General features: G+C 65.9%; 97 protein-coding genes, 1 tRNA gene and 9 pseudogenes (1 of these 107 cut by a window edge). 40 read left to right on the plus strand and 67 right to left on the minus strand.

The window, feature by feature from the left end; translation table 11 throughout:
* Positions 1-46: 46 nt before the first annotated feature.
* The 4 genes from N4G47_RS16820 to glmS all read right to left on the minus strand — a co-directional run bounded on the left by N4G47_RS16820 (position 47) and on the right by glmS (position 5,546).
* Complete coding sequence (locus N4G47_RS16820) at positions 47-1,960, minus strand: hypothetical protein (protein WP_475288912.1); 1,914 nt, start codon at positions 1,958-1,960, stop codon at positions 47-49.
* A 189-nt stretch (positions 1,961-2,149) separates the two neighbouring features.
* The gene (locus tag N4G47_RS16825) at positions 2,150-2,581 is read right to left on the minus strand and encodes a CBS domain-containing protein (RefSeq protein WP_164137747.1); all 432 of its coding nucleotides are present in this window, start codon (positions 2,579-2,581) and stop codon (positions 2,150-2,152) included.
* 415 nt (positions 2,582-2,996) lie between these two features.
* Positions 2,997-3,389: a DUF2846 domain-containing protein gene (locus tag N4G47_RS16830; RefSeq protein ID WP_279923635.1), complete on the minus strand. Its 393-nt coding sequence runs from the start codon at positions 3,387-3,389 to the stop codon at positions 2,997-2,999.
* A 318-nt stretch (positions 3,390-3,707) separates the two neighbouring features.
* Positions 3,708-5,546: a glutamine--fructose-6-phosphate transaminase (isomerizing) gene (gene glmS, locus N4G47_RS16835; protein ID WP_475288915.1), complete on the minus strand. Its 1,839-nt coding sequence runs from the start codon at positions 5,544-5,546 to the stop codon at positions 3,708-3,710.
* Positions 5,547-5,748: 202 nt separating this feature from the next.
* Here glmS and N4G47_RS16840 point away from each other — a divergent pair, with 202 nt between their 5' ends.
* The 7 genes from N4G47_RS16840 to N4G47_RS16870 all read left to right on the plus strand — a co-directional run bounded on the left by N4G47_RS16840 (position 5,749) and on the right by N4G47_RS16870 (position 13,543).
* Positions 5,749-7,026, plus strand: a complete 1,278-nt coding sequence (locus N4G47_RS16840) for an efflux RND transporter periplasmic adaptor subunit (RefSeq protein ID WP_309339997.1) — start codon at positions 5,749-5,751, stop codon at positions 7,024-7,026.
* Positions 7,027-7,061: 35 nt separating this feature from the next.
* On the plus strand, positions 7,062-7,787 hold the full coding sequence (locus tag N4G47_RS16845; RefSeq protein ID WP_057496528.1) for an ABC transporter ATP-binding protein: 726 nt from the start codon (positions 7,062-7,064) through the stop codon (positions 7,785-7,787).
* A gap of 10 nt (positions 7,788-7,797) precedes the next feature.
* Positions 7,798-9,096 (plus strand): ABC transporter permease, encoded by a 1,299-nt coding sequence (locus N4G47_RS16850; RefSeq protein ID WP_475288922.1) that lies wholly within the window; start codon positions 7,798-7,800, stop codon positions 9,094-9,096.
* Positions 9,097-9,116: 20 nt separating this feature from the next.
* A complete protein-coding gene (locus N4G47_RS16855) occupies positions 9,117-10,334 on the plus strand; it encodes an ABC transporter permease (protein ID WP_249842785.1) in 1,218 nt (405 codons plus the stop codon).
* 1 nt (position 10,335) lies between these two features.
* Entirely contained in the window at positions 10,336-10,767 is a 432-nt protein-coding gene (locus N4G47_RS16860) for a PDZ domain-containing protein (protein ID WP_475288929.1), read from the plus strand.
* An 80-nt stretch (positions 10,768-10,847) separates the two neighbouring features.
* Positions 10,848-12,194: a sigma-54-dependent transcriptional regulator gene (locus N4G47_RS16865; protein ID WP_475288932.1), complete on the plus strand. Its 1,347-nt coding sequence runs from the start codon at positions 10,848-10,850 to the stop codon at positions 12,192-12,194.
* Positions 12,191-13,543, plus strand: coding sequence for a sensor histidine kinase (locus N4G47_RS16870; RefSeq protein ID WP_475288936.1), 1,353 nt, complete (start codon positions 12,191-12,193; stop codon positions 13,541-13,543). The genes N4G47_RS16865 and N4G47_RS16870 overlap by 4 nt, the downstream gene beginning before the upstream one ends.
* 60 nt (positions 13,544-13,603) lie before the next feature.
* On the opposite strand, the gene N4G47_RS16875 is transcribed toward N4G47_RS16870, so the two are convergent.
* Positions 13,604-14,137, minus strand: coding sequence for a GNAT family N-acetyltransferase (locus N4G47_RS16875; protein WP_475288938.1), 534 nt, complete (start codon positions 14,135-14,137; stop codon positions 13,604-13,606).
* Positions 14,106-15,473 (minus strand): bifunctional UDP-N-acetylglucosamine diphosphorylase/glucosamine-1-phosphate N-acetyltransferase GlmU, encoded by a 1,368-nt coding sequence (gene glmU, locus N4G47_RS16880; protein ID WP_475288941.1) that lies wholly within the window; start codon positions 15,471-15,473, stop codon positions 14,106-14,108. Before glmU ends, N4G47_RS16875 begins: the two co-directional genes overlap by 32 nt.
* Positions 15,474-15,558: 85 nt before the next feature.
* On the opposite strand from glmU, the gene N4G47_RS16885 reads away from it, so the two are divergent.
* Positions 15,559-15,942, plus strand: a complete 384-nt coding sequence (locus tag N4G47_RS16885) for a GtrA family protein (protein WP_249842781.1) — start codon at positions 15,559-15,561, stop codon at positions 15,940-15,942.
* 242 nt (positions 15,943-16,184) lie between these two features.
* Here the strand turns inward: N4G47_RS16885 and N4G47_RS16890 are convergent, their stop codons facing one another.
* The 9 genes and pseudogenes from N4G47_RS16890 to N4G47_RS16930 form a co-directional block, all read right to left on the minus strand.
* A complete protein-coding gene (locus N4G47_RS16890) occupies positions 16,185-16,607 on the minus strand; it encodes a F0F1 ATP synthase subunit epsilon (RefSeq protein WP_005411127.1) in 423 nt (140 codons plus the stop codon).
* A 2-nt stretch (positions 16,608-16,609) separates the two neighbouring features.
* Positions 16,610-18,016: a F0F1 ATP synthase subunit beta gene (gene atpD, locus N4G47_RS16895; protein WP_005411128.1), complete on the minus strand. Its 1,407-nt coding sequence runs from the start codon at positions 18,014-18,016 to the stop codon at positions 16,610-16,612.
* A gap of 37 nt (positions 18,017-18,053) precedes the next feature.
* Positions 18,054-18,917, minus strand: a complete 864-nt coding sequence (atpG, locus tag N4G47_RS16900) for a F0F1 ATP synthase subunit gamma (RefSeq protein WP_006471334.1) — start codon at positions 18,915-18,917, stop codon at positions 18,054-18,056.
* A gap of 97 nt (positions 18,918-19,014) precedes the next feature.
* Positions 19,015-20,561 (minus strand): annotated as a pseudogene (gene atpA / locus N4G47_RS16905) (F0F1 ATP synthase subunit alpha).
* A gap of 44 nt (positions 20,562-20,605) precedes the next feature.
* A pseudogene (locus N4G47_RS16910) lies at positions 20,606-21,132 on the minus strand (F0F1 ATP synthase subunit delta).
* Between the two features lie 2 nt (positions 21,133-21,134).
* Entirely contained in the window at positions 21,135-21,605 is a 471-nt protein-coding gene (locus N4G47_RS16915) for a F0F1 ATP synthase subunit B (RefSeq protein ID WP_005419512.1), read from the minus strand.
* A gap of 106 nt (positions 21,606-21,711) precedes the next feature.
* Positions 21,712-22,017 carry a F0F1 ATP synthase subunit C gene (gene atpE / locus N4G47_RS16920; protein WP_005411133.1) on the minus strand — a complete coding sequence of 102 codons (306 nt, stop codon included), beginning with the start codon at positions 22,015-22,017 and terminating at the stop codon, positions 21,712-21,714.
* A gap of 74 nt (positions 22,018-22,091) precedes the next feature.
* The gene (atpB, locus tag N4G47_RS16925) at positions 22,092-22,892 is read right to left on the minus strand and encodes a F0F1 ATP synthase subunit A (protein WP_057496519.1); all 801 of its coding nucleotides are present in this window, start codon (positions 22,890-22,892) and stop codon (positions 22,092-22,094) included.
* A 31-nt stretch (positions 22,893-22,923) separates the two neighbouring features.
* Entirely contained in the window at positions 22,924-23,289 is a 366-nt protein-coding gene (locus N4G47_RS16930) for a hypothetical protein (protein ID WP_181358707.1), read from the minus strand.
* Positions 23,290-23,747: 458 nt separating this feature from the next.
* Between N4G47_RS16930 and N4G47_RS16935 the strand changes: the two genes are divergently transcribed.
* Positions 23,748-24,566, plus strand: a complete 819-nt coding sequence (locus N4G47_RS16935) for a hypothetical protein (protein WP_475288946.1) — start codon at positions 23,748-23,750, stop codon at positions 24,564-24,566.
* 266 nt (positions 24,567-24,832) lie between these two features.
* Here the strand turns inward: N4G47_RS16935 and lpdA are convergent, their stop codons facing one another.
* The 3 genes from lpdA to N4G47_RS16950 all read right to left on the minus strand — a co-directional run bounded on the left by lpdA (position 24,833) and on the right by N4G47_RS16950 (position 29,146).
* Positions 24,833-26,641, minus strand: coding sequence for a dihydrolipoyl dehydrogenase (gene lpdA, locus N4G47_RS16940; RefSeq protein WP_475288948.1), 1,809 nt, complete (start codon positions 26,639-26,641; stop codon positions 24,833-24,835).
* A 106-nt stretch (positions 26,642-26,747) separates the two neighbouring features.
* A complete protein-coding gene (aceF, locus tag N4G47_RS16945; RefSeq protein ID WP_475288950.1) occupies positions 26,748-28,463 on the minus strand; it encodes a dihydrolipoyllysine-residue acetyltransferase in 1,716 nt (571 codons plus the stop codon).
* Between the two features lie 167 nt (positions 28,464-28,630).
* On the minus strand, positions 28,631-29,146 hold the full coding sequence (locus N4G47_RS16950; protein ID WP_475288952.1) for a DNA-deoxyinosine glycosylase: 516 nt from the start codon (positions 29,144-29,146) through the stop codon (positions 28,631-28,633).
* 186 nt (positions 29,147-29,332) lie between these two features.
* On the opposite strand from N4G47_RS16950, the gene N4G47_RS16955 reads away from it, so the two are divergent.
* From N4G47_RS16955 to glpK, 3 genes and pseudogenes are all read left to right on the plus strand, one after another.
* On the plus strand, positions 29,333-29,968 hold the full coding sequence (locus N4G47_RS16955; protein ID WP_107231927.1) for an OmpW/AlkL family protein: 636 nt from the start codon (positions 29,333-29,335) through the stop codon (positions 29,966-29,968).
* Positions 29,969-30,157: 189 nt separating this feature from the next.
* A pseudogene (glpD, locus tag N4G47_RS16960) lies at positions 30,158-31,641 on the plus strand (glycerol-3-phosphate dehydrogenase).
* Positions 31,642-31,738: 97 nt separating this feature from the next.
* A complete protein-coding gene (glpK, locus tag N4G47_RS16965) occupies positions 31,739-33,238 on the plus strand; it encodes a glycerol kinase GlpK (RefSeq protein ID WP_475288955.1) in 1,500 nt (499 codons plus the stop codon).
* A gap of 85 nt (positions 33,239-33,323) precedes the next feature.
* On the opposite strand, the gene N4G47_RS16970 is transcribed toward glpK, so the two are convergent.
* A complete protein-coding gene (locus tag N4G47_RS16970) occupies positions 33,324-34,118 on the minus strand; it encodes a MetQ/NlpA family ABC transporter substrate-binding protein (protein ID WP_475288957.1) in 795 nt (264 codons plus the stop codon).
* Between the two features lie 27 nt (positions 34,119-34,145).
* A complete protein-coding gene (locus N4G47_RS16975) occupies positions 34,146-35,117 on the minus strand; it encodes a helix-turn-helix transcriptional regulator (protein WP_107231923.1) in 972 nt (323 codons plus the stop codon).
* A gap of 81 nt (positions 35,118-35,198) precedes the next feature.
* Between N4G47_RS16975 and N4G47_RS16980 the strand changes: the two genes are divergently transcribed.
* Complete coding sequence (locus N4G47_RS16980) at positions 35,199-35,801, plus strand: hypothetical protein (protein ID WP_475288960.1); 603 nt, start codon at positions 35,199-35,201, stop codon at positions 35,799-35,801.
* Positions 35,802-35,907: 106 nt separating this feature from the next.
* Positions 35,908-36,684, plus strand: coding sequence for a DUF481 domain-containing protein (locus N4G47_RS16985; protein WP_107231921.1), 777 nt, complete (start codon positions 35,908-35,910; stop codon positions 36,682-36,684).
* A gap of 114 nt (positions 36,685-36,798) precedes the next feature.
* Here N4G47_RS16985 and hemC read toward each other — a convergent pair whose 3' ends face one another.
* From hemC to mdoH, 5 genes are all read right to left on the minus strand, one after another.
* Complete coding sequence (gene hemC / locus N4G47_RS16990) at positions 36,799-37,710, minus strand: hydroxymethylbilane synthase (RefSeq protein WP_475288963.1); 912 nt, start codon at positions 37,708-37,710, stop codon at positions 36,799-36,801.
* 537 nt (positions 37,711-38,247) lie between these two features.
* The gene (locus N4G47_RS16995; protein ID WP_107231919.1) at positions 38,248-38,979 is read right to left on the minus strand and encodes a LytR/AlgR family response regulator transcription factor; all 732 of its coding nucleotides are present in this window, start codon (positions 38,977-38,979) and stop codon (positions 38,248-38,250) included.
* 10 nt (positions 38,980-38,989) lie between these two features.
* Positions 38,990-40,006 (minus strand): sensor histidine kinase, encoded by a 1,017-nt coding sequence (locus N4G47_RS17000; RefSeq protein WP_475288965.1) that lies wholly within the window; start codon positions 40,004-40,006, stop codon positions 38,990-38,992.
* Positions 40,007-40,035: 29 nt separating this feature from the next.
* The gene (locus N4G47_RS17005; protein WP_475288967.1) at positions 40,036-40,695 is read right to left on the minus strand and encodes an alpha/beta hydrolase; all 660 of its coding nucleotides are present in this window, start codon (positions 40,693-40,695) and stop codon (positions 40,036-40,038) included.
* 50 nt (positions 40,696-40,745) lie between these two features.
* Complete coding sequence (gene mdoH, locus N4G47_RS17010) at positions 40,746-42,722, minus strand: glucans biosynthesis glucosyltransferase MdoH (protein ID WP_475288968.1); 1,977 nt, start codon at positions 42,720-42,722, stop codon at positions 40,746-40,748.
* 442 nt (positions 42,723-43,164) lie between these two features.
* Here mdoH and N4G47_RS17015 point away from each other — a divergent pair.
* A pseudogene (locus N4G47_RS17015) lies at positions 43,165-45,206 on the plus strand (TonB-dependent receptor domain-containing protein).
* Between the two features lie 57 nt (positions 45,207-45,263).
* Here N4G47_RS17015 and N4G47_RS17020 read toward each other — a convergent pair.
* The 3 genes from N4G47_RS17020 to N4G47_RS17030 form a co-directional block, all read right to left on the minus strand.
* A complete protein-coding gene (locus N4G47_RS17020) occupies positions 45,264-45,434 on the minus strand; it encodes a hypothetical protein (RefSeq protein WP_169050326.1) in 171 nt (56 codons plus the stop codon).
* Positions 45,435-45,626: 192 nt separating this feature from the next.
* Complete coding sequence (locus N4G47_RS17025; RefSeq protein WP_475288970.1) at positions 45,627-48,158, minus strand: methyl-accepting chemotaxis protein; 2,532 nt, start codon at positions 48,156-48,158, stop codon at positions 45,627-45,629.
* A gap of 217 nt (positions 48,159-48,375) precedes the next feature.
* Entirely contained in the window at positions 48,376-49,269 is an 894-nt protein-coding gene (locus tag N4G47_RS17030) for an NAD-dependent epimerase/dehydratase family protein (protein ID WP_249842765.1), read from the minus strand.
* A gap of 222 nt (positions 49,270-49,491) precedes the next feature.
* Here N4G47_RS17030 and N4G47_RS17035 point away from each other — a divergent pair, with 222 nt between their 5' ends.
* On the plus strand, positions 49,492-49,794 hold the full coding sequence (locus N4G47_RS17035) for a KGG domain-containing protein (RefSeq protein ID WP_475288973.1): 303 nt from the start codon (positions 49,492-49,494) through the stop codon (positions 49,792-49,794).
* A 29-nt stretch (positions 49,795-49,823) separates the two neighbouring features.
* Here the strand turns inward: N4G47_RS17035 and N4G47_RS17040 are convergent, their stop codons facing one another.
* Together N4G47_RS17040 and N4G47_RS17045 are read right to left on the minus strand one after the other, a co-directional pair.
* Positions 49,824-50,174: a VOC family protein gene (locus N4G47_RS17040; RefSeq protein WP_107231912.1), complete on the minus strand. Its 351-nt coding sequence runs from the start codon at positions 50,172-50,174 to the stop codon at positions 49,824-49,826.
* 75 nt (positions 50,175-50,249) lie between these two features.
* Positions 50,250-50,450, minus strand: a complete 201-nt coding sequence (locus N4G47_RS17045; RefSeq protein WP_249842762.1) for a hypothetical protein — start codon at positions 50,448-50,450, stop codon at positions 50,250-50,252.
* A 342-nt stretch (positions 50,451-50,792) separates the two neighbouring features.
* On the opposite strand from N4G47_RS17045, the gene N4G47_RS17050 reads away from it, so the two are divergent.
* On the plus strand, positions 50,793-53,987 hold the full coding sequence (locus N4G47_RS17050; RefSeq protein ID WP_475288976.1) for an autotransporter domain-containing protein: 3,195 nt from the start codon (positions 50,793-50,795) through the stop codon (positions 53,985-53,987).
* A 68-nt stretch (positions 53,988-54,055) separates the two neighbouring features.
* Here the strand turns inward: N4G47_RS17050 and N4G47_RS17055 are convergent, their stop codons facing one another.
* Positions 54,056-54,508, minus strand: a complete 453-nt coding sequence (locus tag N4G47_RS17055) for a PA2169 family four-helix-bundle protein (protein WP_107231909.1) — start codon at positions 54,506-54,508, stop codon at positions 54,056-54,058.
* Between the two features lie 409 nt (positions 54,509-54,917).
* Positions 54,918-55,334 carry a hypothetical protein gene (locus N4G47_RS17060; RefSeq protein WP_475288979.1) on the minus strand — a complete coding sequence of 139 codons (417 nt, stop codon included), beginning with the start codon at positions 55,332-55,334 and terminating at the stop codon, positions 54,918-54,920.
* Positions 55,335-55,479: 145 nt separating this feature from the next.
* Between N4G47_RS17060 and N4G47_RS17065 the strand changes: the two are divergent.
* A pseudogene (locus N4G47_RS17065) lies at positions 55,480-56,120 on the plus strand (glutathione S-transferase family protein).
* Between the two features lie 71 nt (positions 56,121-56,191).
* On the plus strand, positions 56,192-56,584 hold the full coding sequence (locus N4G47_RS17070; protein WP_475288981.1) for a DoxX family protein: 393 nt from the start codon (positions 56,192-56,194) through the stop codon (positions 56,582-56,584).
* A 24-nt stretch (positions 56,585-56,608) separates the two neighbouring features.
* On the opposite strand, the gene N4G47_RS17075 is transcribed toward N4G47_RS17070, so the two are convergent.
* From N4G47_RS17075 to N4G47_RS17095, 5 genes are all read right to left on the minus strand, one after another.
* On the minus strand, positions 56,609-57,298 hold the full coding sequence (locus N4G47_RS17075; RefSeq protein ID WP_475289966.1) for a hypothetical protein: 690 nt from the start codon (positions 57,296-57,298) through the stop codon (positions 56,609-56,611).
* Positions 57,295-57,720: a hypothetical protein gene (locus N4G47_RS17080; protein WP_475288983.1), complete on the minus strand. Its 426-nt coding sequence runs from the start codon at positions 57,718-57,720 to the stop codon at positions 57,295-57,297. Before N4G47_RS17080 ends, N4G47_RS17075 begins: the two co-directional genes overlap by 4 nt.
* A 58-nt stretch (positions 57,721-57,778) precedes the next feature.
* The gene (locus N4G47_RS17085) at positions 57,779-58,765 is read right to left on the minus strand and encodes a glycoside hydrolase family 43 protein (protein ID WP_475288985.1); all 987 of its coding nucleotides are present in this window, start codon (positions 58,763-58,765) and stop codon (positions 57,779-57,781) included.
* Between the two features lie 103 nt (positions 58,766-58,868).
* Positions 58,869-59,288, minus strand: a complete 420-nt coding sequence (locus N4G47_RS17090) for an H-NS histone family protein (RefSeq protein WP_475288987.1) — start codon at positions 59,286-59,288, stop codon at positions 58,869-58,871.
* 73 nt (positions 59,289-59,361) lie between these two features.
* A complete protein-coding gene (locus tag N4G47_RS17095; protein ID WP_475288989.1) occupies positions 59,362-59,811 on the minus strand; it encodes an N-acetyltransferase family protein in 450 nt (149 codons plus the stop codon).
* A 331-nt stretch (positions 59,812-60,142) separates the two neighbouring features.
* Here N4G47_RS17095 and N4G47_RS17100 point away from each other — a divergent pair, with 331 nt between their 5' ends.
* The 3 genes from N4G47_RS17100 (at position 60,143) to N4G47_RS17110 (ending at position 61,727) form a co-directional block, all read left to right on the plus strand.
* The gene (locus tag N4G47_RS17100) at positions 60,143-60,796 is read left to right on the plus strand and encodes an NYN domain-containing protein (RefSeq protein ID WP_475288992.1); all 654 of its coding nucleotides are present in this window, start codon (positions 60,143-60,145) and stop codon (positions 60,794-60,796) included.
* 260 nt (positions 60,797-61,056) lie between these two features.
* Positions 61,057-61,416, plus strand: coding sequence for a hypothetical protein (locus tag N4G47_RS17105; protein WP_475288995.1), 360 nt, complete (start codon positions 61,057-61,059; stop codon positions 61,414-61,416).
* Positions 61,417-61,436: 20 nt separating this feature from the next.
* On the plus strand, positions 61,437-61,727 hold the full coding sequence (locus N4G47_RS17110) for a helix-turn-helix domain-containing protein (RefSeq protein ID WP_475289967.1): 291 nt from the start codon (positions 61,437-61,439) through the stop codon (positions 61,725-61,727).
* A gap of 82 nt (positions 61,728-61,809) precedes the next feature.
* Here the strand turns inward: N4G47_RS17110 and N4G47_RS17115 are convergent, their stop codons facing one another.
* Together N4G47_RS17115 and N4G47_RS17120 are read right to left on the minus strand one after the other, a co-directional pair.
* Positions 61,810-62,829, minus strand: coding sequence for a hypothetical protein (locus tag N4G47_RS17115; RefSeq protein ID WP_475288997.1), 1,020 nt, complete (start codon positions 62,827-62,829; stop codon positions 61,810-61,812).
* 620 nt (positions 62,830-63,449) lie between these two features.
* A complete protein-coding gene (locus tag N4G47_RS17120) occupies positions 63,450-64,064 on the minus strand; it encodes a hypothetical protein (protein ID WP_475288999.1) in 615 nt (204 codons plus the stop codon).
* 63 nt (positions 64,065-64,127) lie between these two features.
* Here N4G47_RS17120 and N4G47_RS17125 point away from each other — a divergent pair, with 63 nt between their 5' ends.
* Entirely contained in the window at positions 64,128-64,394 is a 267-nt protein-coding gene (locus tag N4G47_RS17125; RefSeq protein ID WP_475289001.1) for a hypothetical protein, read from the plus strand.
* Between the two features lie 1,037 nt (positions 64,395-65,431).
* Here N4G47_RS17125 and N4G47_RS17130 read toward each other — a convergent pair.
* From N4G47_RS17130 to dtd, 15 genes are all read right to left on the minus strand, one after another.
* Positions 65,432-66,136, minus strand: a complete 705-nt coding sequence (locus N4G47_RS17130; protein WP_475289003.1) for a DUF4760 domain-containing protein — start codon at positions 66,134-66,136, stop codon at positions 65,432-65,434.
* A gap of 1,019 nt (positions 66,137-67,155) precedes the next feature.
* Positions 67,156-67,449, minus strand: coding sequence for a DUF5681 domain-containing protein (locus N4G47_RS17135; protein WP_475289005.1), 294 nt, complete (start codon positions 67,447-67,449; stop codon positions 67,156-67,158).
* A gap of 5 nt (positions 67,450-67,454) precedes the next feature.
* The gene (locus N4G47_RS17140) at positions 67,455-67,670 is read right to left on the minus strand and encodes a hypothetical protein (RefSeq protein WP_475289007.1); all 216 of its coding nucleotides are present in this window, start codon (positions 67,668-67,670) and stop codon (positions 67,455-67,457) included.
* An 18-nt stretch (positions 67,671-67,688) separates the two neighbouring features.
* A complete protein-coding gene (locus tag N4G47_RS17145) occupies positions 67,689-68,345 on the minus strand; it encodes a hypothetical protein (RefSeq protein ID WP_475289009.1) in 657 nt (218 codons plus the stop codon).
* A 253-nt stretch (positions 68,346-68,598) separates the two neighbouring features.
* Complete coding sequence (locus N4G47_RS17150) at positions 68,599-70,974, minus strand: TrbL/VirB6 family protein (RefSeq protein ID WP_475289011.1); 2,376 nt, start codon at positions 70,972-70,974, stop codon at positions 68,599-68,601.
* A gap of 3 nt (positions 70,975-70,977) precedes the next feature.
* Positions 70,978-72,036 carry a lytic transglycosylase domain-containing protein gene (locus N4G47_RS17155; RefSeq protein ID WP_475289968.1) on the minus strand — a complete coding sequence of 353 codons (1,059 nt, stop codon included), beginning with the start codon at positions 72,034-72,036 and terminating at the stop codon, positions 70,978-70,980.
* Positions 72,036-72,692: a hypothetical protein gene (locus N4G47_RS17160; protein WP_475289013.1), complete on the minus strand. Its 657-nt coding sequence runs from the start codon at positions 72,690-72,692 to the stop codon at positions 72,036-72,038. The genes N4G47_RS17155 and N4G47_RS17160 overlap by 1 nt, the downstream gene beginning before the upstream one ends.
* Before the next feature lie 192 nt (positions 72,693-72,884).
* Complete coding sequence (locus N4G47_RS17165; RefSeq protein ID WP_475289015.1) at positions 72,885-73,256, minus strand: hypothetical protein; 372 nt, start codon at positions 73,254-73,256, stop codon at positions 72,885-72,887.
* A 1,255-nt stretch (positions 73,257-74,511) separates the two neighbouring features.
* A complete protein-coding gene (locus tag N4G47_RS17170) occupies positions 74,512-74,970 on the minus strand; it encodes an HNH endonuclease signature motif containing protein (protein ID WP_475289017.1) in 459 nt (152 codons plus the stop codon).
* Positions 74,967-75,254, minus strand: coding sequence for a hypothetical protein (locus tag N4G47_RS17175; RefSeq protein WP_475289019.1), 288 nt, complete (start codon positions 75,252-75,254; stop codon positions 74,967-74,969). Before N4G47_RS17175 ends, N4G47_RS17170 begins: the two co-directional genes overlap by 4 nt.
* A 350-nt stretch (positions 75,255-75,604) precedes the next feature.
* On the minus strand, positions 75,605-76,315 hold the full coding sequence (locus N4G47_RS17180) for a hypothetical protein (RefSeq protein WP_475289021.1): 711 nt from the start codon (positions 76,313-76,315) through the stop codon (positions 75,605-75,607).
* Positions 76,316-77,158: 843 nt separating this feature from the next.
* Complete coding sequence (locus tag N4G47_RS17185; protein WP_475289023.1) at positions 77,159-78,373, minus strand: tyrosine-type recombinase/integrase; 1,215 nt, start codon at positions 78,371-78,373, stop codon at positions 77,159-77,161.
* A gap of 176 nt (positions 78,374-78,549) precedes the next feature.
* Positions 78,550-78,625 (minus strand) — tRNA-Ile (locus N4G47_RS17190).
* Positions 78,626-79,083: 458 nt separating this feature from the next.
* Positions 79,084-80,937, minus strand: coding sequence for an RNA polymerase sigma factor RpoD (gene rpoD / locus N4G47_RS17195; protein WP_475289025.1), 1,854 nt, complete (start codon positions 80,935-80,937; stop codon positions 79,084-79,086).
* A 92-nt stretch (positions 80,938-81,029) separates the two neighbouring features.
* Positions 81,030-81,470 carry a D-aminoacyl-tRNA deacylase gene (dtd, locus tag N4G47_RS17200; RefSeq protein ID WP_107231899.1) on the minus strand — a complete coding sequence of 147 codons (441 nt, stop codon included), beginning with the start codon at positions 81,468-81,470 and terminating at the stop codon, positions 81,030-81,032.
* Positions 81,471-81,532: 62 nt separating this feature from the next.
* On the opposite strand from dtd, the pseudogene N4G47_RS17205 reads away from it, so the two are divergent.
* From N4G47_RS17205 to N4G47_RS17220, 4 genes and pseudogenes are all read left to right on the plus strand, one after another.
* Positions 81,533-82,452 (plus strand): annotated as a pseudogene (locus tag N4G47_RS17205) (lauroyl acyltransferase).
* A 140-nt stretch (positions 82,453-82,592) separates the two neighbouring features.
* Positions 82,593-83,702, plus strand: a complete 1,110-nt coding sequence (gene ribA, locus N4G47_RS17210) for a GTP cyclohydrolase II RibA (protein WP_475289028.1) — start codon at positions 82,593-82,595, stop codon at positions 83,700-83,702.
* A 75-nt stretch (positions 83,703-83,777) separates the two neighbouring features.
* Positions 83,778-84,278 (plus strand): PH domain-containing protein, encoded by a 501-nt coding sequence (locus tag N4G47_RS17215; protein WP_475289030.1) that lies wholly within the window; start codon positions 83,778-83,780, stop codon positions 84,276-84,278.
* Positions 84,275-85,813 (plus strand): PH domain-containing protein, encoded by a 1,539-nt coding sequence (locus N4G47_RS17220; protein WP_475289032.1) that lies wholly within the window; start codon positions 84,275-84,277, stop codon positions 85,811-85,813. Before N4G47_RS17215 ends, N4G47_RS17220 begins: the two co-directional genes overlap by 4 nt.
* Before the next feature lie 40 nt (positions 85,814-85,853).
* Here N4G47_RS17220 and N4G47_RS17225 read toward each other — a convergent pair whose 3' ends face one another.
* A complete protein-coding gene (locus N4G47_RS17225) occupies positions 85,854-86,912 on the minus strand; it encodes a CDP-glycerol glycerophosphotransferase family protein (protein ID WP_475289969.1) in 1,059 nt (352 codons plus the stop codon).
* Here N4G47_RS17225 and N4G47_RS17230 point away from each other — a divergent pair.
* A complete protein-coding gene (locus N4G47_RS17230) occupies positions 86,911-87,717 on the plus strand; it encodes a glycosyltransferase family 2 protein (protein WP_475289034.1) in 807 nt (268 codons plus the stop codon). The two genes, N4G47_RS17225 and N4G47_RS17230, sit on opposite strands and share 2 nt — an antisense overlap.
* A gap of 21 nt (positions 87,718-87,738) precedes the next feature.
* Here the strand turns inward: N4G47_RS17230 and N4G47_RS17235 are convergent.
* The 5 genes and pseudogenes from N4G47_RS17235 to def form a co-directional block, all read right to left on the minus strand.
* A pseudogene (locus N4G47_RS17235) lies at positions 87,739-88,980 on the minus strand (O-antigen ligase family protein).
* A gap of 162 nt (positions 88,981-89,142) precedes the next feature.
* Positions 89,143-90,851: pseudogene (locus N4G47_RS17240) on the minus strand (ArnT family glycosyltransferase).
* A gap of 23 nt (positions 90,852-90,874) precedes the next feature.
* Positions 90,875-92,206 carry a 16S rRNA (cytosine(967)-C(5))-methyltransferase RsmB gene (rsmB, locus tag N4G47_RS17245; protein WP_475289035.1) on the minus strand — a complete coding sequence of 444 codons (1,332 nt, stop codon included), beginning with the start codon at positions 92,204-92,206 and terminating at the stop codon, positions 90,875-90,877.
* A 3-nt stretch (positions 92,207-92,209) separates the two neighbouring features.
* Entirely contained in the window at positions 92,210-93,133 is a 924-nt protein-coding gene (gene fmt / locus N4G47_RS17250; protein ID WP_107231890.1) for a methionyl-tRNA formyltransferase, read from the minus strand.
* 118 nt (positions 93,134-93,251) lie between these two features.
* Complete coding sequence (def, locus tag N4G47_RS17255) at positions 93,252-93,764, minus strand: peptide deformylase (protein WP_107231889.1); 513 nt, start codon at positions 93,762-93,764, stop codon at positions 93,252-93,254.
* 127 nt (positions 93,765-93,891) lie between these two features.
* Between def and N4G47_RS17260 the strand changes: the two genes are divergently transcribed.
* The 9 genes from N4G47_RS17260 (at position 93,892) to N4G47_RS17300 (ending at position 103,462) form a co-directional block, all read left to right on the plus strand.
* Complete coding sequence (locus N4G47_RS17260) at positions 93,892-95,025, plus strand: LysM peptidoglycan-binding domain-containing protein (protein WP_475289040.1); 1,134 nt, start codon at positions 93,892-93,894, stop codon at positions 95,023-95,025.
* A gap of 167 nt (positions 95,026-95,192) precedes the next feature.
* Positions 95,193-96,320, plus strand: coding sequence for a DNA-processing protein DprA (gene dprA, locus N4G47_RS17265; protein ID WP_475289042.1), 1,128 nt, complete (start codon positions 95,193-95,195; stop codon positions 96,318-96,320).
* A gap of 43 nt (positions 96,321-96,363) precedes the next feature.
* Entirely contained in the window at positions 96,364-96,837 is a 474-nt protein-coding gene (locus N4G47_RS17270; RefSeq protein WP_057497164.1) for a DUF494 family protein, read from the plus strand.
* A gap of 39 nt (positions 96,838-96,876) precedes the next feature.
* On the plus strand, positions 96,877-97,626 hold the full coding sequence (locus N4G47_RS17275) for a pilin (RefSeq protein WP_475289044.1): 750 nt from the start codon (positions 96,877-96,879) through the stop codon (positions 97,624-97,626).
* 49 nt (positions 97,627-97,675) lie between these two features.
* Complete coding sequence (locus tag N4G47_RS17280; RefSeq protein WP_475289046.1) at positions 97,676-98,608, plus strand: RDD family protein; 933 nt, start codon at positions 97,676-97,678, stop codon at positions 98,606-98,608.
* 193 nt (positions 98,609-98,801) lie between these two features.
* A complete protein-coding gene (locus N4G47_RS17285) occupies positions 98,802-101,279 on the plus strand; it encodes a DNA topoisomerase I (protein ID WP_475289048.1) in 2,478 nt (825 codons plus the stop codon).
* A gap of 129 nt (positions 101,280-101,408) precedes the next feature.
* Positions 101,409-101,969: an L-threonylcarbamoyladenylate synthase type 1 TsaC gene (tsaC, locus tag N4G47_RS17290; protein ID WP_249842738.1), complete on the plus strand. Its 561-nt coding sequence runs from the start codon at positions 101,409-101,411 to the stop codon at positions 101,967-101,969.
* A 43-nt stretch (positions 101,970-102,012) separates the two neighbouring features.
* The gene (locus N4G47_RS17295; protein ID WP_475289051.1) at positions 102,013-102,705 is read left to right on the plus strand and encodes a DUF4124 domain-containing protein; all 693 of its coding nucleotides are present in this window, start codon (positions 102,013-102,015) and stop codon (positions 102,703-102,705) included.
* A 22-nt stretch (positions 102,706-102,727) separates the two neighbouring features.
* Positions 102,728-103,462 carry a hypothetical protein gene (locus N4G47_RS17300; protein WP_475289052.1) on the plus strand — a complete coding sequence of 245 codons (735 nt, stop codon included), beginning with the start codon at positions 102,728-102,730 and terminating at the stop codon, positions 103,460-103,462.
* A gap of 102 nt (positions 103,463-103,564) precedes the next feature.
* Here N4G47_RS17300 and N4G47_RS17305 read toward each other — a convergent pair whose 3' ends face one another.
* Complete coding sequence (locus tag N4G47_RS17305; RefSeq protein ID WP_249842735.1) at positions 103,565-104,341, minus strand: SDR family oxidoreductase; 777 nt, start codon at positions 104,339-104,341, stop codon at positions 103,565-103,567.
* A 111-nt stretch (positions 104,342-104,452) separates the two neighbouring features.
* On the opposite strand from N4G47_RS17305, the gene N4G47_RS17310 reads away from it, so the two are divergent.
* Positions 104,453-104,665 carry a hypothetical protein gene (locus N4G47_RS17310; RefSeq protein ID WP_107231879.1) on the plus strand — a complete coding sequence of 71 codons (213 nt, stop codon included), beginning with the start codon at positions 104,453-104,455 and terminating at the stop codon, positions 104,663-104,665.
* 105 nt (positions 104,666-104,770) lie between these two features.
* Here the strand turns inward: N4G47_RS17310 and sppA are convergent, their stop codons facing one another.
* The 4 genes and pseudogenes from sppA to N4G47_RS17330 form a co-directional block, all read right to left on the minus strand.
* On the minus strand, positions 104,771-106,693 hold the full coding sequence (gene sppA / locus N4G47_RS17315; protein WP_107231878.1) for a signal peptide peptidase SppA: 1,923 nt from the start codon (positions 106,691-106,693) through the stop codon (positions 104,771-104,773).
* A gap of 116 nt (positions 106,694-106,809) precedes the next feature.
* Positions 106,810-108,174 carry an MATE family efflux transporter gene (locus N4G47_RS17320; protein ID WP_032129679.1) on the minus strand — a complete coding sequence of 455 codons (1,365 nt, stop codon included), beginning with the start codon at positions 108,172-108,174 and terminating at the stop codon, positions 106,810-106,812.
* Positions 108,175-108,394: 220 nt separating this feature from the next.
* Positions 108,395-108,970: a DUF3106 domain-containing protein gene (locus tag N4G47_RS17325; RefSeq protein ID WP_475289057.1), complete on the minus strand. Its 576-nt coding sequence runs from the start codon at positions 108,968-108,970 to the stop codon at positions 108,395-108,397.
* Positions 108,963-109,966, minus strand: a pseudogene (locus N4G47_RS17330) (hypothetical protein). Before N4G47_RS17330 ends, N4G47_RS17325 begins: the two are co-directional and overlap by 8 nt.
* Before the next feature lie 393 nt (positions 109,967-110,359).
* Between N4G47_RS17330 and N4G47_RS17335 the strand changes: the two are divergent.
* Positions 110,360-112,567, plus strand: coding sequence for a primosomal protein N' (locus N4G47_RS17335; RefSeq protein WP_475289059.1), 2,208 nt, complete (start codon positions 110,360-110,362; stop codon positions 112,565-112,567).
* Positions 112,568-112,670: 103 nt separating this feature from the next.
* Here N4G47_RS17335 and N4G47_RS17340 read toward each other — a convergent pair whose 3' ends face one another.
* Both N4G47_RS17340 and N4G47_RS17345 read right to left on the minus strand, forming a co-directional pair.
* Positions 112,671-113,291: a glutathione S-transferase family protein gene (locus N4G47_RS17340; RefSeq protein WP_107231874.1), complete on the minus strand. Its 621-nt coding sequence runs from the start codon at positions 113,289-113,291 to the stop codon at positions 112,671-112,673.
* A gap of 111 nt (positions 113,292-113,402) precedes the next feature.
* Positions 113,403-114,182, minus strand: coding sequence for an NYN domain-containing protein (locus tag N4G47_RS17345; RefSeq protein WP_249842730.1), 780 nt, complete (start codon positions 114,180-114,182; stop codon positions 113,403-113,405).
* A 123-nt stretch (positions 114,183-114,305) separates the two neighbouring features.
* On the opposite strand from N4G47_RS17345, the gene N4G47_RS17350 reads away from it, so the two are divergent.
* Positions 114,306-114,564, plus strand: partial view of an NAD(P)/FAD-dependent oxidoreductase gene (locus N4G47_RS17350; protein ID WP_475289061.1) — the start only. Its footprint extends 1,022 nt past the window's final position; only the first 259 of its 1,281 coding nucleotides appear in the window; the start codon lies at positions 114,306-114,308; its stop codon lies off the right edge, out of view.

The raw sequence follows: 114,564 nt of genomic DNA on the forward strand, positions 1-114,564 counted from the left end.
CACACAACGAAGCAGCGGATCCTGAGAGGGCGCTCTTCGGCCGGCACTACCGGCTGAAGAGTCCGCAAAGAATATCCTCGTTGCGTCGCTCCCAAAGCGGCGTCAGCAACTGCACGGTGTGATTCCGATTGCTTGGGGGAAGGTCTGGGGCGTAGCGGAGCACTTCCAGCAGACCACGCAGTGCAAAATCCATAGCTGAACTGTGGACCCCCTCCTCGAGGGAGCAGGCCTTCTCCCTGATCGCCTGAGATAGATCGCCGGCCATATGGAGCCCGAGATTCCCACGCAGGTAACCCTCCGACGGTAGGCTGGAAAACGGGAGTACACCGTCAATTCCGTTCAGCACGTTGCGCATGCACTCCGCCGCGAGCGGCACATTGGATGACTGGCAGGTGAAGTGCGACTGCAATGCACCGACATACTCCTGCAGGGCGCTATTGCTCGCTTCGGGACGTTCAGTCCTGTCCCATTCGCGTGCCAGCGACCAAGCCAGATCAGAAGCCGGCGGCAAGAACATCGCCGTGGAGCGGGACGGCCAACGCCACCTGGTGGTCGCGACTTCACGCTTCTGTTCCAAACCCATCCAGCGGATTACCTCCGGAATCATTTCCTGAAGCAGCCAGTCATGAGTGAAGCGTGCATCCCATTGCCCACGCACAGAGCAAGCGGACCGGGGATCGACTGGGCTCCATCCAATCGTGACGCTTTGGCGCTTGCCTGACCACAGGATGCTTTCAGAATATGGATAAACGATCGCGTGAAAACCCTCGCCAAAGCGATCACCGTCACGACAGGTGTAAACCTTCAAGAAGGAGGATGATGCATCGAACATATGCCATGGGCCGTTCCCCTTGGCAGCGTCATGCGCCCGCGCGAACGCCAACATCTGCTGCCAGAAATCAGGCTGCACCGAAAGCAGTCCGACGGCCGAAGGGTGGTGCTCGATCAACTCGAAATCGAACGAACGATAGGCTGAAACATATTCGAGACAAGCCTTGTGGACGCGATTCCAGGCACGCTCGAGAATCCAGTCGAGGTCAGCTACCTCGGCCTCCTTCAGGGACAGTCTTACGTGGCGTCCCATCATCAGGTATGCCCCACTACCAGTAGCATGCGGGAGTGCATAGGGCCGCTCCATCGACGCATCTGCGTGCACCCGCCAGTGCGCCCAGCTCAACAACTCCCGTGCGGACAGTGCCATGGATATCCCCGAGATATCCGACCGCGCGAATGACAGCCCGGCGGACAAGCGCCTGTCCAAGCGCCCAGGAAGATTGATGGAACAGGCAATGCTACGGTTATTGAGCTGGAGAGATTGACCGTACAGAAACTCTTCGCATGCGGCGAAACTGCTCTCCTGTGGAACAGGCAACGACGGCGCGGCAGGTACGCAGAAGCCCGTCGCAACGCTCTCACCGTACAACTCGGCAACGATTCGCCACTGGTCACGAAGCAGGTCATTGAGCGCCGCCCGATCCCATAGGTGAGGATCGATCTGCCGATCCAGCAACTGACGTTCGCAGTCCTCCCACTCCTCCAGCAAGGACGTCTCATCGGAAATGGCATAGGTCGTGCAGAGGTGAAAGCTCGATGCTGTGGCTGCGTACCTTCCCTCCAGGAATTTGCTGACCCACTGCTTGAGCGTGCCTCGACGGATCTCGATGACCCGCTTAGCTTCGTAGCAGGCGAATCGATCAGTCGCGGCAATCCTGCACTGAACATCGATCCCGGATTGGGTCGAGCCTGACTTTCCGATCCGTCGCGCCCTGAACGCAGCGCTGGGCGCGCAGTTGGCCAACCGCACCACCAGCTTCTCGAAGTTCTCAGGTGTGATGTCCTGCAGAGGGAGGCGATCGCTCTTGGGTTGTGCTACAGGATCCCGCTGCCGATCCATCGGCTCACGCAGCTGCTCCAGTGTCACATCTTCACCGGCATCCGACCCGTAGCCTGTGCGGTTCATTCCAACGTCCCTGTTCCATTGGCTCTTGCCCAGAAGCATCTGACAAGAACTGGGTGGAATCAACCAGCATTCGCCGTCTGGTGGATAGACTGTACGAGAAACGGAGTCCCCCGAACTGTTGCCTACCTCATTAGCGAGGCCAGCCCACGCAGATGAGCCGGCCCCGCATATTCAGAACGCCCTACAGCGTCAATGCGCCGCCATGTAGATGTCCTGCAGCACGGCTTTTTCCAGCTCCAGCTCGCCCAGCAGGTTCTTCACGATGTCGCCCAGGCTGAGGATGCCGACCAGGCGCGTGCCGTCGGTAACCATCAGATGACGGCGCCGCGAGTACGTCATCAGCGACATGGCCTGCTTCAGCGTGGCCTCCGGCGCGATGCCTTCCAGACCGGTGGAGGGCACGCTGGAAATCACCCGGCGCCCGGCCTGCGGGCCGTCATCGGCCAGGGTACGCACGATGTCCTTTTCGGAGATGATGCCGACCGGGGCATCGTCCTTCATCACCACCAGCGCGGCGATCTTGTTCGCGCTCATCTTGTGGGCGGCGGCACCGATGGTGTCTTCCGCATCGATGGTGATGACAGCTTCTTTCTTGGATTGCAGGAGTTCGCGGACGTTCATTCTTGTTTCCTGGTGCAGGTCACTGAAGTCAAAAAGTGTGCTCTTCCGATACGCCCCCTCCCCGGGAACAGACCTTTCAGCGCACGTCTGGCGCACCGGCTGCGCGCTCCTGGATCGGACCGGCAGACCACGTGCTGCAACGCCAACGAGGCGGGTCCGGCAGCGCAACCCGTATCTCGGTCGGATCGATTCTACGACCGCCGACCACGGCCACTACCGGCACCGATGGGACAGTTCGTCGTGGGAACCCGCCGACGATCCAGAGAATGGCACCGTGGCTGAAACCGAGGCTGAACACCGGCGGCTCCGCACACTCAAGATTGATCTTCCGCGGCCGGGCACGGACAGAACGGCCCTGCGCCGTCCCACTTCGGGCGGGCCGGCGAAAGGCACAGCCTCCCGCCGGCCACCGGGGTTACTTCGAGCAACGCCCGTTCTGCGCCATCTTCAGCTGCATCACCTGGCTGCGGCCTTCCGCTTCCGGAACCACGGTCAGCTTCGCGCCGCCAACGAACACGCCCATCTTGATCGACTGCTGGATGAAGTAGTTGCGACCGGCTTCGGTAAAGAGCTTGAGGTCGTTGGGCGAGAACTCCGACTCGGTGGAGATCACATGTTCCTGGTCACCGGCAACCTGGGTATAGAAGAACACCTTGTCGGCGGTTTCGCCCAGGCACTGCCCATCGATCAGCACGTCCTTCTTCAGTGCCTTGCCGACGAAACTGTTGCGGAACACGTACACCCCGGACTTGCCGTCCTGCGGTGCCGGGAAGGTCTTGGCCGTATCCACCACGCTCTTCTCGGTCATCGGAACGCTCGCGCAACCGGACAGCGCACTGATTGCCACCGCCAACGCGACTCCATGCAGCTTTTTCATCTACAGCCCCTGTAATGCGCACCATCGCGCGCGGAATGGACATGGCCAGGCACACCCGTTGCGGGTGTGCACTGCCAACAGTGAAATGAAGCTCCGGCATCACTGTGCAGGGCATGGATCGTCGCATGGCAGCCTGCACAGGCATCCTCCGTGATGCGCGGGTTCGGCCGCAGAGAATGCCATGCCGGCATGAAAAAGGGCGACCCATCGGGCCGCCCTCGTCGGTACTGCCAGCGGATCGGCCAGGCCTTACTCCACCGTCACACTCTTGGCCAGGTTGCGCGGCTTGTCCACGTCGGTGCCGCGCGCCAGTGCGGTGTGGTAGGCCAGCAACTGCACCGGAATGGTGTGCACGATCGGGCTGAGCACGCCGGCATGGCGCGGCGTGCGGATCACGTGCACGCCTTCGGACTCGTTGAAATTGCTGTCCTGGTCGGCAAACACGAACAGTTCGCCGCCACGCGCACGCACTTCCTGCATGTTCGACTTCACCTTTTCCAGCAGGCTGTCGTTCGGCGCGATCACCACCACCGGCATGTCCTCGTCCACCAGCGCCAGCGGGCCATGCTTCAGCTCGCCCGCCGGGTAGGCCTCGGCGTGAATGTAGGAGATTTCCTTGAGCTTGAGCGCGCCTTCCAGCGCGATCGGGTAGTGCAGGCCGCGGCCCAGGAACAGCGCGCTGCTCTTGCGCGCGAAACGCTCGGCCCACGCAGCGATCTGCGGCTCCATGTTCAACGCGTGCTGCACGCTGCCCGGCAGGAAGCGCAGCTGCTCCAGGTAGTCCGCTTCCTGTGCCGCGTCGATGCGGCCATGCAGCTTGCCTAGCACCACGGTCAGCTGGAACAGTGCCGCCAGCTGGGTGGTGAAGGCCTTGGTCGAGGCCACGCCGATCTCGGCACCGGCACGGGTGTAGCAGACCAGTTCGCTGGCCCGCGGAATCGCACTTTCCGGCACGTTGCAGATCGACAGCGTGTGCTTGTGGCCCAGCGACTTGGCGTACTTCAGCGCTTCCATCGTATCCAGCGTTTCGCCGGACTGGGAAATGGTGACAATCAGGTGCTTCGGGTTGGCATACGCGGCGCGGTAGCGGTACTCGCTGGCGATCTCCACGCTGCACGGCAGGCCGGCGATGGCCTCGATCCAGTAGCGTGCAGTCAGGCCGGCGTAGTAGCTGGTACCGCAGGCGATGATCTGCACGCCCTCGATGCCCGACAACACGGCTTCGGCGTTCTTGCCGAACAGTTCGGCCGGGAAACCACCGGCGTCGATCGCCGCTTCGATGGTGTCCCCCAGCGCACGCGGCTGCTCGTGGATTTCCTTCTGCATGAAGTGGCGGTACGGGCCCAGCTCCAGCGAGGCCAGCGACACGTCGGACAGGTGCACCTCGCGCTCGACCGGCTGGTCCTGGCCGTCGAAGATACGCACGCCGTCGCGACGGATTTCAGCGGTGTCGCCCTCTTCCAGGAAGATCACCTTGCGCGTGGCCGAGATCACTGCCGACACATCCGAGGCAACGAAGTTCTCACCCTCGCCCAGGCCGACCAGCAGCGGGCAGCCCATGCGCGCGCACACAAAACGTTCCGGCTCGGCACGGCTGACCACAGCCAGCGCGTAGGCACCGGTCAGTTCCTTCACCGTGTGCTGCAGGGCCACCAGCAGGTCGTCGCCACTTTTCAGATGATGGTGGATCAGGTGCGCGATGACTTCGGTGTCGGTCTGCGATTCGAAGGTGTAGCCCAGCGCGCGCAGCTTCTCGCGCTGCTCCTCGTGGTTTTCGATGATGCCGTTGTGTACCAGCGCCACGCCCTGGCTGATGTGCGGATGGGCGTTGGCCTCGGTGACGCCGCCGTGGGTGGCCCAGCGCGTGTGGCCGATACCCAGCAGCGCATTGAAGCCCTCGGCCTCGGCGGCCGTGGCCATCTCCGAAACGCGACCGGTACGGCGCACGCGACGAACGTCCGGCCGCGCGTGCTGGTCGATCACGGCGATGCCGGAGGAATCGTAACCGCGGTACTCAAGCCGCTTCAGGCCCTCGATCAGCACCGGCACCACGTCGCGATCGGCGATCGCACCCACGATTCCACACATGTCACGCGTTTCCTTGAAGACGATCGCGGCATTCTAGCGTGCGTGTCCGCCTTCCCCTCCTGTCCGCTTAATGAAAGTGTCCGGAAAGGTGTCCGCGGACACCCGGACACGCCCACACAGTTTCCAACCCATTGAAAACAAATGAAATAAAGTTGGCACGCTACGTGCTTGGTACTGGCTACCACCGTCAGGCATGCACCCGATGATCCGCGACACTTCCGCCCAGGACCAGATCGTTTCCTCCGCCCCGGCCAGCGCCACCGGCGCCAGCTGGCACCGCTACCGCTGGCCGGCCCTGGGCGCCATCGCCCTGATCGCCGGCATCGGCTGGGCCGTGCATGCCTGGTCCAATGCCAGCCGCTCCTTCGACAGCAGCCGCGTGCGCATCGCCGAAGTGAAGCGCGGCGACCTGGTGCGCGACATCGCCGCCGACGGCCGTGTGATCGCCGCCAACAGCCCGATCCTGTACGCCATCTCGGCCGGTACCGTGGACCTGAAGGTGGTGGCCGGCGATGTGGTGAAGAAGGGCCAGGAGCTGGCGATCATCGACAGCCCGGAACTGCGCAGCAAGCTGGCCCAGGAACAGGCCACCCTGGCCGGCCTGGAGGCCGAGGCCAGCCGCGCCGCGCTGGACGCCACCCTGGCCCGCGCCAAGTCGCGCAAGGAGACCGACCAGGCCACCATCGAACGGCAGGCTGCCGACCGTGACCTGCAGCGCTACCAGCGCGGCTACGACGGCGGTGCGGTGCCACAGATCGACCTGGCCAAGGCCAAGGACTCGCTGAAGAAGGCCGACATCACCCTGGCCAACGCCACCACCGACGCCCGCCTGCAGAGCCAGGGCGCCGACCTGGATGCGCGCAACAAGCGCCTGTTGGCCGATCGCCAGAAGGCGGTGGTGGCTGAAGTGCAGCGCCAGGTCGATGCGTTGACCCTGCGCGCGCCGTTCGATGGCCAGGTCGGCCAGGTGCAGGCGGTGCAGTCCACCAACCTGGCCGCCAACGCGCCGGTGCTGGGCGTGGTCGACCTGTCCAAGTTCGAAGTCGAGATCAAGGTGCCGGAAAGCTTCGCCCGCGACCTGGCGATCGGCATGCCGGCACAGCTGACCGGCGGCAACGGCCAGCCGTTCCCGGGTGAGATCAGCGCGGTGTCGCCGGAAGTGGTCAATGGCGAGGTCAACGCCCGCGTGCGCTTTGCCAGCGCGCAGCCGGAAGGCCTGCGCCAGAGCCAGCGGATGTCGGTGCGTGTGCTGCTCGATACCCGCAAGAACGTGCTGAAGGTCGAGCGCGGCCCGTTCGTCGAACAGGGCAACGGCATGGCCTACGTGATGGATGGCCGCACCGCCGTGCGCCGTCCGGTGGAACTGGGCGTCAGCAGCCTGGGCGAAGTGGAAATCAAGTCGGGTGTGCAACCGGGCGACCGCATCGTGGTCTCCGGCAGCGACCTGTTCAAGGACGCCGAGCGCGTCTCCGTCAACTGATACCTGAACCCTGAATCCTGGAGAGAGGACACCCCATGTACATGCTCGAAATGCGCTCGGTCGCCAAGGTCTTCCGCACCGAACAGGTGGAAACCCATGCGTTGCGCTCGCTGGAACTGCAGGTCAAGGAAGGCGAGTTCGTCGCCGTCACCGGTCCGTCCGGTTCCGGCAAGACCACCTTCCTCAACATCGCCGGCCTGCTGGAAACCTTCACCAGTGGCACCTACATGCTCGACGGCCAGGACGTGAGCACGCTGGGCGACGACGCCCGCAGCCGCCTGCGCAACCAGAAGATCGGCTTCATCTTCCAGGGCTTCAACCTGATTCCCGACCTGAACCTGTTCGACAACGTCGATGTGCCGCTGCGCTATCGGAAGATGAGCGCCAGCGAGCGCCGCGAGCGCATCGAAAAGGCGCTGAGCCAGGTCGGCCTCGGCTCGCGCATGAAGCACTACCCCAATGAACTGTCCGGCGGCCAGCAGCAGCGCGCGGCCATCGCGCGCGCCCTGGCCGGCAGCCCGCGCCTGCTGCTGGCCGACGAACCGACCGGCAACCTGGATACGCAGATGGCCCGTGGCGTGATGGAACTGCTGGAAGAAATCAATGCCGCCGGCACCACCATCGTGATGGTCACCCACGACCCGGAACTGGCCGCGCGTGCACAGCGCAACGTGCACATCGTCGATGGCCAGGTGACCGACCTGGTGCGCGAGCCGGTGCTGGCCACGCCGGTGCGCCACATCGTCGCCGTCAACGAGTGAGGGCCCGACCATGTTCGCCTACTACGCCCGATTGGCGGCCCGCAGCTTCCGCCGCAACAAGGTCCTGACCGCGCTGATGGTGATCGCCATCGCGCTCGGCATCGGCGCCTCGATGACCACCCTGACCGTGTTCCATGTGCTGTCCGGTGATCCGATTCCCGGCAAGAGCGACCGCCTGTTCTATGTGCAGCTCGACGCCGCGACCGGCGCCTATGTCGCCGGCGAAGAGCCGGAAACCCAGTTGACCCGCTTCGACGGTGAAGCGCTGCTGCGCGAAGCCAAGGGCGAACGCCAGGCGCTGATGAGCGGCGGCGGCGGCACCATCGAACCGGACAACAGCACCCTCAAGCCCTTCAGCATCGACACCCGCTGGACCTCGGCCGACTTCTTCCCGATGTTCGAGGTGCCCATGCAGTACGGCCGCGCCTGGACGCGTGAGGACGATGAAGGCCGCGCACGCGTGGTGGTCATCTCCAAGGCGCTCAACGACAAGCTGTACCAGGGGGCCAACAGCGTGGGCCGCGACCTGCGCATGGAAGGCCAGAGTTACCGCATCGTCGGCGTGATGAAGGAATGGAGCCCGGAGCCGCACTTCTACGACCTGACCACCGGCAGCTACGGCAAGAACGAAGACCTGCTGCTGCCGATCTCCACCTCGTTCGATCTGAAGCTGGGCAACAACGGCAACATGAACTGCTTCGGCGAGAACCCCGACGGCAACAGCTATTCGCTCAACGCCCCCTGCGCCTGGCTGCAGTACTGGGTGGAGATGGACCCGGCCAAGGCCGGCGATTACCGCCGCTACCTGGAAAACTATTCGACCCAGCAGCGCGAGGCCGGCCGCTTCAAGCACCCACCGAACGTGCGCCTGCGCACCGTGATGGAATGGCTGGACTTCAACGGCGCGGTGCCCAGCGATGTGCGCCTGCAGCTGTGGCTGGCGCTGGGCTTCCTCGGTGTCTGCCTGGTCAACACGGTCGGCCTGCTGCTGGCCAAGTTCCTGCGCCGCAGCGGTGAGATCGGCGTGCGCCGTGCGCTCGGTGCCAGCCGCGGCCAGATCTTCCTGCAGTGCCTGGTGGAAGCCGGCGCGGTGGGCGTGGTCGGTGGCGTGCTGGGCATCGGCCTGGCCCTGCTCGGCCTGTTCGCGGTGCGCCAGCAACCGGTGGAGTACGCCAAGCTGGCCCACCTGGACGGCAACATGCTGCTGCTCGCACTGGGCCTGACCCTGTTTGCCAGCCTCGCCGCCGGCTTCCTGCCCGCCTGGCGCGCCATGCAGGTCACCCCGGCCATCCAGCTCAAGTCGCAGTAAGCACCCGAACGAGGACTCCCATGGACATCCGCCCCATCCTCAGCACACTGCGCCGGCACAAGACCGCTGCCGCCCTGATCGTGCTGGAAGTCGCACTGACCTGCGCCATCGTCTGCAATGCGCTTTTCCTGGTCAGCCAGCGCGTGGAAAAGATCAGCATGCCCAGCGGCATCGCCGAGAACGAACTGGTGATGCTGCGTGTCAGCGGCATCGGCAAGCAGACCGACGCCCTGGCCCGCACCCGTGAGGACCTGGCCTCGCTGCGTGCGATTCCCGGCGTCAGCAACGCCACCATCATCAACCAGGTTCCGTTCCGCAACGGCTCCTCCAGCAGCAGCATCTCGCGCGAGGTCGACCAGGAACGGCCGACCACCAACGCTTCGATGTACACCCTGTCCGAGAACGGGTTGGCCACGATGGGCATCAACCTGATCGCCGGCCGCGACTTCCTGCCCGACGAGTACCAGAACTTCGAAGACGTCAGCAAGGGCGGCGCCAAGGAAAAGGCCATCCCGGTGATCTTCACCCAGTCCACTGCCGCCAAGATGGAACCCAACGGCAGCGCGCTGGGCAAGACCTACTACATGGGCAAGCAGCCGCTGCACGTGGTCGGCATCGTCGACACGCTCAGCACGCCCAACGGCTGGAATGACAACTGGACCAATTCGATGCTGCTGCCGGTGCGGCGCACCTTCGACGACGGTGGCACCTACATGCTGCGCACCTCGCCGGAACGCCGCCAGGAAGTGCTCGACGCCGGTGCGGTCGCACTGGAACGCAACGACCCCAACCGGCTGATGCGCGACAAGCTGACCTATGAAGACCAGCGCAAGGACTTCTTCAAGAATGACCGCGCCATGGTCGGCCTGCTGATCACCGTCAGCATCTCGCTGCTGGTGGTCACCGCGCTGGGCATCATCGGCCTGGCCAGCTTCTGGGTGCAGCAGCGCAGCAAGCAGATCGGCATCCGCCGTGCGCTGGGTGCCACCCGTGGGCAGATCCTGCGTTACTTCCAGACCGAGAACTTCCTGCTGGCCACGCTGGGCATCGTGCTGGGCATGCTGGCCGCCTACGCGATCAATCTGGCCCTGATGAACCTGTACGAGCTGCCGCGCATGCCACTGTTCTACCTGCCGCTGGGCGCGCTGCTGCTGTGGGTGCTGGGCCAGATCGCGGTGTTCGGGCCGGCCCGGCGTGCGGCAGCGGTGCCGCCGGCCGTCGCCACGCGAGGGGCGTGAGATGCGCACCTGCACGATGGCGTTGATGCTGCTTCTGCCACTACCGGCGCTGGCCGGCGGTGGCAGCGCGCAGACACTGGAATGGCGCCAGGACGATGCGCGCTTGTCGCTGCGCTCGACCGAAGGCCAGGTGCATGTGGAGGCGGCGAAACCGGAGGGACGCTTCGGCGTGCGCCACGGCGACCGCATCCTGCGGGTGAACGATACCGCCGTGCGCCGGGTCGAGCATCTGAGCGAGGCCCTGCGCCAGACCAGCGCACCGACCGTGTACCTGTTGCTGCGGCGCGACAAGCGCGAGCTGACGGTACCGGTGGATGCGGTCGCCTGGCGCCTGGCGCTGGTCGCCCCGCCACCACCTCCGCCGCCGCCGCCCCTCCGGCGCCGCAGCGCTGAGCAACGCGCCCTGCACGGGCGCCGGTTTGGCTATGCTTGATGGGTGGCGCCGGGCTCTCCCGGCGCAGGCACGCGAACGGCTCCAACGGCGCCGCCCATCCCTTTCCGCAGAACTGCTTGATGCCTTCGATCCTGATCATCGACGACAACGCCAGCGTGGGCACCGCGCTGGACGTGCTGTTCTCCCTGCATGACATCGACACCCTGCAGGCGCAGACCCCGGCCGATGGCCTGGCACTGCTCGAATCGCAGCCGGTCGACCTGGTGATCCAGGACATGAATTTCAGCGAAGACACCACCTCGGGCGAGGAAGGCGAGGCGCTGTTCGCACAGATCCGCGCGCGCCACCCGGACCTGCCGGTGATCCTGCTCACTGCCTGGACCCATCTGAGCAGTGCGGTAGACCTGGTCAAGGCCGGTGCCGCCGACTACCTGGCCAAGCCCTGGGACGACCGCAAGCTGCTGACCACGGTCAACAACCTGCTGGAACTGTCCGAGGCACGCCGCGAACTGGACCGCCGTCGCTCGCGCGAACTGCGCCAGCGCAACGCCCTGGAAGAAAAGTACGACCTGTGCGGCGCCGTGGTCGCCGATCCGGCCAGCGAACGCGTCATCACTCTGGCCTGCCAGGTCGCGCGCTCGGAGCTGCCGGTGCTGATCACCGGCCCCAATGGCGCCGGCAAGGAGAAGATCGCGCAGATCATCCAGGCCAACTCGCTGGTGGCCAAGGGGGCATTCGTGGCGGTGAACTGTGGCGCACTGCCATCGGAGCTGATCGAAGCCGAACTGTTCGGTGCCGAAGCCGGCGCCTACACCGGCGCCAACAAGGCGCGCGAAGGCAAGTTCGAAGCCGCCGACGGCGGCACACTGTTCCTGGATGAGATCGGCAACCTGTCGCTGGGCGGGCAGATGAAGCTGTTGCGTGTACTGGAAACCGGACGCTTCGAGCGCCTGGGCTCCAACCGCGAGCGCCAGGTCAAGGTGCGCGTGGTCAGCGCGACCAATGCCGACCTGCCGGCGATGATCCGCGATGGCAGCTTCCGCGAGGACCTCTACTACCGGCTCAACACCGTGGAACTGGTGCTGCCGCCGCTGGCCGAGCGCCCGGGTGACATCGTGCCGTTGGCCGAGCGCTTCCTGACCGCAGGCAAGCCGCTGTCCAGCGCCGCCACCACCGCGCTGCAGCGGCATCCGTGGCCCGGCAACGTGCGCGAGCTGCGCAACGTGATCCAGCGCGCCGAGCTGCTGGCCACCGGCAGCCGCATTGAAGTGGCCGACCTGAATCTGCCGCGCGCGCCTGCGGCGCCCCGGCCTGCGCCCAGTGCGGGCAATGATCCCGACCGTGCGCGCATCGAGGATGTACTGGCGCGCAACCACGGCGTCATCGCCCAGGCCGCAGCCGAACTCGGCCTGAGCCGCCAGGCGCTGTACCGGCGCATGGACCGCCACGGCATTCCACGCGAATGAAGCGGCGCTCCTTCACCTTCCGCCTGTTCCTGCGCCTGCTGCCGGTGCTGGCGCTGGCCGCCGCATTGCCGTGGCTGCTGGCCTACTGGATGGATCACGGCTGGGTGGTGACCACGGTATCGGCACTGATCCTGCTGTCGCTGATGTGGTGGACGCTGCGCCGCGCCACCGCGCCGGTGCGTTCGCTGATGCGCGCCTTGTCCGGTACCACCAGCAGCTACCGCGATGGCGAGTACAACTTCGGCGTGCACTGGCCGGGCAATGACGAGCTGGGCGACCTGGTACAAGCCCACCGCGAACTGGGCGATGTTCTGCGCGCGCAACGGCAGGGCCTGGTGCAACGCGAGCTGCTGCTGGACACCATGGTGCAGAACACGCCGGTGGCGATGCTGCTGATCGCCTCCGGTGGCGATGGCATCGCCCGCGTGGTGTTCTCCAACCTGGCCGCACGCAAGCTGCTGCACGGCGGCTGGAAGCTGGAAGGCCAGCGCCTGGAGGACGTGCTGGAGCAGGTGCCGCTGGAACTGCGCGATGCCATCGCCCGTGGCGGCGACAGCCTGTTCGCGGTGCATGCCGAGGGCGAGGATGGCGATGAAGATGACGAGCAGGTCTACCACCTCTCGCGTCGCGCGTTCCAGCTCAACGGCCGCCCGCATGACCTGCTGCTGGTGCGCCTGCTGACCGCCGAGCTGCGACGCCAGGAAGTGCAGACCTGGAAGAAGGTGATCCGGGTGATCAGCCACGAGCTCAACAATTCGCTGGCGCCGATTGCTTCGCTGGCTCATTCCGGCGGCGTGCTGGTGCAGCGCGAACGCTTCGACCGGCTGCCGGAGATCTTCACCACCATCGAAGACCGCGCGCGCCACCTGGAAGGCTTCATCCGCGGCTATGCACGGTTTGCCAAGCTGCCACAGCCGCAGTTGCAGACCGTGCACTGGGCACCGTTCCTGTCCAGCCTGCGCCAGCAGATTCCGTTCACCATGGAGCGCGAGCCGGACGAGGAACTGAGCAGCCGCATCGACATCGCGCAGTTCGGGCAGGCACTGCTGAACCTGCTGAAGAACGCGCACGAAGCGTGTGCCGAGGCTGATCCGCCCAACGACGATGTGCAGGTGCAGCTGACGCGGTTGCCGCAGTGGCTGCGCCTGGATGTGCTCGATCGTGGCAAGGGCATGAACGAGCAGGTGCTGCAGAACGCGCTGATGCCGTTCTATTCCACCAAGCGCAACGGCACCGGATTGGGGCTGGCGTTGACGCGCGAGATCGTGGAGGCGCACGGCGGGCGCGTTTCATTGCAGAACCGCGGCGATGGTGGATTGTGCGTATCGATCCTGTTGCCGGTGGGTTGAGCGCTCCGATCGCGTTGGCAGATCCACGCCATGCGTGGATGTGCCGACCAAGGTCGGCACCTACCAAAGCAGCCGCATCGCCACCCGCAGATGCATCGGGAACGCCAGCGCGGCTTCTTCGGCCATCACTGCCTGCAGAGCAGCACCCCACTCCGCTTCCGGCACGACGATGAACCCTTCGCTGGCATAGAAGGCCGCATTCCACGGCACGTCGGACAAGGTGGTCAGCACAGCAGAGCGATAGCCGCCTGCCCTCGCCTGTGCCAGCGCATGGCGCAGCAACGCGCGCCCATGGCCCTGCCGCGCATGCGCAGGGTCCACATCCATCTGCAGTACGTGGAACTCACCGGCCAGTTCGCCGGCAAGCAGATAGCCGGCGATGCCGCCGTCCGCCGCTTCCACCACCCACAGCTGCCGGCGCTCAAGGCCGTCCTGCAGTGCCGGCAGATCCAGACCATGCGCGGTAAACACCGCATACGCCTCATGGCCTTTCAACAGCTTTCCGGCGCGCTGCTCGATAGCCGGCAGCGCGTCGAGTTCATCGGCGCGCGGAAGGCGCGGCTCAGGACTTCTTGAGCGGGCGCTTCCAGCCATCGATGGTTTCCTGTCGTGCGCGTGCCAGGGTCAGCTTGCCGTCCGGGGCATTGCGGGTGATGACCGAACCGGCGGCGATGGTCGCGCCATCGCCAATGGTCAGCGGCGCCACCAGCGAACTGTTGGAGCCGATGAACGCGTTGTCGCCGATGGTGGTGGTGAACTTGTTCACCCCGTCGTAGTTGCAGGTGATGGTGCCGGCGCCGATGTTCACCCTGCTGCCGATCACCGCATCACCCAGGTAGGTCAGGTGATTGGCCTTGCTGCCGACGCCGAGGGTAACCTTCTTGGTTTCGACGAAATTGCCAACGTGCACGCCATCGGCCAGTACGGTGCCCGGCCGCAGCCGCGCGAACGGGCCGACCTGCGCCGCGCCTTCGGTGACCACACCTTCCAGATCGCAATGCGCGCGCACTTCGGTGCCCGGCCCGAGGTTGACGTCCTTCAGGCGGTTGAAGGGACCGATGGTGACGCCGTCACCCAGCACGATGTTGCCTTCCAGCACCACGTCGACGTCGATCATCACATCGCTGCCGACGGTGACGGTCCCGCGGATATCCAACCGTGCCGGATCGCGCACGCGCGCGCCCTGCGCGCACAGTGCACGCACCGCGCGGCGTTGCCAGGCCCGCTCCAGCTGCGCCAGCTGCCAGGGATCATTGGCCCCTTCGGCATCCTGCGGGTCGGCCACCAGCGCCATCTCAGCCGGGGTGTACTCGTGCGCGGCGAAGGCGAACACGTCGGTCAGGTAATACTCGCCCTGCGCGTTGCTGTTGGACAGCTGCGACAGCCAGCGGCGCAGCGCAGTGGATTCGGCGGCGATGATGCCGGTGTTGATGATGCGTACGCGCAGCTGCTCGTCGCTGGCATCCTTCTGCTCGACGATCGCACCGACCTTGCCCTCGGCGTCGCGCAGCACGCGACCATAGCCGGTCGGGTCATCCACCTCGGCCACCAGCACCGCCAACCGCCCCGGCTGTGCCAGCAGCTCGCGCAGGGTCTGCGCGCGGATCAGCGGCACGTCGCCGTACAGCACCAGCACCTGCGCGGCATCAGGCACCTGCGGCATCGCCTGCGCGACGGCGTGGCCGGTGCCGAGCTGCTGTGCCTGTTCAGCCCATTGCAGATCCTGCTGGCCGGCGAAGTACTGGCGCACGGCTTCGCCGCCGTGGCCATGGACCACGTGGATCGCCGCCGGGTCCAGCTCGCGCGCCGCGGCGATCACGTGTGCCAGCATCGGCTGGCCGGCGATCGGCTGCAGCACCTTCGGCAGCACCGACTTCATGCGCTTGCCGGCGCCGGCGGCGAGGATGATGACGTGCAGGGGTTGGGTCATGGCAACGGCGGTCCGTAGGTCGTTGCCGATGATTCTAGAGCGTGGGCCGTTAACATGGGCATCCCTCCTCCTACTCCGCCTGCCGATGAGTCTGTTCCGCCAGGGAAGCGCCTACCTCGTCATTGGGCTCGTGCAGCTGCTGGTGGACTGGCTGGTGTTCGTGGTCGCCACCGCGTTGGGCATGCCGGTGGCACCGGCCAACATCACCGGGCGCCTGGCCGGCATGCTGCTGGGCTTCTGGCTCAACGGCCGCTACACCTTCGCCGAGGCCGGCAGCCATCGGCTGGGTTGGAAGCGTTTTGCCCGCTTCTTCGTGCTGTGGCTGCTGATGACCGCGGCGAGCACGCTGCTGGTGAGCCTGGTCGATCACGCACTCGGCCTGCAGTACACCTGGCTGGCCAAGCCGCTGGTGGAAGGTGGGCTGGCCTGCGTCTCGTTCCTGTTGATGCGGTATGTGGTGTATCGCTGATACAGCGCCAGGAGCGGGATCGGGAACGGGATCGGGATCGGGATCGGGATCGGGATCGGTAGAGTCGACTGTTAGTCGACTGACTTTCCCGCCGCCGTACGAAAAGCAGTCGAGCAAGCTCGACTCTACGCCGACCATTGCACGAGAAGCAGTCGAGCATGGTCGCGGTGCGCCGGCCACCACCCGCACAAACAAAAACGCCGGCACTGGGCCGGCGTTTTCGTGGATGCTGCGGGCGAACCTCAGTGCTTGAGGGTCTTGCGCAGGCGTTCCAGGGCCTGCAGCTGGACAACGGCTTCGGCCAGCTTCTGCTGGGCTTCGGCCACTTCCATCGCTTCGCCGCGGTTGGCCAGGATGCGCTCGGCTTCTTCCTTGGCCTTGCGGACCGAGGCTTCGTCGATGTCCTGCGCGCGGATCGCGGTGTCGGCCAGCACGGTCACTACCTGCGGCTGCACTTCCAGGATGCCGCCGGAAATGGCGAAATCCAGCTGCTCGCCGTTCGGCGTGGTGACCACGACCTTGCCGGGCTTGAGTCGGGTGATCAGCGGGGCGTGCTTGGGCGCAATGCCCAGCTCGCCCAGCTCACCGGTCGCCACGACCAGGGTCGCTTCGCCACGGAAGATTTCCTGTTCAGCGCTGACGATGTCGCAACGAATGGTGCTCATGATCAGGCCTTCTCAGCCATCTTCTTGGCCTTCTCAACCGCTTCTTCGATGCCGCCGACCATGTAGAACGCCTGCTCCGGCAGGTGGTCGTACTCGCCATCGACGATGGCCTTGAAGCCACGGATGGTGTCCTTCAGCGGCACGTACTTGCCCGGCGAACCGGTGAACACTTCGGCCACGTGGAACGGCTGGCTGAAGAAGCGCTCGATCTTACGGGCGCGCGACACGGCCTGCTTGTCCTCTTCGGACAGTTCGTCCATGCCCAGGATCGCGATGATGTCCTTCAGTTCCTTGTACTTCTGCAGGGTCTGCTGGACGCGCTGGGCGGTGTCGTAGTGCTCGTGGCCGATGACCAGCGGGTCCATCTGGCGGCTGGTGGAGTCCAGCGGATCGACGGCCGGGTAGATACCCAGCGAGGCGATCGAACGCGACAGGGTGACGGTCGAGTCCAGGTGGGCGAAGGTGGTCGCCGGCGACGGGTCGGTCAGGTCGTCCGCGGGCACGTAGACGGCCTGGATCGAGGTGATCGAGCCATTCTTGGTCGAGGTGATGCGCTCCTGCAGGACGCCCATTTCCTCGGCCAGGGTCGGCTGGTAACCCACCGCCGACGGCATACGACCCAGCAGTGCCGACACTTCGGTACCGGCCAGGGTGTAGCGGTAGATGTTGTCGACGAACAGCAGGACGTCCTTACCCTTGCCGTTTTCGTCCTTCTCATCGCGGAAGTACTCGGCCATGGTCAGGCCGGTCAGGGCGACGCGCAGACGGTTGCCCGGCGGCTCGTTCATCTGGCCGTACACCATCGCCACCTTGTCCAGGACGTTGGAGTCCTTCATTTCGTGGTAGAAGTCGTTGCCCTCACGGGTACGCTCACCCACGCCGGCGAACACGGACAGACCGCTGTGCGCCTTGGCGATGTTGTTGATCAGTTCCATCATGTTGACGGTCTTGCCGACGCCGGCGCCGCCGAACAGGCCGACCTTGCCGCCCTTGGCGAACGGGCACATCAGGTCGATGACCTTGATGCCGGTTTCCAGCAGTTCGGTGGCCGGGGACTGGTCTTCGTACGACGGAGCCGCACGGTGGATTTCCCAGCTGTCGCTGGCGGCCACCGGGCCGGCTTCGTCGATCGGACGGCCCAGCACGTCCATGATGCGGCCCAGGGTGCCGGCGCCGACCGGCACCGAGATGCCACGGCCGGTGTTGACGGCGACCAGGTTGCGCTTCAGGCCGTCGGTGGAACCGAGGGCGATGGTACGCACCACGCCGTCGCCCAGCTGCTGCTGGACTTCGAGGGTGATTTCGGTGTTTTCGACCTTCAGTGCGTCGTACACCTTCGGCACCGACTCACGCGGGAATTCGACGTCGACGACCGCGCCGATGATCTGAACGATCTTGCCCTGACTCATTGCTGCATCCTCTAATGTGTGCTTTGAACGAACGCGGTCAGACTGCTGCCGCGCCGCCGACGATTTCGGAGATTTCCTGGGTGATCGCTGCCTGGCGCGCCTTGTTGTAGACGAGCTGCAGGGTGCCGATCAGCTTGTTGGCGTTGTCGCTCGCCGCCTTCATCGCGACCATGCGAGCCGCATGCTCGGAGGCAACGTTTTCCAGCAGTGCCTGGTACACCAGCGATTCGATGTAACGCGTCATCACGTGCTCGAGCACGGTCGCAGCATCGGGTTCGTACAGGTAATCCCAGTCGTGGTGAGCGACCTGCTTTTCAGCCGGCGGCAGCGGCAGCAGCTGATCGAAGCTGGCCTTCTGCGTCATGGTGTTCACGAAGCGGTTGTAGACCAGGTACACGCGGTCGACCTTGCCTTCGGTGAAGGCGTCGAGCATGACCTTGATCACACCGATCAGCGATTCCAGCTTCGGCACGTCGCCGATGTGGGTCACGCTGCCGACCATGTTGACCTTCACGCGGCGGAAGAAGGTCGATGCCTTCTGGCCGATGGTCACCAGGTCCACTTCGGCACCCTTGTCCTGCCATGCCTTGGCTTCGCCCAGCATCTTGCGGAACAGGTTGTTGTTCAGGCCGCCGGCCAGACCGCGATCGGAGGAGATCACGATGAAGCCGACCCGCTTGACCTGCTCGCGCTCGACCAGGAACGGATGCTGGTAGTCGGTGCTGGCCTGGGCCAGATGACCGATCACCTGCTTCATCGCCTGCGCGTACGGACGCGAGGTCTTCATCCGATCCTGCGCCTTGCGGATCTTGGAGGCCGAGACCATTTCCAGGGCGCGCGTCACCTTGCGGGTGTTCTGCACGCTCTTGATCTTGGTTTTGATTTCGCGTCCGCTTGCCATCTCTTGTTTCCCGTGGCGCGGGGCTGTTGCCCCGCGTTGTTCAACCGTTTGTCATCTGGTCCAGCGGAGCCAGCGGCTCCGCTCTACAGGACCGCGATTACCAGCTGCCGGTGGTCTTGAACTCGGCGATGCCCTTCTTGAAGGCACCTTCGATGTCGTTGTCCCAACCGCCGGTGGCGTTGACCTTGCTGACCAGCTCGCCCTGGGTGTTGGCGAAGTGGGCGTGCAGGCCTTCTTCGAACGCCAGCAGCTTGTTGACCGGCACGTCGTCGAGGTAACCCTCGTTGACGGCGTAGATCGACAGCGCCTGGTTGGCGATCGACATCGGCGCGTACTGCTTCTGCTTCATCAGCTCGGTGACGCGCTGGCCGCGCTCCAGCTGCTTGCGGGTCGCTTCGTCCAGGTCCGAGGCGAACTGCGCGAACGCAGCCAGCTCACGGTACTGGGCCAGCGAGATACGGATGCCGCCCGACAGCTTCTTGATGATCTTGGTCTGGGCCGAGCCACCGACGCGCGACACCGAGATACCGGCGTTCACGGCCGGGCGGATGCCGGCGTTGAACAGGTCGGTTTCCAGGAAGATCTGGCCGTCGGTGATCGAGATCACGTTGGTCGGAACGAAGGCGGACACGTCGCCGGCCTGGGTTTCGATGATCGGCAGCGCGGTCAGCGAACCGGTCTTGCCGGTGACCTTGCCTTCGGTGAACTTCTCGACGTATTCCTCGGACACGCGGGCAGCGCGCTCGAGCAGACGGGAGTGCAGGTAGAACACGTCACCCGGGTAGGCTTCACGGCCCGGCGGGCGCTTCAGCAGCAGCGAGATCTGGCGGTAGGCCACGGCCTGCTTGGACAGATCGTCGTACACGATCAGCGCGTCTTCGCCGCGGTCCATGAAGTACTCACCCATGGTGCAGCCCGAGTAGGCGCTGATGTACTGCATGGCAGCCGATTCGGAAGCGGTGGCGGCCACCACGACGGTGTGGGCCAGCGCGCCGTTTTCTTCCAGCTTGCGCACGATGTTGGCGATGGTCGAAGCCTTCTGGCCGATCGCAACGTACACGCACTTGATGCCGGTGCCCTTCTGGTTGATCACCGCATCGATGGCCATCGCGGTCTTGCCGGTCTGGCGGTCGCCGATGATCAGCTCGCGCTGGCCACGGCCGATCGGGATCATCGCGTCGACCGACTTGTAACCGGTCTGCACCGGCTGGTCGACCGACTTGCGCCAGATCACGCCCGGAGCAACGCGCTCCACCGGAGCGGTCAGGTCGGTGCCCAGCGGGCCCTTGCCGTCGATCGGCTCGCCCAGCGCGTTCACGACGCGGCCCAGCAGTTCCGGACCGACCGGCACTTCCAGGATGCGGCCGGTGGTCTTGGCGACGTCGCCTTCGCGCAGGTGCTCGTAGTCACCCAGCACCACGGCGCCGACCGAGTCGCGCTCCAGGTTCAGGGCCAGGGCGAAGGTGTTGTTCGGCAGTTCGATCATTTCGCCCTGCATCACGTCGGCCAGACCGAAGATGCGCACGATGCCGTCGGACACGCTGGTCACGGTGCCTTCGTTGCGCGATTCCGCGGCCAGCTTGACCTTCTCGATGCGGTTCTTGATCAGTTCGCTGATTTCGGAGGGTTGAGCGTGGTTGCCATCGTCAAGTCCTAGTGCCGGCAGCGGGGCCGGACGTTAAATGAATTCAGTTAGCGAGCGCGGTCTGCAGACGGGCCAGCTTGCCCTTCAGCGAACCATCGATGACCACGTCGCCGGCGTCGATCACGGCGCCGCCGATCAGCGAGGCATCGACCGCAGTGGTCACATCGACCTCGCGGTTGAAGCGCTTGCGCAGCGCGACCTTGATCGCGTCCAGCTCGCCGGCCGACAATTCGGCAGCCGAGGTCACCGTGGCCTTGACCACGTGCTCGGCTTCGGCGCGCAGGGCGTCGAACATGCCGGCGATTTCCGGCAGCAGCGGCAGACGATGCGAATCGGCCAGGATGGCCAGGAAGCGCGAGTAGGTCTCGCCGGGGACACCGGCGCCAGCAGGGCGACGGCGTCGTCACGACCCAGCTCCGGGTTGGCGAGCAGGGCCGCCACGCGCGGGTCGGCGGCGACGTGGGCGGAGAACGCCAGGGCGTCCGACCACGGCGCGAACGCGCCTTCGTCGCGCGCGGTCGCGAACGCGGCGCGGGCGTACGGGCGGGCAAGCGTGAGGGCCTGGCTCATCCTTAGATCTCCGAGGCCAGCTCGTCGAGCAGCGCCTTGTGGGCGTTGGCGTCGATTTCGCGCTTGAGCAGCTTTTCGGCACCGGTCACGGCCAGCGCGGACACCTGCTTGCGCAGATCTTCACGGGCACGGTTGGCGGCGGCGTCGATTTCAGCCTGAGCCAGTTCCTTCTGACGGGTGGCTTCGGTGATCGCTTCGTTGCGGGCAGCATCGACGATCTGGTTGGCGCGCGCGTGGGCCTGATCGATGATCTCGTTGGCCTTGGTGCGGGCTTCCTTCAGCGCTTCGTTGACCTTCTCCTGCGCCTGGGCCAGATCTTTCTGGCTACGGTCGGCAGCAGCGAGGCCTTCAGCAATCTTCTGCTGGCGCTCTTCGATCGCGTTCATCAGCGGCGGCCAGATCTTGGTCGCGATGATCCAGATCAGACCAGCGAAGGCGAGCGCCTGCGCGAGAAGGGTGAAATTGATATTCATGGTTAGCTCGATCGCTGGTTTCGGGGTGGACGCGCCGCCGTAGCGGCGCATCCGGCCTTCATCCGAAACCGGGTGCATCAGCACCCGGTCGTCTCAAACCGCTGTATCAGCCGGCCAGAGCCTTGGTGACGGCGCCAGCGAAGGCAGCCGACAGCGGGTTGGCGAAGGCCAGCAGCAGGCCGACGGCGACCGAGATGATGAACGCGGCGTCGATCAGGCCGGCGGTGATGAACATGCGGACCTGCAGGACCGGGATCAGTTCCGGCTGGCGGGCGGCCGACTCCAGGAACTTACCAGCCATGATGGCCAGACCCAGACCGGCGCCCAGCGCGGCCAGGCCGATCATGATGCCGACGGCAAGGGCGGTGGAGCTCTGAATCTGCGCGAAGTTGGTCAGGACGGCGAAGTACATGGTTATCTCCAGGAACTTAAGTTGCTAAGGGTGATGAAACGGATGAAGGTTGAAACGCGTTGAAGCTTGAAACGTTAGTGAGCGTCTTCCGACAGGCTCAGGTACACGATCGACAGCATCATGAAGATGAAGGCCTGCAGCGGGATCACCAGCAGGTGGAACAGCATCCAGCCAAGGCCGAACGCACCACCGGCAATGGCACCGAAGAAACCGGCACCACCCAGCACCCAGATCAGCAGGAACACGATTTCGCCGCCGAACATGTTGCCGAACAGTCGCATCGCCAGCGAGATCGGCTTGCTCAGCCACTCGACGATGTTGAGGATCAGGTTGAACGGCATCATCCACTTGCCGAACGGCGCCGTCAGGAATTCCTTGATGAAACCGCCCAGGCCCTTCGCACGCAGGGCGAAGAACAGCATCAGGAAGAACACGCTGAAGGCCATGCCCAGGGTGGCGTTGACGTCAGCGGTCGGCACCGGCTTCCAGTAGTGGATACCGGCCATTTCCAGCGGCTTGGCGATGAAGTCGGCCGGGATCATCTTCAGCAGATTCATCAGCAGAATCCAGAAGAAGATGGTGATGGCGATCGGCGTGACCAGCTTGCTCTTGCCGTGGTAGGTGTCCTTGGCCTGGCGGTCGACGAATTCCAGGCAGATTTCCACGAACGCCTGCCACTTGCCCGGCACGCCGGCGGTGGCCTTGCGGGTGCCCAGCCAGAAGGCAACCACGATCACCAGGCCCATCAGGACCGCGGTGAGGAAGGTGTCGACGTGGATATGCCAGAACATCCCCTCGCCCTTGCCGACCGGTGCGGTCAGGTTCTGCAGGTGATGCTGGATGTAGCTGGTAGGGGTTAGAGCCTCGCCCGCCATGTGTCCGGAACCTTAGTTATTTGAATTTTTGTCAACGCCTGGCCATGGCCAGGACCTGGAACATCAGGCCGACGGCGATACCGGCCAACAGCGCCAATGCAGGCAGCTTGAAGACCAGGAACCCCACCAGCAGGACGCCGAAAACGACCACCCACTTGGCCACGATCGCGACGATCAGCCGCGCCATCGCCGAACCCGCCGCCACCGCCCCGCCGCTGAGCGCCATTCGTGCCGCAACCCAGCCGCCGGCCGAAATGGCCACACCGGACGCCAGCGCGCCGAGGGCGTATTTCGGACCCACCAGCAGGAAGGCCAGGGCCAGGACAGCGACCGCGGCCAGCGGGTAGACCGCGGCGCGCAGCATCAGTCGCCGACCCGCATCAACGGAGTTCAGCACAGGACGTCCCGCGTGGTTGCAAGTGGATGGCTGAGGCGGCTACAGCAGGGGGCCTCATCGAGCCGCCAAATTATAGCAATGGGACAATTTGCGAGACAACCGCTCCCTGTTCATCCCGGAAGGCCGCAAGTTGCGGTAACGGTTACATTTTTGCGTTCCGCCCCGGGGACAATGACGTCCGTATCATGTTGCGGTGCAATATTGAACTTTGGTCGCAGGCGGCGGAACTTTTGCTGCGGCCGTCGGTCCGATCTTGCGACCTGCCTGCAGCAACCTCGTCGACGCTCCGCCCCGCAGGTCCCACGATGGCCCCGAAGCCCGGCTCCGGGGCCATCTTTTTGCATCGTGGCGACAGCGCTGAACCGTCCACATGACGTGGACCATACGTTCACGGATGGTGGACGCCGGCGTCCGGCACAGTGGTTTTCATTCTGATGAACCCCTGCAAGGACTCTTCGATGCGCCCCATACCCACCCTGCTCGCCCTCTCCCTGCTCGCCGCCGGCGCTTCGTTCGCCAATGCCGCCCACGCCGCCGAAGGCGATGACCGCTTCGCCCTGCGCCTGGGTGCGATGAACATCGACTCGGACAACACGATCCGCGGCAAGACCAACGTCGCCGGCCAGGACATCGGCTTCTCCGAGGACTTCAAGCTGGGTGGCAAGGAGTGGGAACCGCGCATCGACGGCATGTTCCGCATCAGCAACCGCCAGCGCCTGCTGTTCAACTACTTCAAGTACGACAAGGACCGCCGCGAGACCCTCGGCCAGGACATCTCCTTCGGTGACGTCAACGTGCCGTCCGGCAGCTTCGTCAAGGGCGAACTGAAGTACCAGGTGGCCAGCCTGGTCTATGACTACTCGGTGGTGGACACCGATACCTTCGACCTCGGCCTGCAGCTGGGTGCCGAGTACGCCAAGGTCAGCAGCAAGGCCTACGCCGATCTGGGTACCGTGTATGAGGGCCAGTTCCTCAACGAGAAGACCGACGGCGTGGCGCCGGTGGTCGGCGCGCGGCTGAGCTTCACCCCATCGGAAAAGTGGATGATCACCCTGCAGGGCCAGTACCTGAACACCCGCTGGGGCAGCTTCGACGACTACAAGGGCGACCTGAGCCGCGCCAACGCCATCGTCGATTACCGCTTCACCAAGAACTTCGGTGTGTTCGCCGGCTACGACTGGTTCAAGCTCGATGCGGACAAGAAGGGCAGCGACGGCACCATCGGCCTGAAGCAGGAATTCAAGGGCCCGGTGGCCGGCGTCAGCTTCGTGTTCTGATCCCCCGCCTCTTCCACACACGCTCTCTCCTGGCGCGGCCTCCGGAACATCGGGGGCCGCGTTTTTTGTTTGCGACGCGAAGCTCTGGGTAGTCGGCTGGGTAGAGTCGACTGTTAGTCGACTATCGCGCGCAGCGCGGGGGTTTCGCGATCTGATGGGAGAGCAGTCGACTAACAGTCGACTCTACCCCGTCGACTCTATCCCGCCGAGGCCACGCACAAAAACCCGGCTTTCGCCGGGTTTTTCGTCTACATCACGCGGGCGCCTTACTTCTTCTTCGGCATGTACAGATCGGTGATCGTGCCGTCGTAGATTTCCGAGGCCATCGCCACCGATTCGCTCAGCGTCGGGTGGGCATGGATGGTGTGGCCGATGTCTTCGGCTTCGGCACCCATCTCGATGGCCAGGCCGATCTCGGCCAGCAGGTCACCGGCATGCACGCCGACGATGGCACCACCGATGATGCGGTGGGTCTCTTCGTCGAAGATCAGCTTGGTGAAGCCCTCGGTGCGGCCGATGCCGATCGCGCGGCCGCTGGCGGCCCACGGGAACTTGGCCACGCCGACCTTCAGGCCCTTGGCCTTGGCTTCGGTCTCGGTGACGCCGACCCAGGCGATTTCCGGGTTGGTGTAGGCCACCGACGGAATCACGCGGGCGACCCATCCCTTCTTGTGGCCGGCAGCCACTTCGGCGGCCAGCTTGCCTTCGTGCGTGGCCTTGTGGGCCAGCATCGGGTTGCCGACGATATCGCCGATGGCAAAGATGTGCGGCACGTTGGTGCGCATCTGCCGGTCGACCGGAATGAAGCCGCGGTCGGTGACCTGCACGCCGGCCTTCTCGGCATCGATCTTCCTGCCGTTCGGCGAGCGGCCCACGGCCACCAGCACGCGGTCGAAGGTGCCCTGCGCCAGCGCCGGCGCTTGGCCTTCCTCGGCCGCTTCGAAGGTCACGGTGATGCCCTTGGCATCGGCGGTGACGCCCGAGGCCTTGGTCTTCAGGTGCACGTCGATGCCCTGCTTCTTCAGGCGGTCGGCCAGCGGCTTGACCAGATCCTTGTCGGCGCCCGGCATCAGCTGGTCCATGAACTCGACCACGGTGACCTTGCTGCCCAGCGCACCGTACACGGTGGCCATTTCCAGGCCGATGATGCCGCCGCCGACGACCAGCAGCGAGCCCGGCACGTCGGCCAGCTCCAGCGCGTCGGTGGAATCCATCACGCGCTTGTCGTCCCACGGGAAGTTCGGCAGCTTCACCGCCTGCGAACCGGCGGCGATGATGCACTTCTGGAAACGCAGCAGCTGGGTGCTGCCGTCAGCGGCAGTGATTTCCAGCTCGTTGGCGGAAACGAACTTGCCCACGCCCTGCACGCTGCGGACCTTGCGCTGCTTGGCCATGCCGGCCAGGCCCTTGGTCAGCTGGTTGACGACCTTTTCCTTGTACTGGCGCAGCTTGTCCAGGGTGATGGTCGGCTTGCCGAACTCGACGCCGAAATCGCCGGCATGGGCCACTTCGTCGATGACCGCAGCGGCGTGCAGCAGGGCTTTGGACGGGATGCAGCCCACGTTGAGGCAGACGCCGCCGAGGCTGGCGTAGCGTTCGACCAGCACTGTATCCAGGCCGACGTCGGCGGCGCGGAAGGCGGCGGTGTAGCCGCCCGGGCCCGAGCCCAGCACGACCATTTCGCATTCGATGTCGGCCGGCTTGCCGCTGGACAGCGCCGGCTTCGGCGCGGCCGGCTCGGCCGGGGCACGGTGCGACGGGGTGACCGGCGGCTTGCTGGCCGGAGCGGCCGCAGCGGGAGCCGGTGCAGCGGCCTTGGCCGGGGCTTCGGCGGCGCCTTCGGCGTCCAGCACCACGACCACGGCGCCTTCGGACAGCGTGTCGCCCAGCTTGACCTTGATTTCCTTGACCACGCCGGCGGCCGACGACGGCACTTCCAGGGTGGCCTTGTCCGATTCCAGGGTCACCAGACCCTGATCCTTCTTCACCGTGTCGCCGACGGCGACCAACACTTCGATCACCGGCACATCGCTGTAATCGCCGATGTCGGGAACCTTGACTTCAATCGTGGCCATGGTGGTTTTCCTTGTGCCCGGCCGGCATGGCCGGCGGGCTGTCACTGCATCTGTTCACGCGGCCGCGCCAGGGGCAGCGGCCGCACGGTGAGGGCGAAGCGGTGCCTTACAGCAGCACGCGGCGCATGTCGGCCAGCACCTGCGACAGGTACGTGGTGAAGCGTGCGGCCAGGGCGCCATCGATGACGCGGTGGTCGTAGCTCAGCGACAGCGGCAGCATCAGCTTCGGCGCGAATTCCTTGCCATTCCAGACCGGCTGGATGGAGGACTTGGACACGCCCAGGATGGCCACTTCCGGTGCATTGACGATCGGGGTGAACGCGGTGCCACCGATGCCGCCCAGCGAGCTGATCGAGAAGCAGCCGCCGCTCATGTCGGCCGGGCCCAGCTTGCCGTCGCGCGCCTTCTTGGCCAGTTCGCCGGTTTCCTGGGCGATCTGCACCACACCCTTCTTGTCCACGTCGCGGATCACCGGCACGACCAGGCCGTTCGGTGTATCGGCAGCGAAACCGATGTGGAAGTACTTCTTCAGGGTCAGGTTTTCACCGCTGGCATCGAGCGAGGCGTTGAATTCCGGGAACTTCTTCAGCGCCGCGGCACTGGCCTTGATCAGGAACGCGAGCATGGTCAGCTTGATGCCGGCCTTCTCGTTCTCCTTGTTCAGCGCCACGCGCAGGCCTTCCAGGTCGGTGATGTCGGCCTGTTCGAACTGGGTGACGTGCGGAATCATCGCCCAGTTGCGGGCCAGGTTCGCGCCGGAGATCTTCTTGATGCGCGACAGCGGCTGCACTTCGGTTTCGCCGAACTTGCTGAAGTCGACCTTCGGCCACGGCAGCAGGTTCAGGCCACCACCGGCAGCAGCGGCGGCACCGCCGGCAGCCGGCACGCCACCGCTGAGCGCGGCCTTGACGAACTTCTGCACGTCACCCTTGGTGATGCGGCCACCCTTCTCGGTGCCGTTGATCTGCAGCAGGTCCACGCCCAGTTCGCGGGCGAACACGCGCACGGCCGGGGTGGCATAGGGCACCTTGGCCGGCAGCACGCCGTCGGCGTTGAACTGCACCGGCGGGCTGGACGGCGCGCCTGCGGACGGGGCAGCGGCGACCGGCGCCGGAGTACTGACCTGGGCCGGCGCCGGGGCGGCAGCCGGTGCGGCAGCCACCGGGGCCGGGGCAGCAGCGGCCGGAGCGGCGGCGCCTTCGGCTTCGATGATGGCAACCACGGCGCCCTGCGACAGAGTGTCGCCGACCTTGACCTTCAGTTCCTTGACCACGCCAGCCACCGAGGACGGCACTTCCATGGTGGCCTTGTCGCTTTCCAGCGTGACCAGGCCCTGGTCCTTCTTGACCGTATCACCCACGGCGACCAGCACCTCGATGACCGGGATGTCGGTGTAATCACCGATGTCCGGCACCAGGGCTTCAACGGCACCGCCACTGGCGGCCGGGGCGGCCGGGGCGGCCGGGGCAGCGGCGGCCGGGGCCGGCGCGCTCTGGGTGGCGGCGGCCGGGGCAGCGGCGGCCGGGGCAGCGGCCTTGGCCGGGGCCGGTGCGGCGGCAGCGGGCTTGGCGGCTTCGCCTTCGGCCACTTCGATCAGCGCCACGACCTTGCCCTCGGACAGGTTGTCGCCGACCTTGACCTTGATTTCCTTGACCACACCGGCGACCGAGGACGGCACTTCCATGGTGGCCTTGTCGCTTTCCAGCGTGACCAGACCCTGGTCCTTCTTGACCGTATCGCCGACGGCGACAAGCACCTCGATTACCGGGATATCGCTGTAGTCACCGATATCGGGGACAAGTGCTTCCTTGATTTCGGCCATGGGGATAACTCCGGCAATCTGGTGTAGGGAAACGTCTATTGTGCGGCCAGCGGGGGTCTGCGCCAACCGTTACAGGTGTTTTCAGTACGCACGCAGCCGGGACAGGCTGTTGCCCATGGGCGGCGGCTGCGACCAGTCGGTAGCGTATTGTCGGCATGATGTCCGCTTCATGTCGCCAGTGCGGCGGCCAGCGGCTGCCAGGCCTGGCGCAGTCGTGGCAACGACCACGCCGCGTTGGCCGGGCTGGTGGAGGGCAGTGCCAACAGCGTTGGCGGGGCCGCCAGGTGAGGTAGAACCCAGCGCTGGTACGCCTGCAGCGCGGCAGCGCCGTTGCAGCCGATCAGCTTCAGCTCAGGCAGCTGCGCGATCAGTTCCGGCAACGCATTGGGGACTTCCGTGCCACGCACGATGCCCGCATCCAGGCTGCCGCGTCGTTCGCAGCGGCCGATCACATCCCACAGTCCGATACCGGCGGCCTTCGCTGCCTGCAATCGTTGCGCATAGTCCAGATCCGCAGCGAACCCGCAGATGTCGGCCACGATCGGCCAGAAGCGATTGCGCGGGTGGGCGTAGTAACGCTGCTCCTGCAACGACGCCACACCCGGCATCGAACCGAGCAGCAGCACGCGACAGTCCGCGTTCACCTGCGCGTGCAGGCCGATGCACAGCATCGCCGCGCTCACATCTTCTCCAACTGCATGAATGTCACCGCACGCGGAAATGCCCATGAAAACAGGCTTTTCGCACCCTTCGCTGAACGAGGAAAACCATTTTTTAACGCGCGTCGGATTCGATTCATGTTGGGGCGACTACGGTGTGCTCGCCCCGCAACCGGGGGCCCAAAACAAGAAACATTAGGAGATACCCCCATGCGCTCCATCCGTATCCTGAGTCTCGCCCTGCTGACCTCCGCTGCCTTCGCACCGGCCGCCTTCGCCCAGGACAGCAGCTCTGCCGACACCGCCTCGGGCAAGCATTTTGCCGTGGTTGGCGGCATCTCGCTGCTGGAACCGAAGAACGATCCGATCACCGGCGTGAAGAAGACCGATGGCGGCCCGGCGCCGACCGTCAGCTTCAGCTACTACATCAACGACAACTGGGCCGTTGAGCTGTGGGGCGCGGCCGACAAGTTCGACAACAAGTTCAAGGGCCCGAACAATGCCCGTCTGGGCTCGGTCGAGCAGCAGCCGATCGCGCTGAGCGGCCAGTACCACTTCGGCCAGGCTGACAACGTGTTCCGTCCGTTCGTGGGCGTGGGCTACTACCAGTCGAGCTTCAGCAACGAGAAGCTGGGCAACGGCGCTGACACCGACATCCGCTTCAAGGATGCCAAGGGCGTGATCGGCACCGTTGGCGTCGACATGAACATCAACTCCACCTGGTTCGCCCGTGCCGACGCCCGCTACATGCGCGCCCGCCCGGACATCAAGGTCGGCGGCGAGAAGATCGGCGAAGCCAAGATGGATCCGTGGACCGTCGGCTTCGGCATCGGCGCCCGCTTCTGATCCACGCTGCACCTGCTTCATTGATGTAACGCGACGGGCCCTGCGGGGCCCGTCGTCGTTTCCGTCACCCGCGTTCTGTAGAGTCGAGCTTGCTCGACTGCCCTTTGTAGAGTCGAGCTTGCTCGACTATCGATCGGCACGGCAGTCGAGCAAGCTCGACTCTACGCACACACAGGACACGGAGACACGATGGACGACGTCGACCTGCTGGTGATCGGTGGCGGCATCAACGGTGCCGGCATCGCCCGTGATGCCAGCGGCCGCGGCCTGCGCGTGCTGCTGTGCGAGCAGCACGACCTGGCCGAACACACCTCCAGCGCCAGCAGCAAGCTGATCCACGGCGGGCTGCGCTATCTGGAACAGGGCGAGTTGAGCCTCGTGCGCAAGGCACTGGGCGAGCGCGAGCTGGTCCGGCGCCAGGCCCCTTTCCTGGTTCGACCACTGCGCTTCGTGCTGCCGTGGGAACCCCACCTGCGCCCGCGCTGGATGCTGCGCGCGGGGCTGTGGCTGTATGACCACCTGGGCCGGCGCAGCGACGCCTTCCCCGCCTCCCACGCATTGGATCTGCGGCATGACCCGCTCGGCACGTGGCTCTCGCCGATGCTGCGGCAGGCCTTCAGCTACGCCGATGCGCAGGTGGATGATGCGCGGCTGGTGCTGCTCAATGCACTGGATGCCGCACAGCGGGGTGCACGGGTGCAGATGCACTGCCGTTGCGTGGATCTGCACGCCGAACATGGCCGATGGCAGGCGCGGCTGGAAACGGCAGGTGGCCGGCAGCAGCAGGTAAGCGCCCGCGCGGTGGTCAATGCGGCCGGCCCCTGGGCCGGCGGCCTGCTGGAACGGATGCAGGCGCGCAGCGGTGGACCCGCGCTGCGGCTGGTACAGGGCAGCCACATCGTGCTGCGCCGGCACTGGCCCGATGACAGCGCCTGCCTGCTGCAGCAACCCGACGGCCGCGTGGTGTTCCTGCTGCCCTTCGCCCACGATCACCTGCTGATCGGCACCACCGACACCGACTATCGTGGCGACCCCGCGCGCTGCAGCGTGCTGCCATCTGAAGTGGCGTACCTGTGCGAGGCGGCCAGTCGCTACCTCCGTGAACCAGTCGTGCCGGATGAAGTGGTCTGGCAATTCGCCGGCGTACGCCCGCTGCTGGCCGACCCCGATCCGCGTGCGGCGAAACTCAGCCGCGATTACCGCCTGCAGCTGCAGTCCCACCCGGCGCCGGCGCTGCATGTGCTGGGCGGCAAGCTGACTACCTACCGGGTGCTGGCCGAAGAGGCGCTGGAGCTGCTGCGCCCGGCCCTGCCACAGATGGGGCAGGCCTGGACCGCTGCCGGAGACCCGCTGCCCGGCAGTGACTGGGGAGACGCCGCACAGGCACGCGCGCACCTGCGGGAGCTTGCCCCTGGTTGCCCGCCGATATCGCGCGGCGCTGGGCCGACGCCTACGGCAGTCGCAGTGCCGGGCTGCTGCGCGGCGCGAAGGGCATCGATGATCTTGGCGAAGACTTTGGCGGCGGACTGCATGCACGCGAGGTCGGCTTCCTGCGCGAACACGAGTGGGCGCAGAGCGCCGAGGATGTGCTGTGGCGACGCAGCAAGCTCGGCCTGCGCCTGGATGCGGCACAGGTGGCACGGCTGCAGGCGTGGATGGAACCCGCATCGTAGAGTCGAGCTTGCTCGACTGTTGTGCAAAGCAGTCGAGCAAGCTCGACTCTACAGAGAGAAAGGTAAGTTACCCTGACCGTTCTACCGGAGACGCCCCATGACGCCCCGCTACGTGCTGGCCATCGACCAGGGCACCACCAGTTCACGCGCGATCCTGTTCGATCGGGCCGGCGACATCGTCGGCAGCGCGCAGCGCGAGTTCGCGCAGATCTTCCCGCAACCCGGCTGGGTCGAGCATGACCCGCGCGAGATCCTCACCAGCGTGTACGCCACGCTGACCGAACTGCTCAGCCGCGGGCAGATCGACCCACGCCACATTGCCGCGCTGGGCATCACCAACCAGCGCGAAACCACTGTGGTCTGGGACCGTGCCACCGGCCAGCCGATCCACAACGCCATCGTCTGGCAGTCGCGGCAGAGCCACGCGATCTGCGAGCGGCTGAAATCCGAAGGGCATGAGGCACTGATCCGCGAGCGTACCGGCCTGCTGATCGACGCCTATTTCTCCGCGACCAAGGTGCGCTGGATCCTCGACCACGTAGACGGCGCCCAACAGCGTGCCGAGCGGGGCGAACTGCTGTTCGGCACCATCGACAGCTGGCTGGTGTGGAACCTCAGTGGCGGCCAGGCGCACGTGACCGACTACAGCAATGCCGCGCGTACGCTGCTGTTCAACATCCACACGCTGGACTGGGACGACGACCTGCTGGCGCTGCTCGACATTCCGCGCGCGATGCTGCCGCAGGTGCGCGATTCCAGTTCGGTGTACGCGCACACCCGGCCACAGTTCTTCTTCGATCATCCGATCCCGATCGCCGGCATCGCCGGTGACCAGCAGGCGGCGCTGTTCGGCCAGGCATGCTTCCAGCCCGGCATGGTCAAGAACACCTATGGCACCGGTTGCTTCATGCTGATGCACACCGGCACACAGGCGGTGCGTTCGCGCAATGGCCTGCTGACCACCATCGCCTGGGGCCTGGATGGGCGCGTGGAGTATGCGCTGGAAGGCTCGATCTTCATCGCCGGCTCGGTGGTGCAATGGCTGCGCGATGGGTTGCGCATGATCGAACGGGCCGGCGACAGCCAGGCGCTGGCCGCGCAGGTTCCCGACAGCGGCGGGGCCTATCTGGTCCCGGCCTTCGTTGGCCTGGGTGCGCCCTACTGGCGCAGCGACGTGCGTGGCGCGATGTTTGGCCTGACCCGCGGTACCCGCAAGGCGCACTTCGTACGCGCGGCGCTGGAGTCCATGGCCTACCAGACCCGCGATGTGCTCGATGCGATGCAGTCCGATGCCGGCATCGCGCTGACCGAACTGCGCGCCGACGGCGGTGCGATCGGCAACGACTTCCTGGCCGGCTTCCAGGCCGACATCCTCGGCGTGCCGCTGCTGCGGCCACGGCTGACCGAAACCACCGCGCTGGGTGCGGCGTATCTGGCCGGGCTTGCGGTGGGGTTCTGGACCAGCCGCGAACAGATCGCCGCGCAGTGGGGCCTGGACCGGCGCTTCGAGCCACAGATGGAGGTGGCCCGGCGCGAGAAGCTGTATGCCGGGTGGCAGCAGGCCGTGGCCGCCACCCTCGCCTTCCACGTTGATTGAGGGTAGTGCCGGCCGCTGGCCGGCAACCCCACGATCTTTGGCGGCGTTTGCAGATTGCCGGCCAGCAGCCGGCACTACCGCACGGTCAGAACGCCGGCAGCACTGCGCCCTTGTACTTGGTTTCGATGAAGGTCTTCACCTGCGGGCTGGTCAGTGCCTTGGCCAGCTTCTGCACGCGGGCGTCGTCCTTGTTGTCCGGGCGCGCGACCAGGAAGTTCACGTACGGCGAATCCTTGCTCTCGATCGCCAGTGCGTCCTGGGTCGGGTTGAGGCCGGCATCCAGCGCGTAGTTGGTATTGATAAGCGCCAGGTCGACCTGGTCCAGCACGCGCGGCAGCATCGCCGAGTCCAGCTCGCGGAACTTCAGGTTCTTCGGGTTGGCGATGATGTCGCGCTGGGTCGACAGCGCGTTGGTCGGGTCCTTCAGCTCGATCACGCCGGCCTTGTGCAGCAGGATCAGCGCGCGGCTGTTGTTGCTCGGGTCGTTGGGGATCACCACGTCGGCACCTTCACGCAGTTCGGCCAGCGACTTGACCTTGCGCGAGTACGCACCGAACGGCTCGATGTGCACGCCGATCACCTTCACCAGGTCGGTCTTGCGATCGCGGTTGTAGGCATCCAGGTACGGCTCGGTCTGGAAGTAGTTCACGTCCACCTGCTTCTGCACCAGCTGGTCGTTGGGCTGCACGTAGTCATTGAACACGCGCACGTCCAGGTCCACGCCTTCCTGCTTGAGGATCGGCTTGACCACCTCCAGGATCTCGGCATGCGGTACGGCCGTGGCGGCCACCACCAGCTTCTGCGAGGGCTCACCGGACTTGCCGCAGGCGGTCAGGGCCAGCGCAGCGGCGAGCAGGGGCAGCAACAGGGTCTTCTTCATGGGGGCAATGGGTCTCTCGGGGGAGGGTCAGGCGTTTTCGTAGTTGCTCAGGGCCAGCTCAAGCAGCGCCTTGGCCTGCTCGCGCAGCATCATCGGCTCGACGATCTCGGCGTCCGAACCATAGTGCAGCACGTCCATCAGCAGTTCGCGCGAGACGCTGTAGGGCACCTTCAGCTCATAGCGGCCATCGGCCAGGAAACGGCCCTGCTGCTTTGAATGCCAGTGTTCGTCGGCCACCCAGCGTGCGGCCTTGGCGCTGAACAGGATGGTTGCCCAGCCCTTCGGGGCACCGGAGAAGATGCCGTAGCTGGCGCCCAGCTGCTCATCCAGCTCGCTGTCGGCCACATCGCGGGCGGTGCTGTCGATCACCCGCGCCTTGTGGATGCGGTCCACGGCGAAACTGCGCAGGGCTTCGCGATCGTGGTCCCAGGCGTCCAGGTACCAGTTGTCGCGGTAATGGGTCAGGCGCTGCGGCGATACGGTGCGCTTGGTCGGCTCGTCGGTGGAACGGGCGCGGTACTCGAACGCCAGCTGGCGGCGCTCCAGCACGGCCGAGGCCACGCTGCGGAAGCTGCCTTCATCGAACTTGCGGCCTCGATGCGGGATCACCCGCACCCGGTCCACCGGCCAGCTGGACACACCCGCCTGCGCCGCCAGCAGGCTCTCGATGCGCTGCTGCAACGGTGCCAGCACCGACGACAGCACGCCGCCGCCGGTACGCGCCAGCAGGTGCTGCGAGGCCAGCAGGGCGTGCAGTTCTTCCGAGCTGAGCCACAGGCCCGGCAGCTCGAAGCGGTCGCTCTCGTCGGCGTGGTAGCGGAAGCCGGCCTCGCCGTCGCCCTCGATCGGCGCCATCAGCGCATCGCGCAGGAAGGCCAGGTCGCGGTAGACGGTGGCGCGGGAACAACCGAGCTTGTCCTGCAGGGTCGCCACCGTTACCGGATAGCGCGCGGACTTGAGCAGACGATGCAGGGCGGTGATGCGTTCGTATCGGTCCATGCCCCCGATTATGTCCGAGTCGCGGGTCTTGTGTGGGACGTTTGGGCTATCGTGGGCGCCCCCGCCCCCATGGAAGCCCCGATGCGCCGGTTGCCTGCCCTGCCCCTGCTGGCCTGTCTGCTGCTGGCCGCCTGCAACGGAGCACCGCCCCCGGCGTCCTCCGCCGCCGTGGTCCCGGCCGCCGACCCGGCGCAGGCGGTGCTGGCCGCCAGCCAGCGATTTGCCGCCCTGCGCAGCTTCCATGCCGAGCTGGAGCTGCTGGGCGCGCCGCAGCCGGTGCGCAGCTCGATGGACTTCGTCGCCCCCGACCGGTTCCGGGTGCAGACCCCGGCCGGTGCGCAGACGATCATCGGCGATACCCTGTTCCTGCAGGCCGATGGTGCGATCCGCCAGGTGCCGGCCCCGGCGGGCCTGCTCGAACAGTGGCGCAACCCACTGCCGGCCGACGCCCGGCCCGCCGACCTGCAGGCCGAAGACCTCGGCGACCAGCTGCTGGATGGGGTCCAGACCCGCCACTACCGGCTGCGCGGTGCGCAGCCCGGCGAGCGCCTGGAATACTGGCTGGATGCGCAGGGCCTGCCGCGGCAACTGGTACGCAGTGGCAGCAGCAATGGTCGCAGCTTCCAGCTGCGGCTGCGGTATTCGCGCTTCAACGACCCGGCACTGCGCGTCGATCTGCCCTGAATGGGCGATCGCGGCAACGCCTGCTGAAGCGGGTTTTGGATCGATTCGGACCGCCATCACGCTTCCAGTATCATCACCGGCTGTCAACCGCTTCGGAGAAGCCTCGATGTCCCTGCGCGTGTCCCTGCTGATCCCTCTGCTGCTGTGCGCGCCGCTGGCGTACGCGCAGGATGCCTCCGAACTGGCGGCGATGTCTTCGCCGTGGAGCGGCAGCGGCGGCGAGCTCGGCTTTGCCTCGGCGCGCGGCAACAGCAGCACCGAGAGCTTCAACGGCCGCCTGCGCCTGCGCTACACCGACGGTGACTGGGTGCACAGCATGGACCTGTTCGGCCTGCGCTCCAGCTCCAAGGTGACCGAGACCAACGACGACGGCACCACCACCCGCCGCAACAACACCACCGCCAACCGCTATACCGGCAGTGCCGGCAGCGCGCTGCAGCTGGGCGAGCACCGCCAGCTGACCGCGACGGTGCGTACCGAACGCGATGATTTCGCCACCTACGACCGCCAGAGCTCGTTCGGTCTGGGTTACGGCACCCGCCTGTGGAATACCGAGCGTTTCTCGTTCGATGCCCAGCTCGGCCCCGGTGTGCGCCGCACCCACAGCACCGAGGACGACCGCACCCGCACCGGCATGATCGGTCGCGGCCTGTTCGACCTGAAGTACTCGCTGACCGACAACACCGACCTGGTGAACACGCTGCTGGTCGAGTCCGGTTCGTACAACACCTTCGGCCAGAACGACTTCGGCGTGTCGGTGAGCATGAACGAACACCTGGCGCTGAAGGCCGGCTGGCAGGCGCGTTACAACAGTGACGTGGCCGAGGACAAGCGCAAGACCGATACGCTGACCACCATGAACGTGGTCTACAAGTTCAAGTAAACAGAACGGGCGCCAGGGCGCCCGTTCTTCTTTGGTAGTGCCGGCCGCTGGCCGGCAACCGCATCCAATCGGGATCATGAGGTTGCCGGCCAGCGGCCGGCACTACCTCATGACTCAGACGTTCAGCAGTTCGCCGGCGCCTGCGTCCAGCAACATTCCCGCCACCTGCTGTCCCAGCGCTTCCGGGTCGCTGGCCGGGCCCACTGCCTCGGCACGCACTGCGCGGCCATCGCTGGCACTGCCCACCAGCCCCTGCAGGTGCAGGTCCTGGCCCTGCCACCGCGCGATCGCCGCCACCGGCACATGGCAGCTGCCATGCAGCGCGCGGTTCATCGCCCGCTCCGCCTCGACGCAGGCACGCGTAGCGGCATCATCCAGACCGGCGAACAGCGCCATCAGGCGTGCGTTGCCACCATCGCATTCCACCGCCACCGCGCCCTGCGCCGGTGCCGGCAACCACTGCGGCGGCTGCAGACGCGCGACGATGCGATTGCCCAGGCCAAGCCGCTCCAGCCCGGCCACCGCCAGCACGATGGCGTCGTAGCCGCCGTTGTCGAGCTTGGCCAGGCGGGTGTTGACGTTGCCGCGCAGATCCAGCAGTTCCAGATCCGGACGCAGCGCGCGCAGCTGGGCCTGCCGGCGCAGCGACGAGGTACCAACCCGCGCACCGATCGGCAGCGCGTCCAGCGAGGCGTACAGGTTGGAGACAAAACCGTCGGCAGGGTCGTGGCGGGTGAGCATCGCCGGCAGCGCAAACGGCGCGTCCAGCTCCATCGGCACGTCCTTCAGCGAGTGGACGGCGCAATCGGCCTCCCCACGCAGCATGGCCAGCTCCAGTTCCTTCAGGAACAGGCCCTTGCCACCGATGGCGGCCAACGAGCGGTCCAGCACTTCGTCACCGCGGGTGCTCATCGGCACCAGCTCCACATGCAGGCCGGGGTGGGCCTGGCGCAGGCGATCGGCGACGTGTTCGCTCTGCCAGAGGGCGAGCGGGCTCTTGCGGGTGGCGATGCGGACGGTTTCCATCCGGTCATTATCGCGCCTCCGGCGGGGATACGGCCAACGGCGGAGCCCCTCGTGGCTGGGGCAAACGGCTGGATCATTGCGTTTGGCCGGGCGGGGTGGGTTCGCGGGGGACGCCGTGAATCCGTCCGTGGAGGCTTGGCCGCGGCATCCATGCCGCGGACACCCCCGCCAACCCACCCCGCCCGGCCTCTGACAGTTTCCGTGCGCGCCAGCCACGGAAGATCAAAAGAAAAGCGGAGCAACAGCGGATCGCTTCGCTCTGAGTCGAGCATGGCTCGACTCTACATTTCTCTCCCCTCCGATAACACCAACGCTCTTGCTGTCCGACGCAGGAGACAACGAGAGGGTTGGGCCGGGGTGGGGTGGCGGGACCGTTGGCGCCATGGATGGCGCCATCGAGCTTACAGGGATGTACTTGCAGCGTGTCCCGCCACCCCGGCCCGACCCAGCACGTAGGAACACCGAGCCATGACCCGCTGTTGCTGTTGATGTTGATGTTGATTTCGAAGCAGTCGCGGCCGCAGGCCGCGCGGAACCCTACAGATGCCGCAGTTCCTGCTTCAGCGTCGCCACGCAGCGGCGGCTGACTTCCAACGGTTGCTTGCCATGCCGCAGCACCGCCTGCACCTGCCCGCCAGTGCCACGGCGCAGTTCGACCAGCTCATGCCGCGCCACCAGGCAGTTGCGATGGATGCGGATGAAACGGCTGGCGAATTCCTCTTCCAGCGACTTCAACGACTCCTCGATCAGATCCTCTCCGCGCGCATGGTGCACCACCACGTACTTCTCTTCGGCCTGCAGGTAGTGGATGTCGTCCAGCGGAATCAGCCGCAGGCTGCCACGCAGGCGCGCGCACAGCATGCTGCGCGCCTGCTGCCCGCTGTTGTCATGCGGCTGGCCGTCACGGCCGGCCAGGAAGGTGCGCGCACGCGCGATCGCCGCGGCCAGCCGCTCGGCGCGGACCGGCTTCATCAGATAGTCGATGGCCGCCGCCTCGAAGGCCGACAGCGCGTGTGCATCGTAGGCGGTGCAGAACACAACGGCCGGCCGCGGCTCGAAACTGGCCAGATGACGCGCTGCCTCCAACCCGTCCAGTCCGGGCATCGCGATGTCCAGCAGGACCAGGTCCGGCTGCAGTTCCGCGCACGCGTGCAGAGCCTGTTCGCCGTTGCCGGCTTCGGCCACCACGTCCACGCCCTCCTGCGCCGCCAGCAGGCTGCGCAGGCGCTCGCGCGCCAGCGGTTCGTCATCGGCGATGACTACCCTCACGATCGTTCCCTCACTGGATCGGCACTGTCACCTGGCAGGCATAGTAGCCCTCGCTCCAGCCAGCCGTCATCCGCGCGGCGCTGCCGAAGCGCCAGGCCAGCCGATGGCCGATGCTGTGCTGGGCGTGGCCAGCGCCACGCGCCAGGGCCAGCCCGGGCGCTTGCGGGTCGGGCGCCGGATTGCGCACGCGGATCTGCAGTTCGTTGCCTTCGCAGGCCAGCTGCAACTCGATGGTGCCGCCCTCAGGCAGGCGCGAGATGCCATGCAGCACGGCATTTTCGACCAGCGGCTGCAGCACCAGGCGCGGCAAGGGCTGATCCCAGGGCAGTGGCTCATCACGCTGCCAGCGCACCTGCAGGCGTTCGCCCAGGCGCAGCGATTCGATGGAGAGATAGCGCTCGGCCAGTTCGCATTCGTCGCGCAACGTGGAATCGCCCTCGCCCGCCCCCAGTGCCGCGCGGAACAGGTCGGACAGATCCAGCACTGCACGCTCGGCCACCGCCGGGTCGCGATGCAGCAGGCTGGCGATCAGGTTCATGCTGTTGAACAGGAAATGCGGTCGGATCCGCGCCTGCAGTGCATCGGCCTGCGCGCGTGCATTGGCCTGCACCTGCGCGGCCCAACGGTCGCTCACATAGAAGTAGCGCAGCGCCAGGGCGGTGATCAGAGCGGTGGTCGCCGCGCTGCCCAGGGTGAAACGCCAGAAGCTGATGCCGCGCGCGAAGCTGTCACCCAGCACCGCGTACAGCGCATGCACGATGCCGGCGCAGACCACCGCGATCAGCGCCGCCAGCGCAATCGCCGTGACCGCGCCCAGCATCTGCGGCAGGCTCGACAGCGCCTGCCGCAGCAGGCACAGGCTGGCGGTCACCGCCAGCGCCAGCCACAGCGCGAAGCCACTGGCCGACAGCAGTTCGCCGAAGGTCCAGTGACGACTGCCATCGGGTGCCAGGGCCAGCACCACCACCACCAGCTCGGCCAGGCCGAGCATCGCCGCAACCCGCGGCAGGCGGCACAGCTCCGGCATCCAGGGGGCGCGCTGGCCGGCGACATGGCTCAGGCAGCGCCCAGCCGGTCCTGCAGCCAGTCACCCAGCGCCTGGACTTCTTCGGCGCAGACCTGGTGGGCCATCGGGTAGCTGTGCCATTCCACCTCCAGCCCCAGTGTGCGCAGCGTCTGTGCGCTGTGCGCGGCCACCGGCTGCGGAATCACCGGGTCGCTGCTGCCATGGGCCATGAATACCGGCACCTGCACCGCGCCCTCCGCCCGGGTGGCAGCATCGGCATCGGGAAGGTAGGTCGACAGTGCGATCAGCCCGGCCAACGGCGCGGTGCGCGACAGCGCGGCGGTAAGGATGATCGCGCCGCCCTGCGAGAAGCCGGCCAGGAAGATCTTTTCCGCGGCGATGCCGCGCTCGATCTCGCGTGCGATCAGCGCATCGAGCTGCGCCACCGATTCACGCACGCCGGCCATGTCGGCGCGCGAGCGGAAATCCATGCCGACGATGTCATACCAGCCACGCATCGGCACGCCGTTGTTGATGGTGATCGGCCGCACCGGTGCGTGTGGAAACACGAAGCGCAGCGCCGGCCAGTGCGGGCGCACCAGTTCCGGCACGATCGGCGCGAAATCGTGGCCGTCGGCGCCGAGCCCGTGCAGCCAGATCACCGACCACTGCGGCGAGGCGCCGGTTTCCTGTTCCACCGTTTGCAGCATGATGCGGCTCCTTCAAGTTCGAGCCGCATTATGCCGCTGGCGCGGGGCGATCAGTACAGGGGCGGCTGCTCGGCGGCTTCCCGGCGCAGCTGCGCGGCCCGCACCAGCACCGGCGGCGGGATGTTCTCCTCGGGAATGTCGAGCAGGCCCAGGCGATGCAGGAAGGCGCCCGGACCGCGCGAGGAGGTCAGCGCCACCACTGGAATGGCCAGCACCATGCCGATCACCACCGGCGCCATCCAGGCCGCCAGCGACGGCGACACCGCCCAGGCCAGCACTCCCATGAAGGCGCCGAACACGCCCAGCCCGCCATAGCCGCGGATCAGCGCCATCCACGAAATACCGCCATCGTCCCGCTGCTGCGCGTCCCAGCCCGAATCGCGGCCGGACAGCACTTCGGCCACGCCGCGCGACTGCACGTACATCACCACCGGCGCCATCAGTGCGGCCAGCACCGTTTCCACCAGCATCGACACGAAGGCACGGGTCGCGCCACCACAGCCGCGACGGTCGACCGGATCGAGCAGCATCGCCAGGTAGCCCAGCACCTTGGGCAGCAGCAGTACCGCCATGGTGGCAGCAAACAGGCGCACCACCTGCTGCTCGTCCTGGGCACGCCAGTACACGCTGGGCGACAGGTGCAGCAGGGCATTGAAATCGATGCCCTCCTGGAACAGCGGGATGGCGATGCCGATCAGCATCAGCATCGCCCACATCGGTGCGGTGAAATAGTGGCCGATGCCGATCAGCATGTGCGTGCGGCTGATCCAGTGCAGGCCGCGGCTGCCCACCACCTTGCCGTGCTGCAGGTTGCCCTGGCACCAGCGACGGTCGCGCACCAGCAGGTCGGTCAGCGTCGGCGGGCCTTCTTCGTAGCTGCCACCCAGGTAGGGCACCATGTGCGCGGCCCAGCCGCCGCGACGCATCAGCGCCGCTTCAACGAAGTCATGGCTGAGCACGTGGCCACCGAACGGCTTGCGCCCCGGCAGCGCCGGCAGGCCGGCATGGTCGGCGAAGGCACGGGTGCGGATGATGGCGTTGTGGCCCCAGTAATTGCTCTCGGCGCCATGCCACCAGGCCACGCCACGGGCGATCACCGGGCCGTACACGCGGCCGCCGAACTGCTGCATGCGCGCGAACAGGGTGCGCCCGCCGATCACCGACGGCAGAGTCTGGATCAGGCCGACATCGGCGTTGTGTTCCATGCCGGCCACCAGGCGCACGATGCTGTCGCCGGTCATCAGGCTGTCGGCGTCAAGGATCAGCATCTGCGGGTAGGCGCCACCGAAGCGGCGCACCCAGTCGGCGATGTTGCCGGCCTTGCGCCCGCTGTTGTCGCCACGGCGGCGATAGAACAGCCGCGTCATGCCCTCCGGCACCCGCTCACGCAGTTCGGCGAACACCTGCTCCTCGGCGCGCGCGATGTCCTCGCGCCGGGTGTCGCTGAGCACGAAGAAGTCGAAGCGTTCGAGCTGGCCGGTGGCCGCCACCGATTCGTAGATCGCCTGCAGGCCCGCCAGCAGCCGGCGCGGATCTTCGTTGTAGGTCGGCATCAGCAGCGCGGTGCGGCTGTGTACGGTCGGCAGCGGTTTGTCCGGATCGATGCCCAGGCGGTAGCCGCGGTCGAACACTGCGGTCAGGAAGCCGGCCAGGGCGCTGGCGAAGGACAGCGCGATCCAGGCGAACAGGCCCACGAACAGCACCAGCAGGCAGGCTTCGAGCACGCTGATGCCATTGGCCGACAGCACCCGCCACATCATGCGCGTGGCAACGGCGGTCATGGCCAGGGTGCCGCCGAAAATGTAGAACCGGCGCAGGCCGATCAGGCGCGGCGACGTACGGTGCCGGCGGACCTTCAGCTCACCTTCGCGCAGGGTCTGCTCGGGCATCGGCAGCGGCGACTCGTCGGGCAGCAGCGCCCAGCCGGCGTCGAGCCGGGGCGCTTCCGCTTCCGCGTGGATGGTGTGACCCCCATCACCGCTTACTCCGCACGGTCGGCATGGCCGGCCGTCCCGGCCAGGCTGCATGCACGAAGGTTCCCGGCGCGCCTTCCCGGCGCCCGCACTTGTCCTGGCTGCGTCGGCACAAGGCCGCACAGTCGATGTCTGTCACTACCGGAACCCACACGATCTCCAACGGGGCGGAATCGAAAATGCGGCCCAGTCTAGGGCGCCGGATGTAAGCCGGGTGCGAAGGTCTACGCCGGGATTTCTCCCCATTCAGCCAATAGCAGGCGAGCGGGCGCGGTGCGCGCCGGATGTCACGATGTCGCGCTGGGTACTGGATCGTATCAAACGCGAACGGTTATCATTTCATTAACCAGGCAGGTCGCCGTCTTCCTCACGGCCCAGACCCACCCAGCTGCGCCGGCCCGAACCGCGCATCCCAGATGACCCATGGAAGGGGCTGGCTGCCGATTGCCTGCGCCTGCTGCTTCCACCGGGTCCCCCACCTCCCATGGAAGCCGTCATGTCCCTGCCGTCCCCCCGCTCCGCGCGCCTGCCGCGCACCCGCCTGGCCCGCGCCCTGGCCACCGCCTGCCTGCTGACCCTGCCCGGCCTGGCCGCCGCCGAGGCCAGCGCCGATGCCTCCACCAAGGATCTGGACACCGTGGTGGTCACCGCCTCGGGCAACCAGCAATGGATCAAGGATGCGCCGGCCAGCATCAGCGTGATCAGCCGCGAGGACATCGAGCGGCAGCCGGTGCACGACCTGGCCACCCTGCTCAGCCGCGTGCCCGGCGTCACCGGCGGCCTGAGTGCGGCCGGCGAACAGTCCAAGATCAAGCTGCGCGGCATGCCGTCCAACTACACGCTGGTGCTGGTGGACGGCAAGCGCATGGGCAGCTCGGCCTCGACCAACTACCGGCCGGACCTGGGCCGCCAGGATCTGAACTGGATTTCGCCCGACCAGATCGAGCGCATCGAAGTGGTGCGCGGGCCGATGTCCTCGCTGTACGGCTCCGACGCCATGGGCGGGGTGATCAACATCATCACCAAGCGCATCGGCGATGAGTGGCGCGGCAGTGCCACCCACAGCTATACCCGCCTCGGCGATGACACGCGCGGCGACACCCAGCAGATCGGCGCGACGTTCTCCGGCCCGCTCAGCGAGCGGGTCGGGCTGCGCATCGGCGCCAACAGCATGCGCCGCGATTCCGACCGGTCCAACGGTGGTGTCTACGGCAATGCCTATGCCGGCGAGAAGGACCGCAACGTCGATGCGCTGCTGCAATGGAAACTGAGCGACGCGCAGGACGTATCGCTTGAAGCGGGCCATGGCGTGCAGCAGGCCTTCATCGACACCGCACTGGAGCAGCAGGACGAAGGCGCCTGGGGGCCAGTGAACTCAAGCGCAGCTCGCTGGCACTCAACCACGATGGCACGTGGAGCTTCGGTACCTCCAGGATCAGTGCGTACTGGACCGAGTACAAGAATGACATCGGCGCGACCGGCCGCTCCGAGGCCACCGACACCATCATCGAAGGCAGCCTGACCACGCCGTTCACGCTGGGCGTGGAGCACCAGTTCGCCGTCGGTGGCCAGTGGAAGCGCCAGGAACTGACCAACACCGATACCATCGGCCGCGCGCCGATCGACTACGCCGGCAACCCGGTCAATGGCTCCAGCCTGGAAGTGGATACCTGGGCCCTGTTCGTCGAGGACGAACTGAAGGTGCACCGCACCCTGGCACTGACCCTGGGCGCACGCCTGGACCACCACGAGAAATTCGGCGGCCACATCAGTCCGCGTGCCTACCTGGTCTGGCACCCGGCCGAGCAATGGACGATCCGCGGCGGCGTCTCCAAAGGCTTCCGCGCGCCAAGCCTGACCGAGAATTCTCCCAATGCCGCCACCCAGTCCGGCGGTCGTGGCTGTACCTCGCTGATCCCGCTGGGCTACACCCGCGGCGGCTGCTACATGGCCGGCAACCCGGATCTGGACCCGGAGACCAGCACCAACCGCGAGATCGGCGTCAGCTTCGACAATGAACGTGTCGATGCCGGCCTGACCTACTTCCATACCGATTTCAGGAACAAGATCGAGTACGCGCCGCTGGGCCGGTTCAACGGCATCTGGTGGACGCGCATGAGCAACGTCCAGCGCGCGCGCACCAGCGGCATGGAAGGCAACCTCAACGTGCGCTTCGGCGAGCACTGGCGCTGGCGCACCTCGGCGACCTGGATGAAGGAAGCCAAGAACCTGACCACCGGCCGCAACCTGATCGACACCCCGGAATTCTCGGGCTACTCGTCGCTGGACTGGACGCCCAGCACGGTGTTCTCCAGCAGCCTGTCGGCGCAGTACACCGGCAAGCAGACCGGCGTGGCCACCACCTTCCTCAAGGCCTACACCCTGTATGACCTGACCGCGGCATGGAACGTCAACGAGGTACTGACCCTGCGCGGTGGCGTCAGCAACCTCGCCGACAAGAAACTGTATGCCGAAGGCTCCACCGACTACTTCGTCGCGGGGCGCAGCTACTTCTTCAGCATGACCGCACGCTTCTGATCGCTGCGCGTCGGGATCGCGCTGGCCATGTGCCAGCGCGATCGTTGCCGTTGCGCGTTACTCGCTTTCCAGCGCGGCCGGTGCCGCGTTCTGCGTGGCCGCCGTGCGCGCACGGTCCATGGCCACCGCCAGTTGCTGGCGTGCGAGCAGTTGTTGTGCCTGCACCACTTCAGGTGTCGGCAGGAGCACCGGTCCCGGTGCGTTTTCCGGTGTAGCAGGTGTGGTCATGCAACCTCCATGGACATCCCGCTGCCATCCGGGTTCAGCTGGAACGGCAGCGGAACTGCGCACCCTATCCTAAAAACAAGGCGGGTGGGTGACGGTGCGGCCACCGACCGTGGCGCCGGGGTGTCCCGACGCCTCATTCCCGCCCCTGCCGGCCGTCTGCCGAAGCTGAACCGCTTCAGCCCACGGCGCCGTTCAGGCGGCGCGGCGCGATGCGGGCAGCGGTTCGGCCTGCAGGCGGAAGCGCGACACCGCCACCGCCAGCTGCTCGGCCTGTTCTTCCATCGCGCGTGCCGCGGCGCTGGCTTCCTCCACCAGCGCGGCGTTCTGCTGGGTGGTCTCGTCCATCTGCACCACGGTCTGGTTGACCTGCTCGATGCCCGCCGACTGCTCGCGCGAGGCCGCCGAGATCTCGGCCATGATCTCGTTGACCCGGCCGACCTGGCCGACGATCTCCTGCATGGTGCGGCCTGCACCGTGCACCAGCTGCGCGCCAGCGCCCACCTGGGCCACCGAGGCATCGATCAGTTCCTTGATCTCCTTGGCGGCGCCGGCCGAGCGCTGCGCCAGCGCGCGCACTTCACTGGCCACCACCGCAAAGCCGCGCCCCTGTTCACCGGCACGTGCTGCTTCGACGGCGGCATTGAGCGCCAGGATGTTGGTCTGGAACGCAATGCCATCGATCACCGAGATGATCTCGGCGATGCGCTGCGACGAGGCTTCGATCTGCTCCATCGTCTGCACCACCTGGCTGACCACCTGCCCGCCTTCGCTGGCAACACCCGCTGCCGAGCCGGCCAGGGTATTGGCCTGCAGTGCGTGGTCGGCGTTCTGGCGCACGGTGGAGGTCAGTTCCTCCATCGAGGCCGCAGTCTCTTCCAGGTTGGCTGCCTGCTGCTCGGTGCGGCGTGACAGGTCGCTGTTGCCGGCGGCGATCTCGCCCGCGGCCAAGCGGATGCTCGCGGCCGACTGTTGGATCTGCCCGACGATGCCGGTCAGCTGCTGCACGGTGCTGTTGGCATCATCGCGCATCACCGCGAACACGCCGTGGAAGTCACCGTGCATGCGCGCACTGAGGTCGCCGGCGGCAATGGCCCGCAGCAGCGTCGACAGTTCGGCCAGGTTGTGGTCGCTGACCTGCATCATGGTGTTGAGGGTGTCCACCATGCGGCGGAAATCATGATCGAAGCGCGACACATCGCCACGCACGGCGAAATCGCCGGCAGCAGCGGCCGCCGCCAGCTGCTGGATCTGCTCGTTGATCGCGGCCAGGTTGTGCTTGGTGGTGGCCATCGCAGCGGTGAACACCGCCTTCTCGCCCGGCAGCGCTTCCATGTCCACACTCAGGTCGCCCACCGCATAGCGCTGCATCACCTCCACCAGGCGCTGGGTGACGGCATTGCTGGCGGCCACCAGCTGGTTGCTGTCGGCGACCATGCGGCCGTACTCGCCCGGGAAGGCGGTCGCGTCCATGCGATAGCTCAGTTCACCGGCCTCGTGGCGCCGCGCCATTTCCGCCTGTGCGGCCATCACCGCCTGCAACTGGCCGCGCATGCCCTGCATCGCGTCCAGCAGGCGGCCCACTTCATCGTTGCTGCGCGCCGGCAGCGTGCTGTCCAGCTTGCCGGCGGCCACATCACCGGCCACGCGCACGGCCTCGGCCAACGGTCGGATCGCCAGCCGGCGCAGCAGCACATACACGCCGACGCTGAGCGTCAGCGCCGCCACCACGCCCACCAGCAGGGTCAGCCACAGCAGCTGGCGCGCCTCGGCCACGATCACCGCATGCGGCATCACCACGCCCAACGCAAAGCGCTGCGGCGCATCGCCCACACGCAGCGGCACGTACACACGCACGTTGCCCTCGGCATCCGGAGTGAATGCCTCGAAGCGGCGGTCGGCCGCGATATCAGCCAGCATGCCGCGGGTCAAGGCATCAGTACGCGGCTTGCCGATCTCGGCGGCATTGGCCGAGGCCAGCACCACGCCCTTGGGTGACAGCAGTTCGACATGGCCGGCGCCCATTGGCTTCAGCGTGGCCAGGTGCTTCTGCAAGGCCGCCAGCGAGAAGTCGACGGTGAACACGCCCAGGAAGGTGCCGTTCTCCACGATCGGCGAGCTCAGCGTGCTCATCAGCACCTGCTGGCCGGCGATGTCGTAGGCGTAGGGTTCGCTGACCTTGGGCAGCTTGTCGCGGCTGGGCACCACGTACCAGTCGGCCGAACCGTCAGCGGCCTCGGTGTAGTCGGTCATGGTCGACTGCTGCGGCTTGCCCTCGTGCCAGGCCCAGTAGCTCATGTAGCGGCCGGTGGCGTCGTGCATCTCGGTGTTGGCGAACTCGGCATCCTTGCCATCGAACGCTTCGGCTTCCCACATGGTGCTCTTGCCCAGCCATTCCGGATGGGTGCGCAGCTGCTCGCCGAGGACCGCGGCCAGGCTGGCGCGGTCGGGAACGTCGCCGCGTGCGCGCTGGGCCAGCACGGCTTCGACCATCGCATCGTTGCTGGCGAAGGCGGTGCCCAGGTCGGCGGCGACCTGGCGGGCCTCCGCATTGGCCTCACTGGTCATGGTCTGGCGCGAGGCGTCGATCAGGCTGGCACTGGCCTGGCGGTAGATCAGGAAGGCCGTCAGGCCGAAGCACAGCAGCGCGATCAGGGCAGTGCCCAGCATCAGCTTGTGGGCGATGCTGCCCGGGCGGCGGGCAGTGGCGGAGCGGGAAGAAGGCATGGATGGGTCCGCAAGGCAGTTCAGGACGACCGGCACCGCGAGGCGCCGCGCAGGCGCGCGATCCGTCGCGCGGGCCCCCAGCGGCCGGGTCTGGCCAGGCACTGGAAGCGCACCGGGTTAGCGGCCGCCTACCCACGAGGTTGAGTCGCCCCGCCTACACATTGCTGAATCCGCTCAGGGACGGGTCATGAAGCGCCGCCCGCACAGCCACCTGCACCTACTCGGCCACGCGGTCCTTGATCCATTGCGCGCGCGGCAGGACCTCGATGCTGCCGGCCGCATACTGCTGCAGCACGTCATCCGGGCCGAAACGCGGCTGCCAGCCGAGCTCGCTGCGCAGCCGCGCACTGTCATAGACGCGGTCGATGCTGAGCGGCAATGGCCAACCACGGTGCTCGAATTCGGCGAGCAACTTCGGGGCGCGGCGGGCCAGCACACTGCGCGGGCGCGCGGCCAGGTCCAGGCAATCCTCGCGCCGGAACGGAGTGGGCGCACAGGCGACGTAACGCGCGAACCCCTCGCCCGCATCCAGCAGCAGCGTGGCATGCGCGCTGGCCACATCACGCGCGTCCAGGCCACGATGCAGGCGGAACATCGCCATGCGTTCGGGAGGCTCGGGGAAGCAGCGGCCCATGCGCAGTACGCGCACGCTGAACCCGGGCGCCACCGCAGCCTCGGCCAGGGCCTCGGCCTGCAGCTTGGTACGGTGGTAGATCGTGCGCGGCAACGGCTCGGTGTCTTCGTCGATCCAACGGCAGCCGCCGGCGACCACCGCATGGCCGTACAGCGCCGTGGTACTGGTCAGCACGAAGCGCCGCGCGCCCGCCTCGCGTGCCGCCTGCAGCAGGTGGGCCGTGGCGTCCACATTGATCTGCTGGAACACCGCATCGGGCACCAGGCCCACGTGCGGTGCGTGCAGGGCGGCGGTGTGGATCACCGCGTCGACACCCTGCACCGCGCGGGCCACAGCCTGGCGGTCGGTGACATCGGCAATGATGCGGGTGGTGGCGAATGGGCTGCGATCCAACCCCACCACTTCATGGGTCGCCGCCAGCGCACCGAAGATCGCGCGTCCGATCCGCCCGGAACTGCCGGTCAACAGAATCTTCATTGAGTCCATTCACTCGAGGCTCCCGGGAACTACCGGGATGCTGCGATTCTAGGCAAGCCATCGGTCATCTGCGATAGCACCGGCGCCAACGCTGTGTTCGCTACCGTAGCGGCGCGTGAACGCAACTGCGGCGTGGCGTGAAGGCTGCGCCGCCCGCGCGGACATGGCCTTAGCCGGGTATCGGCAAGGATGCTGCTTTCCTCCCTGCTCTGGAGAGTTCCCATGGCCGACCCGCAGCGCGGCACTTCCCAACGTGGCTTCGCTTCGATGGACCAGGACAAGCAGCGCGCGATCGCCGCCAAGGGCGGCCGTGCGGCGCATGCCTCCGGCAACGCGCACGAATTCAGCCCGGCCGAAGCGCGCCTTGCCGGCCGCAAGGGCGGCCAGGCCATCAGCCGCGACCGCCAGCACATGGCCGCCATCGGCCGCGAAGGAGGTCACGCCCGCCACGCAGGCATGCGGCAGCAACAGCAACAGCCGGCCGATGAGCCGCTGGCCGAACGCCCGCCACAGCAGCAGGGCTGAGCACGCTACGGCCGGGCAGCCTGGCTCGCTCAGCGGTGAGCCAGGATATTGAGCAGGCGCCCGAAGGGATCGCGGACGAAGAAGCGACGCACGCCCCACGGCTCGTCGGCCGGCCCGTATTCCAGTGCGATGCCGGCCGCGTGCATGCGATCGAGCACCTGCTGCAGATCGTCCACCTCGATCGACAGGTCCGGCACCGGTGCACCGCCGCCGCCTTCACTGGCGAAACTGATCTGGGCCAGCGCGTTGCCCTGGCCGCCGTGGGTGACGATCCATCCGTGGTCCATCACCACCGGCATGCCCAGCAAACCGGTGTAGAAGGCCGCCGCACGTGACGGGTCCGGGGTGGCGATGTTGGCGACGACACGTTTGACAGCCATGAGACTCCTTCGGCGGAAACAGAAGAGCCCCGTCGCTGACGGGGCCCCACATCATGCCGCTTCAACCGGCGCGACTCACACGCCCATGCACAGATCGATCACACAGGTGTTGTACGCCTGCTCGCACTCGGTGGCATCTCCGCCGGTGGACAGGCACGCCTGGTAGGCCCGCCAGCACGGCCGGTCGCAGGGTTCCACCGGCCCGGCCACGGCCACCGAACCGGTACAGGCCAACGCGAACACCGCCGCTGCGATCACTTTCCTGAAAGTACGCATCGATATCACTCCTTGATAAGCCTGGTGAGCCCAGGCCGGCCCACGGTAAAGCGGCCGTCGGGAGACCACGTGAACGCCTCTGTCACGCAAAATTAACGCGTTCATAAAATTGCCTTCACATTACTGGGGGTGTTGCCCCGCCTTGGCGTTAACGGCGTTGTTGTCCGTCAACCAAGGAAGTTGTCCGATGAATCACCCGCTGTACGGCCGTTCGTCCCGCTCCCTGTCGCACCGCCCGCTGGCGCTTGCCGTTGCCAGTTCGCTGCTGCTGGCTACCGCGCTGCCCGCCCTGGCCAGCGAATCACTTGATGCCTGGCAGCAGCAGCGCCAGCTGCAGGCTGCGTGGGCGCAGCCCGCCACGGGCACAGCACCCGCAGCGACGGCCGCTGCCCCTGCGGCCACTCCCCCGCCATTCTCGGCAACCCGGGTGACCCGGCCAGCTGGCGCAGCGACGAATTCAACGCCGATTGGGGCCTGGCTGCGATGGGAGCCGACCACGCCTACGCACGCGGCCTGACCGGCAAGGGCGTGCGCCTGGCGCTGTTCGACTCCGGTTCGGCACTGGCCCATCCCGAATTCTCCGGCCGCAACACTTCCAGCATCACCATCGGCGCGGACTGCGCCACGCCAGGCGTGGTCGCCGGTGCCGATGCTTGCGGGCAGACCCGTGGCGAACAGCCCGGCTACAACTACTACGGTCTCGGCGCCGGCGTTCCGGCAGCACTCGCCGCACGCCTGATCGCCGCCGGCCAGCCCTACGGCTTCAGCTATGCCGACCACGGCACGCATGTGCTGGGTACCATCGGTGCCAACCGCGATGGCACGGGTATGCATGGCGTGGCCTTTGGTTCAGACCTTACCGCCGCCCGCGTGTTTGGCGACACCTACTACGAGTGGCGCCTGGATCCGGACAACTACTACCGTCCGCGTGCGGTCTATCGAACGGATCCGGACGACGCCGCAACGCTGGACATGTATGCGCAGATCCAGGCGCAGGGCGTGCGCGCCATCAACCACAGCTGGGGCATCTCCACGCGCAACATGACCGCCGCCGCGCTGGACCAGCAGTACGCCAACATCGGTGCCGACTACGGCGTGTACGGCAGCATCTACGCCAGCAATGGCGATACCCCCGGCTCCACGCTCATCCAGGTGTGGTCGGCTGGCAACGGCAGTGGCGCCGTCGCCGGAATCACGGCCGCCATGCCGCGCTGGAAGCCCGAACTGGAACCGTACTGGCTGGCAGTGGCCAACGTCCGCCGGCCCAATGCCGCTGCGGGCGAAACCGACTACGTGATCGATGGCAGTTCCAGCATCTGCGGCGTTGCCGCCAACTGGTGCATCTCGGCACCCGGTACCGACATCCTGAGCACCATCGTGTCCGGTGATATCCAGGGCCGCGTCGAGAACACTTCGGCCTACGTCCGCCTGATCATCGACAGCGAGAACACCCAGTACGTCTATGGCACCAAGACGGGCACGTCGATGGCGGCGCCACACATCACCGGCGCGCTCGGCCTGCTGATGGAGCGCTTCCCGTATCTGGACAACGCCCAGGTGCGCGACGTGCTGCTGACCACCGCGCGCGACCTGGGTGCAGCAGGCATCGATCCAATCTACGGCTGGGGCATGGTCGATCTGAAGAAGGCCATCGAAGGCTACGGCTCGCTGCGCGTGGACACCAACGTGGTGATGAACCAGAAGGCCGGTGGCCTGAAGGTCTGGGAAGGCGACGCCTGGGACAACTGGACCAATGACATCGGCGGCCCCGGCAAGCTGACCAAGTCCGGCATCGGCTGGCTGCGCCTGAGCGGCAACAACAGCTTCAACGGCGCAGTGCTGCGCGACGGCACGCTGGAATTGAATGGCACCAACACGCTGACGTCAGCGGTCGAGGTGCAGGGTGGCCAGTTCCTGCTCAACGGCAGCCTGGTCTCCACCGCACTGAACACCAGCGGGGGCGTCAGCACGGTCAGCAGCAGTGGCCTGCTGAAGAACAGCAACCTGACCGTCAACGGCGGCGTGGTGTCGTTCAACGGCACCCAGACCGGCGGCACCACCACGGTCGGCGCCAACGGCCTGCTGAAGGGCATCGGTACGCTGGGTACCACCCGCGTGGACGGCATCATCGCACCGGGCAACTCGATCGGCACACTCACCATCAACGGCAACTACGTGCAGGGCGCCACCGGCGTGTATGCCGCGGAACTGGCTCCGGGTGGCCGCAGCGACCAGCTGCACGTCACCGGCACCGCCACGCTCGGCGGCACTCTGGTCGCACTGCCGGAACCGGGCGTGTACTACCTCGGCGAACAGTTCAACTTCCTGCGCGCCGACGGCGGCGTCAGCGGCCAGTTCGCCAAGACCGACTTCAGCGCGTTCTCGCCGTTCCTGCAGTTCAGCCTGGCCTACGGCACCAATGGTGCGCGTATCGACGTTGCCCGCGGCGCCTCGCTGACCACCGCCGCTGCCACCCCCAACCAGCGCGCCGTGGCGGGTGCCGCTGACCTGCTGCCGATCAACCAGGGCCTGCCCAAGCCGCTCACCCAGCTGTTCCCGCAGCAGGTCGGCGGCGTGCTTGACGGCCTCAGTGGCGAGCTGCATCCGGCCACGGCGCTGGCCCTGGTCGAGGGCAGCCGCTATGTGCGCGACGCTGCGCTGTCACGCCGTGCCGGCGCCGCTGCGCCCGGCGCAGAGACCGGCGATGCGACCGGTGCCTGGGTCCAGGCGATCGGTGGCAACGGCAAGCTGGACGGTGATTTCAACACCGCCCGTACCGAAGCCAACAGCAACGGCCTGCTGGTCGGCATCGACCGCGAGGTCTCCGGCTGGCAGCTGGGTGTGCTGGCCGGTACCGGCCGCACCGACGTGAAGCAGCAGGACCGTCGCGCCAAGTCGAAGATCGACAACACGCATTTCGGTGCCTACGCCAGCCACAGCTGGGGTGGCTTCGGCCTGCGCGGCGGTGTGGCATGGAGCCAGCACGAAGTGAAGAGCACGCGTGAGGTCGGCTTTGCCGGCTTCAGCGACAGCCTGAGCGCACGCTACGACGCCCGCACCCGCCAGGCCTTCATCGAGGCCGGGTACCGCTTTGGCGGGCCGGAAGCCGGGCTGGAGCCATACCTGCAGGTGGCGCGCGTTGAAGTGGACCTCAAGCGCATCAACGAACGCGGCGGTGCGGCGGCACTACGTGGCGAGGTGGATGACACCGGCACCACCATCGCCACCGCCGGCGTGCGCTTCGACAAGGGCCTGAAGGCGTCGTTCCAGCAGGAAAGCTGGCTGCACCTGCGCGGCGGCGTCGGCTATCGCCGTGCCTCGGGTGACCGCAGCCAGGTCGCCAACCTGGCCTTCGCTGACGGCGCGACCACCTTTGCGGTGAACGGTGCACCGATTGCCGACAGCGCGGTGGTGGCCGAGATCGGCCTGGCGGCCTGGTTGAGCCCGCGCCAGCAGCTGGAACTGGGCTACAGCGGCCAGTTCGGCAGTGAAAGCCGCGACCATGGTGCCAATGCACGCTGGTCGATCCGCTTCTGACACAACCTGCCCTTGACGGGTTGGGGCGGCCTTACGGCCGCCCCTTTTTTACATCCTGCGCCCGATGATCAGGCCGCCTTCATCGCGTGCTTGCGCGCGCGCATCACGTTGTGGCACTCCTGCACGTCCGGCAGCAGCTGGGTGACTTCCTGGCGCACCGCCGGCGGCAGATCGTTCTCCTTCAGCACATCCTTGAATGCGCCGAGCAGACGGTCCTCGGATTCTTCCAGTTCGGCCACATAGCCGTAGTTGGTGTCGCCGAACGCAGCGCGCACCTTGCCGTAGAACTGCTGCATCGAACCGACCAGGGTGCCGTGCTCGGCCGGCTTGCCACCGCTGGCGGCCACCGAGCCACTCAGCGCGGCGACAATCCTGCCCTTGACGCCGGCGATGCGGACGAACAGCGCCGACAGTTCGGCATCCTTCACCTTGGTGGCCGCTTCCTCGTAGAACGACTTGCCGTCGCGGGCAATTTCAATCAGGTCGTTGAGGCGATGTTCGATGGTGGACTGGGTGCTCATGGCGTTGCTCCTGTCTTCGGATCGGGGGAGAAAAGCAGCGTTGACCGCGCTGCCTGTGGGACCACTGTGGACACGTTGGTGTGGTTCGCGGGTGAGCAGCGATTGATGCCTGCCTCACTTCACCCAACCCGCACTGACTGCTTCACGCCACAGCCGCGTGCGGCTCACATCAAACCGACCTCACGTAGTCACCAGGGTACGAAGAGGATGATCAGCACGATCACCAGCACGGCAGCGAGTGCTCCCATCAGCACATTTCTCTGGCGCCAGCTGGGCTTCGGTGTTCCGGGGGTATTCATCGTTGTGGTCCTGCGTCGGGGTGGCGTTGAGCTGCCAGCCTGGACCGCAAACAATTGCCTGCACGTGCACGAGGCGTGCATCGCCTGTGCAGAGGCTGGGCGCTGCGCTGTCAGGCGGCGGACAACAGATCCACGACCAGGTCCGGCAGCAGCAGCGCGGCCGCGACACTGGCCAACAGGATCAGCAGCACCCGCAGTGTCAGCGGGCGCCGCCGTGGCGTGTCCAGATACAGGCGCAGGTCGCGAAGCTCATCGCGCAGCAAGCGTTGCGTGCGTTCATCGCGCGCGGCCGATTGGCGCAGTTCATGCTCCAGCGTGTGCGCCCGCTCCATCAGCACTCGCGTAGGCGTGGCCCGCAGGATCCGGGACCTGACTTCCACCAGCCGAATCGCCTGTGGCATCAGTGCCGCGACCAGCTCATCGGGCTCGCACTGCGACGCCAGTCGCTGGGCATGCTCGGCCAGCTCGGTTTCCAACGCGTCACGCTGTTGCTGCAATCGGGCAAGGGAACGGGCGCGCTGCCACATGGGGCCGTATCGGCTGGACGGAATTGCTGCAGTGTAGCCGTCGCCTGCACAGCGGTGGCGCGATGCTGGTAACCACGGTCGATTTTCGGCCCGCTCATTCGTCGAACCAGCAAGAGCGGGCCCTTCCGCCTGCAGGAGCACAGCGATGTCCCCCACCCTCACCGCCTTTGCCACCTCCCCGACCGCGGCCAGGGCCTGGCCCGTGACATGCGCGTGCGCTGGGCGCTGGAGGAACTGGGCATTGCCTACCACGTGCAACTGCTCAGCTTTGCGCAGATGAAGCAGCCCGCCCATCTGGCCCGCAATCCGTTCGGCCAGATTCCCACCTGGCAGGAGGGCGAGCGGGTGCTGTTCGAGTCCGGCGCGATCGTCCTGCACCTGGCCGAGCAGCATCCCGGCCTGCTTCCCGCCGATCCGGACGCCCGCCTGCGCGCGATCATGTGGCTGTTCGCCGCCTTGAACACCGTGGAGCCGCCGATCGTCGAGCGCTCGATGGCCTGGGTGCTGGAGCGTGAGCAGCCCTGGTATGCGCAGCGCTTGCCGATGCTTGATGAGCGGGTGCGCACGCGGCTGTCGCAGCTGTCGGCAGGGCTGGGCGCTGCCCACTGGCTTGATGGCGGGTTCAGCGCAGGCGACCTGATGATGGTCTCGGTGCTGCTGCGGCTGAAAAGCAGCGGCATCGTCGATGAGTACCCTGTGCTGGCCGCGTACGTGGCGCGTGCAACGCAGCGCCCCGCCTACCAGCGTGCGTTCGCCGCGCAGCTGGCGGTGTTCCAGAATGCGTAGCGCCACCTACACACAGGCTTCACCGCCGGTGGGCTCCGATCGCGTTCGTCGGCCATCCGCAAGGACCTCCCGTGAGCCACTCATCGCACTCGCTTGCCTACCTGCTTGCCCGCCTGCTGCTGATGGCACTGTTCCTGGTCTCCGGGCTGGGCAAGCTCGGCAATCTGGCCGGCACCCAGGGCTACATGGAAACCATGGGCGTGCCTGGCATCCTGCTGTGGCCGACCATCATCTTCGAGATCGGCAGCGGCCTGTGCATCCTGTTCGGCTTCCAGACCCGGCTGGTCGCCATCGTGCTGGCCGGCTTCAGCCTGGTCACCGCGTTCGTCTTCCACCACAACGTGGGCGATGCGACCCAGCAGATCATGTTCCTGAAGAACCTGGGCCTGGCCGGTGGCTTCCTGTTGCTGGCGTGCACCGGCGCCGGGCGCTACAGCATCGACGGGCGCGGCCGGCGCAGCTAGGCGCCAACCGGCCCTGCCACCGTATCAGCGGCGCAGCTCTGCCTCCGGTGCCAAGGTGTGGATCACCTTGCCCTGCGCATCAAGGAATTCGATCGCGCCATAGCCTTCGGCGGTGACCGTCAGGCGCAGGCGGGTGCGGTCGGCCTTGTCGTTCAGCGCAATGGCCGGCGTGCCATCGGCGCCGACCACCAGGCCGATGCGGGTCGGTGCCTGCACGCCGGGAATCAGCTTGTTGTCGAGCGCCGGCTCGCGGATCTGCTTCGGCGCCTGGTTGATCGAAAAGCTCACCTGCCCGTCGGGCGACACCCGCCACCCGATCGCATCCATGGCCGGATGATCCAGCGCCAGCACCGCCATGCCACCGTCGACATCGGCGGTGCCGAAGCCGCCGCGCTCGCTGCCCTTGTCGTCGTACAGCACCATGCCGGCCACGTTGAAGGCGCGCTTGTACTGGATACCGTCGATGATCGGCGCCGGTGTCTTGCCGGACAACGTCATGCGGATCACGCCCTGCTCGTCGACGATATCGATGCGGCGCGCGGTGATGCGTTCGCTGTCCGGCGTTTCCACGCGTGTCTGCGGCGCCTTGTCCACGATCAGGCGCTGCAGCGTTTCCACCGATGGGCGCCTGGGCGAAGCAGGGTCGTCGGACGCAGCGACCGCAGCGCCGGGAAGAAGGAAGAGCACCAGCAACAGGCAGGGACTGCGCATCAGCGGATCTCCATCCGGGAATGCAGCGGGCGTCGGCAAGCCGCCTGCACCAGCATCAGCTGCGCCACCAGGATCAGCATCGCGCAGCCGGACAGCAGCCATGGGTCGATGTACCACTGCGCATTGAGGCTGAATTCTCCGGCAGAAATGCGCTTCCAGCCGTTGAAGTGCTGCATCGCTGCCACCACGAAGGCGAAACCGCCGCACGTGTAGGCAAGCCACGGCACCACGATGCGGCCAGGCCGCGCGAACAGCAGCAGCACGCCCAGCACGCCGATGACCGTGCGCTGCACGCGGCAGTACGGGCAGACATAGGCCAGCCCGCTCCATTCCACCGACCACGCCAGTACGCTGATCAGCACACCCACCGCGCCCGCGATGTACAAGGCCCTGGGTGTGATCGTCATGTTGCCGTTGTCTGCCATGCGCTGACTCCCTTCGGTGAGGACCCGCGCAGGGTAGCGCGGTTGGCCCCGTTCCGGCTCAGCGCAGCGGATCGGCCGGTACACCCTCGTGGGTGATCTTCACCGGCAGGATATGCCCCTGCGCATCGAACTGCAGGCGTTCGATGGCGGTCTGCCGATGGTCGCGCGCGCGGTCTCCCAGCGGCCGGCGATGGTAGACGATGTACCAGCGGTCGCTGCCCGGCACCTGGATCACCGAGTTGTGGCCGGCACTGGTGGCGATGGCAGAGTCCTGCTGCAACACCTTGCCGATGCGCTTGAAGGGCCCGGTGGGTGCATCGGCGATGGCGTAGGCCACCGAGTAATCCGGCCCACCCCAACCGCCTTCGGACCACATGAAGTAGTAGTGCCCACCGCGCTTGAACATCAGCGGGCCCTCGACGTACTCCGGTGCCGGCGTGATCTCCTTGAACAACGTGCCATCGGCCAGCGGCAGCACACCGCTGAAATCGTCCTTCAGGCGCACGATGTTGGCGTGCTTCCAGCCGCCGTAGATCATGTACCAGGCGCCGTCGTCATCGCGGAAGACAAACTGGTCGATGGGCTGTGCGCCGTTGTGGAACGCGCCCACCAGCGGCTTGCCGAGCAGGTCCTTGTACGGCCCTTGCGGGTGATCGGCCACGGCCACGCCGATGCCGCCGAGCTCGCCATCATTCTGGATATCGTTGGCGGCGAAGAAGAAGTAGTACTTCCCCTTGTTCTCCACCACCGAAGGCGCCCACATCGCGCGCCTGGCCCACGGTACCGCCCCGGCGTTCAGTACGTCAGCATGCTTGGTCCAGTGCAGCAGATCGGGCGAAGAAAACGCATCGAAGGTGGTCTGCGCGTCGTAGTCCGCCGAAGTGGTCGGGAATATCCAATAGCGGTTTCCGAATACCGCTGCTTCCGGGTCGGCATACCAGCCCTGCAGAATTGGATTACCCGAGGTGACTGCCGGCGCGGCCTGCGCTCCCGTTGCCTCTGCCGCCGCCATGCAGGCGACCATCATCCACGTACCCAACGCCATGCCGTGCGCTCCCGTGCTGGATCGATGGGCGCATCTTAGATCGATTCAGGTGCGGGTGCGAACGCAGTCGGCCCCACGTCGCATGCGGAGCGGAATGCAGGCTTCAGGCTTTCTTGATGACGGTGCGCTTGCCGATGGTGCTGGTCTTGCCTGCCGTCGGCCTGGCCAGACCGGGAATCAGGAAATCGGTGACCTTGTGGCCCTTGGACACCTTGGCCGCCAACCAGCGCGGCATGCGCCCGCGGCCGCTCCAGGTCAGACGCTTGTATTCCGGATCGCGGTACTTGGGGGCGACTTTGCCGGATTTACGACGGGCGGGTCTGCGCGCGGGTGCGGCGTCTTCGGCAGCCTCATCGCCGAAGAGTTCTTCGATGGTGTAACCGGCTTCGGCTGCGGCGGCCTTCAACAGGCGGCGCACCGCTGCGGCCGGGCGACGGGTGGTGATCAGGGCCTTGCGCTGTTCGGCGGCCGCCACCAAGGCGCCCAGCTCGCGCAGGCTGAGCGATTCGATATCGATAGTCATGGTGGGCAAGGTCCATGTTGGCGGGCGGACTGTCAAGCTGGCTTTGCCGCAGAGGCCCGGCGCCCAGCGTTCTTTACGGGTGAATCGCGTAGACGAAGAATGCATCGTCGCGCTGCCAACCCAGGCCTTCATAGAGCCGCTGGGCAGGTAGATTGCTGCGGCCGGTCTGCAGTTCCAACCGGCCGGCACCCCGCCGACGTGCCTCGTCTGTCGCTGCAATCATCAGGGCGCGGGCCAGGCCCTGGCGGCGCGCCGATTTCGCGATGTACAGGTCATAAAGAATGAAACTGCGCTGTGCACTTACGGAATCGAACAGTGGGTACAGCTGGGTAAAGCCGACGATTCCGTGGTCTTCGGTATCGATTACAAGCAGCAGTGAATCGCCGCTCTGCAACCGCTCGCGCATGAAGGTGGTTGCCAGTTCAAGATCGGCAGGCTGTTCGTAGAACTGCCGGTACTCGTTGAAGAGTGCAGCCACCTGCGGAAGGTCGGAAAGCGAGGCGATGCGGATGGTAGGTGCCATGGCGAGCCTCCGTGCAGAGGCCTGAGCGTGGCGCTGCAGGTGTGAGCGTGGCGTTGAAGGCTGGCGGCGGTGGCGGCGCTGGTGGCCCACCAGCAACCGAAAAGATTACATAACTAATTGATTTATATGATTTAAATCAAGAGACTTCTTTGATGCAACTCACCATTCGCCTCACTTCCCCGAGGCCTGCCGCCCCGCATCTGGCAGACACTTACCCTATAGTTGACCGGCGCTACCGGAGTTGGCACAATTCCAGTCACACCGCCGGGCGCTTCGGCGCGCGGTCGCAGGGCTCCCTAGTGGAGCCCTTGCCTTTTCTGGGGGAGATGGCTTGCGAACCTACGTGTATGTCGACGGCTTCAACCTCTACAACTCTGGTCTGAAGCAGGACCGCTCACTGCGCTGGCTCGATATCCAGGCAATGTGCCGAGGCGCACTTCGGGCAGAAAATGATGTGATTGGGGTGCGCTACTTCACTGCGCGAATTAGCGCGGAAGACAACGACCCAGATGGGCCGACGCGCCAAGACGCGTATTTGAGAGCCCTCGAGGCTCATACGCAGAACCTCTCGGTGCACTTTGGTCAATTCAGATCAGAGCGCCGCCGCAGGCCAATTGCAGGCTGGGTGGCTGGCTCTGTCGGCCCTAGGACGGTTGAGGTGATTGAACGTAGCGAGAAGGGCTCAGACGTCAATCTAGCTGTTCACCTCGTCAACGATGCGTGGGCCGACCTCTATGATTGCGCTGTCGTTGTCTCGAATGATTCAGACTTAGCTGAAGCGTTGCGCATTGTCCGTTCTAGAGGCAAAGGTGTCGGCATCTTAACGACAAAGAATCGACCGACAGGGGCGCTCTTGGCCCACGCCCACTTCCATCGCCGCATCACCAACACACACTTCACCCACTCCAGGCTGCCCGATCCAGTGGTCGATCCGGAAGGCCGGCAGATCAGTTGCCCTGTTGCTTGGCAATGGCCCCAAGAGTAAAGCCCCGAAACTGGCGTGGTCTTTGGCAGTTGCTGCCGGTCAGCCAAATGACACGGTTAGACGCTCGAAGCGATAGGTTGGTAGTTCAAATACACGATAGGCGCCTAGTCAGTAGGGAGCCGGCATTGCGCCGGCATGGGGAGAGGCTGACGCCCCTCCCTATCGTGGTGTGGGTCTGAAATAAGGTTGGTTGATCTACGGGGTTCAGACCTAGCTCGTACTGTGGCAGGGTGCAGGTAGGCACGCAGGATCAGATCCAGATGGACACCTCTGAACCCGATATCTCCCTGCAGGACGAGATCAAAGCCCTGCGTCAGCAATTGGCGATCCTTCGTTTCGACATCCGTGGAAAAGACTGGCTCACCGTTGACGAGGCAGCCCATTACTGCGGCGTGTCGTCCCGTCAGTTTCGAAGGAACGCCCCTGATCTCGGCCTTGTGCCTAGAAACTTCATGGGCAAGCAGCTCTATGAGAAGAATGAGCTGTACAGAGCAATCGAAAACTCCGACAACTGGAAATCCCGCGCGACAACGGGCGCCACCTTAGTCCCTACCTCACCACAGATGGAGGAAGCGCTGGCCCGACTGCGGCGCTATGACCAGCGCAGAGGAAAACGCTAGTGGACCTGCCTGTCCGGCTGATGACACTGGCAGAGGCGGCAGACCTAAGCTCCTGCTCGCCTAAGACCATTCGCAGAGCCATTGCTGCAGGCCAACTCACTGCTGTCCGGCTAGGAGCTAGTGCCAAGTCGGATCGGATTCATCCCGCAGACTTGGAAGATTGGTGGAGACGGTCGAGGCAGGTTGCAGCAATGCTGCCTGGAGCACCAAGAATTCCCCAAGCAGCCCTTTCCCCCGGCTCGGCCGAGCAGAGGATCGCAGAACTGTTAGCGCCGACCAAGAGGAGAACCAGGGGAGACGGTCACCACTGATCTCAACACCTCTCGCGTCAACGCGCCCTCAGGAACTGCAGGACGGATGGCTACAGCCACGCATACACTATCTTCAAAAAATTCAGCTCAACGCGGTGGAGTCAATGATATCGCGAAGGGTGAATTTAACCTCATACCTTGATGCAGAGAGCTGGCGAGTAACCCTCTCAACTACGATTGCATAAGAACCTCCTTGACCAACCGTCACGGCATCGCGAGCGCTAATGACTCGAGCATCTACTGTTCCTTCCAGAACCGCGTCCCGCACCTCGTCATAGAACTCGAACTCCGCATCCGATTCACTAAAGGCCAAGAAGAATCCAGAAGCGGCCTCCATCACTGATGTCCTAGTTTCCTCAAACCTTCCCGCCTGCAATACGCGAGTTGCTATTGACGGGCTCAGGTAAGCGCCACCAGATCGGCTCTCATTAAGCAGCTCGATACCTGACTTCTGCACAAGCTTCAGAAGCTCAATCAAACGAGCATTTGCACGCGGCCCTACTGAGAGCAGCAGATTCAACGTATCCAGAACTTCGGGGGTGTCGGAAGCACTGAGCATGATGGAAAACAGGTCAGACACGCTTTCATGCAGCGATTGGTCACCAGCCTGCATTTCAATTCGTAAAGAGCCAGGCATCGCCCGTGAAAAGTGCAATGTGGCGCGCTCCTCCAACGTATTGCTCCAACGCCCTCGATTGGTGACTGAGTCACCTTCTATAGATTGAGCCAGAGTCGTCCACAGCCGCTGGAATGTACTCAGAACGCCGGACATTAATCTGAAACTGAGAGGCTCGTGACTACTTGCTCTCCCCAAGGTAAGCCTAGGCGAAGCTACTGGAGGGTACATCTCGGATAGCAACGCTCTCGCGCCTCTGGGCAATTTACTCCCAGGATCAGGGAGGATGTCTGCGGAGAGCTGGTCTACCGTTACCTCCCAAACACCCTTCACCACAAAGCTGTCATCCAGATCTAGGACTGAGATCCCGTCCTTCACCATCGCCGAGTAAGTTGAGCAGTGGCCGCCGGCCAGCGCCAACAGCTCTACCGTCGATACCGGCGAAAACAGCCATCTGATTGCCACACTGTCTTCGTCGGCTGCCACTCCCAAGCACTCTTGCCCATTAATTCTCGACAAGAGAATCTGAGGCCCTTCGTATTCTGCAAGCACCGATACAACCTCGAATCGAATGCTCGGGGGTAGGGAACCTTGTCCGAGTGTCCAATTGCGGTTCATGGGTGAGCCCCAAATAGCTGATGTGCGGTAGGAAGGATTCCCGCAAACAGCCACAGAGAATGATGCCCCGCAACTCCCGTCTGCTTAATCACCCCATGGGTGTGATCTAGCGTCGCAACAGCGATCAGGTGAGCTTTCAACCGGGGAACAGACGCCCGAAGGTCCTCCAAGTAATCAGGGGTGCGCGAACAAGACAACGCCGCGCGCAGGCACGGGTCCTTTCGTGGGAAAGTGCCTTGCTCCATCGCGCACTTCATGTCTTCGGCCGTGGCGGGAATCGCTCCGACGAGACGAAAGACCTCCCCGTCTGGCGGTATGGCATCTGAAGGCGGACACTGATATGGCACGTGGCTAGGCCATTGGCTAATGGGCAGTCCTTCCGTAGACATACGTTCCTTTGGAGTTCGATCTCGCGCGGAGCTTGAGCCTGAACGGCCGCAATTGCAACTTTGGGGGATTGGCCATAGATGCCCGGCCTGCCGGTTCCATCAGATAGACCCTAGGTCCTTCACCACCGCTTGCCCCTTCTGCAAAAACCCAGCCAGCACACTCCCGCCGGCCACCTTCCGGCCCATCTGTTCATTGAGATAGTTGGCCTGCAGCCGTGCGTGGGCCACCAGATCGACCTGAGCCATGCTCGGCGTCACAGCCTGCAGCGGTTCGCCTGGCGCCGCCAGCTGGCCCCCGATGGGCTGGACCACGCAGGGACGCTGACTGTCGCTCTTGGCATACGCCGTCGCCATCATCCGGCCGTTCTTCGGCGACCAGCCACCCAGCATCAACTCGGTTCCCAGCTGCTCACGTGGCAGGCCGGCCTCGGCTGCTGCCTTCTCGTAGTTCGGCCATAGTTGGTCCACCACCAACCCCAGCTCAGCTGAAAGCTGCTCCATCGTGAAGTCCGCACGGAAACTGGCTTGCAGCGCCAGCTCATAGATGTGCAGGAAGAACTGGGTAGAACCGCGCGTTGCCAGCACCAAGTTGTGCTGAGGGATCAGCAAGAGCTTCGCCCCGACGGAATGAGCCCCGGTTAGGGCATCCTCGGCCAGGGTATCCACCGCAACGACGAGATGGTCACGAGTGAGGAGGACGTTGAGGATGCTCATTGGACAGGTCGGTTGGCCTGCGCCGACTATCTACGCTGCTCAGCCATCTGTCTAGAGACGCGAATGTCAGAAGCAATCACCGAAATACTGCAACGCCTTGAAACCTGCGAGACGTCCTTGGAGGCCCATCGCGGCTACCTGAAGGCGTTCGAGTACGGACTTCGTGCAGCGGTAATCACCCATCCCAGACCGGAAGAGCTTTGCCGTGTCTGGACGCAGTTGCTTCCAGGGATTGCAGAGAAGCACGCCAGAGATGGTGGTGCCATCTACATGGCGGCCCTGCAGCAAGCGCTCGCGCTGCTCACAGATCAGATCGGGGCGCCGACCTAGGTCCGCCGCCTGCCCACATGCCCACATGCCCAGCGCGTGTCGCTCCCTCATCGCCTACATAACACCTTTGGCCCTATTGGCAAGGGGAGTAGTCAGTGCGAACGCGTCGGAATCGCCATGCGAACGCATTGCCCAAGCATGGCGAACGCGTTGGATGTCGGTCGAGCGGCTAACCGAGGCGGTAGCTCGATCCATCAGTCGCCTTCCGCTTTCAGCGGCGCGAGTGACGTCACCGTTACGTCACGGTCTGCAAGGGCTTGAGGACCGCTCCCCAACGGTAGCACCTGCGCAACCTGACTTAAGGCCTGCCGTGCCGACGAGCTCGCTGACCGTATCGGTTAGTCTCTCGCCACTTCAACACCTCCCCGGCTACCCACGTGGCCGGGCGCATGGTCAGGCGTACCGGGAAGTCTGGGCGACACGCCACCGTCTCCAAGACGGATCGAGGCGTCAGTCCCAGGAGTTCCCCGACAGCAGCTGCGTTTATCGCTCTGAGCTCAAACGGCACCGGGCTATTGTTCTCTTTCATGACCGCGCCCTACGTTGAGGTGGCGCCTCTCAGGCTAGCTCAGGACGTTGCCCATTTCGCCCACCGGAGGAATAGGACTCGAACACCCTTGTGCTGCATCGATCTCGAAGCCTTTGGCGTAATTGTAGGTGTCAGATTCTTCTGCGCCAGATGCAGGCGCGTAATGTAGTGACGGACTGGGTTCACTAGCCTGGACGAGCTTTCCACCTTCACAGCCTGAAGCATCACGGCGTGACCGATACCAAAGGGGGCAAGAAGGAAGCCAGTGTTCACTAGACCGACGCCATGATGCACGTCTATGACCATTCCCTACCAACGGTAGGCGATGCTGGTAGCGATATCGGTCGAAGGGTCAAAAAGACTAAGGGCGGCCCAGAGGCCGCCCTTAGCTCTTCAATTCAAGGGAAGGGACTACCGACTTAGAAGCTAGTGGTGTCACGCATCACACATTCTCCAGTTGACGAACGAAGCTTACATCCATTTGAGACCGGCAACAAATGACCAAAGTTCAGGCAGCAACTGGCCCGTTCAGCTTTGTGGTCCCGTTGTTACCGATACCCATAGCCGACACGTTCTGCATCTCAACTACGTTCATCTGAACCTTCCACCTCACTGCGACCTTCGTCAGCTCCACATAAGCGGTAGGAGCTCCCGACTGATAGTGTTTGATCAGCGGTTCAAAGACTGTGAAGTTCCGGACAACTCGCGTTCCCTGGAGGGAATACGCGTAGCCCTCGTCCACCAACCCTGCGTTGATCGCTCCGCAGAACTCTTCGAAGTAGTCCAGATACGACCTGAACACCTTCCACGCGTCCGGCTTCTCCAAAATCTTCTGTTTCACGGCTTCGGAGATCGAGGTGCCGCGATCATTGAACGCAGACAGGAAGCCAATCTCCTCGGCCACCTTGTACGCATCCAGTCTGACGCTCTCAGGCGGAACAGACGGGAAATGCTGGTGATAGGAGCAGTGTGTCTTCCACTTGTGATCATCAATCAGCTGTTGCAATGAACGACCATTCTGCTGCTCCTGCGCCCAAAGTTGACGTCGGACAAGCAGAATAGAGAACAGACCCGCCGTGTACATCAGCAGCTCCGCCCCCTTGAAGAACTGGCTTTGGTAGGCCGTTAGCCAAACGCCCAGGCCAAACGACACGAATGCCAGAACCGCAAGCAGCCCGATGTAGCGAGCCGCGTACTTATAAATATGGTGCATCCTTCACCCCCTCCGTTGGGCGGATTGTTTCACAATCCATACACAAGTCAACGGCTGGGCGCGGGGGAACTTGATCCCAACTGCTGCCCCTTGGGTTGCGTGCGAATTCCGGAGCAAATTCCGCAACCACCTGAAATTTAACGTTAAATTCAAGCAAGCCATTGATTTTAATGGCGCGGCCGACAGAAATCGAACCTGTAACCGACGGCTTAGAAGGCCGGTGCCCAATCCAGCCATTGGTCGGCTGGCGAGCTCCACACTTAGGGACTCCCCTCAAGGCCACTAAGCAGCCGGTTGAGGCAGCTGCAGCCGAGCCACTTGCAGTGCAGCCTGCCCGAGCCCTGCGTTCAAGTGTGAGCAATGCCTCGTTGTGGGCGCTGCTACGCTGCCCCCTCAACGCCAAGGATCCGGCCATGCCCAGACTACGACTCCTCGCGCTTCCCATTCTCGTCGCGCTTGGGGGCTGCTCTAAGCACCCCGACACATGGACCGCCTTTGTCTACCCTCCTGGAAGGTCCTTGGCGGCCGAAGACGCCTCCAGGGCGATTTACGGCCGCTACGAGTCATTCGAACAGTGCCAAAGCGCATCAATTGGCGCACTGAGGCAACTGGCATCCGAGAACCAATCGGAAGACGTCGGAAGCTATGAGTGTGGCGTTGGCTGCCGGTACGAGAAGGAGTGGGACATGTACGTCTGCAAGGAGACCCGGAAGTAAGGCTAGTGCAGTCGGAAGATGTCTTGGACCGAATGGAACATGTCGACCCCTGCAATCCAGCGTCCATTGCTGAAATAGCTCACCAGCCCGCATTGGCAGTTGCCACCCAATAGGATCGGGCACCGCCCGTCATGTAGATCGTACGCCCTCCAAGGGGCGCCAATCGCAGCGGTAGCCACTTGCATCCTGCCTTCGAAATCCTCAGGCAGGCATTGTCGTTCGGCAGCGAAGACCTCGTAGGTCACACCGTCCCAGGACTCTTGGGAGCTATCCGCTTCTGAAGTAGAGATTGCCTCTCGGTCATCAGCCACGAGCGCCCTCCGGCTCATTGTCAGCTGTCATAGCTACCAGCTGCACCGTGATGGCTCGGACCGGCTCAGAATCAGGGTCTACCCCGACTGACTGGACCGGCTTGCCATAGCCACGATCCAGCAATGCCTCGCTGGCCGCCTTGGCGAGAGCAGCGTTATCGCCCCGCATGATGGTCACCAGCTTCTCAATGGCCTCCTGGCCGTACTCCCGCGCCAACTGACGCACCTCAAAATCCACCTTGGGCCGGCCGCTCGGGTTGCCCGATTGTCCTGGCTTGAATGCCATAGCCTTCACCTATTGTTTTCAGTTGTTACCAATGTGAGCCCATGCCTTCGGAAGCTCTTGTCCGCTGCGTCCAGACCGACCTCCTCGACGTGTCGCTGGAGGAACCTGGCGGCCATCTCGGTGACGTCCAAACCGCCCAGGTAGACACGTTGACCGACGTTGGCTCGAAGCATCACTGCGGCAATGCCCTTCACCGCTGCAGGTGACAGGGGAATAGTCATGGCCCATCTCCGCTATGGTTACTTGTTTGCCCATCGGCGCTGAACGTCGAGCATCGAATCACCCGCCAGTCGGCCGCCGATAATCCCGCCCATTCGGTTGCCGCCCATTGACGAGCCACTTCGGCCTTCGCCCCCGCCGCCACCTGTCAGTGCGCCTACATTGTTGCCGAACCCAAGATTCGATCCGGTGGGTGCTGCCACCTGCTGGCCCCATGCACTCTGCGGAGCCCATTTGCCTACGCTTGCCATGCCATTGCCAAACTGGGTGTTGCCGAAGCTCCCCATAGAGCCAGCTCCGCCCGTGTAGCCATACCAGCTGCCGCCAGGACGCTGCGCGCCGAGGCCCAGGTTCTGCGTTGTCATCTGCGAAGGCGTGGGCGCAGTGAATGCTCGGCTCGACAAGGGAGCACCCGGGATATCAACCTGCTCCATGACTGGGCCACCGATACCGTAGTCAGCCCCTCGGTTCACCCAGCCGGATAGCCCTCGGTCCACCAGCAAACCGGTTCCGGGAACAAACGCGTTTGCGAGCAACTTGAGGCCGGTGGCGATGGCCGCCCTGCCGCCGTTGCCCATATAGTTGCCACGTGCATCAAAGACGTTTCCCGGCACCGCCCCGTTAACAAAGCGATTGCGCGCCCCTACAAAAAACGCCGGAACTCTTGAACCTGCCATTACATACTCCTTGGGCGCCTGCCGGGCCCATTCATTTTTAAGTGTTTGGGCAGCGGGGCCAGGTGTATCCTGACCCCACACCTCTCCGATGGACGGGAAATGGACGCCTGGAAAAAGACGAGCTATCCCCTGCCACAGCCGCTGGAAAGCGACCGAGTTTCTGATGGACGGAAGGGTGGCCTATACGGCCTTGCCTTTGCCAGCTTGCTGATCGCAGTCCCCGTTCTACTGGCGGGCTTGGTAGTGCTCGCCTTTACGGGCTTCGCTGTGGCCTCGTAGCCTCAAGCCGATCTGCAAACGCATCCAGATCCGGGTTGTCTTCCCGCTCTGCAATTTCCCGCAGCAAACGCGCTTGCGGTATCAGCTCACCAATTGGCTTCTCGCCGTTCTGCGCAACCCAGCGCACGAAGCCGGGGCTGGTCATAAGGCGGGCCAATCCATTCAAGCCACCAGCCAGCGCCATCGAGCCTGAGACAATCCCTGCAGCCAGCAGCGGACTACCCGCCACCAATGCGCTACCGGCACTGCTCGCAGTACCAGCCGACTGAGTTATCAAGGAGATCAGGCGAGCGGATCCTGATGGATTTCGGAACACCGAACTTCCCTGCCGAATTCGATCCGACATCCTGGCGATCCTGTCCATGTCCTGCCGGAAACCGAGGCCATGACGGTCAAACAGCACCCGCTTCGCCTCAGGGCTCATGTTCGCCCAGTTGGTGAGGAACGTCTCCATACTGAAGACGTCACTGTCCGCATTCTGCTGACTGCCGGTGGCCCGACCCATGCGGCGAATGAAGGACGCCGATACTTCACGCTGGGCGTCCTTTGGCAACGACTGCATCACCGCTCGCAACGTGGTCGCACCCTCTCGGGTGTTGCCAAACGCCGCTTTGTAAACAGCCTCCGGTCCGCCGCTCTTATCCACCACATGCGCCACGGCGTCGATTCGATTGCTACGCGCCGCGTAGTAGGCGTTTGCCCGACTCCAAGCCTGCCGCGCTTCGGGTGTCGTGGCGGCGGCCTCCATATCCTTCGTAAGTGCCCCATAGAGCGTTTTCCACTTGTCCCTGGGAACACTGTCAGCCAAGGAGTAGTTATCAAGCTCCCGCCCAACCAGCGTGCGAAGCTTGGTAAGCGCCTGATACGGCAGTTGGTTGTCGGCCATTCCAGATATGGCGGTCACAACCTGCTCGTCGATCTGCTGAGGCGTCAGAACGGGAAGCGAGCCACGCATCCCCAGTGACTGAAGGCGCGCGTTCTCCGCAGCAGCCCGCTGCGCCTGCCCCTCAAGCTGCTGTTTCAGCTGCTCTGCTTGGCGCTGTACATCCGGGCGCTGCAGTGCTGCCTCCATCCCGCTGATATCCTCTTCCAATGCACCGCCGATTCCTCGAATGCGGGCGTTCTGGAATAGACGCGCAACGTTGGGGGCACCTTCGATGGAGGCGTTCAGATCGGCCAGCGCCCTCTGCGTGTTCTCCACAGGCACCCGTGCATCCGGTGCAATTTGCTTCGAGACTCGACCGTAAAGCTCCTCCGCCCTTTTGGCTGTCTTGGGGACGAAGGCGGCAGCGCTCTTGCCCTCAATTCCCTCTAAGATGGTACGTCCTGCCTGCTCCGGACTCATGGCTCGGCCACGTGGAGAGAGTTCCGCCGCATAGTGACCAATCGCCGCGTTGGCGTTGTCAGCCTGGTTGCGCGCAAGACGCGCAATCGGACCAGCGCCTCCAGCAACGTTGCCCAACATGGTCTCTGTAGCCTGGGCAAACCGGCCGCCCGTTGCCTGGCCCACGCTCGGTGAAGTACCTGCTGCCGCGAAATCGGAAATCGCCCTCTCCACGTCCTGGGCGGTCACGCGCTCACCCGAAGCATTGTGGCCCCTCAGCGCTCCACGGGTAACATCCGCGACAGCCTGAGGAACGAAGCCGCTACGCATGCCAGGAAGCGCCGAGGCGACGCCCGGGGCGAAGCCACCAGCCAGCCCAGCGGCTACCTGTGCACCAGTACCACCACCCGCCTCACGAACGGCTGAGCTTGCGCCTGTGCCTGCCACAGTGGCAGCGGTCTGCAGGACAGGATTTGCGGCAAAGAACTCGCCGGCAGTCTGGACAAGCCCTCTGCCACCGCTAGCCGCTGAGCCCGCGCCCAAGGTGAGTGCGGTGCCGGTCAGCCCTTCGCCGATGTCTGAAACAATGCGCTGCGCCTTTGTCTGGGGCCGCTGCATGCCCAACTCATCTGCAATCTGCTCGCCGACCTGGCGATACGGGGCAGTCGGAACGAAGCTGTCCCGCCCCGTAGCGATATCCTCTTCCGTAGGTTCGTGCAGGCGGCGGCGAATCGGATCCACGACATAGTGATTGAAAGCGTCACCGCCAACGGCACCGAGAAGGCCGCCAGCGCCTTGAAGGACTTGGCGCCCGCCGTACTGGCCCAGCCATCGACCTATGGCGTTGCCTGGCAACTCGGCGGTGCTATCCAAGCTGGTCGTTACCTCGCTGAAATCAGGCTTGGCGGCCTGTACGGCCGGGAGCGTCACGATCTCATCGGGCTGGTCGAACTGGTCAAAGACGTTCTGCCCGGTCGGAGAAGGTACCGATGGGGCATCAAACTGATCAAATGGATTTCTTTCCATTGGCTACCTCAAGTAGTCCTCTGCGCTAACGCCGTACTTCTGCTCGAAGGCGGCACGCATGTTGGGGTTCTTCCGAAGGAAGTCCACCGCCGCTGGGGGAACTGAGGAGGCGCCGCGTGCTGCTGCACCACCAGATGCAGTGGAACTACCCACTACACGCTCCGGCGCGTAGTTGTATTCCCGCGCCAGGCCCGAGTACTGCTCTCGATAAGCGTCGATCTGAGACTTTGCCTGGTCGTGCAGCCCCTTGGCGGAGTTAACAAATCCAGTTCGCTGCTCAGGGTTCAGCCGCTGACCATCTCGGAGCCTGTTGTACTCGTTGCGGATGCGGTCCGGAACGCCAGCAGCGTTCTGAGCATTCGCGAACTCGCCCTCGCGAACCACCGAAGTGGGATCAAGCATGCGCATGTAAGAAAAGATCAACGCAAGATCGTTCTGCGCAGACGGATTCTTGGCGGCCTGCGCGATCTGCTCGTAAGAGTTGACCACCGTCTGAGGGACCTTAATCTGAGCGATGAACTCTTTCCGCAGCGCTTGCTCCGCCTGAGCCAGATCTCCGGGGGCAGGATTGTTCTTTCGATCTGCGGGTCCCCCAGGGATAGCTTCTAGCTGTGAGCCATCGGCGCTAAAGCGGTAGCCAGACGGAGCTTGACGCTCCGCCTGACGAGCCGAACGATCGGGTCTGAAACCAACCTCCAGACCAGCAGTTCTCGTCGGCCTCGCCTGGCCTGCCTGCGCAAGCACCTTGGGGACATATGCCCGAGTCTCTGCTGGAGCAGATGCGAGCATGGCGTCAACGTTTCCGCCCGCTGCACGCAGGGCGTTATCGACATTGCCTGGGCCCCAGTTGTACGCAGCCAGCGCGGCACGCGGGTCTGCGTACTGGCGAAGCATGGCGCCAAGATAGTCCTTGCCTACACGCTCCTGCTCTGCCGGGGACTGATCGCGGGCCGGAACAACGCCATACCCCGGATCCCGCAGTGTGCCAGGCATGGTCTGCATGGTGCCGACCGCACCCTTGCTCGACACGGCAGCCGGGTTGCCGCCTGACTCAACCTGCATCACCGCCTGCTCCAAGCCTGGAATGAGGTCGGTACCCAGCAGCCCCCGCTGGGCATTTGCAGCCGTGCTGCATCCGGCGACAGAAGACCTGCACTCGGCAACTGCGGTGCAGCGGCTCCTGAGCCAAGCAGGCCTTCACTGATGATGTTGCCTTGGAGATCCCGGTACTCTTGGGTTTCGGTGTTGCGGATGACATCCAGCAACCCCTCTTTACCCGTCTTCGGGTCGCGATAGCCGATCTGGCCCGGCTCCCATTTCGCCTTCGGACTCGCCTTCTGCCGGAACTCCTGGGCGCCAACGGGATCGACACTTGCCCACTGACTCCATGAGCCCTCATTGAGCGATCCGTCAGGGTTAAGTACGCCTCGCTGAGCCTCTTCGATAGCCGCGTTCCGCAGCATGCCCTGGCGAGTCCGAGCGAGGATTTCGTCCTTGTAGCGGGCGTTCTCGGCGTCGCTCACGCCTTGGTTGGCTGAGAGAAGCCCGCCTTGAATGCCATTTGCCAAGGCGGCGCCAAAGTTGCCTCCGGTCGGCCGAAGCATGGCGAGTCCAGCGGATAGCAAGCTCTGGCGGGCAACCGCGCCTTGGTCCTTCTCGGACAGACCTTGCCATCTCGGCGTGACCCTGCCGAAGAAATTGTTAATGTAGGAGTTCATTTGCTTCCTGTGTTTCTAGGGCGTCTCTTACGCCGGATGGGAGTGGGCGGCGCCACCACTCGATGACGCCGCCCAGGAGCCCGCCCTTGGGTAGTAGAGCCCCTATTACTTATGGCGTTTGGCGGGTGTAAATCGCTCCCGGGCAAATGCGCTTTGGACAAAGAACCCAGGGGAAAGGGCTGGGTTTACTGGTTACCCATTCGCCGCCACGTTCAACATCCTTCCTACGCCTACATCCCATCCTGTGCTCTCGCCGAGTTCTTCAAGCAGCGCATAGCTGGCCCGCTCGAGCCAGTCCCAGAGAATGGCCTCGACGGTAGAAACTTGCTTCCGATAGGTAGCCTCTCGAACTCCGGAACTGCGCGCGCCGTCCTTGTAGCTGCGCCCGACGCCGAGAAGCTTGGCCGCCGCCGCCCTTGCCACTTCGGCTGTATGCCCCATTACGGTCAGATAGAGCTCAACCTTGGGCCATAGCTCCATCCTCTGTGCCGCGTAGACCATCAGCCATGCCTCAAGCGGGCCATCAAGCGACGCGTCGGACAATGCCAGCAGCACTGGCTTCACCGGCCTCACAGTTGGGATTAGCAACGCTCCAGCAAAACGGTGGTTCTCCCAGCGCCGCACGCGTCGAACACGCGTGGCGCACGCGTCCGCACGCATGTTCGCAACTTGATCGAAGTCCTCAGCTGCTTGCCGGTCTTCAGGTCTGAAGGAGCGTAGAGCGGCTGTCCGTGCCCGTGTACTTTTGGGCAGATATCCCCGAGCGTCCTGAACTACTCGCCCCCTGGTGTGAATGGCTAGCCCCGCTGGATCAGCTGAGCCGTCTTCATCAACCAGAACCTCCACCCAAGTCGCTTGCATTGGCAGCGACATGCATGGCCCGCACCCGAACGCAGCGGCAAGTGCCTTGGAAGCTCGATCCACGTTAATTGATCCTTCCAGCCAAGGCTTTGACAGCCCTGGAATCTCCGGCGCTTGCACCTGCTTTAGGCTAGCTTTGAACTGTGCTCGACCGTTCAAGGGGCGCCCTCCCTAGAGCAAGGCTTCAGGAGCATTGGAAGCAGGGAAGAGCACGCTCCGCTTGGTAGATATCTAAAAGGGAGTACACATAGCGACCTCGAATGGGTGTGGATAACCGTTCGACTGGCCCAGATAGCGACCTCATAGGTCTGTATGTGGGCTAACGCGCTCTGCAGTTGGCCCATATAGCGACCTAGTTGGCCCACATAGCGACTAGCCATCGCGCTGAGTCCTCCACAAATGGGGCGCGACGGTCGTAGCTGGCTCGAGGTGCTTGGGAGACTCATCGACGGGGTAGTAGGTCAGCGCGAAAAGGCTGCACATGTTCTTGCCCCCTTCCTCGTCTCGATGATCCAGCCAGCAACTAGAAGCTCGAGCTTCGCTGCTTGAACAGTCGCCTTGCTTCTCCATCCCCTAAGGGAGAGCATCGACCACGGGATGCTCAAATCGCCGTTCTTGCCTGGTCGGTATTGGCGGGCTAGCTCCAGCAGAAGCTTGACGGCATTACCGGACAATTGACCAAACTCCGGCGAGTCGGAAATCCTGTGCTCAAGCATCAGGAATGGCGCGCCCTTGGACCGCCCTACTTGCTTCTGCCGTCGCCTTTCTGTGTTCTTCCTGGGTTGCGCCTGACCGTAGCTGGCGCTGCGCCCTGGAGACCGCTGCGCGCGGTCCTCACTTGTGCTGTGCATACACCCCCAAGGGCATAGGTATGAGCCCGACTAGGGCTTCTTGCGACGTGCCTTCGCGGCGCGCGAGCCAGGGAGGTGCGCCCAGGTCTGTCCGCTACGAACTTGGTTCACCGTGCGGAGAGATATCCCGAGCCGCTTGACCCAGACCTTTGACGGGATGCTCTCCGTGCTGTCGCGTATTGCGCTGACTTGGTCAGGCGACAATTTGCAGTACGGTGATCTACAGCCGTACAGCGCCAGACTCCTATTAGCCTGCCTGGCGCGGTTCTCCTGGGGGTCACCAAATCTAGATTGGACAGCGCGTTGTTGCCCGCATTGGAGTCGAGATGATCGATCTGCATGCCCTCGGGGATGGGTCCGTGAGCGGCTTCCCAAACCAGTCGGTGCGCGTACCAAGTCACGCGGGTACGGGCTTCTGACTGGCGCCGTATCACCCTCACATAGGTGTCCGAAGTCTGGATCCCTACCTCTAATCCATCCGGCTCAAAGATCCTTCCGGTGGAAAGACTGACAAGGAGGCCAGATGACGCGTGTGGCACAAGCTGACCAATAGCGTTCTCCGTCATAGCTGCACCTCCTCCCGGTCGTCTGGCTCAATCTCCTGTTCCCTTGAGGCGCTCAATGTCTGCCAGGCGCGCTGAACGTCTTGCGGGACGTAGTACTCGACCACCTTGTACGATCCGTGGTCGTCCTCATGCGTGGCGGGGTAAGCCTCAATGAGCCCACGCTCTACCAGTTCCCCGACGGCGCGCCGCGTAGGGGCTGGACGAGCGCAGCCAGCCGTCCACCCAGCCGCATCCAGAAGAGCCGACTGCTCCCGATTAAGGCAGGAAAAATTGAACATGTTCACGCCGCGACCTCCGTGGAGGCCGCAGCGAGCCGTGCGGGTAGTGTGTAAAGGCTATCGAGGTAGACGAATCGACGCGTGCCGATGCTGACTGTCTCGAGCAGACCAGCCTTTGCCAGCTCATATGCCTTGGAGCGACCGATTCCTACCTTCGCGCATTCCGGAATGAAGGGCCGGAAGTCCCGATGTCCATACGTATCCATTGACTGCACCGTGTGGCCGCTATGCGCGGCGGGTGAGTCGAAATTTATGGATGCGAGACCTAAGGGGACATGCCGTCAAACCTTCAATTTACGGATTTGGCTCAGCTGAATCAGAATCAGGAACTTCGATTCTGATTCAGTGTCGCCGGCCTACGCCCTCTTCGAGACAGGAGCCAGCTTGGAAATGGCAGCCTCGTCCAAGTCCTCAGTGCTAAAGAACACCGAGGTTAGCGCGAGCACCAGCGCTCTGTGTGGCGTACCAAACTCCCTCATGAACTTGCTAGTCACTCGCCGGATAAAGCGCAGCCTCTTTACGTTGGGGTCGTTCGGCTTCTTTACCTCGCTTTCCAATTCGGCCAGTCGAAGCGCGCCATTGTGAATCGCATCAAAGACAAGCCCTAGGTCCATCTTGATCCCGTGATAGATGGAGAACCGAATTCGGTTGAACGAGTCCTCTCTTTCATCTTCGTCAAGAGCTTCGAAATCATCCGGATGGGCAGCCTGGTAGTTGATCGCGCTGTTGAGCGCAGCCAGGTCCAGATCGGGCTGAAAGGGCCAATCTAGGCCGCTCTTCTCGTCGTAGAACGGTATGAGCAGTTCCCTGAGAGCCTCGCAATGGGCGACCATCCTCTTTGAGGCTTCCTGCCGCTGTTTGGATGTCATCTTTTCGAATGGCTCCAGTTCTGCGAGACCGTGCATCACCGCACCGCCAATCCAATCCTCCAGCGTCCCCGCCCACATCCCGGGCCTGCGATCTTTTCCCTTCAGGGATTCCAAGCACAGCGCATACTCCGCAGATGCCGTCAGCTTCCGCCAAGCAGCTTCCGCCTCCTGATTCATGAAATATCGGGTCGTACTCATACGCTGCTCCGATGCGGTCTCCAGCCTGTGGCTTCCCCAGCTTCCGACATCCTACCTAGGGCCACTCAGGTGGGCGATAGTGTCGTTCACTAGATCGCGGGCCGCGCGTCTCGCCTGGGCCATTGTTCTAAGCTCAGGGCCATCGGCAGGTGGATTACGCAGCAGGTCTTCCGCAAGCCTCTCGAGACTTCGCCTTGCCTTCTCCCGCGCCCGCTTGGCAGTCTCCTGCTGTGTGCGCTTGAAGCGTCTATCCGCTGCCGCATCGCGCCGTCGCTGCCGCTCTCGGCCCGCTATCAGCGCGACCTCAGGAAAGCCAAGGGGAAGCATTTCGTCAGTGTCATCGTAAGCATTCGCATACCAGTGAATGCCTCGCCGAAGATTGTACGAAGCCTCTTCGAATAGGTGGCAACCCGCACCAGATCCCATCGGGTCCTCGACGGGCCGCCAACCGATCTCCTGTGCACGAGTGAGAAGCTGGTCGGCGCCCACCATTTCCGTCACGACAGCGCCTGCACTGTCGTAGTAGCACAGGCAGAACTTGTCTCGGCGGTGCACGGCCAACCAGTCCATGCAAACGAGTTGATGAGAGATGAGCGAGCGGGGAGCCACCCCCATTGCCAAGAGTTCGTCAATCGGGTCGGGGGCCTGAATGGCCGGCTCACCCGCGACGGGATCTTTATGTGCGCTGCCGGAGGCAGCACTTATACTCATGCTATCCATGATCGACTCTCCAATAGTCGGTTGTGGTAGGCCGAGCCAGGGGTTGCCGCCCCTTCCTCGGCCGCTTTGTTTATGCGGCTGTGCTTCTTTGACCGGTCCTCCTTAAAGGCCTATCTCCGGTGGTTAGGCGTGCTTGGCTTTGAAGGCCAGCACGTTCGGTTCTGCAACGCGCAGCTGGTCGAGATAGTCAGACCAGGCCTGCATCATCCTCCGGCGTTCCGGCAGGTGGGTTGCCCTGTTGTAGGCCCGCCCAAGCGGATCCTTTACGGCATGCGCTAACTGGTGTTCGATGTAGTCCGGACGGTAGCCAAGCACCTCATCCAGAACCGTTCTTGCCATCGCTCGGAAGCCATGGCCCACCATCGTGTCTGAGTCGAATCCAAGATTCCGCAGCGCCGCGTTCAGCGTGTTCTCGCTCATGGGCTTTTGGGCACTACGGACCCCTGGAAACACGAACTCGCTGCGCTTGGTATAGGGATACAGGTCCCTAAGCACTTCCACGGCTTGGCTCGAGAGCGGAACGATGTGCGGAGTCCTGGTCTTGCTGGTGACGTAGCGCCACTCCGCCGCATCGAGGTCGATGTCGGCCCACTTCGCCTGCCTCAACTCCCCTGGACGGACAAACAGCATCGGAGCCAGCTTTAGCGCGGCCTGTGTGACCAATGCCCCCTGGTAGCCCCACAGCGCGCGCAGAAGGCTACCTATAACGGCAGGGTCGGTCACGCTGGCAAAGTGCTTGGTCTGAGGCTGCTCAAGCGCTCCTGTGAGGTCCTGAGCGGGATTTCTGTCAGCACGCCCCGTCGCGATGGCGTAGCGGAAGACCCGCCCAGCATGTGCCCGGGCGCGATGCGCGGTTTCTACAACACCGCGCTGTTCCAACTTCCGCAGCGCAGCCAGCAGTACGGGGGCGGTGATGTCCCCAATAGGCAAATCCGCCAGTCCAGCCAGATCCTTCTCGATCAGCCGACGCTCACGCACAACCGATCCAGGGGAAAGACCTTCCTTTGTCCGCTTGGCGAGCAACTCCAGGCCGATGGCACCGAAGGTGTTCGCGGCCCTTTCTCCTTGCGCAGCCTTCTCGGCCCTTGCCACCTGAGCGGGATTTGCTCCGCCGCGCAGCAGCGCACGAAGACGGTCACGTTCGACGCGAGCAGCCTGCAGCGACATTGAGGGGTACTCGTCGAGGGTGACGATGCTCGCCCTACCGGCGTACCTATAGCGGTACCGCCAAGCCTTCGACCCCGTTGGACGCACCTCGATGCATAGCCCATTTGAGTCAGCGATACGGTAGGCCGCTGACTTGGGCTTCAGTGTGCGAACTTTGGTGTCGGTGAGCATGTGAGTCATCCGCCAGTGAGTCGGGGTCGGGAATTACCTACCCTCGACTCACAGCCTGACTCACTTTTTTGCGGATGCAAGTGGATGCCAACGGATGCCGATGGACGGTCTAGCAGCCTTAAACACCCAATTCGCTAGCATTCTTGGACATCCCCGGACTTCGCTGGACGTCAATGTGGTGGGCCCACCAGGATTCGAACCTGGAACCAAGGGATTATGAGTCCCCTGCTCTAACCGTTGAGCTATAGGCCCTGCGCAGCGCCACAGTGTAGTGGAGCCCGCCCTTCCCTCGCTACTCAGTCATCAACGGCAAGCCCCTTCGAGACCTGCCGCAACCGAGTTTCAGCAGCCTCTGCGTACACCTGCGCCGAACCAGCGTGCAGCTGCCGTAGGGAGAATTCAAACGGCAGATGCGACACCGGGTAGGCGCAGCGGACTGGGCCTGGCGCTACCAAGCGGGGAGTTGTGGGACGAATAGTGTTACGTAAAGCTCGTCAAACAACGCGCCTCACACGTCCACGTGAAAGCGCAAGCCTCTGTTTATAAGGAATTTCATCCACGACGCGATTGGAGCCCGCCAGAATAGTGTTACGTAACCAAGACGTATCCAGATACGAATTGCGATACGAATCTACCGGGAATGGCCCGGCGCTACCCGAAAAAACCCCGCCGAAGCGGGGTTTTCTCAACACATCAGCGCAACCGGGAAATCAATCGATATCCAGGAAGCTGCGCAGCTGCTCCGAGCGGCTCGGGTGACGCAGCTTGCGCAGGGCCTTCGCTTCGATCTGGCGGATGCGCTCGCGGGTCACGTCGAACTGCTTGCCGACTTCTTCCAGCGTGTGATCGGTGTTCATGTCGATGCCGAAGCGCATGCGCAGCACCTTGGCTTCCCTCGGGGTGAGGCCGGCCAGCACGTCGCGCACGGTTTCAGACAAGTTGATGTTGGTGGTGTTCTCGATCGGGGACTCCACGTTGGTGTCCTCGATGAAGTCGCCCAGATGGGAATCCTCGTCGTCGCCGATCGGGGTTTCCATCGAGATCGGCTCCTTGGCGATCTTCATCACCTTGCGGATCTTGTCTTCCGGCATGTCCATTTCCTTGGCCAGCTCCTCCGGCGTGGCCTCGCGGCCGTACTGCTGGAGCATCTGGCGGGAAATGCGGTTCAACTTGTTGATCGTCTCGATCATGTGCACCGGAATACGGATGGTGCGTGCCTGGTCGGCGATCGAGCGGGTGATCGCCTGGCGGATCCACCAGGTGGCGTAGGTCGAGAACTTGTAACCGCGGCGGTATTCGAACTTGTCCACGGCCTTCATCAGGCCGATGTTGCCTTCCTGGATCAGGTCGAGGAACTGCAGGCCACGGTTGGTGTACTTCTTGGCGATCGAGATCACCAGGCGCAGGTTGGCCTCCACCATTTCCTTCTTGGCCTTGCGCGCCTTGGCTTCACCGTAGGCCATGGCACGGCTGATTTCCTTCAGCTCTTCCAGGTCCAGCTGGGTCAGCGTCTCGATGTCGATCGTCGCCTGCTGTTCGGCGATGATCTGGTCCTTCACTTCGCGCAGCGCCGAGGACCACTTCTGCTTGCGCTTCAGTGCGTCTTCCACCCACTCCAGGTTGGTCTGGTTGCCTTCCCAGGAACGGATGAAGTCCTTGCGCGGCATGCGTGCGGTGACGGTGGCCAGGTTCAGCACGCGGCGCTCATGGGCCTTGATGTCGGCCATGGTGTCGCGCAGCTGCTTGGTCAGCACGTCGGTCAGCGGCAGCGGCAGCTTCAGGGTGACGAACACCGCCGACATTTCTTCGCGCAGGCGCGGCAGGTTCTTCTTGTCGCCCTTGGTCGCGGCCTTCTTGAAGGCGTTGAAGGCATCGCTCAGCGCCTGCATGCGCGCGGCGACTTCCTCCGGATCCGGACCGGTCGGTGCGGCTTCTTCCTCGCCACCCTCGACATCATCGTCCTCGTCCTCGTCGCCTTCGGCATCGGCATCGCTGCTGTCATCGGCAGCGGCCGCCGGCGGCGCCGGCTCTTCGTCGGCCAGGTCGTTGAAGCCGACGATCACTTCGGCCAGGCGCTTCTTGCCTTCCTTGTGAGCCTCGTAGTCGTTCAGCAGCGACTCGACCGAGACCGGGAACTGGCCCAGTGCGGCCTGCACCTGCGAAAGGCCTTCCTCGATGCGCTTGGCGATGGCGATTTCGCCTTCGCGGGTCAGCAGCTCGACGGTGCCCATTTCGCGCATGTACATGCGCACCGGGTCGGTGGTACGGCCACCTTCGGTGTCGAGCGCGCTCAGCGCGGCGGCGGCTTCTTCGGCCGCGGTGTCATCGACTTCGCGGTTGCCGGTGTTGCCGTCGTTGAGAAGCAGGGTCTCCACATCCGGCGCAACTTCATGGACATCGATGCCCATGCCGTTGATCATGCCGATGATGTCTTCGATCTGTTCCGGGTCGACCATGTCGTCCGGCAGATGGTCATTGACTTCGGCGTAGGTCAGGTAGCCCTGTTCCAGGCCCTTGCTGATCAGTTGCTTGATTTCGGATTGGGCAGGACGTTCGTTGGCCATGTAGTGCTCGCGCCACCGGCTGGGTAGGAAATAGGGAACGTAGCATTATACCAGCCCGGGGCCCCGCCTGCCGGGCGGTGGTCCCGGCGGCTTCAGGGCCTGAGAAGGAAGGTCACAGGACCGTCATTGACCAGGCTGACGACCATATGGGCACCAAATCGGCCGGTTTCCACCCCTGGGGCGTGATTTTCACGGCAGATCCCGACAAATCGGTTGAACCCGCGTTCAGCCTCGTCCGGCGGTGCGGCCGTGGTGAAACTGGGCCGCATGCCCGAACGGGTGTCGGCGGCCAGGGTGAACTGGCTGACCAGCAGCAGGCCGCCGCCGGTGTCGCGCAGCGACCGGTTCATCTTCCCGGCCTCGTCGGCGAACACGCGGTAGCCCAGCAGGCGCTCGGCCATGCGCTGCAGCTGGGCCTCGCTGTCCCCCGGCTCCATGCCGACCAGCGCCAGCAGTCCGGGGCCGATCTGCCCCACCGCTTCGCCCTCGACGTGGACGGCGGCCTGGCTGACGCGCTGGATCAGGACGAGCATGCGGGGGCTTCCAATGAACACGGCCGGCCACGATAGCAGCGCCCTTGGCTAAACTGGCGCCGATGAATCCGCAACGCAAAGCCCGGCTGGTCTACCGCGCCACCACCCTGTTCGCCCGCCTGCCCTGGCCGTTGCTGCGGGGGTCGCGCGCGCCCTGGCGTGGGCGTGGATCAATCTCAACGCCCGTGAGAGCCGTGTCACCCGCCGCAACCTGGAACTGGCCTACCCGGAACTGGACAGCGCCGCGCGCGATCGCCTGCACCGCGAGCTGCTGCGTTCCACCGCCCTGCAGGCCATCGAGACCCTGCGCCTGTGGAGCCAGAGGCCGGCCGACAACCTGCGCCTGCACCTGAAGCAGCGCCACGGCGAAGCCCTGTACGACGCGGCGCTGGCCAGCGGCAAGGGCGTGATCGTGGCCGCCCCGCACTTCGGCAACTGGGAGCTGTTGAACCAGTGGCTGGCCTCGCGCGGGCAGATCGCCATCGTCTACAAGCCGCCTGAGGACGAGGCCAGCGATGCCTTCCTGCAGCTGGTGCGCGGCGGCCAGAACGTGCAGCAGGTGCGCGCCGAAGGCCCGGCCGTGCGCCAGTTGTTCAAGGTGCTCAAGGAGGGCGGTGCCACCGGCATCCTGCCCGACCAGCAACCCAAGGCCGGCGACGGCGTGTTCGTGCCGTTCTTCGGCGTGCAGGCGCTGACCATGACCCTGGTCAACCGCCTGGCCGAGCGCACCGGCGCCACCGTGCTGTACGGCTGGTGCGAGCGCATCGGGCCGGACATGGAATTCGCCCTGCACATCGAGCCCACCGAGCCGGCGGTGGCCGATCCGGACCCGCAGGTGGCCGCCACCGCGCTCAATGCCGGCATCGAGCGCATCGCCCGGCGCGACCCGGCGCAGTACCAGTGGACCTACAAGCGCTATACGCTGCGGCCACCGGGCAGCGGCGAGGACGACCCGTACGCCACCGAGGAACATCCTCACTGACGGCCGCCTCACTGACGGCCGCCTCACTGACGGCCGCCGCACTGGGGCCCGACCGACCTCTGCGACCGGCGGCCGCACCGTGTTGAATACGACGCTGGCGCCCCCATAGAGACTGCGATGTCCGCCTCCCCGGTCCTGCCATGCCTGCTTCTTCCCTGTTCGGCGACCCCGCCGCGATCCGCTGCGAACGCGCGGTGGCCGAACTGCGCGCCGGCCGCCCGGTGCTGCTCCACGATGGCCAGGGCCAACGCCTGGCGGTCATCGCACTGGACAGTGCCACCGCCAGCAGCTTCGCCACCTTTGCCAACGCAGCGCGCGAGCGCCACTACCTGTTCCTGACCGCCACCCGCGCCCGCGTGCTCGGCGTGGAGGCGGCGCAGGGTGCGCGCCTGCCGCTGGCCGGCATCGCCTTCGATGCGCTGCCCTCGCTGGGTTATCTGCGCGAGCCGGGCCCGATGCCGGCCGACTGGAGCGCCGGTGATGCCTTCGATGCCGGTGCGGTGGAACTGGCGCGTCTGGGCCTGCTGCTGCCGGCGATGGTGGCGGTACGCCTGGAATCCGGCGACAGCACCTTCGAGGGTGCCGCCGAAGTGGCCCTGTGCGACCTGGCCGAGGGTGCGGCACACGCGGCCCACGACTACGAACTGGTGGCGCGTTCGCCGGTGCCGCTGCGTGATGTCGGCATGACCACCTTCGCGGTGTTCCGCGGCGGCGTGGCGCAGCGCGACCAGGTGGCGATCATCGTCGGCGAACCGGACCTGTCGGCGGTGGTGCCGGTGCGCGTGCACTCCTCGTGCCTGACCGGCGACCTGTTCGGTTCACTCAAGTGCGACTGCGGCGACCAGCTGCGGCGTGGCCTGCGCAAGCTGAAGGAGCTGGGCGGCGGTGTGCTGCTGTACCTGGACCAGGAAGGCCGTGGCACCGGCATTGCCGCCAAGATGCGCGCCTATGGCTACCAGCACGACGGCCTGGACACCATCGACGCCGATGCGCAGCTGGGCTTCGGTGCCGACGAGCGCCGCTATGGCAGCGCGGTGGCGATGCTGCGCGGCCTGGGCGTCACCCGCGTGGCCCTGCTCAGCAACAACCCGACCAAGGCGCAGCGCCTGCGCAATGCCGGCATCGAGGTGCTGGACTGCATTCCGGTCACCGGCGAGATCACCACCGAGAACGAGCACTATCTGCGTACCAAGGCCGAGCGTGCCGGCCACCTGCTGGATGTGGATGCGCTGATCCAGGCTGCGCAGTAACGCAGCCGACCTGCTACCGTCTGCGCGGTGCGGCCACGGCCGCCATCGCCCGCCCTGCCGCCTGACGGAGCCTGCGTGACCGACCTCGTTCCTGCCACCCCGCCCACCGCCGCCTGGCAGTCGCTGCCACCACGCGCGGCGCGCCTGGCCGCATTTGAAGGCGCCTTCGGTGGCCTGTTCGTGCCGGGCCTGCCACTGGCGGCGGCCTGGTGGTTCTTCGATCTTCCCGGCGGCCTGTGGGCTGCACCGGCGGGACTGCTGGCGGGGCTGCTGTTCGGCGCCTGGCTGGGCCATCGACGCCTCACCCGCACCCGCTGGCGGCTGGATGCACAGGGCCTGGGCCTGCGCCGCGACCTGATGTGGCAGCTGGAAACGCGCATTCCCGTTTCGCGCGTGCAGCACCTGGACCTGCGTCGTGGCCCGCTGGAACGCCGCGCCGGCCTGGCCACGCTGATCGTGCACACCGCCGGCACGCGCATGAGCGCGGTCACCGTCAGCGGCCTGGACGAAGCCGACGCCGAGCGCCTGCGTGACACCCTGGCGCACCAGCTGGACCAGGACGCCGACGCCCTGTGAGCCTGCCGCCGCCCCTGCCCGCATCGCTGCCCACCGGTGGCGAGGACCATCGCCTGCACCCCTGGTCGTGGCTGTTCGTGCTGTTGATGCAGCTGCGCCACTACTTCCTGCCGCTGGTCGCGCTGCTGGTGTTCGGCCAGCGCGGTGACCGCGATCCGATGTGGGCACAGCTGGTTCCACTCTCCGCCATCGCCGTGCTGGTGCTGGTGTCGGTGCTGCAGTACCTGAGCTATCGCTACCGCATCGGCAGCGATGCGATCACCGTGCGCAGCGGATTGCTTGCGCGCAATCGTCGCGAGATTCCGTTCGCCCGCATCCACAACGTGGAGGTACGGCAGAACCCGCTGCATCGCCTGTTCGGCGTGGCCGAGCTGCGCCTGGAGTCGGCCGGCGGCACTCGCCCGGAAGCGGAAATGCGGGTCCTGAAGCTGGACCAGGCGCTGGCGCTGGAGCGCCTGGTGCGCCAGCGCGGGCACGCGCCACAGGCCGCCGATAGCCACGCCACCACCGACACCGCCGATGCAGGCGACGGGCAGGTACTGCTGCGCCTGTCGAGCTGGGACGTGGTGCGCATGGGGCTGCTCTCCAACCGCGGCTGGGCGCTGGTGGTGGCCGCCATCGGCGTGCTGTTCCAGATCGTGCCGCGTTCGCTGATGGACGATGCCCTGCAGCGCGGCGGTCGCGAGGCCTTCGGCTATGCCAGCCATCTGCACCCCGGCGTGGCCGTAGCCTTCGCGCTGCTGGCCGGTGCGCTGCTGCTGGGCTGGCTGGTGCTGCGCGCGCTTTCGGTGGTGCTGACCCTGTTGCGCTATCACGGCTTCATCCTCGCCGAGCAGGCCGGTCGCCTGACCGTGTCGGCCGGCCTGCTCAGCCGCACCCGCAGCAGCGTGGCGCGTCGCCGCATCCAGGCCTGGACGCTGCGTGAGGGCACCCTGCATCGATGGTTCGGGCTGCGTCAGCTGCGTATCGACAGCGCCGCCGGTGGCCCGTCGCGCGAGGAAGATCGTGCCCTGCGCGAGCTGGCGCCACTGGCTCCGGCGCCGCGTTGCGAGCAGTTGGTGCAGCAGCTGCTGCCGCACCTGCACTGGCCGCCCGCGCACTGGCAGGCGGTGCCGCAGCGCGGCCGGTGGCGGCTGTGCGTGGGCGCGCTGGTGCTGGTTCCAGCGCTGGCGGCGGCCGGCTACTGGCGCTGGGGTGGATGGGGCCTGATCGTGCTGGCCTGGCTGCCGGTGGCGTTGTGGGTGGCGCGCCAGCAGATGGCGCGCATCGGCTGGTACCTGGATGCGCACTACGTGGCGGTGCGTGGCGGCTGGTGGAACCGCTGGTGGCGCTGGGCCGAGCTGGACAAGGTGCAGGGCCTGCGCCTGCAGCGCTCGCCGCTGGACAGGCTGCTGGGCACCAGCAGCCTGCAGCTGGACACTGCCGGTGCACACGGTGATGTGGCATTGACCCTGTCCTACCTGCCGCAGGCACAGGCGCAGCAGGTGATGGATCAACTGGCCAGCGCGCTGGCAAGGCGCAAGCTGCGCTGGTAAACAGTACCGGTAGTGCCGGCCGCTGGCCGGCAATCCCCGATCAGCGCTGCGACGGCCCCCAGTAGCCCAGATCCCTGCGGATCTGCAGGTCACGCATCCAGCTGCCGAACGGCTTGCGGCGCAACGCGCCCATTTCACCGGACAGGAAGTCTTCGGTGGCCGCGATCACCCGCTCGCTGGACAGGCCGTCACGGTAGGGATGGATGGCATCGGCATAACGCACGATCTCCGCCTTCAACGCCGCGTCCGGGTGCAGCGCGCGCTGCAGCATCGCCGCCAGCTGCGCGGGGTCGTCGAAGTCGATCATGTGCCGCTTCGGCACGCGGTTGCGGAAGGTCACCACCGGCTTGTGCTGGACGATGAACTCCGAAACGATCGACGAGGTATCCGACACCAGCACGTCGGCCGCACGCTGCGCGGCCATCACCTGCTCCGGCTCGATGAAGCGCGCATTGGCACCGGCGAGCGCGCGGTACTGCTCGAACAGCTGCGGCGGGCACTTCGGGTGCAGGGTCAGCAGCCAGTAGCGGTCACCGGCAGCGATGTCGGCGGCAATCTGTGCGTGCAGGTGCGGGGCCGCACTGAGCCGTTCGGTGAAGGTCGAGCCGAACAGGATCACCGGGCGATCGCCCGCTGGCGCGCGCAGCGCGGCACTCTCGCCGCCATCATCGCGAAACAGGGGATCCAGTTTCGGCCAGCCGGTCTCGGCTACCGCGAAGTGGCCCTGCTGATCGGCGATCTGGCGGAACGGCGCGGTGGTGGCCGGGCCCTGCGTGCAGTACAGGTCGAACATGCCGCGCACCCGGAAGTGGCCACGCGCACTGTCACGCTTCTCCACGTTGAAGCCATGGAACAGCTGCACCTTGGCCCCGGACAGGAACGTCGGCACCCAGTTGGCGGCACTGAACACCGCGCGCGGACGCATCGCCAGGGCCTGCTTCAGGCCGATGTCGGGCACGCCGGGCAGGCTGCTGCCGGCCGCGCCGCCTTCGAACCAGGCCGCCACCTCCTGCCCGGAGGCGTGCAAGGCCTGCGCCAACGGGGCGAGAATAGGCAGCGCATAGCGCTCCGTCGCAAACAACAGGTAACCGGCCATCATGTCCTCCACGACCGCTCCCATCGAACGGCCTCGCATCTCGGCGTGCATTATCACGTTCAACGAGGCCGGCCGCATCGGCGACTGCCTGGCCTCGCTGGCCTTCTGCGATGAGATCGTGGTGGTGGATTCGCAGTCCACCGACGCCACCGTGGCCATCGCCGAAGCGGCCGGTGCCCGCGTGCTGCAACGGCCGTTCGACGGCTTCCGCAGCCAGAAGGCGTTCTGCGTCGAGCAGGCCAGCCACGACTGGGTGCTGTGCCTGGACGCCGATGAGCGCATCAGCCAGGACCTGCGCACGGCCATCGAACAGGCCCGCGACGGCGGCTTCGCAGGCCATGCCGGCTACCGCTTCGCGCGCCTCTCCGAGTACTTCGGCAAGTTCCTGCGCCACGGCAACGCCTACCCGGACCGGGTGCTGCGCCTGTTCGACCGCCGCCAGGGCGGCTGGCGAGGCAAGCGCGAGATCCACGAAGCGGCCAGCGTCGACGGCAGCGTCAGCACCCTGCGCGGCGATCTGCTGCACTACCCCTACCGCTCGTTGCAGCAGCAGCTGGCCAAGACCGAGAAGTACGCGCGGATGATGGCCGAGCACGAGTTCGCACGCGGCAAGCGCGCCACCCTGGGCAAACTGGTGCTGGCGCCGGCCTGGCGGTTCTGGCGTGGCTTCCTGTTCCGTGGCGGCTTCCGCGACGGCTGGCATGGCCTGGTCTATGCCTATGTACGCGCCAACTACGTACGGCAGAAGACCATCATGCTGTGGATGCTGGGCAACGGCCAGGCCGTGGCCGATACGCCAGGCGCCTGATCGTCGGCTATCGCGCGGCGGTCAACCGCCGAGGCGTGCCCGATGCCGCGCACCTTCGACGATCGACAGACCGGTCAGCAGGCCGACCAGGGTGACGTAGAAACTGGCCGTCATCTGGTGCGCGAACATCGACTGGGTCAAGCCGCACAGGGCGTAGGTGATCACCAGCATCACGCCGGCGGCGGCCGGACCACGGAACGTCGCCCGGCCACTGCGCCGATGCAGGCGCACGAACAACCAGAGCGGAATACCGTAGACCGCCAGCAGCAGCGCCAGGCCCGGCCCCCTGGGTGGCCGCCCATTCGGCGATATCGTTGTGCGCATGCCCCAGGTGGCAACGCGCCTCGGCCGGATTGTCACGGCAGACCGGTACCCGCTGCATGGCGTTGTCGAAATGCCCGATGCCAACCCCGACCAGCGGGTGGTCAAGAAAGGTCTCCCAGGCCACCTGCAGGCGCTCCACGCGCGCGCCGGCCGACGAATCGCTGTCGCCCTGCTCCATGCGCTGCACATCGCTGTGCAGTTCGCTCAGGCGTACCTGGTGGCGCAGTTCCGGCACCGACAGCAGCAGTGTCGCGCCGATGGCCAGCATGCCCGCCAGCACCGACAGCCGCGCCGCACCGGTCCGCCAGCGCAGGCTCAGCGCCAACACCACCAGCAGCGCCAGCAACGCCGCAAAGACCCGCGGCTGCCGGTCAGGACGATGGTGCCGCAGCCGGCCGCCATGCCCACGATCACCAGCGACCAGCGCCGCGAAGGTCGACAGAACACCAGCAGCACCATCAGCACCATCACGATGTCGGCCAGCACGATGGCATTGGTGAACAGTTCGGCGCGCGGTGCACCACCGAGTACCTGCCACAGCGACATGGCGAAGGTGGCCAGCAGACCGGTCAGCGCGCCGTACCAGAGCCAGCGCAGGTCAGGTCGCAGCGCGCAGACCCACAGGGCGATCCACGGAATCACCACGAAGCGAGAGCGATTGTCGACGTCACGCAGGCCCTGTTCGAACAGCAGGACCGACACCAGCCCCAATACCAGCACGGCCAGCATCAGCCAGGTCAGCACCTTGACCGGCTGCCCGGCCATGCCACGCGCGCGCCACAGCAGCTCCGGCGCCAGCAAGGTGCTGAGCAGCAACAGCAGGCCATACGGCAGCAGGTTGATCGGCACGGTCAGGACCAGCGCCGGCAGGCAGAACAGGCCCAGTTGGGCCAGCCCGTGCGCAGCGCCCTGGCGCCCACCGACGGGAATGCCCAGCAGATCGCCGCCCTTGGAATTCAGGTTGTCCGGTGAAGCTGGCACGTCGGAGATATCGCTGCAATCTGCGGAATGAACGGAAGCGGCCACCGAGGCCGTTTCCGCCTGCTGTTTTACTGCCTTTGGCCGCGCTTGGGCAGACTGGACAAGTCGAAATGGTAGGCGCTAGTCATGTTCCTGCAAGCGCCGTTCACGTTCCCGTTCGGCCGGAGTGGCCACGCACGGCAGGCTGACCGCTGCCGCAGGCACCAGCCACCAGCGGCGGCGGTTGGCCACGCCGGCCAGTTCCGCGCGGCTGCGGTCGACGCAGGACAGCAGGGCGTGCTCGTTGACCAGCAACCAGCGACGTTCGGGCACCAGTCGCTGCCAGCGGGTCGCGGCCGCCAGCTGCGCGTACCAGGGGGTCTGGAAGCCGAACGTGGCCGCTGGGCGGTCGGCCAGCAGCAGGTTCTGTTCCTTCCACGCCACCAGCCCCAGTTCGGCGTCCGGGCCGATGCGGGCTCCCACCGTTCGCATCAGCCCATGGGCGGAACTGGAATCGTTCAGCAGCGGGTAGCCGATCAGGCTGTACACCGTCCACATCCCGGCCAGGGTCGAGACCAGCGCGAGGTGACGCCGGCGGCCACTGGCCAGCAGGCTCAGGCCCCCCACAGACCCATGGCCAGAATCGCCCACGCCAGCGCGTCGACCACTCCCGGCGCCAGCCCGCGGCTGTGCGTCAGACGCAGCTCGTAGCCCGGGTCCCCCAGCAGGGCCAGGGCTCCGGCCACCGTCAGGCCCAACGCCAACAGTGCGGTGAACGCGCCCACCACGGCCTGCACGTCACGCCGCTTCAGCAGGCCCGGCAACAACGGCGCCAACGCCAGGCAGAACATCGGCAGCGCCGGCAGGATGTAGACATCGCGCTTGCCGTCGGGCAGGGAGAAGAACAGCACCACCAGCAGCCACCAGGCCAGCGGCAGCAGGTAGCGCGGGTCACGGCGGCGCAGGCGCCGGCGCCACGCCGGGAGCGCCCAGGGCAAGGCCAGGATCGGCGGAATCCACAGCAGCGGCATCGTCGCCAGAAAATACCAGCCGGGCTGGTGGTGGTCCCAGGAATGGGTGTAGCGCCGCGCCGTCTGCTGGAACAGGATGTCGTCGATGTAGGCCCGGTATACGTCCGAGCCGGTAGCCAACGCCGCCAGCAACATCGGCGCCAGCCACAGCGCCACGGCCAGCACGAAGGCCAGCGGTGCCAGCCAGAATCGCCAGTCGCGTGCGTGCAGCTGCAGCCGCGGCCAGTGCAGCGCCGCGGCCAGCGCCGCCGGCACCAGCATCAGCAGCGCCAGCAGGCCCACGCCCTTGGTGATCACCCCGATACCGGCGAAGAACCAGCCCAGCCACCACCAGCGCCAGGCCGGGCCCAGCAGCAGATGGCGCAGCAGGCCGTAGTTGGCCAGCGTGATGAACAGCAGCAGCAGCGCGTCGATCTGCGCCTTCTTCGCCTGGAAGGTGAACTGCAGCGCGAACAGCAGGGCCCAGCCCGCATACAGCCCCACCCGCCGCGTCCACAGCCGGCGGCCCAGATCCACCACGCACCACAGGGTGCCCAGCGCGGCCAGCAGCGACGGCAGCAGGAAGGCCACGCGCCAGTGCCCGATCAGGCTGTACAGCGTGGCCTGCCACCACATCAGCATCGGCGGCTTGTCCGAGTACAGCTCGGTGCCACGATGCGGGAACAGCCAGTGCCCGCTGTCGATCATCTGCTTGGCCACCAGCGCGAAGCGCGGCTCGTCCGACGGCCACGGGTCGCGAAGGCCAAGCCCGGCCCCCAGCACCAGCAGGGCCATCACCGCCAACAACCAGGTCTCGCGCGACGCGCGGGTTTTCAGCATGGGACTCGCAACGGCAGCGGGGGTCAGGCCGTTTTTAGCAGACGTGCGTAGAAGAATCCGTCAGCATCGTTGTCACCGGGCAGTCGTTGGCGTGCGATACCTTCGCAGTCCAGGCCGAATGCGTCGCCCAGTGGTTGCGCCTGCGCATCCGGATGCCACTTCAGGAACGCCTTGATCTGATCGACGTTCTCGGCGCGCAGGATCGAACAGGTGGCGTACAGCAGCACCCCGCCCGGGCGCAGCATCGACCAGCAGGCTTCCAGCAGACGTGCCTGCACACCGACCAGGGCCTCGACGTCCTCGGCACGGCGGTGGAACATGACGTCCGGTTGACGGCGGATCACGCCGGTGGCCGAACACGGCGCGTCCAGCAGGATGGCGTCGAACAGGGTGCCATCCCACCAGGCACCGGGATCACTTGCGTCCGCCACCCGGGTCTGCGCAGCTTCGCCCACGCCGGTGCGCACATAGGTATCACGGGCGCGCGCCAGGCGACGGGCATCGATATCCAGGGCCAGCAGCTGCAGGGTCGGGTCACGTTCCAGCAGGTGCGCCGACTTGCCACCGGGGGCCGCGCAGGCGTCCAGCACGCGGGCGCCGGGCGCCGGTGCCAGCGCGTCGGCAGCACATTGCGCCGACAGGTCCTGCACCGACAGCGCGCCGTCGGCGAAGCCCGGCAGCTGGTTCACCGCGATGGGCGCCGCCAGGCGCAGCGCATCGGCGCTGAGCGGGCTGGGCTCGGCGGCGATACCGGCCTCGGCCAGCGCCGCCAGGGCCTTGTCGCGGCCACCGTGCTGGCGGTTGGCACGCAGCCACAGCGGAGCCGGTTGCAGGCTGGCGGCGAAGATCGCCTCGGCCTGGCCCGGCCAATCGCGCTCCAGGGCATCGGCCAGCCAGTCGGGGAACGCGTCACGGGCCGGCTGCTCGGGGAACCCCTCGCGCTGCGCACGGCGCAGGATCGCGTTGACCAGGCCGGCCTGGCGCTCGCGGCCCAGCGCGCGTGCGGCGTCAACGGTCGCCGACAGCGCCGCATGCGCCGGCAGTTCCAGCACGTCCAGCTGGGCGAACCCGACCATCAGCAGCGTGCGCAGGTCGGCATCGCGTGCCGACAGCGGCTTCTGCATCCACGACTGCAACGCCGCGTCATAGGTGCTACGCCGGCGCAGCACGGCAAAACACAGCGCTTCCAGCAGCGCACGGTCACGGCTGTCGGCCAGCTTCGGCAGCGCCCAGGCCAGTTCGGCCTTCAGCGAACGGCCGCGGGTGAACACCTGCGCCAGCACGCGTGCGGCCAGCATGCGGGTGGCTGCGCCCGGCGCCGCCTTGGCGACGGAGAAATCATTCTGCTTCGACACCGCTTATGCCCCCACGCGCAGGTCGCGGCGGGCGTTGAGGTAGTCGGCGGCGGTGATCGCCTTGCCGCCTTCACGCTGCAGCACGCGCAGGCGCAGCGCGCCCTGGCCGCAGGCAATGTCGATGCCCTCGCGGCCGGCGGCCAGCACCGTGCCCGGTGCCTGGCCGTGGGCCAGGTCCAGCGCCACGGCACCATGGATGCGCACGCGCTCGCCGGCCAGCGTGGCCTCGGCGATCGGCCACGGGTTGAACGCGCGCACGGTACGCGCCAGCGCCCCGGCGTCCTGCGCCCAGTCCAGCTTCGCTTCGGCCTTGTCCAGCTTGTGCGCGTAGGTCACGCCCTGCTCCGGCTGCGGCCGCGCGATCGGCTTGATGCCGGCCCGCAGCAGGCCCAGCCCGTCGGACAGCACCTGCGCGCCCAGCTCGGCCAGCCTGTCGTGCAGCTGGCCGCCGGTATCGGTCGCGGCAATCGGCAGTTCCTGGTGCAGCAGCACCGGGCCGGTATCCAGGCCGGCTTCCATCTGCATCAGGCAGACGCCGGTCGTTTCGTCACCGGCCTGGATCGCGCGCTGGATCGGCGCGGCACCGCGCCAGCGCGGCAGCAGCGAAGCGTGCACGTTCCAGCAGCCATGGGTCGGGATGGCCAGCACCGCCTTGGGCAGGATCAGGCCATAGGCCACCACCACCATCAGGTCCGGCTGCAGATCGCGCAGCTGCTGCTGTGCGGCTTGGTCCTTCAGCGACTCGGGCTGGTAGACCGGAATGCCACGGGCCACCGCCTCCAGCTTGACCGGCGACGGCGCCAGGCCACGGCCGCGGCCGGCCGGGCGGTCCGGCTGGGTGTAGACGGCCACGACCTCGTGGTGGCGCGCGGCGGCGCGCAGCGACGACACCGCGAATTCCGGCGTACCGGCAAAGACAATCCTCATGGCTACCCCACTTGCAGGATGGATTCGTGCAGGAAAGAAAACGGCGCCGTCGGCCGGCGCCGTGCAGCCCGCGCCGTGCGCAGGCACGGGCCACCCGGCGGGTGGCCCGGATGGGCGATCACGCCACGTGCTTGCGCTGCTTGGCCAGCTTCTTGCGGACCATTTCGCGCTTGAGCGGCGACAGGTAATCAATGAACAGCTTGCCGTCCAGGTGGTCCATCTCGTGCTGGATGCAGGTGGCCAGCACTTCACCGGCCTCGATCTGCTGCGGCTGGCCGTTGCGGTCCAGGTACTTCACGGTGATGGTGTCGGCACGGGTCACGTCGGCGAAGATGCCCGGCACCGACAGGCAGCCTTCCTGGTACACCCGGCCCCCGTCCTTGGCGATGATTTCCGGGTTGATGAACACATGCGGTTCATTCTTTTCTTCGCTGACGTCGATGACCATGAAGCGCTTGTGCACGTCCACCTGGGTGGCGGCCAGGCCGATGCCGGGGGCGTCGTACATGGTCTGGAACATGTTGTCGACCAGCTCCTGGAAGGCCGGCGTGGTGACTTCGGCGGCGTCGATCAACGCGGCCTTGGTACGCAGGCGCGGATCGGGGAACTCGAGAATGGGGAGAAGGGCCATGGCTGTTTCCGGATATAAGGGCCGGCACGCCGGCATACGTCGCAGATTCTAGCTCCAACGCTTGCCTTGCGCCCCGGTTTCTGGACTATAGTGCGCGAACCTGTTGGGGAATCAGGGCTTCACACCTATGTTGCTTCGTTTTCGTACGGTCGTCGCCGCGGCGATGCTGACCGTGGCTGCCTATGCTACCGCCGTGGAAGTGAATGGCGGGCACCCGGACACCTATGTGGTCCGAAAAGGGGACACGCTGTGGGATATCGCCGCGCGTTTCCTGCAGAAGCCCTGGCTGTGGCCGGAGATCTGGCAGGCCAATCCGCAGATCGCCAACCCGCACCTGATCTATCCCGGTGACGTGCTGAGCCTGGCCTATCTGGACCGGGTGACCGTGGCCGCCCAGCCCGGCCCGCGCCAGGAGGCCCCGATCGATGCCATTCCGCTGGCCCAGGTCGAGCCGTTCCTGAAGCAGCTGAGCGTAGTCGACAGTGTCAAGCAGCTGCCCTACGTGGTCGGCCTGGAAGACAACCGGCTGCGCGTCTCCGGCGGCGATACCGTCTATGTCCGCCTGTCCGATGCCCAGGTCGGCCAGCGCTGGGCCGTGGTCCGCCCGACCGTGCGCTACGCCCAGCCCAAGCCGACCGAGGACCTGACCGCCAATGGCGATGTCACCCCCGGCAGCGGCAACCTGTGGAAGGCCTACAACGCCCCCAACGCCCGCCGCGGCGTGCTGGGCTACGAGCTGGCCCAGGTCGCTACCGGCACCATCACCCAGATCGCCGGCGGCAAGGTCGAAGCGTCCACCCTGGTCCTGGACAAGAACGTCGGCGGCCGTGAAGTGCGTTCCGGCGACCGCCTGGTGCCGGTCGAGGCCCGCCCGTACGACCTGCAGTTCGTGCCGCACGTACCGGCAGCCGGGGTCGAAGGCGTGGATGTGCGCGTGCTGGCAGTGACCGACATGTTCACCGCCGGCGGCCCGCGCGATGTGATCGCGATCTCGGCAGGCCGTGCGCAGGGCGTGGACAACGGAACGGTGTTCTCGCTGTGGCGTCCGGGCCGTCATGTCGCGCACCGCATGAAGTACCCGACCTCCTCGCGCATGGACGACGCACTGAGCACCGGCGCCGGCCGCGTCTCGCTGCCGGACGAATATGCCGCGCACGCGATGGTGTTCCGCACCTTCGACAACGTCAGCTACGCGCTGGTGATGCAGGGCGTGAAGCCGGTGCGCGTGGGCTACAACGCGCTGCACCCGGACGCGAAGTAGCGTCGAGCTTGCTCGACTGGCCATGAATGTAGAGTCGAGCTTGCTCGACTGACTGGAGCGGGAGTCGAGCAAGCTCGACTCTACAGGGGCGGTCTCCGGCAAACCCTGACGGTCACATGCGAAGGCGCCCTAGGGCGCCTTCGTTGCATCCGGCCGATAGTGGGGCAATGACCAGACCGATGGATGAGGCGCTGCTGCGCCTGGTGATGGCGGGCGGCGCATTGGCGCCACGGCGGGCACTGCTGCAAGGGGCCGAGGACGCCACGACGGCCATCGCACGGGGCGTCGCCGGATGGCGTGAACACGGCTGCACGCCGGAGCAGTGCGCGGCACTGGAGCGCCCCGACCCGAAAGCGTGGGCAAGCACGCTGCGCTGGCTGCAGGGCGACCACCATCATCTGCTGGCCTGCACCGACCCTGCCTTCCCACCGTCGCTGCTGGAGGTGCCCAACCCACCGCTGGCCCTGTTCATGGCCGGCGACCCCAGCCTGGCCTGGCGCCCGTCGGTGGCCCTGGTCGGCAGCCGCTCGCCAACGCCGGGCGGCCGCGCGCTGGCGGCCCGCTTTGCCGGGTGCTTCGTCGAGGCCGGCCTGGCCGTGACCAGTGGATTGGCGGCCGGCATCGATGCCGAGGCCCACCAGGCCACACTGGACGCTGGTGGCTGCACCGTGGCGGTGATCGGCACCGGCCCGGACCGGGCCTATCCGGACAGCCATGCCCGGCTGCAGGCACGGATCGCCGCCGACGGCGTGGTGCTCAGCGAGTACCTGCCCGGCACGTCCGCGCGCCCCGGCCATTTCCCGGCGCGCAACCGGCTGGTGGCCGGGCTGGCACTGGCCACAGTGGTGGTCGAAGCCGCACAGCGCTCGGGCGCGCTGATCACCGCCCGGCTGGCTGCCGAGGCCGGCCGCGAGGTCTGCGCCCTGCCCGGCTCGGTGCTCAACCCACGCGCCGCCGGCTGCCACCGCCTGATCCGCGAGGGTGCAGCGCTGGTCGAGCGCCCCGAGGACGTCCTGGAGCTGCTGGCCCCCGCCCTGCGCCAGCAGCTGCCGGGCTTGCAATCACGGCTGGCCACCCCCACTGAACAGGCACCGTCGGCGCTCCTGCCGGCGCGCTGGGCGAACGACCCTGACTACCAGTGCTTGTGGCGGGCCCTGGACCACAACCCAAGCGGTATGGATTCACTGATCACGCGCTGTGGATTGACGGCGCCACAGGTGTCCTCCATGCTGCTGGCCATGGAACTGGCGGGAATCGTGGTGTGCGTACACGGCCGCTACTGTCGAACTCCCTAGTTTCTTCACCTCCACAGCGTCGCGCGACGCAGGCCGAGGGGCAATGAAAGAGAGCATCCTGGACGTACTGCTGTACCTGTTTGAACACTATTTCAGCGAAGATGCGGACCTGATCCGTGACCGCGATTCGCTCCAGAACGGCCTGATCCAGGCCGGTTTCAGCCCAACTGAGATCAACAAGGCGTTCGACTGGCTCGACGCCCTGGCCGCGCAGCGGCCGAGCATGGCCCAGGCACGGGTCGATGGCCCTGTGCGCGTCTACCACGGCCCCGAGCTGGACAAGCTGGACGTGGAATGCCGCGGTTTCCTGCTGTATCTGGAACAGCACGGCATCCTCGACGCCGACCAGCGCGAGCTGGTGCTGGACCGGGCGATGGCCCTGGACCAGGACGAACTGGACCTGGACGACCTGAAGTGGGTCGTGCTGATGGTGCTGTTCAACCAGCCCGGCTCCGAGGCAGCCTACGCCTGGATGGAAACGCAGATGTTCATGGACGAGCCAGAACCCCTGCACTGACCGTACACTTGGGGGCATAGCGCATTCAGGAGCGTCCCCGTGAGCGAGTGGTTCCATGCAGAAGGCAACCGGCAGCAGGGTCCGCTGCCGGCGGAACAGGTGGTGGAGTTGTTCCGCAACAACCAGATCACCCTGGACACCCTGGTGTGGCGCGACGGCCTGCCGCAATGGCAGCCGTTGCGCAGCGTCGTGGACGAGCTGGGCCTGATCGTGCCGGCACTGGACGCGGCAACGCCGCCGCTGACGCCCGACCCCACACCGGAACCCGCACCGCCGCAGCCACCGGTGCTGCCGCCCTCCACCCCCTATACCGCCACGGCAGCCGCCGGCGTGTTGCCGCCACCGAAGAAGAAGCTCTCCGGCTGCGCCCTCACCGCGATCATCGGTGGTGGGTTGCTGCTGGTGCTGGTGCCGATCATGGCCATTCTGGCGGCGATCGCGTTGCCGGCCTACAACGAGTACACCGTGCGTGCCAAGGTCGCCACCGCGGCCGACGCGCTGCACCCGTTGCAGGACCAGGTGCAGCATTTCGCCGATGAGGAAGGCCGTTGCCCCGGCGCCAACGACGCCGGTTTCCCGGCCCCGGGCGACTTCACCCAGGCGGGCCTGTCGGCTGTGCACATCGGCCGCTTCAACAACGGCCATTGCGGCATCGAAGCCACATTGGCGGCGCCAGGCAAGCAGATCGACGGCGACCTGCTGTGGCTGGAATACGACCGCGACAGCGGCCGCTGGGAATGCAGCGGCGAGAGCGACAACAAGTACCTGCCGCCGTCGTGCCGCGGCTGAGCCGCATGCACGACCGCGCTTCCAAGGACGATCCTACGGGGAACATGCAATGACCGAGTGGTACTACGCTGAAGGGCAGCAACGCCAGGGCCCGCTGCCAGTCCAGGAGATCCGCCAGCGCTTCCAGCGCGGCCAGTTGAATCTGGACACCCTGGTCTGGCGCGAGGGCATGGCGCAATGGGCCGCGCTGCGCCAGGTGGTCGACGAGCTCGGCCTGCAGATGCTGGCCGATGCCAGCACGACCGCCGCCAGTGGCGGCTTCGACCTGCGCGGCGACTATGCCGCGATCGACAACGGCACCGCGCCCCTGCCCGGCACCGGCGCCCTCAGCAGCTCGCCCTACAGCGCCCCTGCGGCCGCCGGCGACAGCAGCCATGGCCAACCGATCGCCGGTGGCGAAGTGGTCTACGCCGGCTTCTGGAAGCGTGTGGCTGCCTACATGATCGACTACTTCGTGCTGGCCATTCCCGGCGGCATCATCGGCGCCATCATCGGTGTCGTGCTGGGCGCCAGCATGGGTGCGTTCGGCGGCGGTGATACCGCCATCGAAATCGTCGCGCAGCTGGCCAGCGCGCTGATCAACCTCGGCATCGGCATGGCGTATTACACCTGGTTCCATGCCTCGCAGGGCGGCGCCACGCTGGGCAAGATGGCGGTCGGCATCAAGGTGGTGCGCAGCAACGGCGAGCGCCTGACCAAGGGCCGCGCCTTTGGTCGCTACTGGGCGGCGATGCTGAGCAGTGTGACCCTGGGCATCGGCTTCCTGATGGCCGCCTTCACCGAGCGCAAGCAGGGCCTGCACGACATGATCTGCGACACCCTGGTGGTGGATCGCTGGGCCTTCACCGACCAGCCGCACCTGCAACGGCGCGAACTGGGCGCGGTCACTATCGCGATCCTGGTGGTGACCGGCCTGCTGACGCTGGCAGGCCTGGCCCTGCTGGTGTTCGCGGTCGGTTTCCTCGCCAAGATGGCCTCCTGAACGGCCATCCTCACGCCTGGCTGCTTGACAGGGGCCGCCCGGGCGTGATTCCTCTAACAAGGTGAAACCTGAACGCCCGGCACAGTACCGGGCGTTCAGTTTATGGATTTGCCCGTGGCCGCTTCACTAATGCGGCCGTTTGCTCCACCCTAGCGGCCCCTTCCCCACGGTTCGCCCCACAGACCCTGCTGCCATGCCCAAGCACCTGCTCATCGTCGAATCGCCGGCCAAGGCCAAGACGATCAACAAATACCTCGGCAAGGATTACACCGTCCTGGCCTCGTATGGGCACGTGCGTGACCTGATTCCGAAGGAAGGCGCGGTCGACCCGGACAACGGGTTCGCCATGCACTACGACGTCATCGACAAGAACGAGAAGCACGTCGATGCGATCGCCAAGGCCGCCAAGGGCGCCGATGACATCCTGCTGGCAACCGACCCGGACCGCGAGGGTGAGGCGATCAGCTGGCACATCGCCGAGATCCTGAAGGAGCGCGGGCTGGTCAAGGACAAGCCGATGCAGCGCGTGGTGTTCACCGAGATCACCCCGCGCGCCATCAAGGAAGCGATCAACCAGCCGCGCGCCATCGCCAGCGACCTGGTCGATGCCCAGCAGGCGCGCCGCGCGCTGGACTACCTGGTCGGTTTCAACCTGTCGCCGGTGCTGTGGCGCAAGGTGCAGCGTGGCCTGTCCGCCGGCCGCGTGCAGAGCCCGGCACTGCGCATGATCGTCGAGCGCGAGGAGGAGATCGAAGCCTTCATCGCCCGCGAATACTGGTCCATCGGCGCCGAGTGCGCGCACCCGTCGCAGCACTTCAATGCCAAGCTGATCAAGCTGGACGGGCAGAAGTTCGAGCAGTTCACCATCACCGACGGCGACACCGCCGAGGCCGCCCGCCTGCGCATCCAGCAGGCCGCGCAGGGCTCGCTGCATGTCACCGATGTGGCCAGCAAGGAGCGCAAGCGCCGCCCGGCGCCGCCGTTCACCACCTCCACCCTGCAGCAGGAAGCCTCGCGCAAGCTCGGCTTCACCACCCGCAAGACCATGCAGGTGGCGCAGAAGCTGTACGAAGGCGTGGCGATCGGTGACGAAGGCACGGTCGGCCTGATCTCGTACATGCGTACCGACTCGGTGAACCTGTCGCAGGATGCGCTGGCCGAGATCCGCGACGTGATCGCCCGCGATTACGGCATCGCCTCGCTGCCGGACCAGCCCAACACCTACCAGACCAAGTCGAAGAACGCCCAGGAAGCGCACGAAGCGGTGCGCCCGACCTCGGCCCTGCGCACCCCGGCCCAGGTTGCCCGCTTCCTGACTGACGACGAGCGCCGCCTGTACGAACTGATCTGGAAGCGTGCGGTGGCCTGCCAGATGATTCCGGCCACGCTCAATACCGTCAGCGTCGATCTGTCCGCCGGCAGCGAGCACGTGTTCCGCGCCAGCGGCACCACCGTGGTGGTGCCCGGCTTCCTGGCCGTGTACGAGGAAGGCAAGGACAGCAAGAGCGCCGAAGACGAGGACGAAGGCCGCAAGCTGCCGGCGATGAAGCCCGGCGACCGCATCCCGCTGGAACGCATCCTGGCCGAACAGCATTTCACCCAGCCGCCGCCGCGCTACACCGAAGCGGCGCTGGTGAAGGCGCTGGAAGAGTACGGCATCGGCCGTCCCTCGACCTACGCCTCGATCATCCAGACCCTGCTGTTCCGCAAGTATGTGGAAATGGAAGGCCGCAGCTTCCGCCCGTCCGACGTCGGCCGTGCGGTGTCCAAGTTCCTGTCCAGCCATTTCACCCAGTACGTGGACTACGACTTCACCGCCAAGCTTGAAGACGAGCTCGACGCCGTCTCGCGTGGCGAAGAAGAGTGGATTCCGCTGATGGCCCGCTTCTGGGAGCCGTTCAAGGAGCTGGTGGAAGACAAGAAGGAATCGGTCGACCGCGCCGAGGCCAGTGGCGCGCGCGAGCTCGGCACCGATCCCAAGACCGGCAAGCCGGTGAGCGTGCGCCTGGGCCGTTTCGGACCGTACGCGGCCATCGGCAGCACCGCCGAGGACGCCGAGGAGAAGCCCAAGTTCGCCTCGCTGCGCCCCGGCCAGTCGATGCACACCATTTCCCTGGAAGACGCGCTGGAACTGTTCCTGATGCCGCGCGCGCTGGGTGAGGACAAGGGCGAACCGGTCAGCGTCGGCATCGGCCGCTTCGGGCCGTTCGCCAAGCGTGGCAGCACCTATGCCTCGCTGAAGAAGGAAGACGACCCGTACACCATCGACCTGGCCCGCGCCGTGTTCCTGGTGGAAGAGAAGGAAGAGATCGCGCGCAACCGGATCATCAAGGAATTCGAAGGCAGCGACATCCAGGTGCTGAACGGCCGCTTCGGCCCGTACATCAGCGACGGCAAGATGAACGGCAAGATCCCCAAGGATCGCGAGCCGGCATCGCTGACCCTGGCCGAGGTGCAGCAGTTGATGGAAGAAACCGGCAAGCCGGTGCGCAAGGGCTTCGGCGCCAAGAAGGCCGCGGCGAAGAAGGCCCCGGCCAAGAAGGCGGCGGTGAAGAAGGAAGCGGCACCGAAGAAGGCCGCCGCCAAGAAAGCGCCGGCCAAGAAGGCGGTGAAGAAGGCCGCCGCGAAGAAGGCACCGGCGAAGAAGGCCGTCAAGAAGGCCGCGAAGTAGATTCACGCCCTGCGTTGATGAGGGGTCAAGGTGTGCGGACCAACGGTCCGCACCCACCGTACGCACCCACCACCCCATCTGCACGCGGCAGGGGGATAATGAAGGCCCACGTCGGGCCTGGTTGCCGTCATGAAAGAACTCACCCTGGACTCCGCTGTCGCCACGCTCCGTGCCGGCGGCGTGATCGCCTACCCGACCGAAGCGGTCTGGGGCCTGGGCTGCGATCCCTCGCACGAAGCGGCGGTGCACATGGTGCTGCGGCTGAAACAGCGCCCCATCGAGAAAGGCATGATCCTGGTCGCCGCCGACCTGCCGCAGCTGGAAGGCTGGGTGCGCCTGCAGGCGCTGCCCGATGCCCGCCAACGTGCCGTGCTGGCCAGCTGGCCCGGTGCCAACACCTGGATCCTGCCGGCCGGTCCGCGGGCGCAGCCCTGGGTCACCGGCGAGCACAGCGGCATCGCCGTGCGCATCAGCGCGCATCCGCTGGTGGCCGCCCTGTGCAATGCCTGGGGCGGCCCGCTGGTGTCGACCAGCGCCAACCTGGCCGGTGAGCCGCCTGCGCGCCGCCGCGAAGAGCTGGATCCACGCCTGCTGCGCCTGCTCGACGGGGTGCTTGATGGCCAGACCGGTGGCCTGGCCCAGCCGACGCCGATCCGCGATGCGCTCAGCGGCAACGTGCTGCGCTCCTGAGCCGACGATTGCACGGTTCCGGACAATCCCGCACCCTGCTGCCATGAACCTGACACGCACCGCCCTGGGTCTGTGCCTGCTGCTGCCGTGGAGCGCAGCGCCGGCTGCCGACGACGTGCGGGTGTACCGCTGCGTGGCCAGCAATGGTGCCGTGGCCCTGCAGGACAAACCCTGCAGCAACGGACGGCAGGAAGTCCGCGACCTGCAGCGCCCGCGCGACCCGCCGCCGAGGGTGGTCAGCAGCGACGCCCCGCCACCACCGCCCAGCGCAACGCCGGCCATCGGCGGGCGCGAAGTGCGCCACGTCTACATCCAGCCGCCGCAGCCGATGTACGAATGCGTGAGCGACGACGGCCGGCGCTACACCAGCGACAGCAACGAGGGCAATCCGCGCTGGGTCCCGTTGTGGACCAGCATCTGGTTGCCGCACGGGTACCCGGGCGGCGGCCATCCCGGTCCGCGCCCGGCCATCGGTGGACCGGTGGGTCGGCCCATCGGCGGAGGCGCCGGGTATCGTCCGCCCACGGTCGGTGTCGGCGTGGAGATACCGGCCGGCAGCGTGCTGGTGCGCGACACCTGCCACGCCCTGCCGCAGCAGGAAGTGTGCGCACGCCTGCGCGACCGCCGCTGGGAACTGGACCGCCGCTACAACAGTGCGCTGCAGAGCGAACGCACCACCATCAGCACCGAACAGCGCGGCATCGACGCACGCCTGTCGCAGGACTGCGAGCGCTGAGCGCAGCCTGTACGCTGTGCGGATGAACAGACTGATCTGGCTGGCCCTGGCCGTGTTGCCCGGCGCTGCAATGGCCGAAGAAGGCGTGATCTACCGCTGCACCTCCGGCAGCAGCGACGTTCCGACCCTGCAACGTACGCCCTGCCCGGCCGGCAGCCAGCAACAGGTCCTTCGCGTACCGGCGTCGGCCAATACCGAACCGGCCGTGACCGAGCCCTCACCGGTACAGGATCCCGCTGCGGTCGCCGTTTCCGAGGCCAGCGGAGCGGCTGCCCCAGCTGCAGCACCGACGGCGCCACGACGCGCGGACGAAGGGCGCACGATCATGGAAGCGGGCATGGTGGAAGCCGAAGGCGGCGATCAGATCCTGGACAGCGCAGCGCTGCACCACGATGCCGAGGCGCGTGCCGCCAGCGACGGGCCGCCGAGGCCGCCGCTGCCCCCGATCTTCCAGTGCACCGACAGCCAGGGCGGCGGCTACCTTCACGAATACGAGGCCTCGCCGGCACGCTGCGAACTGATGACCGTGCAGGGCCTGGGCGGTGCAACGCCGGTCAATGCGGCCAGCTGCGAAGTGGTGCGCGACACCTGCGAGGAGCTGCCCGAGGCACAGCGCTGTGGCAGCTGGCAGCAGCGCTTCCGCGACGCACGCGGCCGCGAGCGCTTTGCCGCGCCGGAGAACCGCGAACATGCCCAGGGCGAGCGCGAGCGGTTGCAGGGTGTGCTGGAGGCCAGCCATTGCCCGGTGCCGGGATGACCGCCACCCGGTAGGGCCGGCCGCTGGCCGGCAGCCACATGATGTTCAGAGGATTGCAGTTGCCGGCCGGCGGCCGGCACTACCGAGACCCGAGACCCGCGATCAGAACCCGTAACGCAGGAATCCACCATCCACGGCGATGCATTCGCCGGTGACATAGCTGGCTGCCGGCAGGCACAGGAAGCCCACGGCCGCCGCCACTTCCTCCGGCTCACCGATGCGACGCATCGGCGTGCGGTCGATCACCTCCTCGTAGTAGTCCGGGTCCGACAGCGGGCCGGAGGTTCGACGCGTGCGGATGTACCACGGTGCCACTGCATTGACCCGGATACCGTCCTCGGCCCATTCCACGGCCAGGTTGCGGGTCATCTGGTGCATGGCCGCCTTGGTCATGCCATAGACCACACCACTGCGCACGTGGGTCAGGCCGGACACGCTGCCGACGTTGACGATGGACGAGGCGGCGTGGCGCGCCAGCAGCGGATGCGCGTAGCGCGACAGTTCGAACGCCGAGAACAGGTTGGTCTCGAAGATGTTGCGCCATTCGTCCTCGGTGTATTCGGTCGCGGGCCGGGTGATGTTGCCGCCGGCGTTGTTGACCAGGATGTGCAGGCCATCGCTGTGGTCTTCCACCCAGTCGAGGATCTGCCGGCGGTCTTCGTCATCGGAGACATCGGCAGCCAGCGCATGCACCTGCATCTGCGGATGCACGTCCAGCAGTTCGTCGCGCGCGGTCTCCAGCATGTCGATATCGCGCCCGACGATCATCAGGTCGGCGCCAAAGCCGGCCAGTTCGTGCGCGATGGCCAGGCCGATGCCGGCGCTGGCGCCGGTGATCAGGGCCGTCTGGCCATCCAGGCGCCACCGTTGCTGGGTCATGTATTCTCCCGGGCCGCGCCCGCTGTGTTCCGATGCGGCAAGGATACGCGCTCACGGCGGCCCCCTGCCGGAGATGCGACACTGCGGGCACGCCCGTCATGGAGTGCCGCCATGCGCATCCTGAACCTGTCCATGCCCCTGCTGGCTGCCGTGCTGCTGTGTGCCTGCCAGCGGCCGCCCGCACCGAACCCGGAACAGCCGCCGGTGCCGAAAGCGATGTCGCGCGCGATCAACGAACCACTGGACCGCGCCAAGGGTGTGCAGAAGACCCTGGACGATACCGACACGCGCGAGCGCAAGGCCGAGGCCGACGCGACGCAGTGACGGCCCCCTCGTGGGGTCAGAGTCCTTTGCCAGGCAAAGGGATCCGACCCCATGAACGAGAACGCCCGGCCTGGGCCGGGCGTTCTCATTCGATACCGTTGCCGGTCAGAACCCGCAGAAGCAGTACGCCAGCGCCTTCACCGGCGCGCCGTTGCCCTTCTCGCGGGCCGCGTTCTCGACGAAGCGCAGCTGCGTGTCCACTTCCGGCATCGTGCGTGCCAGCATCATCCGCGCCATGCCCGAGTCGGACAGCATCCACGCACCGGCACGGCTGCCGGCGAAACCGCTGACGAACTGCGCGAACGGCGTGGCCGCCTTCTCGATGTAGCGCACGCGGTAGGCGTCGGTCTTGCCGAGCTTGGCGCGGCCGGCCGCATCGGCCACGGCATCCTTCAAGCCACCGAAGGCGTCGACCAGACCGCGCTCCTTGGCCTGGGCACCGCTCCACACGCGGCCACGGGCCACTTCATCGATGGCCTCGACCGGCTTCTTGCGGGCCTCGGCGACACGACCGGTGAAATCGGCGTAGCCCTTGTTGATCACCGACTGGATGACCTGGCCAACGGCCGGGTCCATCGGCCGGGTCACATCGAACGCACCGGCAAAGCGGGTGGTGCCGACACCGTCGGTGTGCACGCCGATCTTGTCCAGCGCGCGGCTGAAGTTGGGAATCATGCCGAAGATGCCGATCGATCCGGTGATGGTCGACGGATCGGCATAGATGCGGTCGGCATTCATGCTGATCCAGTAACCACCCGATGCGGCCAGGTCGCCCATCGATACCACCACCGGCTTGCCGGCAGCCTGCAGGGCCACCACTTCACGACGGATCTGCTCGGAGGCGAAGACTTCGCCACCCGGAGAGTTCACGCGCAGCACCACCGCCTTGACGTTCTCGTCATCGCGCGCAGCACGCAGCAGCGCCGAGGTCGACTCGCCACCGATGCGGCCGGCCGGCAGGTCACCGCCGCTGATTTCGCCGGCGGCGACCACCACGGCCACCTGCGGACGCGAGTCCACCGGGTTGCGACGTGCGTCGAGCAGGGCCAGGTAGCCGCCGAAATCGACATTGCGGAAACCGCCGTCGGCATCGTCATCGGCCACGCCGCGCTCGATCATCAGATCCTCGAATTCCTCGCGGGTCTTCAGCGCGGTCACCAGCTTCTGCTGCAGGGCGAACTTGGCCAGATCGCCACCGGCGGCGGCGACGCCTTCGGGCAGCGTGTCGATGCCCGCAGCCAGCTGTGCCGGGTCCAGGCGGCGCGCCTTGGCGATATCACCCAGGTAGCGCTGCCACACATCATTCATCCAGAACAGGTCGGCTTCCTTGGAGGCCGGCGAGGCGGCGTCGAGCACATACGGCTCGGCCGCGGACTTGTACTCGCCCACCTTGAACAGGTGTACGTCCACGCCCAGCTTGTCCTGCAGGCCGGTGCGGAAGTACTGGCGGTAACGGCCCAGGCCTTCCAGCACCACCGAGCCCATCGGGTCCAGGTAGACCTCGTCGGCCTGTGCGGCCAGCAGGTACTGCGACTGGCCCATGCTCTCGCTGTAGGCCACCAGCTGCTTGCCCGAGGCGCGCAGGTCCTGCAGCGCGGCGGCGACTTCACGCAGCGAGGCGAAGCCGGACGGCTGCAGCTTGTCCAGCTCCAGCACTACCCGCTCGATCTTCTTGTCTTCCTTGGCCGACTCGATCACCCGCAGCAGGTCGCGCAGCTGGATCTCTTCGGCACTGTTGTCGCCCACTGCCTTGGCCAGCGCGCGGCTGACCGGATCAGCGCTGAACTGTTCGACCAGGCGGCCTTCCGGCGCGATCACCAGGGTGGTCCGGTCCTGCAGCGATTTGCTGGCACCGGCGCCCATGCCGGCAGCGACGATGAACATCACCAGCAGCAGGAACAGCAGGCCGAAGAACACCAGGTTGAGGATCAACCGGCGGGTGAAGTTCATGACGTCCCACAGCCCGATGAAGAAACTGGCGACGGGGTTGCGACGCGCCGGGGGCAGCGGGGGCACGGGTTGATTCATGGAACGCTCCGGATGGCTTCTTGCCGTGGTACCAGCATAGCCGGTGCCGCGTGATGCAGCATCGGACACAAGTCAGGGGATCGCCCGCCAGGGGTGAGCATGGCAGGCGCGGAAGGTCAGGACAGCATCGACTGGCCGATGCGCAGGCTGCTGCGGCGCAGGCGCCAGCCCATCAGGATGGCGGCGGCGGTCAGGCCGACGATCAGGCCGATCCACATGCCCTGCGGCCCCATGCCCAGGCCCAGGCCGAGCCCGGCACCGAGCGGCATGCCCAGGCCCCAGTACGCGAACATGGCGATGAACATCGGCACCCGGGTGTCCTTCAGGCCACGCAACGCACCGGCCGACAGCACCTGGATGCCATCGGGGAACTGGAAGGTCGCCGCATACAGCAGCAGCGTCGAAGCCAGGCCGGCCACCGCCAGATCGTTGGTGTACACCCCTACGATGGCGTCGTGGCCGAACAGCAGCACCGCCGCCGACAAGGTCTGCGTACCCATGATGATCGCGTAGCCGGCCCACGCCGCACGGCGCACGCCGAAGCCATCGCCGCGGCCGACCGCATGGCCCACGCGCACGGTGGTGGCCTCGGCCACGCCCATCGGGATCATGAAGCACAGCTGCGCGACGTTGATCGCAATCTGGTGTGCGGCCGCCTCGTTGGCACCGAGGCGGCCGATCAGCAGCGCGGTGACGATGAACAGACCGCCTTCCATCAGCACGGTGATGCCGATCGGCAGGCCGGTACGCAGCAGGTCCCAGATCGCCTTCCAGCGCGGGCCTTCGAAATGCGAGAACAGCTGCAGGTGGGCAAAGCGTTTGGTGAACCACAGGTAGGTGGCGAAGGCGATGGCCTGCAGCCACATCATCACCGCTGAGGCGATTCCGAGCCCTTCGGCGCCCATTTCCGGGAAACCGAGCTTGCCATTGGCCAGCACATAGCCCATGGGCGCCAGTACCAACAGGCCACCGAAACCGAGCAGCATGGTCGGCAGTGTCCAGTGCATGCCCTCGCTGAGGTAGCGCATGCAGAAGTACAGGGTGAGCGCCGGACCGCCCCAGCGCACCGCATGCAGGAACGCGGTCGCCCCCGGCACGATGTCCGGCGCGATGCCGAACGCCGGCAGCAGCGGCGGCACCACCGTGAGGAAGGTGAACATGATCAGGCCCAGGCCCAGCGCCAGCCACAACGCCTGGCGGAACAGCGGGCCGATCTCGCGCTCGCGGCCGGCGCCATGCAGCTGCGACACCGAGGCGGTAAGCGAGATGAGCGTGCCGATCGGGATCAGCATCGGCAGCCACAACAGCGCAGTACCGATGGTCACCGCGGCCAGGGTCGCCGTGGCGTGGTGGCCGGCAATCACGTTGTCGACAAAGGAGATCAGACCGGTGGATACGTGGCCCAGCACAAGCGGCAGGGCGAGCAGACCGGTGGCGCCGACTTCCTTGCTGAAGCGCGGCGTGGAGGTTGCAGTAGACATAAGGTGCTTGACGCGAACTACGGTTGCGCGCGAAGGGCACAGGCACCGGGTTGCGGCCGGTCATCTTACGCGCGCCGCGCGCGCATTCCCATGACATGGCGTGAATGCCGGGTCCCGGCGGGCTTCGCTGCGGCTCTTCCATCACGCCGCGAAAACCCCGCGCTGCGGGCGGCAGTCGACTAACAATCGACTCTACCCCGTCGACGTTATTCCTTCGGGGTTACTGGCCGGCCTGGCGCTTGAGCCAGGTGTCGCGTTCGGCGGCGGGCACGGCGAGGAAGGCGCTGCGCACGGCGTCGCGTTCCTGCGGTGGCGTGCGCTGCGCGACCAGGGTCAGCTGGGCCACCTGCGCCGGGCTGAGCTGGCGCAGCACCGCCAGTGCGGTCTCACGCTGCTCCGGCGGCACGAACCCGAACAGCCCATGCAGCTTGGGAAACTCCAGACCCAGCTGCGGGCCCAGCCGCCAGCCCTCGCGGAAGGCCTGGTCCTGCGCCTGGAACTGTTGGCGCAGGCGTTGCTGCTGGTCGGCCGGCAGCGCATTGAAACGCGCAGCCGCCTGGCGGATGCGCTCGCGCTCGCCTTCCGGCAACGCGCGCCAGGCGGCGTAGTCGGCACGGCGCTGGCGCTGCTGCTGCGCATCAAGCTGGGCAAAGGCCGACGGCGCAGCGGTCGATGCCGGCAGCGCGGCCGGTGCGGCCGCCGACGGTGCCGGCAGCGGCACATTCAAGGTCTGCGGCGCGGCCGAAAGCGACAACGGCAGGGCCAGCAGCAGGCTGGCGAACACGGTCTTATTCATCGGCGGCGGTGGTTTCCAGCGTGGTGCTGGCCGGCTCCGGCCGGCTCGGCTTGGACTGCGACTCGTCCACCGGCAGCGGTCCGCCGGCGGCCGTCCACGCATACAGATCGGCGTCGGCGACCAGCGGGTAGTCGCGGTCGCCCAGCATCGTGGCGTCATCTGTGGCCTGGGCCGGGGTCGCCACCGGCGGGGCGTTGACGGTGCTCGGCGGCAGCGCTTCCACTGTGACCGGACCGGCCTCGCCCACCACGCCTTCGGGCAGTGGCGCATCACTGCCGAGCGAACGGCCCTGCCAATGGCGCCAGCCGAGGGCGGCGACCAGCAGCACGGCCACAGTCAGCAGCAGGATCAGGGGCCGCGCCAGCGCGGCTTGGCATTCGGACGCCGCCGCTTGCCATGGGCGGGCGCACGTTCGTCGCGCTGTGGTGCGCGCCAACTGGTGGTGGGGGCTTCGGTGCTGGCCACCGGTGCAGCCGGCTGCTGCAGCTGCTGCAGGCGCTTGGCCGGCAGGTCACGGATCCGCCCCTGTACCTGTTCGGCCAACTGGCGCCAGGCCGAGGCATCGGGCTGACCATGCGCATCACGCGGGCAGGCATCGGCCAGCAGATGCTGGTAACCCGCCTCGTCCTGGTCGAGTACGCGCATGGCAATGCCCTCGTCCAGGCTGCCGCCCACCCGCAGCAGCAGGGCCAGGCGCGGCAGCGGCGCCATCTCGCCCAGCGCCGCCAACGGCGGCTGCCATTGCCCGCTTACCGGCTCACGCAGCGCCTGGCGCTGGCCCAACAGGGTCCAGAACCGGGTCGGCCACTGCGCCATCGGCAGATCACTGGCCACAGCGGCGAAGGCACGCATCACGGCCACCAGGGTCTGCTCGGCACGGGCGGCATCGCCGCACTGCAGCTCGGCCACCACCAGGGCACGGCGCTCGACGCCGCGCAGGAACGCCGCCAGCGCGCCGGCCGCGGTCGAGGAAACAGGGGCGGGCACAGCCGTCATCGGTCACTCCAAAGGTCTGCCGGCATGATAGCGGCAGCCCATTGGCGCCCGGCAGGACTTGCGCCAACCGCTGCTTCGTGCTGCAGGTTGTGCACAGCACCACGCCCCCTGTGGGGAAAACTGGGGCATCCAGCTGAATTCACTCTGTTTCAGCAATGTTTCACACTCAAGTTGCTGTTTTCAAAGGCTTTTAAAGTGTGGCGATTTTTTGACCAACCCGAGGGTAAGGCTGTCGCCATCGGCCTCACACGCGCCCGTCGACCGGTAACGCACAACGTTATCCACAGAACGTGTGGATAAGACTGAATCTCCAATGGACACCGATATTTAGGTGACATTTATGATTCCCGGGGCGTCGCTCGACCGCCTCCGGCGCCCGCCATCCGCGTGCGCATGGCCCGTTACACTGACCCGATGTTTGCCCCCATCCCGACTCTGCAGGTCGCCCTGCCCGTCCCGCTGCCCCGCCTGTTCGACTACCTGTCGCCGCAGGGCGGTGACCCGGAGGTGGCCGTCGGCTGCCGCCTGAAGGTGCCGTTCGGCAACCGTGAACTGGTGGGTGTGGTCGCCGGGCACAGCCACAGCGAAGACGGCCAGGGCCTGCGCCAGGCGCTGGCCTGGTGCGACGGCCAGCCGCTGCTGCAGGGCGAGCTGTGGCAGAGCCTGCAGTGGCTGGCACGCTATACCCATGCACCGCTGGGCGAAGTGGTGAATACCGCCCTGCCCGGCCCGCTGCGCCATGGCGAACCGCTGCCCGACACCCATCACTGGGGCTGGCAGCTGACCGCCGAGGGCCGCGCACAGCGCGACACGCTGCGTGCCGGCAGCCGCCCCCGCCAATTGGCCGAACTGCTGGCCGAGGCCATCGTCGATGAAGACGTGCTGGGCGAACGCATGCAGGACTGGCGCACCGCCGCGCGCAGCCTGGCCAAGCGTGAACTGGCCGAGCGTGTCGCGCTCAGCGTGGCACCGCAGCATGCGCAACCGCTGCCCGGCCCCACCCTCAACCCGGACCAGGCCGAGGCAGTGGCGTCGATCAACGCTGCTGAAGGTTTCCAGCCGTTCCTGCTCGATGGCGTGACCGGCAGCGGCAAGACCGAGGTCTACCTGCAGGCGATCATCCACTGCCTGGCGCAAGGCCGGCAGGCGCTGGTGCTGGTGCCGGAAATCGGCCTCACCCCGCAGACCCTGGCGCGATTCCGCGGTCGCCTCGGCATCGCGGTGCATGCGCTGCATTCGGGCCTGAACGACAACGAGCGCGCGCGGGTCTGGGCGGCAGCTTCGCGCGGCGAGGCACGGGTGATCGTCGGTACGCGTTCGGCGGTGTTCACGCCGTTGCCGCAGGCCGGCCTGTTGATCGTCGATGAGGAACACGACGGCAGCTACAAGCAGCAGGATGGCATCCGCTACCACGCCCGCGACTTCGCCCTGGTGCGGGCCAAGGCACTGGGCATCCCGGTACTGCTGGGCAGCGCCACCCCTTCGCTGGAAACGCTGCACAACGCCTATGCCGGGCGTTACACCCACCTGCGCCTGAAGCAGCGCGCCGGTGATGCACGACCACCGCGCGTGCGCATTCTGGATGTGCGCAAGCGGCCTCTGCATGACGGCCTCTCGGCCGATGTGCTGGCCGGCATCGGTGAACACCTGCAGCGCGGCCAGCAGGTGCTGGTGTTCAAGAACCGCCGTGGCTACGCACCGGTGCTGCTGTGCCACGACTGCGGCTGGACTGCGCCGTGCCAGCGCTGCGATGCGCCGATGACCGTGCACGGCGGTGGCCGTCGCCTGCAGTGCCATCACTGTGGCGCGCGACAGCCGGCACCGCTGGCATGCCCGGCCTGCGGCAGCCTGGCCCTGCAACCGCAGGGCATCGGCACCGAACGCCTGGAAGAGCACCTCACCGCCGCATTCGCCGATTTCCCGGTGGTCCGCATCGATCGCGGCACCACCTCACGCCGTGATGCGCTGGAGCAGCAGCTGGCGAAACTGGGCGACCAGCCTGGCATCCTGGTCGGCACACAGATCCTGGCCAAGGGCCACGACCTGCCCAAGCTGACCCTGGTGGTGGTGGTCGGCATCGATGAGGGCCTGTTCTCGGCCGACTTCCGCGCCAGCGAGAAACTGGCGCAGCAGCTGATCCAGGTCGCCGGCCGTGCAGGCCGTGCACGCGACCCGGGCGAGGTCTGGCTGCAGACCCATCACCCCGGGCACCCGCTGCTGGAAACACTGGTCAGCGGTGGCTACCACCCGTTCGCGCAGGCCGAGTTGAACCAGCGCCAGGCCGCGGGTTTCCCACCGTTCGCGCATCTGGCGCTGATGCGCGCCGAAGCGCAGCAGGTCGAACATGCCAATGCCTTCCTGCTGGCGGCACGGCAGCTGCTGGGCGAACAGGCCGTGGTGGACGCGTACGGCCCCATGCCGGCACCGATGCCGCGCCGCGCCGGCTACCAGCGCACACAGTTGTTGCTGTCGGCGTCGCAGCGCCCCCGCTGCATGGCGTGCTGGCGCAGCTGGTGCCGCAGCTGTATGCGCTGCCGGAAGCACGCAAGGTGCGCTGGTCGCTGGATGTGGATCCAACGGATCTGTATTGAGCGCCGGTAGCGCCGGTAGAGTCGAGCTTGCTCGACTGCTCATGACGAACGGCAGTCGAGCAAGCTCGACTCTACCGGTGCCGCGGCAGGGCTCCGACCCCGAACTCCGGCGCTTACGTCATCGGTGACATCACGCCACGCTGGTACGCCGGTCGCTCGCGCAGGCGGGCGTACCACTCGGCCAGATGCGGTAGTTCCGGGCGCTGGATCGGCAGCTCGAACCAGGCATAGACCAGCGCGCCGAGCGGAATGTCGCCCATCGCGAACTTCGCGCCCGACAGCCACGGCTGGGTGGCCAGCGTTGCATTGGCCATGGCGAGGTAGTCTCCGGCGCGCACGATGGCGGCATTGATGCGCGCCTCGTCACGGTCGGCCGGGGCGGTGCGCATGATGCCCCAGATCAGTTCGGAGTACAGCGGCGCCATCCGCGAAGTGCTCCAGTCCATCCACTTCTCGGCCTGCGCACGCTCCATCGGGTCTTCGGCATACAGCGTGCCCAGCGCATAGCGAGCGCTCAGGTAGCGCACGATGGTGTTCGATTCCCACAGCGGAAGGCCGTGATCCTCGATCACCGGCACCAGTCCATTCGGGTTCATCGCCACGTACTCGGCTGACTGCGTGCCGCCGTGGCTGCCGCCCACCTCGATGGACTGGTAGGGCAGGCCGATCTCCTCGGCACACCACAACACCTTGCGGACGTTGCTGGAATTGTGACGTCCCCAGATCTTCAACATGCAGGTTTCCTTGCTGGCAATGCGAGCGGCAACGATACGCCTGATCCGCGCGGGTGTGTGCGTGCTGGATGCTGGATCTGGCGGCCGGGCATTGCCGGCCAGCGGCCGGCACTACCGGTTCTTTTTCGGCAGGGCGCGCACGTAGGAGGATTTGCCGTCCTTCTTCAGCTCGAACAGGCCAATGGCCGCCAGCAGGTCACTGAGTTTGCCGTAGCCGTAATTGCGCGAATCGAACGAGGCCTGGTTGCCGATCTGGCTGCCGACCGGCCCCAGGTGCGACCAGCCGTCCTCGCCTTCGGCCGCCGACACCGCGCGCCTCAGCATCTTCACCAGCCGGGTGTCACTGCGCATTTCCGCGCCGCTCTTGCGCGGGCGGGCATCGTCGCTGGGCAGCGGCTCGTTCGATGTCTGCTCACTCGGCGCCTGCTCGACATCCGGCACACTGGCATGGGTCTGGCCCAAGGCTTCCAGATAGGTGAACTTCGAACACGCGTTGACGAACGGTTCCGGTGTTTTCTTCTCGCCGAAGCCGTACACCTTCACGCCATCGGTGAGCAGGCGCATCACCATCGGAGTGAAATCGGCATCGCTGGAAACGATGGCAAATCCATCCAGGTTGCGCGCGTACAGCAGGTCCATGGCATCGATCACCATCGCCATGTCCGAGGCATTCTTGCCCTTGCTGTAGGCGAACTGCTGGATCGGGCGGATCGCATACTCGTGCAGCACCGCTTCCCAACCCTTCAATCGCGGGCTCTTCCAGTTGCCATAGGCGCGACGCACGTTGGCCACGCCATAGCGCGCCACTTCGGCCAGGACTTCGTCGATCTTCGAGGCCGGCGCATTGTCGGCGTCGATCAACAGGGCGATGCGCTTTTCCGGTTCGCTCATGGGCTCCTCAGGGGCGTGTGCCTGAACCCGAGTATCGCCGATCCCTGCGGGCGCTGACGTGACAGGCGGCCGGCGTGCGAAGATGCCAGGCGCTTCCCCCAATGCCCCCACTGGAGTGAGTCGATGAGTCGTGAGCGCGTTCCCCACCTGGTCGTTGTCGGCGGCGGTTTTGCCGGTCTCTGGGCCACCCGTGCCCTGGCCCGCGAGCGCATACGCATCACCCTGGTCGACCGCCGCAACCATCACCTGTTCCAGCCGCTGCTGTACCAGGTGGCCACCGCCGGCCTGTCCGCGCCGGATATCGCCGCGCCGCTGCGCCACATCCTCGGCCACCAGCGCAATGTGGAAGTGCGGCTGGGCGAAGTGGTGGCCATCGACAAGC

It is taken from the genome of Stenotrophomonas sp. GSD10 (assembly GCF_056172695.1).

What these genes read in the sequence shown, in the direction of transcription:
- N4G47_RS16820 (WP_475288912.1), bottom strand. Translation starts at nt 1,960, where the DNA reads ATGAACCGCACAGGCTACGGGTCGGATGCCGGTGAAGATGTGACACTG.
- N4G47_RS16825 (WP_164137747.1), bottom strand. Translation starts at nt 2,581, where the DNA reads ATGAACGTCCGCGAACTCCTGCAATCCAAGAAAGAAGCTGTCATCACC.
- N4G47_RS16830 (WP_279923635.1), bottom strand. Translation starts at nt 3,389, where the DNA reads ATGACCGAGAAGAGCGTGGTGGATACGGCCAAGACCTTCCCGGCACCG.
- glmS (WP_475288915.1), bottom strand. Translation starts at nt 5,546, where the DNA reads ATGTGTGGAATCGTGGGTGCGATCGCCGATCGCGACGTGGTGCCGGTG.
- N4G47_RS16840 (WP_309339997.1), top strand. Translation starts at nt 5,749, where the DNA reads ATGATCCGCGACACTTCCGCCCAGGACCAGATCGTTTCCTCCGCCCCG.
- N4G47_RS16845 (WP_057496528.1), top strand. Translation starts at nt 7,062, where the DNA reads ATGTACATGCTCGAAATGCGCTCGGTCGCCAAGGTCTTCCGCACCGAA.
- N4G47_RS16850 (WP_475288922.1), top strand. Translation starts at nt 7,798, where the DNA reads ATGTTCGCCTACTACGCCCGATTGGCGGCCCGCAGCTTCCGCCGCAAC.
- N4G47_RS16855 (WP_249842785.1), top strand. Translation starts at nt 9,117, where the DNA reads ATGGACATCCGCCCCATCCTCAGCACACTGCGCCGGCACAAGACCGCT.
- N4G47_RS16860 (WP_475288929.1), top strand. Translation starts at nt 10,336, where the DNA reads ATGCGCACCTGCACGATGGCGTTGATGCTGCTTCTGCCACTACCGGCG.
- N4G47_RS16865 (WP_475288932.1), top strand. Translation starts at nt 10,848, where the DNA reads ATGCCTTCGATCCTGATCATCGACGACAACGCCAGCGTGGGCACCGCG.
- N4G47_RS16870 (WP_475288936.1), top strand. Translation starts at nt 12,191, where the DNA reads ATGAAGCGGCGCTCCTTCACCTTCCGCCTGTTCCTGCGCCTGCTGCCG.
- N4G47_RS16875 (WP_475288938.1), bottom strand. Translation starts at nt 14,137, where the DNA reads ATGGCTGGAAGCGCCCGCTCAAGAAGTCCTGAGCCGCGCCTTCCGCGC.
- glmU (WP_475288941.1), bottom strand. Translation starts at nt 15,473, where the DNA reads ATGACCCAACCCCTGCACGTCATCATCCTCGCCGCCGGCGCCGGCAAG.
- N4G47_RS16885 (WP_249842781.1), top strand. Translation starts at nt 15,559, where the DNA reads ATGAGTCTGTTCCGCCAGGGAAGCGCCTACCTCGTCATTGGGCTCGTG.
- N4G47_RS16890 (WP_005411127.1), bottom strand. Translation starts at nt 16,607, where the DNA reads ATGAGCACCATTCGTTGCGACATCGTCAGCGCTGAACAGGAAATCTTC.
- atpD (WP_005411128.1), bottom strand. Translation starts at nt 18,016, where the DNA reads ATGAGTCAGGGCAAGATCGTTCAGATCATCGGCGCGGTCGTCGACGTC.
- atpG (WP_006471334.1), bottom strand. Translation starts at nt 18,917, where the DNA reads ATGGCAAGCGGACGCGAAATCAAAACCAAGATCAAGAGCGTGCAGAAC.
- N4G47_RS16915 (WP_005419512.1), bottom strand. Translation starts at nt 21,605, where the DNA reads ATGAATATCAATTTCACCCTTCTCGCGCAGGCGCTCGCCTTCGCTGGT.
- atpE (WP_005411133.1), bottom strand. Translation starts at nt 22,017, where the DNA reads ATGTACTTCGCCGTCCTGACCAACTTCGCGCAGATTCAGAGCTCCACC.
- atpB (WP_057496519.1), bottom strand. Translation starts at nt 22,892, where the DNA reads ATGGCGGGCGAGGCTCTAACCCCTACCAGCTACATCCAGCATCACCTG.
- N4G47_RS16935 (WP_475288946.1), top strand. Translation starts at nt 23,748, where the DNA reads ATGCGCCCCATACCCACCCTGCTCGCCCTCTCCCTGCTCGCCGCCGGC.
- lpdA (WP_475288948.1), bottom strand. Translation starts at nt 26,641, where the DNA reads ATGGCCACGATTGAAGTCAAGGTTCCCGACATCGGCGATTACAGCGAT.
- aceF (WP_475288950.1), bottom strand. Translation starts at nt 28,463, where the DNA reads ATGGCCGAAATCAAGGAAGCACTTGTCCCCGATATCGGTGACTACAGC.
- N4G47_RS16955 (WP_107231927.1), top strand. Translation starts at nt 29,333, where the DNA reads ATGCGCTCCATCCGTATCCTGAGTCTCGCCCTGCTGACCTCCGCTGCC.
- glpK (WP_475288955.1), top strand. Translation starts at nt 31,739, where the DNA reads ATGACGCCCCGCTACGTGCTGGCCATCGACCAGGGCACCACCAGTTCA.
- N4G47_RS16970 (WP_475288957.1), bottom strand. Translation starts at nt 34,118, where the DNA reads ATGAAGAAGACCCTGTTGCTGCCCCTGCTCGCCGCTGCGCTGGCCCTG.
- N4G47_RS16975 (WP_107231923.1), bottom strand. Translation starts at nt 35,117, where the DNA reads ATGGACCGATACGAACGCATCACCGCCCTGCATCGTCTGCTCAAGTCC.
- N4G47_RS16980 (WP_475288960.1), top strand. Translation starts at nt 35,199, where the DNA reads ATGCGCCGGTTGCCTGCCCTGCCCCTGCTGGCCTGTCTGCTGCTGGCC.
- N4G47_RS16985 (WP_107231921.1), top strand. Translation starts at nt 35,908, where the DNA reads ATGTCCCTGCGCGTGTCCCTGCTGATCCCTCTGCTGCTGTGCGCGCCG.
- hemC (WP_475288963.1), bottom strand. Translation starts at nt 37,710, where the DNA reads ATGGAAACCGTCCGCATCGCCACCCGCAAGAGCCCGCTCGCCCTCTGG.
- N4G47_RS17000 (WP_475288965.1), bottom strand. Translation starts at nt 40,006, where the DNA reads ATGCCGGAGCTGTGCCGCCTGCCGCGGGTTGCGGCGATGCTCGGCCTG.
- N4G47_RS17005 (WP_475288967.1), bottom strand. Translation starts at nt 40,695, where the DNA reads ATGCTGCAAACGGTGGAACAGGAAACCGGCGCCTCGCCGCAGTGGTCG.
- mdoH (WP_475288968.1), bottom strand. Translation starts at nt 42,722, where the DNA reads ATGCAGCCTGGCCGGGACGGCCGGCCATGCCGACCGTGCGGAGTAAGC.
- N4G47_RS17020 (WP_169050326.1), bottom strand. Translation starts at nt 45,434, where the DNA reads ATGACCACACCTGCTACACCGGAAAACGCACCGGGACCGGTGCTCCTG.
- N4G47_RS17025 (WP_475288970.1), bottom strand. Translation starts at nt 48,158, where the DNA reads ATGCCTTCTTCCCGCTCCGCCACTGCCCGCCGCCCGGGCAGCATCGCC.
- N4G47_RS17030 (WP_249842765.1), bottom strand. Translation starts at nt 49,269, where the DNA reads ATGAAGATTCTGTTGACCGGCAGTTCCGGGCGGATCGGACGCGCGATC.
- N4G47_RS17035 (WP_475288973.1), top strand. Translation starts at nt 49,492, where the DNA reads ATGGCCGACCCGCAGCGCGGCACTTCCCAACGTGGCTTCGCTTCGATG.
- N4G47_RS17040 (WP_107231912.1), bottom strand. Translation starts at nt 50,174, where the DNA reads ATGGCTGTCAAACGTGTCGTCGCCAACATCGCCACCCCGGACCCGTCA.
- N4G47_RS17045 (WP_249842762.1), bottom strand. Translation starts at nt 50,450, where the DNA reads ATGCGTACTTTCAGGAAAGTGATCGCAGCGGCGGTGTTCGCGTTGGCC.
- N4G47_RS17055 (WP_107231909.1), bottom strand. Translation starts at nt 54,508, where the DNA reads ATGAGCACCCAGTCCACCATCGAACATCGCCTCAACGACCTGATTGAA.
- N4G47_RS17060 (WP_475288979.1), bottom strand. Translation starts at nt 55,334, where the DNA reads ATGTGGCAGCGCGCCCGTTCCCTTGCCCGATTGCAGCAACAGCGTGAC.
- N4G47_RS17080 (WP_475288983.1), bottom strand. Translation starts at nt 57,720, where the DNA reads ATGGCAGACAACGGCAACATGACGATCACACCCAGGGCCTTGTACATC.
- N4G47_RS17085 (WP_475288985.1), bottom strand. Translation starts at nt 58,765, where the DNA reads ATGGCGTTGGGTACGTGGATGATGGTCGCCTGCATGGCGGCGGCAGAG.
- N4G47_RS17090 (WP_475288987.1), bottom strand. Translation starts at nt 59,288, where the DNA reads ATGACTATCGATATCGAATCGCTCAGCCTGCGCGAGCTGGGCGCCTTG.
- N4G47_RS17095 (WP_475288989.1), bottom strand. Translation starts at nt 59,811, where the DNA reads ATGGCACCTACCATCCGCATCGCCTCGCTTTCCGACCTTCCGCAGGTG.
- N4G47_RS17105 (WP_475288995.1), top strand. Translation starts at nt 61,057, where the DNA reads ATGGACACCTCTGAACCCGATATCTCCCTGCAGGACGAGATCAAAGCC.
- N4G47_RS17110 (WP_475289967.1), top strand. Translation starts at nt 61,437, where the DNA reads ATGACACTGGCAGAGGCGGCAGACCTAAGCTCCTGCTCGCCTAAGACC.
- N4G47_RS17120 (WP_475288999.1), bottom strand. Translation starts at nt 64,064, where the DNA reads ATGAGCATCCTCAACGTCCTCCTCACTCGTGACCATCTCGTCGTTGCG.
- N4G47_RS17125 (WP_475289001.1), top strand. Translation starts at nt 64,128, where the DNA reads ATGTCAGAAGCAATCACCGAAATACTGCAACGCCTTGAAACCTGCGAG.
- N4G47_RS17130 (WP_475289003.1), bottom strand. Translation starts at nt 66,136, where the DNA reads ATGCACCATATTTATAAGTACGCGGCTCGCTACATCGGGCTGCTTGCG.
- N4G47_RS17135 (WP_475289005.1), bottom strand. Translation starts at nt 67,449, where the DNA reads ATGGCATTCAAGCCAGGACAATCGGGCAACCCGAGCGGCCGGCCCAAG.
- N4G47_RS17140 (WP_475289007.1), bottom strand. Translation starts at nt 67,670, where the DNA reads ATGACTATTCCCCTGTCACCTGCAGCGGTGAAGGGCATTGCCGCAGTG.
- N4G47_RS17145 (WP_475289009.1), bottom strand. Translation starts at nt 68,345, where the DNA reads ATGGCAGGTTCAAGAGTTCCGGCGTTTTTTGTAGGGGCGCGCAATCGC.
- N4G47_RS17150 (WP_475289011.1), bottom strand. Translation starts at nt 70,974, where the DNA reads ATGGAAAGAAATCCATTTGATCAGTTTGATGCCCCATCGGTACCTTCT.
- N4G47_RS17155 (WP_475289968.1), bottom strand. Translation starts at nt 72,036, where the DNA reads ATGCAGGTTGAGTCAGGCGGCAACCCGGCTGCCGTGTCGAGCAAGGGT.
- N4G47_RS17160 (WP_475289013.1), bottom strand. Translation starts at nt 72,692, where the DNA reads ATGAACTCCTACATTAACAATTTCTTCGGCAGGGTCACGCCGAGATGG.
- N4G47_RS17170 (WP_475289017.1), bottom strand. Translation starts at nt 74,970, where the DNA reads ATGACGGAGAACGCTATTGGTCAGCTTGTGCCACACGCGTCATCTGGC.
- N4G47_RS17180 (WP_475289021.1), bottom strand. Translation starts at nt 76,315, where the DNA reads ATGAGTACGACCCGATATTTCATGAATCAGGAGGCGGAAGCTGCTTGG.
- N4G47_RS17185 (WP_475289023.1), bottom strand. Translation starts at nt 78,373, where the DNA reads ATGCTCACCGACACCAAAGTTCGCACACTGAAGCCCAAGTCAGCGGCC.
- rpoD (WP_475289025.1), bottom strand. Translation starts at nt 80,937, where the DNA reads ATGGCCAACGAACGTCCTGCCCAATCCGAAATCAAGCAACTGATCAGC.
- dtd (WP_107231899.1), bottom strand. Translation starts at nt 81,470, where the DNA reads ATGCTCGTCCTGATCCAGCGCGTCAGCCAGGCCGCCGTCCACGTCGAG.
- ribA (WP_475289028.1), top strand. Translation starts at nt 82,593, where the DNA reads ATGCCTGCTTCTTCCCTGTTCGGCGACCCCGCCGCGATCCGCTGCGAA.
- N4G47_RS17230 (WP_475289034.1), top strand. Translation starts at nt 86,911, where the DNA reads ATGTCCTCCACGACCGCTCCCATCGAACGGCCTCGCATCTCGGCGTGC.
- N4G47_RS17225 (WP_475289969.1), bottom strand. Translation starts at nt 86,912, where the DNA reads ATGATGGCCGGTTACCTGTTGTTTGCGACGGAGCGCTATGCGCTGCCT.
- fmt (WP_107231890.1), bottom strand. Translation starts at nt 93,133, where the DNA reads ATGAGGATTGTCTTTGCCGGTACGCCGGAATTCGCGGTGTCGTCGCTG.
- def (WP_107231889.1), bottom strand. Translation starts at nt 93,764, where the DNA reads ATGGCCCTTCTCCCCATTCTCGAGTTCCCCGATCCGCGCCTGCGTACC.
- N4G47_RS17260 (WP_475289040.1), top strand. Translation starts at nt 93,892, where the DNA reads ATGTTGCTTCGTTTTCGTACGGTCGTCGCCGCGGCGATGCTGACCGTG.
- dprA (WP_475289042.1), top strand. Translation starts at nt 95,193, where the DNA reads ATGACCAGACCGATGGATGAGGCGCTGCTGCGCCTGGTGATGGCGGGC.
- N4G47_RS17270 (WP_057497164.1), top strand. Translation starts at nt 96,364, where the DNA reads ATGAAAGAGAGCATCCTGGACGTACTGCTGTACCTGTTTGAACACTAT.
- N4G47_RS17280 (WP_475289046.1), top strand. Translation starts at nt 97,676, where the DNA reads ATGACCGAGTGGTACTACGCTGAAGGGCAGCAACGCCAGGGCCCGCTG.
- N4G47_RS17285 (WP_475289048.1), top strand. Translation starts at nt 98,802, where the DNA reads ATGCCCAAGCACCTGCTCATCGTCGAATCGCCGGCCAAGGCCAAGACG.
- tsaC (WP_249842738.1), top strand. Translation starts at nt 101,409, where the DNA reads ATGAAAGAACTCACCCTGGACTCCGCTGTCGCCACGCTCCGTGCCGGC.
- N4G47_RS17295 (WP_475289051.1), top strand. Translation starts at nt 102,013, where the DNA reads ATGAACCTGACACGCACCGCCCTGGGTCTGTGCCTGCTGCTGCCGTGG.
- N4G47_RS17300 (WP_475289052.1), top strand. Translation starts at nt 102,728, where the DNA reads ATGAACAGACTGATCTGGCTGGCCCTGGCCGTGTTGCCCGGCGCTGCA.
- N4G47_RS17305 (WP_249842735.1), bottom strand. Translation starts at nt 104,341, where the DNA reads ATGACCCAGCAACGGTGGCGCCTGGATGGCCAGACGGCCCTGATCACC.
- N4G47_RS17310 (WP_107231879.1), top strand. Translation starts at nt 104,453, where the DNA reads ATGCGCATCCTGAACCTGTCCATGCCCCTGCTGGCTGCCGTGCTGCTG.
- sppA (WP_107231878.1), bottom strand. Translation starts at nt 106,693, where the DNA reads ATGAATCAACCCGTGCCCCCGCTGCCCCCGGCGCGTCGCAACCCCGTC.
- N4G47_RS17320 (WP_032129679.1), bottom strand. Translation starts at nt 108,174, where the DNA reads ATGTCTACTGCAACCTCCACGCCGCGCTTCAGCAAGGAAGTCGGCGCC.
- N4G47_RS17325 (WP_475289057.1), bottom strand. Translation starts at nt 108,970, where the DNA reads ATGAATAAGACCGTGTTCGCCAGCCTGCTGCTGGCCCTGCCGTTGTCG.
- N4G47_RS17335 (WP_475289059.1), top strand. Translation starts at nt 110,360, where the DNA reads ATGGCCCGTTACACTGACCCGATGTTTGCCCCCATCCCGACTCTGCAG.
- N4G47_RS17340 (WP_107231874.1), bottom strand. Translation starts at nt 113,291, where the DNA reads ATGTTGAAGATCTGGGGACGTCACAATTCCAGCAACGTCCGCAAGGTG.
- N4G47_RS17345 (WP_249842730.1), bottom strand. Translation starts at nt 114,182, where the DNA reads ATGAGCGAACCGGAAAAGCGCATCGCCCTGTTGATCGACGCCGACAAT.